Origin of the sequence: Chryseobacterium sp. GP-SGM7, assembly GCF_049166575.1 — a bacterium.
Classification (GTDB): domain Bacteria; phylum Bacteroidota; class Bacteroidia; order Flavobacteriales; family Weeksellaceae; genus Chryseobacterium.
In genome coordinates, this window is record NZ_JBMHFF010000002.1 from 691,665 (window position 1) to 793,917 (window position 102,253).

A 102,253-nucleotide genomic window follows, 5' to 3' on the forward strand; every position below is an offset into this window, starting at 1 on the left:
CAGATTGTTTTCATTAGTCATGTTAAAAATTTCGTATTTGTCTTTAAAATGACCAAACTGGTTATCATTCACCTCAGATAAAGTAACTCCAAAAATATTTTTCTTAAATTTTTCACGAACATCAAAGACTTTTCCGTCAATAATTTTTTTAGAATTATTAATTAAAGCTACGTAATCACACATTTCTTCAACACTTTCCATTCTATGCGTTGAAAGAATAATAGTCGTTCCGTTATTTTTAAGTTCGATGATTTGATCTTTTATTAAATTGGCATTTACAGGATCAAAACCGGAAAAAGGTTCGTCTAAAATCAAAAGATGAGGTCTGTGAAGAACAGTTACAACGAACTGTATCTTCTGAGCCATTCCTTTTGAAAGTTCAGATAGTTTTTTCTTCCACCATTGATCAATATTTAGCTTATCAAACCATTTCTTGGCTTCATTCAGAGCATCACTTTTTTTCATTCCTTTCAGTTCCCCGAAATAGAGAATCTGATCTCCGACACTCATATTTTTATAAAGACCACGTTCTTCCGGCATATAACCGATGTCTTTGATATGATTAGGATTAAGTTTTTCCCCATTGATTAAAACTTCTCCCGAATCGGCTTGTGTAATCTGATTGATAATTCTGATGAAAGATGTTTTTCCCGCTCCGTTTGGTCCTAGAAGACCGTAAATACTTCCTGTCGGGACGTTGATGCTAAAATCATCCAATGCTGTTTTTTTTCCTGCATTGTAGGTTTTAGTAATATGTTCAGCTTTTAGCATTAAATTGTTTTTATAGTTAGTATAAAAATATCCCGAAAGTTACGGAATTAAAGAGAATTTTGCTAAAAGAAAAAATCCTGATGTTGATCAGGATTTTGGTATTATTGTTTTACTATTTGAGTAACTTTTTGAGTATTATCGCTTAGGATATATCGTATTAAATATTTTCCTGGCTTCAATCTCTGAATATTTATTTCGGAAGTATTGCTGTTTACATTGTAAGTTGCAACCTGAGTTCCTAATATAGAATAAAATGTAACGTTTTTTATTTTTAAAGCAGAATCTTTTGCTTTCACCATTAAAAAGTCTTTTGCAGGATTGGGATACGCAGTAAGTACGCCGTCATCCGACTTTTGGGAAATAGAATTTGGCTCTTTTATTTGCGCTTTCAAATTACCGGAAAACCCGATAGAAGCTGTAATAAAGATAAATAAAAGTAAAAGTTTTCTCATCAACGTAAAGTTTGCATAAATATTACTAACAAAAATAATAAATTATATAATTCTCCGCAATAGTTTTTTATATAACTTATATTAAATTTGCAATAAATTATTCAAAAAGTATTCCAAAGATGATATATTCTAGAAACAGAAGACTAAGAGTGAGTGAATCGATGAGAGGTTTGGTGAGAGAATGTAATCTTTCAGTCAGTGATTTTGTAATGCCGGTTTTTGTGATGGAAGGTGAAAATAAGGAAGAAGCCATCGCTTCAATGCCTGGAATTTTCAGACGAAGTATTGATTTGACAGTAAAAGAGTGTAAAGAATTATTTTCCCTGGGCGTAAAATCGGTCAACCTTTATATGAAAGTTTCTGATCATTTGAAAGATAACACCGGAAAGGAAGCTTGGAACAAAGATGGCTTAATGCAAAACACGATCAAAGCAATTAAAGATGCTGTTCCTGAAATGGTGATTATGCCTGATGTAGCTTTAGATCCTTATTCAATTTATGGTCACGACGGAATTATTGAAAACGGAAAAATCGTCAACGATGCTACCAATGATGCTTTAGCAAAAATGGCTGTGTCGCATGCAGAAGCCGGAGCAGACATTGTGGCACCAAGTGATATGATGGATGGCAGAGTTTTGGCAATTCGTGAAGCGTTGGAAGAGAGCGGTTTCCATGATGTGGGAATTTTAAGTTATGCTGCAAAATATGCAAGTTCATTTTACGGGCCATTCAGAAGTGCTTTAGACAGCGCGCCAAAAGACGATATGGAAATTCCGAAAGATAAAAAAACATATCAGATGGATTTTCACAATTCCCGCGAAGCTTTAAATGAGGTTTTCAAAGATGTGGAAGAAGGTGCAGATATTATTATGATTAAACCGGGTCTTCCTTATTTAGATATTGTAGCAAAAGTACGTGAAGCAATTGATTTGCCGATTGCAGTTTACAATGTAAGCGGAGAATATGCAATGTTAAAAGCAGCAGCTCAAAACGGTTGGCTGGATAACGATAAAGCGATCATCGAAAGTTTAACGTGTTTCAAAAGAGCAGGAGCAGACATGATTTTTACGTATGCTGCAAAAGAAGCTGCGATTCTTTTAAATAAATAACATTTACCACAAAAGTCACAAAAGATTTTTCAGTTTTAAAAACTGAATGAAGAAAAGTTCACATAAGTAATTCTTTGAAACTTATGTGAACTTTTTTTATTTCAAAATAAATAAACTTTATTGTTTTGTTACTTTTGTGGTTAAATTTAATCGACATCAAAGTCTTTTCCTTTCGTAAACTTCGCTGCAAACGGAGTCTGGTTTCCTGAATATTTTAAAATGAAATGCTTTTTGGTATCGGTATCTACTTTTGCTTCTACATTCACATTGGTTGTCTGGAAACTTACATCTAAACCAACGCCGGATTCTTTTTCTAAGAAAATTTCTACACTTTCAGCATAAAATAATGATGTACTCAGATAATTAAACTTTACATTTTTTCGGTATGTTTTAGATTTTGATTGTGTAAATGCAGAATAGCTCTGAAGAATTTCAATTCCGGGAGAATCGATATTGGTAATTCTCGATTTGGTAACACCATTTACTCTTACAGAAAAATTTTTAGCCTGATTGATATTGCCATTAACTCCGATGTTAAATAAGGAAGGTAAAGCCAAACCGTATTCAATCATACTGTCTTTTGTAAACTCAAAATCAGGAATGAGCGCAGGATGTTTGGTCACATTCATCAGTTGATTTTTACGATCAGTAAGTTGCTGTCCCGAAAAAAGATAACCGATGAGATTGTTATTGGTTGTTCGCCAGTTTCTGCCGTTCCATTCGTAAATTTCGCAAAGCAATGTATCTGCCGAAGAGTGAGGAAGAAGATCAATATCCTGCCATTTGAAAACTTCTTTTGCATAAGGTCTTCTGTTGACGAGATTTATTCCTAAATCAAGCGCAAGTAATTCGCTGAGTTGTTGATTTGTTGCCATATTTAGTGATTAATGATTGGTGTTTTAAAATTATGAAATATTTCAGATTTCTTTGCATAAAAGTTTAATCATTGTAAGAATCAGCTTAATCAGTGATACAAATTTAAAAATGATTAGAAAAATATTCGTATGATTTTAAACTTATCTAAACATTTGTCGGCAAAGTTTTAAAAAAGTAATTTAGTGTTATGAAAATTTACACCAAAACAGGAGACAAAGGTCAAACTGCACTTTACGGCGGAACTCGTGTTTCTAAAGCCAGCGCAAGAGTGGAAAGCTACGGGAATATTGATGAGCTGAATTCTTTTATCGGAATTTCAAAAAGTCATATCAATGATGAAGAAGTTTCAAAACAGCTGAAAAAAATTCAGTTTGATTTGTTTACAGTGGGTTCTGAAGCGGCAACTCCGGTTGATAAACTAATGTTGGCGAACGGAAAATCACGTCTTTCTCTAATAATTTCTGATACTGAAATTGAAGAGCTGGAAAACTGGATGGATGCTTTTGAAGAAAAATTAGATCCGCTTCAATACTTTATACTTCCGGGTGGTGGTAAATCTGCTACTTTTCTACATGCAGCACGTACAATCTGCAGAAGAGCAGAGCGTTCTCTTGTTTTTTTAAATGAATCTGAGGAAGTGCGTCCTGAATTAATTAAATATTTAAACCGACTTTCGGATTATCTTTTTGTATTGGCAAGATATATTTCAAAAATCAATAATGAGCCTGAAGAATACTGGAATCCAAATGAAAGATAAAGCATTACTTTTCATCAACGGAGACGCTCCAGAATCTTTTCCCGATTTGGAAATTTATAATATGATTGCCTGTACAGATGGTGCTTTTCATTATTTGAAGAAGCTTAATTTTCCTTTGAATACATTAGATTTTATTTCGGGCGATTTTGATTCTCATTCCGGTTCGGATGAAAATGTTTATCATGAAAAATTTATTCATACTCCGGATCAGAACCGTACAGATTTTCATAAAGCTTTAGAGATTATTCTTGAAAAAGGCATTAAAAACGTTGATGTTTTCGGTGGTAGCGGCGGTGAACAGGACCATTTTCTGGGTAATCTTACGGTTGCTTTTGGATTTAAAGACCAATTGAATATTCAGTTTTTTGATGAATTTTCAGAGTATTATTTTATTCCTAAAAGTTTTTCAATCGGTGGTGTAAAACATAAGATTGTTTCACTTTACCCATTCCCATTGGCTGAAAGAATTACTACAAAAGGACTGAAATGGAATCTGGAAAATCTGAATGCGAATATGACGACTGATATGTTAACTCGAAATCTGGCTGTAGAAGATAAAGTTTCTATTGAATATCTTAATGGAAATTTGCTGTTTTTTGTAGGAAAAAAGAGGTGAAATAGTGATTTTTATGTGGTATCGTTAAATTAATTGGGTAGGAAGTGATTCCAAATCTTTAAAACAACGATAATATCAAACTTTAAGAAAAATTTAAATTAAAAAATCAATCTTTTTTAGCAATTTTGCATTCTTAATTCACTTGTCAAAAAATGAAAATAAAATACTCGGAACTTATTGATCAGACATTGTATTTTCCAACGGAAGAATTCAATGTTTCTGAGAACAATTTGTCTTTTCATGATATTCCTTTAATGGATGTTGTTGAGAAGTTTGGAACGCCTCTTAAGGTAAGTTACCTCCCGAAGATTTCTCAAAATATTCAGAAAGCAAAAGGCTGGTTTAAAGAAGCTTTTGAGAAAATCGATTACAAAAAAAACTACAGATACTGTTACTGTACAAAATCCAGCCATTTCAAATTTGTCATTGAAGAAGCTTTAAAGAACGATATTTCTATCGAAACTTCTTCAGCGTACGACATGGATATCGTAAAATCTCTTTATAATGAAGGGAAAGTAGATAAAAATATCGAAGTAATCTGCAACGGTTTTAAAACCGATGATTATCTGGCAAAAATTTCAGATATGATTAACAGTGGTTTTGAAAACATCACGCCGATTTTAGATAATTACCGTGAGCTGGATAAACTTACAGAAAGCATCGACACAACTTTCGACATCGGAATCAGAATTGCATCTGAAGAAGAACCGAAATTTGAATTTTATACCTCAAGATTAGGAATCGGGTATAAAGATATTATTCCTTATTACAGTCAGAAAATTGCAGAACATCCAAATGCAAGACTAAAAATGCTCCATTTTTTCATTAATACCGGTATTAAAGATACAGCGTATTATTGGAATGAATTATATAAATGTCTTCGTGTTTATGCGCGTTTGAAGAAAATTGCTCCTGAAGTAAATTCACTGAACATCGGTGGAGGTTTCCCAATCAAAACTTCGTTACAGTTTGATTACGATTATCAATATATGGTGGAGGAAATTGTTTCTCAAATCAAAAAATTCTGTGAAGAAGAAGGAGTAGAAGAGCCTAATATTTACACAGAATTCGGAAGTTTCACCGTTGGAGAAAGCGGAGCCAATATTTATAAAATTATTTCTCAGAAACGTCAGAACGACAGAGAAAAATGGAACATGATCGATTCATCTTTCATGACAACGCTTCCTGATACCTGGGCGATCTCAAGACACTTTATCATGCTTCCGCTGAATCGTTGGGATGATACGTATGAAAGAGTTTTCCTGGGCGGTTTGACCTGTGATTCTGATGATTATTATAATTCTGAACAACATACCAATGCGATTTATCTGCCTGTTTTCAGTGATACAAAACCTTTATACATTGGGTTTTTCCATACCGGAGCTTATCAGGAAACAATTGGAGGTTATGGTGGCGTTCATCACTGTCTGATGCCTCAACCGAGACATATTCTGATTCAGAAAGATGAAAATGGTGAGTTTCAATATGAGATTTTCAGAGAAAGACAGGAACCGGATGATATTTTGAAATTATTGGGTTACAAATAAATTTTATCACCAATGACCGGCTTTAGCCGTTTATTAAAATTACAAAGGCTCTCAAATATTGAGAGCTTTGTATTTAAAGATAATGATTCAAAAGAATTATCCTTAATGACAAACATCATTATTTTTATTAAATAAAATTTCGTAAAACCCTTGGAATAGTCTTCATCCTACTTATTATCATTTCAGGATATTTAAGCATGGCCGTTTTATCATTTTACGGGATGAGATCTTTTTATTCTTATGAAGGATATTGTTCGAGCAGAAAACTTTCACATTTTGTTACTATTGAGGTTTTTGAGGTCATCATTCTTTGTGTTCTTATTTCTTACGCTATCTTTTTGGAATCTTTTCAAAGCTTTAAAAAGCATTTGCGGTTTTACAAAGTATTGTGTGTATTTCTCTTGTTAAATTCAGTTTTCTTATTATATCAAATCGTTGAAAACCCAATAGTTTTGGAGGCAAAAGTAAGTGGTTGGTCAGATCTTCCTCAAAATCATCTTTTTATGAGATATAATCCTCTTATTACCTTTCTTGGTCTTTATTCAGCTACTGTAATATGGCTTAATTTCAGGTTTCAGAAAAAAGCTCAAAACCTAAAAATGATGTCAGGAACTTTTTTAATCTTCGTTTTATTATCAATTGTTACGGTAGCGATTGTTACTCACAATGTCGAATATCAAGCGTGCAGAGGTTAAAAAGTATTGAGAAAAGTGAAATTAAAGAAAAAATTGAACAGATTTAACTGAAATATATCGAAATTCTATCCATTTCCAGCTCAGAAAAATCAGAAACTACAATATTTGCCAAACTGTAATCCTGATTGTGCGTGTGTAAACTTTTATAAGCTGCGCAGAAAATTCCAGCTCGATGTGAAGCTAAAATTCCGTTGGTAGAATCTTCAATAACCATACAGTTTTCAATAGGCTCATTCGCTATCTTTGCGGCAAGCTGGAAAATTTCGGGATGAGGTTTTGATTCTTTCAAATCGGCACCACTTATTTTTCCACTGAAATATTTTTCCAGCTCAAATTTTTCAAAAACCATGTTGATGGTGACCATACTTGCGGAAGAAGCAAGGATCAGCTTAATCCCATTTTCAAAATAATGCACGATTAATTTTCTTACTCCCGGAATTAAATCAAATTCTTCATCGTTGTAAAAAAGATCTTTGAAATGTGCTCTTTTAATCGCAGCGATTTCCTCGAAGGATTGAGAAAGTCCAAAAGTCTGAATTAAAGTTTCACAAACTCTTTTTGTGGAAGCTCCCGTAAAAGAACTGTAAAGCTCTTCCGAAACGTATATTCCTAATTCATCAAAAGTTTTGAAATAGGCTTTTCTGTGCAGTGGTTCTGTGTCAACAATTACTCCATCCATATCGAAAAGCACAGCTTGTAAAGGCATATTTTTGAATTTTGCACAAAGGTAGGGAATTTGACTGGAAGCTTGAAGAGTAATGTTGGAAGCTTAATAATCTATAATCTACAGAATTTGTTAATAAAGAAATAAGATACATAGGGTAATCTGCACAATCTCCAAAATCTGAGAGAGCTTAAATTTTAATAAAAAAAATCAATCAAACATTATTTTCACGCATAAAAACTTCCAACTTCCATCATCCATCTTCCATCTTTCATTACCTTTGCAAAAATCATTTAATTAGAAACAAAACATGAAAACATACGCAGGAATTCCTGAAGAAAATGCTTCATTAGAAAATTCAAAAGTAGTTTTGGTAACGGTTCCTTACGACGGAACTTCAACCTGGGGAAAAGGTGCAGATAAAGGTCCTGAATTGTTTTTAGATGCTTCTGAAAACATGGAACTGTACGACATCGAAACTGGAACTGAACCATATCTTGAGGGAGTTTACATGGCTGGAGAAGTTTCTGAAAATTCAACGCCTGAAGCCATGACGGAAGCGGTTTATCAGAAAACAAAAGAACTTTTGGCAACGGATAAATTATTTACGCTTTTTGGTGGTGAACATTCTGTTTCTATCGGTTCAATCCGTGCGGTTGGAGAGAAATTCGAGAATTTAACGGTTCTTCAATTGGATGCTCACACAGATTTGCGTCCGGAATTCCATGGTTCTACTTCCAATCACGCATGTGCAGTTTTTGAAGCGAATCAGAAACATAATTTGGTGCAAGTAGGAATCCGTTCTATGGATGTTGAGGAAGTGGAATATTTACCTGAAGGAAGAGTGTTTTTCGCTCACGAAATTGCTAATAATGAGAATTGGGTAAATGATGTATTGGAAAAAGTTTCAGGAAATGTCTACATCACCATCGATTTGGATGCTTTTGATCCTTCAATTGCTCCATCAACAGGAACTCCGGAACCAGGAGGTTTGCAATGGTATCCGACATTAGAATTATTAAGAAAAGTTTTCGAAAAATGTAATGTTGTTGCTTTTGATATTGTAGAATTAATGGATTCTGCATACTCCAAACCAAGTGCATTTTTAGCGGCAAAATTATATTACAAAATGTTGGCGTACTATCACATCAACAAAGACTAAAATTATTTAGAAACTGATTTAACAGTAAAAAAATTAACACATCAGTCACAGAAAGTTTTAATTTGACTCTGTATATTTAGAACATATAAGCTTTTGAAAATCTTTGATTTTCTCTAATGTGTTCTTAATGTTTTCAAAATTTTAAATTAAAACTAATGTGACTTATGTGCTAAAAGATACTTTATAAAGTTTCTAAAATTCCGCAGGAAACGGATTTTTTCTTTCAGTTTTTCTTCTGACATTTGTGAGGTTAAATAAATTGAAATGTCCACACAAGATCAGATAGATTATCAGAGAATTGCCAAAGCGATAGAATATATTCAGAGCAATTTCAAGCTTCAGCCGAATTTGGATGAGGTGGCCCAAAAAGTAAATCTCAGCCCGGCACATTTTCAGAAAATATTTACCGATTGGGCAGGAACAAGTCCGAAGAAATTTTTGCAGTTCATCAGTCTTGAACATGCAAAAAGTTTACTGAAAGAAGAAAAAGCCAGTTTGTTTGATGCAGCTTTGGAAACCGGACTTTCAAGTACAAGCAGATTACATGATCTGTTTGTAAAGATTGAAGGAATGTCTCCAGCAGAATACAAAAACGGAGGGAAAAATCTAAGAATAAATTACAGTTTCTCCGAAAGTCCTTTTGGAAAAATCATCACAGCATCTACAGAAAAAGGGATTTGCTACATGGCTTTCGAAGAAAATAAAGAAAATGCATTGAGAGATTTACACAGTAGATTTCCCAATGCATTTTTTATTGAAAGAAAGGATGATTATCAACAAAATGTTTTGTCCATTTTTGATAAAGACTGGTCGAAACTTAATACGGTAAAACTTCATTTAAAAGGGACAGATTTTCAGTTGAAGGTTTGGGAAAGTTTATTGAAAATTCCATTAGGAAAACTGTCAACTTACGGAAATTTAGCTCATGAAATTGGAAATCCTAAAGCTTCAAGAGCGGTCGGGACAGCGATTGGAAGCAATCCTGTTGCCTATTTAATTCCCTGTCATCGGGTAATACAGTCTTCAGGAAAAATTGGCGGTTATATGTGGGGAAGCGACAGAAAACAGTTAATAATCGGTTGGGAAAGTGCGAAGATTTATTCTGATGATTCTAACTTACTGTAAATAATTTCTCCCACAGATTAAACAGATTTTCACAAATTTCTTTGGTGTTTATTAGTGAAAAATATTGGTGATATTTGTGTTTAATTTTAGTTTAAATTTAAAAAAATGGATAACCTTTTCAACGAAATACAAGAATTTCCCATTAATATTCTTCCCAAAGATGGAATCACAGAATATCACGGAAAGATATTTTCTGACGCTGAATGCGAAAAATATTACCAGTATTTATTCAACAAAATTCCGTGGGAAAATGATGAGGCGGTTATTTTTGGAAAACTTATTTATACCAAAAGAAAAGTAGCATGGTTTGGCGAAAAAGAATTTGAATATACCTATTCCAACCGCACGAAACACGCAAAGCTATGGACTCCGGAATTACTAGCTTTAAAACAAAAATGTGAAGAGGTTTCAGGAGAAACATACAACTCCTGTCTTTTAAATTTATACCATGACGGAAGCGAAGGAATGGCGTATCACAGTGACGGCGAAAAAGATTTAAAAAAACACGGCGCAATCGCATCCCTCACTTTCGGAGCCGAAAGAAAATTCTCTTTTAAACATAAAGTCTCTAAAGAAAGAATTGATATTTCTCTGGAAAACGGAAGTTTATTGGTTATGAAAGGAACAACTCAGAAAAACTGGCTTCACAGACTTCCACCCACTATAAAAGTGAAAACTCCTCGTGTGAATCTGACTTTCAGAACAATTGAAGAATGATTCTTAATTATTAAAGCATTTTGTCATGCTGAAAGCATCTCAACATGCGTACTTAACTTCGCTTAGATCCTTTCAGGATGCAAACTAGCTGTTGATTATTTTGATAACTGAAAATACAAGTTGCAGAAAATAATTTGAAAATCTGCGTCATCTGCAAAATCTGCGAGAGAAAAAACAAAAAAGCTGTCCAAAACCGAACAGCTTTTCAAATTTTATTTCAAAACCTCAGCCTCAATCGCCGAGTCTTCAAAAACTTTGATGAACGCTTTGGTATAATCATCTTTCGTAGCAAAATTAGGATTCTCCATAAACTTCTGCGGATTAACCGCAAATAACGGAAACCAGGTTGACGAAATCTGTATCTGAATTTTATGTCCTTTTTTAAATGTATGAACAACATCCTGCAACCTGAAAGTAACAGCAGTTTTTTGATTCGGAATCAAAGCTTCTCCTTTTTCTCTTGAATTTCTGAATCTTGCCGGCATCATTTCACTTCTTACCATCTGATGATAATTTCCGTAGATCACGTCATCTTTCTTTTCGGCTGGCTTAAAATCTTCAGGGTAAACATCAATTAATTTCACTGCAAAATCAGCATCTGTGGAAGTTGAAGCAATATTTAATTTCGCCATAATTTCTCCTGCAAAAGTCATGTCTTCTGTTAAAACATCTGTTGTAAAGGTCAAAACGTCTGGTCTTCCTACTGCAAATCTTTGATCTTCGGACATATAATTTCTTGGGGTAAATCCGTTAAAATCTTTCAGATTATCGGAGCTTAAAACCGGATTATTCGGGTCACTGTAATATTCTGATAAACCTTGTCCTGACGAATTTTTTAAAGTTCCTTTGGCTAAATAAAAGTTTACTTTTTTCGCTTCTTTTGGCGGATACGTTGCAAATTCTCTCCATTGCTTTGCTCCGGTATCATACATTAAAGCTTCGGGTAAACCTGCATCCTGTTTGGTATTTTCTTTTAAATAATGATTAAAAAATTTAGTTTCAATATTTTTTTGGTAATACGTCGCAATACTGTCTCCAAAATAAATCTGATTGTGGAAATGTTTTCCTTCTTCACGTCCCCATCCCCCGTGAGAAAACGGCCCCATCACGATGGTGTTTTTGGCTTTCGGACTCGTCTTTTCAATGGTTTTGTAAATATTTAAAGGTCCTGAAAGATCTTCGGCATCAAACCATCCACCAACGGTCATTACCGCATGATTGATATTTTTAAGATGTTTCAGCAAACCTCTTTTCTGCCAGAATTCATCATAATTCGGATGATTCATAATCTCGGTCATGAAAAAATTATTTTTGTAATATTTCTCGTAACCCTCTTTTAAAGTTCCCATATCCCGGTAAAATTTCAAACCGTCTTCAGAACTTGCTTTTATCATAGAATCCGAATACCACGCTTTATTTTCGGGTTTTGTTTTCTGAACTCCAAAAACGGGGAAGGTTCTAAAATAAGCCAACATAAATCTTCCGTTATGCAGGAAATCATCATTCCAGAAATCTGAAATCGGAGCTTGGGGAGACGAAGCCACCAAAGCCGGATGTTGCGCCAAAGTTCCTACAGCGGTATAAAATCCCGGATAAGAAGTTCCGTATTGCCCTACTTTTCCGTTATTGTTTTTAATGTTTTTAACTAAATATTCTATCGTATCATACGTATCTGTGCTTTCGTCGACATCTTTTTTAGTTTTTCTTTCAACCTGCGGCGTCATATTGGTGAAAGTTCCTTCGCTCATGTATCTTCCGCGAACATCCTGATAGACAAAAATATATTTTTCATTCATCAGATATTTATTCGGGCCGAGACTTTTGCGGTATTCATTTTCTCCGTAAGGCACAATGCTGTAGCAGGTTCTCTGCATCAGAAAAGGATATTTCTGCTTTTTGGAAATATCTTTTGGAATATAAACAGCCGTAAAAAGTTTCGTTCCGTCACGCATAGGAATATAAAATTCCTGCTTGGTGAAATTATCTTTTACATAACTGTCTTGTGGCTGCGTCTGCGCATTTCCAAAGATGAAAAGCAAAAACAGTAAAAATGAATATCGAAAGTTCATAGATGAAAATTTTGGCTAATTTATTAATAAAATGTGACTTGTCTGAAGATTCAAAAACTGAGAAAGATTTAAAACAAAAACATCCCCAAAATGGAGATGTTCATATTTAAATTATTTCATTTAAAATTAAGCTTTCAAATACCTTGAATAAGCGTAACCTTCCTGTCCGTCGGCAGTTTTTACTTTCCACCAATCATCAGAAGTTTGCTCAACTAAAGTTACTGATGCACCTTTAGAGGCTTTTCCTACAACAGCTGCTTCAGTAGAAGGCTCTTGTCTGATATTTAAATTTGAATCTTCAGTAGCAACTGTAAGATTTGCACCCGCAGCAAGACCTGCAACCTGCACATCGATATTGATGTCTGAAGCCGAATATGTAGAATCTATTGCTCCTAATGCATTCCAGACTGCATCTTTTGCAGCGGTGTTTGATGCATTTCCGGAAACGTAAAGAATTCCGTCCTGCTCCTGTACTTGTAGATTTGAAACTCCTGCAGACTGAGCAGCAGAAACTACACTTGAATATTTATCCTGTAATGTGCTCATGTCTGATTATTTTACTACTAATTTATTGTTATATTTTCCAACTTTTAAAGCATCCACAGATTCTTTAATTTTTCTAGCCTGTGCTGAAGAAACATTTCCTGTAAGCGTTAATTCTCCGTTTACTGTTTCAACTTTTACTGTTGGGAAATCTTTTACAGCATCCTGTACTTTTTGCTGAACCATAGGATCTACAGCTGATGCAGTTTCTATCGGTGGTGGAGGTGGAGCTGTTTCTACAGTTGCCATATCATGCACATCTTTTACACCTTTGATTTCTTTAAGAGATTTTATAGCTGCATCTTTTTCAGCCTGTGTTGCAAATGTTCCGCCTAAATGGGCAACACCTTCTTTTATTTCAACAGTTGCGCTTGGATTTGCTGCTACAATTGTAGTGGCTGAAGTTTGCAATTCTGCATCAGAAACTTTCTTTTTGCATGAAATTGCCCCAAATGATACTGCTAAAGCCAAAGCAGACATTGTGATTGTTTTTCTCATAATTGATTTTATTTAATGTTTTTGTTAGACTCAAATGTAACAATAAATTTTATACCAAAATACAAATGCGATAACATTTATTTAATATTGTATGACTCAGATTATGGCTGCAATTTTTTATTAGACCCGATTTTAAATGATGTTTTATGCTATAATTTATAATAATTGAAAAACATTATATTTGTGGCAATTGATAATAGATATGAAAGGACAGAATAAACTATTTTTTGCAATTATCATTGCTTTAATTCTCGGTGTTGCAATAGGAGGATTTGTACATCTTCAATATCCCGACAGCGCAAAAGGATTCTCTCAAAATATAAAACTTCTGGGAACAGTTTTCATCAGGCTCGTTCAGATGATTATTGCGCCTTTGGTTTTTACAACATTAGTCGTGGGAATTGCCAAAATGAGCGACATCAAAATGATTGGAAGAGTAGGATCTAAAGCCATGCTTTGGTTTATTTCTGCATCTTTGGTTTCTCTTTTTATCGGTTTAATTTTGGTGAACTGGCTTGAACCGGGCCATGTTACCAAACTTCCGATTCAGGATGCCGCTTCTGCAGATGAACTTTTAAAATCCAGCAAAGGTTTTTCTTTGGAAGATTTTGTAAAACATATTATCCCCAAAAGTATTTTTGAAGCTTTTGCAACCAATGAAGTGCTTCAGATTGTAGTCTTTTCCATTATGTTTGGAGTTGCTTTGGCAAATTTAGGGGATGAATATGCTCAACCTGTCATCAAATTATTCGATATTATTGCTCATGCTATTTTGAAAATGGTGGGTTACATTATGTGGTTTGCTCCGCTTGGTGTTTTAGGTGCAATTGCAGCGGTTGTTGCGACCAATGGTTTTGAAATATTTAAAGTGTATGCTATTTATCTTCGAGATTTTTTCTTTGCAATTGGCGTTTTGTGGCTTGTTTTATTAATTGTAGGTTATTTGATCTTAGGAAACCGTCTTTTCGAATTATTAAGAAGAATAAAATCACCTTTGTTGATCGCTTTTTCTACAACAAGTTCAGAAGCAGTTTTTCCGAAATTGGTGGAGGAATTAGAAAGATTCGGGTGTAACAATAGAGTAGTGTCATTTATTTTACCTTTAGGATATTCTTTTAATCTGGATGGAAGTATGATGTACATGACGTTTGCATCAATTTTTATCGCACAGATTTACGGAATTGAAATGTCAGTTGGGCAACAAATCACCATGCTTTTGGTTTTGATGTTAACTTCAAAAGGAATTGCCGGAGTTCCAAGAGCTTCTTTAGTAATCATCGTGGCAACTTGTTCAATGTTTGGAATTCCACCGGAAGGAATTGCCTTAATTTTACCAATCGATCACTTCTGTGATATGGCAAGAAGTATGACCAACGTTCTTGGAAATGCTTTGGCAACTTCCGCCGTTTCAAAATGGGAAGGGCAGCTTGATAATCATGGCGGAGATCTTTAAAATATCAATTTAACTAAAGTTAGTGAATGGTCAATAGTGAATTTTTAAATTTGTTATTGACCATTTATTTTTAATAACAATTTAAGTATATCAAAAAGCTGATATTTATTTTTTAGGAGCTATTTCCCGCTTTTCATTGCAATCTTTTTTTGCAAAAAAGGATTTTCATTACAATCGGGGCTATGGCAATAGTTATCAATTTGAAAATCGGAAATATCCTCCAGATTTGTCATTCATAAAGAATCTAGACACCAATCTTTTTATTTCTTATGATAAAACTTCTCCAAAATGATAATAATTGTATTACTTTACTGAGTAGAACGCCTTTGCGAACAAAAAATATTCTCAATTATTTAAAAAGAAATTTTTGCGAACCTTGCGTTTAAAATAGATTCAATAAAACATACAAAATGAATTTACAAAACCATAAAAACTCAATTACAGAAAACGGGTTCACAGTAATCAACAGTATATTTTCAGCTAATGAAATTGAAAAAATAAGTGAAGTCATTCAAAATATAGACACGTCAAAAGAAACCTTCAGAAAATCGGAAGATCTTTTTGCAATCCGTCAGTTTTTAAAGGAAATTCCTGAAGTTAAAGATTTGATTTTTAATGAAAATTTAAAAACAATCATCAAAGAAATTTTTGGTGAAAACTATTTTACAGTCAAAAGTATTTACTTTGATAAACCTGAAAAATCCAATTGGTATGTTGCCTATCATCAGGATTTGACAATTTCTGTTGATAAAAAAGTCGAGCTGGAAAACTTCGCACCTTGGACGACCAAACAGAACCAGTTTGCGGTGCAACCTCCTCTAGATATTCTTGAAAATATTTTTACCATCAGAATTCATTTAGATGATACCGATGAAAATAACGGTGCTTTAAAAGTTGTTCCAAAATCTCATGCAAAAGGAATTTACAGACCTGAAACCATCGACTGGAATGTTGAAACCGAAAAGATCTGCAACGTAGAAAAAGGCGGAATTATGATTATGAAACCTTTGCTTCTTCATGGTTCAAACCGCACAACCAACGGAAAGAAAAGAAGAGTTATTCATATTGAATTTTCTGATAAAGAATTGCCAAAGGAATTGAATTGGTCGGAGAGAATGAATTGATATTATTTACATTAAAATGTAAAAAACTTAATTGTTTTGGTTTTGTGGATATAAATAAAAAATAATCTGTTTAATATTCGCAGTAAAATTTAATTTTTACATTGTATTTGTCATTCCACAGGAATCTCAACATATGAGAATAATGATGGTTAGAAAACTTTATTTATTAATTTATTAGAACTCGACACTAGTTATAAAACAAAAAACCTCTTCCAATCGAAAGAGGTTTCATTATTTGAAGTTTAAAATTCTATTTTACAGAAATTTCATCCACAAAAATATAAGCATCTCCACCTGCACCCTGATGCCATTCCGGAAGTTTTCCAAAGTGGTAGGCTTTTACTTTTAAATATCTTGCTTCAGTAGGAAGAACAGTCGTTCTGAAATCTTTCACCTGAACTGTTTCATCTTTTGCATTGATGTCGTTTTCTAATGTTTTCAGAAGAACAAATGTTTTTCCGTCCATTGAAGCGTAATATTCTACTTTTTTAGGCATTAAAATCCAAGCTCTGCTGTCCTGTAAGTAGGTTGAGGAAATTTCACTGATGGGTTGAGGTGATTTAAAATCGATAATTGCTTCTACGGTTTGTCCTTGGTAGCCTTGCCATTCACCTTTTCTCCAGTTCACGTCTCCGTTAATTCCATCAATAATCGCCAGTTTTCCACCTGCTGTATATTGTGGATTTACTGTTGCATTAATTGTTACATCCCAATGATTAGGTCGCCTGTTGAAATTGGATGTGGTAATTCCGCTTTTCTCGCCATTCCTTTCCGCATAAGTCGAAACAACCGTGGTTTTACTGATGGTAAAAGGTTCTTTGTAGACTTTAAACGTTTTTCGCACATTTTTATCATCTTCATCTAAAGTCATGTAGTAGACTTTATCTTTCTCGTTTAAAGGCATGATTCTTACCTGAGTAGAAAAATCAAACAATCGGTCTGCAGCGATTACCGGAGAAGCAGTCTGTTCCGCATATTTTAAATCTTTCATAGGTTTTACATTTTCAAAGCCTAACTTTTTAAGTTCACTTTTCGGAGTGTTTTTAGTAATAATTCTTGTCGTTCCGTCTTCCAAATGCAGTTTTACTTCATCAAAATAAGGCGTTACCGTTTCCCATTCAGGTTTTCCGGGAGTAACGGAGTAGATTCCCATCGAACTTAAAATATACCATGCGCTCATTTGTCCGCAATCTTCATTTCCGATCAAACCATCCGGAGCATTTTTGTAGAAATTATCAAGAATATATTTGATTTTTTCTTCTGTTTTTTGAGGTTTATCAACAAAATTATACAGATAAGCGATGTGATGACTCGGTTCATTTCCTTGTGCATATTGTCCCATCAAACCGGTGATATCCACCTGTTCTCTTCCCGTCGTTTTATCGGAAGCGGCGAAAATGGCATCAATAAACTTTTCGAATTTTTCTTTTCCGCCATGCGCCTGAATTAATCCCGGAATATCCTGCTGAACAGAGTAGGAGTAATGCCAGGAATTTCCTTCAGTATAATTATTGTTGACTTCATTCGGATCAAACGCTTCGTACCAGTTTCCGTTTTTTCTGGCCTGCATAAAACCGTTGTTTGAATTGTATAGGTTTTTCCAGTTTTGAGAACGTTTCATGAAATATTCATAATCGTCTTTCTTGTTTAAAATCTTCGCCATTTGTGCGATACACCAATCGTCATAAGCGTATTCCAAAGTTTTAGAAACACTTTCATGCTCATCATCAATGCTGATATAATTTTTCTGTTTGTAGACATTTAATCCGAAAATATCCTGCATCGCCGAATTTTTTGAGGCTTCAAAAGCTTTTTCATAATCAAAACCTGTAATTCCTTTTGCCATCGCATCTGCAATAACGGAAACACCGTGATAACCGATCATACACTCAGTTTCGTTGGAAGCCAGTTCCCAAACCGGAATTCTTCCGCCCTGCTCACGCTGTTTGATGAAAGTATTCACGAAATCTGCCGTTCTTTTTCTGTCGATTAAAGTCATTAAAGGATGTGCTCCACGAAATGTGTCCCAAAGCGAAAACACAGAATAATATCCGAAATCTTTCGCCATGTAAAATTTGTTGTCTCTGCCACGGTATTTTCCGTCAACATCCATGTTGATATTCGGTTGTGTGAAAACGTGATACATTGCCGTGTAGAAGATAGTCAGTTTATCTTTATCAGAAGATTTAACTTCAATTTTTGACAGTTCTTTATTCCAGTCGGCATCAGCTTGAGCTTGAATTTCGTTAAAATCATTCGATTTACCTTCAGCCAGCATATTTTTTCCTGCCCCTTCGTAACCAGTCGGAGAAATTGCTACTTTAACGCTAATTTTTTCTCCTTTTTTAACTGCTGAACTAAAAGCTAAGGCTAATTTAGTTCCCGAAAAAGTTTTGTTTTCATTTTTCCCATTGAAATTCTGAGCTGATATTTTCATCGGTTTTGAAAACTCAATTCTTGCATAAATATATTGATTCGTTGCCCAAGCTTCACTTCTTCGGAAAACTTCAATCGTTTTATCATCAATGATTTTCACTTCACCTTCCAGCAATTTGTCTCTGTGATTTAAATCTAAAATAATGTTCGCTGTTCCGGATTTGTTAAATTTATATTCGTGATAACCCACTCTTTTTGTTGTGGTTAAACGAACATCGATGTCATGTTTATCCAGTTTAACCGAATAAAATCCAGCGGTTGCTTTTTCGTTTTTATGAGAAAATTTTGATGAATATTCTTTTGGCGTCAATCCCGGCTTTCCCATTGTTGGCATCAACATGATGTCTCCGTAATCTGAAACTCCTGTTCCGTTCAAATGCGTATGAGAAAATCCGTAAATCACGGAATCGGAATAATGATAACCGCTGCAACCGTCCCAGCTTCCGTCAATTCTCGTATCCGGAGAAAGCTGAACCATCCCGAAAGGTACAATGGCTCCCGGAAAAGTATGACCGTGACCGCCCGTTCCGATAAATGGATTAACGTATTGTGAATAATTTTGTGAAAATAAATGATGACTAATCAATCCTATAAGGATAAAGATTATTTTTTTCATGGTGTAAAATTAAAATCGCCCTAAAATACACAAATTTTGCCTTTACAAAAGAATTTATCTATGAGTCTGTTTATTGATTCTAAATAGCTAAAATTTCCGTAAATTTGTGGTCAATTTATATTTTTATGTTGACGAAAGAAAAGATTCAGGATTTCCTTAAAGAAATTGAAGTGGATGACTTAGTGTCGAATTTTCAATTGATGGGGAATGATGTTTATATAGATATGACCGCGCATTCACCTGCAATGCACGAAAAGAAAAAGCTTGAAGCAGCTATGAAACAGGCTTTCGCAAGCGAATTCGGGGAAGATATTAATCTTAAATTAAAAATTGTTTCTCCTGAACCAAGCGAAGTTCAGTTAAGCCAGATCAAAGGAAAACAAATCCCGGGAATTCAGAATATTATCGCTATTGCATCAGGAAAAGGTGGAGTAGGTAAATCTACAGTTGCTGCCAATCTTGCGGTAACTTTAGCGAAAATGGGTTTCAAAGTGGGGATTTTAGATGCCGATATTTACGGACCATCTGTTCCTACAATGTTTGATACAGAAGGTCAGAAACCAATTTCTGTAGAAATCGACGGGAAAAATTTAATGAAACCTATCGAAAATTACGGGGTAAAAATGCTTTCCATCGGATATTTTTCGGGAGCTAATCAGGCGGTAGTCTGGAGAGGTCCAATGGCTTCGAAAGCTTTAAACCAAATGATCAGAGATGCAGCTTGGGGAGAATTAGACTTTTTGTTAATCGACCTTCCTCCGGGAACTGGTGATATTCATTTGTCTATCATTCAGGAAGTTCCGGTAACGGGTGCGGTAATTGTAAGTACGCCTCAACACGTTGCTTTGGCAGACGTTAGAAAAGGAATTGCGATGTTTAATATGGAGAGTATTAACATTCCGGTTCTCGGACTGATAGAAAATATGGCCTATTTCACTCCGGAAGAGTTACCTGACAATAAATATTATATCTTTGGAAATCAGGGAGCGCAATATTTAGCAGATGATTTGAATATTCCTGTTTTAGGAGAAATTCCTTTGATTCAGAGCATCAGAGAAGCAGGAGATGTAGGAAGACCTGCAGCTTTGCAGGAGAATTCTAAAATTGCTGAAATTTATACTGAAACTGCCCAAAAAATGGTAGAAAGCCTTTTGGAAAGAAACAAATTTCTTCCTCCGACGGAAGCAGTGAAAATCTCAACAATGGCAGGTTGCTCACCAAAAAAATAATTAAATAATTTCAAATACTTTTTTGAAAACCAAACCCAAATATGGAGACAAATACAGCACACGAACAAACAGTAACCAAGGTAATGGAAGCTCTTGAAAGCATTCGTCCGTTTTTGAATAAAGACGGTGGTGATATTGAGCTTCTGGATGTGAAAGATAATACAGTTTTTGTAAAACTTTTAGGAAACTGTTCTGGTTGTTCTCTCAATTTTTCTACCCTAAAATTAGGCGTGGAAAACACAATCAAACAGCACGCTCCTGAAATTGAAAAGGTAGTCAATGTAGAATAAAAAATACGACGATATATTTTTGAAGACAGACTTTTGAGGTCTGTCTTTTTTTGTTAATTAATTCAGTAGAAACGGGCTTTAGCCCGTTTTGAAAATTGAAAATTCCAATGGCTTTAGCCAAAATTTACTGTACAAACATTCCTTTCCAATAGAATATTTTTATTTTTGAATTTGACGGGAAATATTTTAAAACTAAAATGAAGAAACAAAAACCTACAAGTAGTAATACTCTAAAACTTGATATTGAAAATCTTATTGAAAAATCATATCAAAATAATTTTGAAATAGATTTAAAGAAAATCCATCGTTCAAAAAGGCCTCAATATGCAAATGAGAAAAGACTTCTTAAAGAGATAAATGAAAATAATAGAATTGTTTTTCAAGATGGAATTAGTAAAGAATTTGAATTAATAAATTATAACGAACTTAATTATTTAATCGGAGATAAATCTGCTTATCCTTGTTCAGACATTATCAGAATTGGGAATGGAATGAATTGGGTTATGTGTTTTGCATTACCAAATAATCACAAGATTTATGGGGAAACAGATATAAAAAAATCTGGAGTTATTCTTCATTATTTTTCCGAAATTATCACAAAATTTAAAACTGAAGAGGAATTTAAAAGATTTGTAAACGCAGTTGAATTTTCATTTTCAGAAAACGAATGGTTTAATAAAAATAACTTTATTTTAAGTCACTATCGAAATGTGAAGTTCTGGACAAGGAAAGAAAAGATAGACAAAATTTTGAGTGAAGGATTGGTTTCACCAAGAAAATATCTAACATATATTCTTTTCAAAAAAGAGAATTTAAAAACCGAAAAGATTATTCATAGCCTTATAAGGAGTTTAGCATTTAGCACTAAGACAATAATTAAGGATGAATTATTTTTAGAATTTTTAGATCAATTGAATTTAGAGGAAATTGAAGAATTCTTTTGCTTGGATTATCTACGCAGTAATACTAAAGTTGATAAAATTTCGTACACTCTTTTAGGAGATATGTTAGTTATAAATAATAACTACAGTAGACAATATATAGATTGGGACAAGAAAATATATAGTTCTGATGAGGTTAAAAAGATTTTTTATTCTCGTCTGAAAAATAACTATCGAAGTTTAGAAAATCATATTCGGCAACAAAAAGGATTTGATGAAGTTGGTAGTTATGTTATGGAAAAGCATTTACTTCAGCTTGTGACGAAAGAATTCCCAAATTATACCATTATAAGTCAACATTCTCCTAAATGGTTGCAGGGACAAAGATTTGATATTTTTATTAAAGAATTAAATGTAGCAATTGAATATAATGGTATTCAACATTTTAAGTCGATAGATTTCTTTGGAGGAGATGAAGGTTTAGCTAAAACGCAATTTTTGGATACACAGAAACGAGAACGATCTTTAAAAAATGGAGTAAAAATATTTAATATTGATTACGATCAGGACCTTAATGAAAGTTTTTTAAAGCTAATTATTTCACTCAAAAATTTAAAATTCTAAACCTCATCTTTATAAGCAAAAAAGCCCCGAAAAAATTCCGGAGCTTCAAAAGTAAATTATTAAGTAAAAAAATTATTTCACGATGACTCTTTTCATCTCTCCTTCTGAAGTTTTGATTAAATAAACTCCGGTGGAAAGTTTTGAAGTGTCTATTGTTAAAGCGTTTTTCTCTTTTCCAAGAAGTTTTCCGCTCATATCGTACAGTTCGTATCCTTGAGCTCTGTTGAAATACAGTGTATTTCCTTTGTTCACAGGATTCGGGAAGATATTGAAAGTTGCTTTTTGAGTTTTCACTTCACCGGTTGCTAAAGTTGGAGAAGTCATAACTTCATACATTGATAAAGTTCCGCTGATTTCATTAGCAACGATTATGTAACCTTTTCCGTTATTCATATTTGCGGGTGGAATGTAGGTAATTCCTTCCGGACCATTATCTCCGCCGTAAGCAGAAGTTGATCTCGAATGTTTGTAGTCTACAAAAGTTGCGTTATTCGGATCGGTAACATTATAAACCATGACACCTCCTGTTCTTTCTAAAGTAATGAAAGCGTACGTCTGAGTTCCGATGGTTCCTAAAGTTACTCCTTCCGGTTCCGGACCTTTAGCGCGACTTCTTACTTTAGCTCCGTTTGCTTCGTTATCTGCATTGAAAATCAAAGGATGATTCGCCGCAATATATCTTTCAAACTGATCTCCACTGTCATAAACGATTTGTTTTGTATCTGCATTAAAAATGGCAAATGATCTTGCTCCCAAAGCATTGATTTCTTCAAAATCTGCGTCACCATCTGTATTTCCGTTTACATTCGTTACTCTGAATCTTCCTAAGTTATGCGAGGCTTTCAAAATAGAAGCATTCGGGAAAATTGCTGAATCTAAAGTATATTCGTTGGCTCCAACTGTTGTTCTTTCGCTGAATCCGCCTAAATCTTTTTCGTCTCCTTCATTGGCTGTAACCAAATAATTGGTGCTTCCAATTTTGAAAGAAGCCATAGCGTCTGGATTGTAGTATGTTTTTACCGGCCAGTTTGCAATTAAAACTTCACCATTGTTGTCTGAAGCATCAAAACCGTTTCCTGGAAGACTCATGTCTTTTTTACCTAATCCCCAAATATTTCCAAGCGTATTTGTGGCTAAATTAACTTCAATAATCGCATTGTTTTCCTGACAAGAAACCCAGGCTTTCTGGCTGTCCGGACTGATTGTAATGTATTCCGGTTCAAGATCCTGAGCTAAAGTGCTTGTAGATTTTACTTTTCTTCCACCCGTTAAAGCTAAAGTAGCTTCCTGTCCGTTGAACGGTGTCAAAGAAAGAGTCGTAACATTTGATTGCGTTAAATTTGCAATTCCTCCAGAAATATCGATGATACTGATAGAACCTTCCGGATCTACTGTATAAGCGTCGTTGGGTTCTCCTTCATTTGCGGTCATTATTTTGTTTCCGTCCGGAGTAAAAGTGATCATATCCGGCAAAACTCCTACAGTAACCTGCTTAAGAAATACTCCATTTGTGTTAAAGAAAACTACAGAACCGTTTCCTTGAGGATTTGTTCCGTTTGGAGAAGCTACAGCTACAATTCCGTTTTTCACAGCGATACTTGTGATTCCACCATAAGGTAGCATATTTACACTTTGAATAACTGATGGAGATAACGGATTTGAGAAATTAATAATATCAAAAACATCTGTTAATGAACTGATTGTAAATAATCTCTGGGTTGCAGGATCGTGAACGACAATTTCTGTAGAGCTTGTGCTGTTTCCTGAAGGATCAAAACTTCCGATGTAACTCAGCATATTTGGATTTGACGGAACCGGAGCTGCTTTATCATTATCAATAATATAAACCGTTGAATTGGCATCGCCCGTAATTGTTGTTCCAACTGGGTTTTCAAGACTTAAAACAAAATATTCAGCCTGTTGTTCCTCCAAAGTATCATCAATAACCGGAATATTTACCGTTACACTTGTTGTAGAAGGTGTAATATTGATTGTTTGATTGGTGAATGTAAAATCACTGCTGTTTGCGGTATTGAATGAAGATGGTTTTACAACTAAATTTACCGTTGCATTCGCAGGATTATTAACATTTATTTTAAACGCCAAAGTTCCTGCATTTTCGCTGACTTTAATTAAATTTTTATCTAAAGAAATGCTCGTTCCGGCTGTTGTAAAAATACTTGATGTTGCCGTCGTCACTGCATTATCACTTGTATCTTCTACCATATTTGGTTTTAAAGCTAAATAATAAGCCTGATTCGGAACCAAACCTCCTGTAGGAATTACTGTAATTGTATTATTAGCAAATGTCGTCGTAAACGGAACAACTGTTCCTGTTGCGTTATTTAATCTTAATTCTACAAGATTCTGTGCATTTGCTGCGGTAATCACAGAGTTATCGATCAATCTTACATTTTCGTTAAAAGTAATCGTCGGATTTATCGTTGTAGAAGCATTATTTACGTTGTTTGCAGGCAAATAAGTAACTGTTGGTGGAGTAGTATCAGCTCCGCCTATTGAAGTTGCATCAACGGTGAAGTTATCAAATCTGTTGTTTCCGACTGTGCCTCCTGCTCCTTGAGTAAATTGTGCTTTAAGCTTAAAATTCGGGTTATTTGAAACTCCGGCAATTGCTGAAAAATCAAAAGTTATTAATTTAGGATTGGCATCCATAGGAACTACAGCTCCTGTTGCATCGTTATCACCTGCATATTGATAAGGAATAAAGTTGATTCCGTCAACAGAATAAGACCACATTTGCTTTCCTGCTCCCGAACCTGATCTTCTTGTTGTAAACTTTACCACAACATTATTATAACCTGTTGTCGGTAAAGAAAACTGAATGTTTCCGTTGATTGGATAGTTGTATCTTAAATGCGTTCCCGAAGCGTCTCCGTTTCTGCTGTTTAAATTTTCAACATTAAAGTTTTGTGATGTTCCACCGGCAAAATCAATGAAAGTATCATTACTTCCTGTTCCTGTAGAAGTTGCTGTAATAGAACCGTTTAGAAGTGTAGAAGTAGGAGTTGTAATTGCTGCAACCGAAGCGTTATTATTAAAATTCCAGTAGTGGATAAGCGATTGTCCTGAAACTGCGCCGTGAAATAAAGCGGCAATTGGCAAAAGACCTCTCAAAAGGTATTTTTTCTTCATTTTTACAAATTTTAGATTGTTGCAAAAATGAAGATTGTAAGTTGTGAGACTTTTAATTTAATTTTAAGAAATGATTAATATTTTGTTTAAATAATGCAGGTTCTTTAAGGAATTGTTAAATATAAAAAGGCAAACTGATTATTTCTCAATTTGTATTATATTATGAAAATTAATGTTTTATGAAATTATTTCTTACCCGAAACTTTATCATAAATATTATGAATCAATCCATCAGCAACAGAAATTTTCGGAACAAAAATTTTATTGATTTCAGACCAGGTCATTACATTATTGTAGATTTTCAAAGCGTGAGCCAAAACATCGGCGCGATCTTGTCTCAGATTATGTTTCGTCATTCTTTCGTCAACGGTGAGAACGCTCAGTTCTTTATACACTTTTTTCAGATAAGAAGCCACCATCGGTTTACCGTCTTTGGTTTTGCTCATCGAAAATGCTTTGTTGATATTTCCTCCGGATCCGATAGCCACAATTGGTTTTTTGCTGACGATATGAGATTTAATTTCTTCTTTCATCTCTTTCCAATTGGCTTCTGTAACAAGGTTATTCAATAAACGGATGGTTCCGATGTTGAAAGATCTTTCATAAATCATTTTTCCGTTTTCGTAGAATGTGAGCTCGGTAGAACCACCTCCAACATCTACATAAAGATAAGCGAAATCTTTATCAAGACCTTCTGCAACGTGGTTTTCGTAAATTAATGTAGCTTCTTCGTCTCCGGAAATAATTTCAATATTAATATCTGAAGTTTCTTTTACGATCTGAATGATTTCCTGTCCGTTTTCGGCATCACGCATTGCACTGGTTGCACAGGCGCGGTAATGTTCTACTTTATAAATCGTCATCAGATCGCTGAAAATTCTCATCGTATCGATAACCATTTTTTCTCTTTCAATACCAATTTTTCCGAGAGTGAAAACATCCATTCCCAATCTCAGCGGAACTCGTAAAAGATTAAGCTTAATAAATTCAGGTACTCCGTTTTGAATCTTCACCTCGTTTATTAAAAGTCTGGCTGCATTACTTCCTATGTCTATCGCTGCAATGATCATGGTTGATGATGTATTTTATTGAAATTCAGTGTCTTGGTTAAATTTATAAAAAACTTTAAAGCCGAAATTTACAAAAATTATTTTCTTTATAAACTTATGAAGTTTAAAATAGTGATTATCAGTTATTTGTAAATTATTTCTTTGAAGTCTTTGCTTTCAGATATTTATAGGTTTCAATCTGAGAGCGACAATCTTTTTCATCATTTTTAATGTATTCGTTGCTCAGTTTTTTATCTAAAATTCTAGCTTTCATATTATCGCTTAATTGAAGTTTCAGGATGTCTTTCAATTCTTTTTTTAGATTTTTATCGGTGATTTTGGCTGCAGCTTCAATTCTGTAATCTAGATTTCTGTTCATCCAGTCCGCCGAAGAAATATAGATGTCTTCAGCTCCTTTGTTGTAAAAATACATCACTCTTGCGTGTTCCAGATATTCATCAACAATACTTATTGCTTTTATTTTTTCTTTGAAATCTTTCTGGTTTACAGCACAGTAGATTCCCCGTACAATTATCCTGATTATTACGCCGGCTTCTGCAGCTTCATATAATTTTGTAATTAATGCCCGATCGCTTACTGAGTTGGCTTTTACAATCATTTCAGCTTTTCTTCCTGCTTTGGCTTCTTCAATCTCTTTATCGATATGTAACATGATTTTTTCACGCATAAACTGCGGACAAACCATTAAAGATTTACATGTTTTTAAAACCGTTAAATAATCTTCTTTTGGTTTTTTAAGAACATTAAAAACCTTATTAATATCTGCCATAATTCCACGGTCTGAAGTCATAATTAAATGATCGCCGTAGATTCTCGCTGTTTTCTCGTTAAAATTTCCTGTGCTCACAAAACCGTACTGTAAAGTCTTGTTATTTGCACGTTTTTTAATTACGCATAATTTTGCGTGAACTTTTTTATCCGGAATTCCTATTAAGACGTTGATTCCTTCAGGTTCAAACATTTCTTTCCACATGAGATTTGATTCTTCATCAAATCTTGCCTGAAGTTCAAGCATTACAGTTACTTCTTTCCCGTTTCTGGCTGCGTAAATTAAGGCATTGCTTATTTTTGAATTGCTCGCTAAACGATACGCGGTAATCTGGATCGATTTTACATCGGGATCCATTGCCGCTTCACGAAGAAGGTCAATAACGGGCGTGTAAGTATGATAAGGAAAAGACAGCAGTACGTCTTCTTTTAAAATAACATCGGTAACTCTTTCGCCGTGTTCAAAAGCCTGATGTGTGAATGATGTTCTTTCGACAGGTTTTTTATAATTTTCAAAAACATCAGGAAAATCCATAAAATGTTTAAAATTATGAATTTTCCCTCCAGGAATGATGCTGTCTTTTTTGCTTAAATTTAATTTTCTGATCAGAAGCTCCAGCATACCTTTATCCATATCTTTATCAAAAACAAATCTAGTTGGCTTCCCTTTTCTTCGGTTTTTGAGTCCTTTTTCTATTTTTTCCGCAAAATTGGTTTTGATGTCATTATCAATGTCCATTTCGGCATCTTTTGTTACTTTAAAAGCATTTGCAGCAAATTCATCATATCCAAAATAAGAAAAAATATGCGGAAGGTTGAAAGTAATGACATCCTCCAGAAGCATTACATTTTTTTCTTCTGTGTTTTCGGTGGGAAGCAAAACAAATCTTCCTACAAAACGCGACGGAATTTCAATAATTGCATAATTGCTGTGATACTTCCAGTCTTTTTTCCTCATGGCAACACCCAGATAAAGACTTTTATCTCTCATATAAGGCATGGGTGTATTTTCATGAAGAAGAATCGGGATCACATTGGATTCTACCACTTCATCAAAATACTGTCTTACAAATTCTTTCTGCTTTGCACTTAAATTTTTTGAGGTTTTAATGAAAACATTTTGTTCTGCCATTTCAACCTGAATTTTTTTCCAGGTTCTATCAAAATCGGCTTGTTGTGTAATAACGATTTCGTTGATTCTCTGAAGAATTTTCGATGGCGGCTGATAAAAAGATTCGGCAATTACCTTTTCCTTAAAATCCATCGCACGTTTTAAACCTGCAACACGCACTCTGAAAAATTCATCCAGATTATTTGAAAAAATCCCAAGAAAACGAATTCTGAGATGAAGAGGCACATTTTCGTCCATCGCTTCCTGCAAAACCCTTTCGTTGAATGATAACCATGTAATATCTCTGGGATTAAAATGTAATGACATATTTGTGTGTATAATTTCTCAAAAATAAGAATTATAAACGGGCTTAAACTATATTTTACGTTAAACTTAGATTAAGTTTTATTTTAAAATTTAAAGTCGTTTTTGTAATTATATTTCAGGATTTATATCTGAATCTGTCAATTTGTCACAAAAATTCTCTTGGTACAGATATTGAGAAAGTGACAGTGTTATTAAAATTTAAAAATTAGAAAAAATATAAATATTATGAGTAAAATAATCGGAATCGATTTAGGGACAACAAACTCTTGCGTTGCAGTAATGGAAGGTAAAGATGCTGTAGTTATCCCTAATGCAGAAGGTAAAAGAACAACGCCCTCTATTGTGGCATTCACAGAAGACGGAGAAAGAAAAGTAGGTGACCCTGCAAAAAGACAGGCGGTAACTAACCCTACAAAAACAGTTTATTCTATAAAAAGATTTATCGGAACTCATTTCAAGGATGATTCTGCTGAAATCTCAAGAGTGCCGTACAAAGTAGTTGCAGGACCGAACGATACTGTAAAAGTTAAAATTGACGACAGAGAATATACACCACAGGAAATTTCTGCAATGACGCTTCAGAAAATGAAGAAAACTGCTGAAGATTACCTTGGCCAGGAAGTGACAAGAGCGGTAATTACTGTTCCTGCTTACTTTAACGATGCACAAAGACAGGCTACAAAAGAAGCTGGAGAAATCGCAGGTCTTAAAGTAGAAAGAATTATCAATGAGCCTACAGCAGCAGCATTGGCTTATGGAATGGATAAATCTCACAAAGACCAAAAAATTGCAGTTTACGATTTAGGTGGTGGTACTTTTGATGTTTCTATCCTTGATTTAGGAGACGGTGTTTTCGAAGTATTGTCTACCAATGGTGACACACACTTAGGAGGTGATGACTTTGATGATGTAATTATCAACTGGATGGCAGACGAATTCAAAGCTGAAGAAGGTGTTGACTTAAAATCTGATGCAATCGCGTTACAAAGATTGAAAGAAGCGGCTGAAAAAGCAAAAATCGAGTTGTCTTCTTCTCCGCAGACTGAAATCAACCTTCCGTATATTACTGCTACAGCTACAGGTCCTAAACACTTGGTGAAGACTTTAACTAAAGCTAAATTTGAGCAGTTATCTGCTGATTTGGTAAGACGTTCTATGGAGCCTTGTAAAAAAGCACTTTCTGACGCAGGTCTTTCTATCAGCGATATCGACGAAGTAATCTTGGTAGGAGGTTCTACAAGAATCCCGATTATTCAGGAAGAAGTTGAGAAATTCTTCGGTAAAAAACCTTCAAAAGGAGTTAACCCGGATGAGGTTGTTGCAATTGGTGCAGCGATCCAAGGTGGAGTTTTAACTGGAGACGTTACAGACGTTCTTTTGCTAGACGTTACACCACTTTCTTTAGGTATTGAAACAATGGGTTCTGTTTTCACTAAATTAATTGATGCAAACACAACTATTCCAACTAAAAAATCTGAAGTATTCTCTACAGCGTCTGACAATCAGCCTGCAGTAAGCATCAGAGTAGGACAGGGGGAAAGACCAATGTTCAACGACAACAAAGAGATTGGTAAATTTGATTTAACAGATATTCCACCGGCACAAAGAGGTGTTCCTCAGATTGAAGTAACTTTCGACATCGATGCCAACGGAATCCTGAGCGTTTCTGCAAAAGATAAAGGAACCGGTAAAGAGCAGTCTATCAAAATTCAGGCTTCTTCAGGACTTTCTGACGAAGAAATCGAAAGAATGAAAAAAGAAGCTCAGGAAAACTCTGCAGCAGACAATAAGAGAAAAGAAGAAGTTGAAATCTTTAATAAAGCTGACGGATTGATCTTCCAAACTGAAAAGCAACTGAAAGAATTCGGTGATAAATTATCTGCAGACAAAAAAGCAGCAATCGAAACTGCACACGCAGAATTAAAAACTGCTTTCGAAGCTAAAAACGGAGATGATGTAAAAGCTAAAACTGAAGCTCTAGACGCAGCTTGGATGGCAGCATCTGAAGAAATGTATGCGCAAGGTCAAGGTGCTGATGCAGGAGCTCAACAGAATCAAGGTCAGGCAAATGGGGCAGAAGATGTTCAGGATGCAGATTTTGAAGAGGTAAAATAAATTTGATTAGCAAAAAATAGCTAAATATTACAAAACCGCTTTAGATTAATTTCTAAGGCGGTTTTTTTATTTTAGTACAGATTGTTATTCAAGTTTTTTTACTTATATATTTTACTCACAATAATTAAAAGTAAAAAAATACCTGCAATTAATTTGGGAGAGTGATATATAAAATTGATAAGAACACAATGTTTACAACTATTGACATACCAGATAAGTAGAAGGAAATCTCTGAGAAATCTAATTATAGTTCTCGAAATTAGTTTAAAATTCCATGCTAATCCAAGAACTGTAACTAGTGTAATAAAAGAAATAAAATTTTGACAAAACAAGTTATAATTTCCGAGTATGTGCCGGAATTTTATGTTTACTTTTTAAGGTAATTTAAAATTATTTTCTCTCTCTCTTTCTAATTTTAAAATCATTTTAACAAATCAATTTCCAAAATATTATTATTTCGTAATATTTGATTTTTTTTATATTGTAGCATCTTTTTCTTAAATTCATTATTATTTAAACCATCTTGAGTGCTGGTAATTTCAACACCCAGTAAATTTTTTAAAGGATTTTCCTTATATTCTTTATTTAAAATTTTATATTTATTATAATCAATAGAAATTGCATTTTTAAAATTAAATTTTCTTTGATAATATTTGTTTTCAATAGCAACTAACTCAAAAATGTGACTTTTTGTTAAATCTTCAATTCTAATGATTAGTCCAGGTAAACCATGAAATTTATATGGACCATCAGGTATTGGAATTTGATTGGTAAACCATGCAATCCATGTACGACCTCCAAATTTAATTTCAGCTTTTTGCACTTCATAGTTCAGGATGAAGCTTTTTTCATTAACAATCTTCCATTTTTGTAGTCTTTCATCAGATATTTTGTAATAATTATTTTGTAACTCAGAAATCAAATGGATAGAATAATCTGGATATTTTTTTAAAACTTTATCACTTCGTTTGGATAAAATTTCATTTGAAGCAGCTAAAATAGAATCATTTATATATTCTTGATTATCATAAAATATTGAGCCGTTGTCAGAAATATCTAAATACATTATTTTTCTTGATATATCATTTTTCTTGGTACTATCCTGTATGAGCTTATAGTCGTATATAAATCTACCTGCAGATTGACTATACAAATACGTGTTAAAAAATAAAAAAAATATTATAATAAATTTCATATCATTAAATTAAAAATGCTGTACAAAGTGTACAGCATTAAGATTTATTTAACACTACAATCATTACTGGTCTGAAACCATTCATAGCATTTGCCCCTTCCTGTTTTACAACCGCCAGTCCCAGAAGATTGAATAACCATATCTTCTCCCCAAAGAGTACCAGTATATGTCATGTGACACCATGTTGCTGCTTCAGAACCACCTTTTAGATCCTTTAATTCGTTTCTTGAAAGTTTTTTAAGATTTTTCATAAAATAATTTTTGATTAATGTAAGTCAAAATTAAAAAAAATATTTCAATATAAAGAGAATATATATGCAAAATTAATCAATTTTTTTCCGAATGCTTACAAGTAAAGGATTTTTTGAGGTTGGTGGATAATATTTGGTTTCATCAAATGAACTAAAGCTAGCTCGTGGGCTTCCTGGAGAATGGATTTGAGGAGCTAATCTAAATTAATTAAAACGTACTCATGATTATTATTTGCATTTTCCAAAGAGAGCAATAAACAATAGAGAACATAACATGAACGATCAACTTCAGACATCCTATAATTAACCTTATAAACTTTTTTGTTCAAAACAATTTTTTCAAATCTAGTAGGATTTTTCTGAATTTCTTTTATTGATGGTTCAATATGTAAATTCTCAACCAATGTCGTAAGACAATTCAGAATTGTATTTCTTAATTTAAATATAAGATCATCTTGTAAAACTATAGTATTTTTTTTAATGGAAATATTTTCGTTTAAAAAAAGTAAGTTTAATGAATTAGAGATATATGATGAAGTGTATTCATCTAAAACTACTTCTTGTTCTTTAATTTTTATACTAACTATTTTTTTCATTTCGGTAATATATGTTTAATAATTTTTCCATTAGAATTATATATTTTTAGATGTGTTTTTGAAACATTCACACCACTTTTCTTAAAAATATTTAAATAATTTGTGCTGACATCCAATCCTGGCAAATAATGTCCGGATAAATTATTTATTCCTACTATCTGTCCACCTCGAATCTTTATTTCACCGGCTGCTAATACATCAACACCTTTGGATAAAAAAGTATGTTTTCTTCCTAACAAAATACTTTTATCTTTCATAACTACAAAATCAAAATTACCTGATGCAATAGTTTTACCCTCCATTAAAATTTCACCATTTTTGATAGAGCCTAATAATTTTCCTTCCGTACTAACAGGAAGTGTATTTTTTATAGAAACTTCACTTTCTGCAGCTAGCTGAGACATGACTCCATATGTTACCAATCCATCAGCAGTTAAAAGAGCATTAAATTTAGCATCTTGACTTTCTGTTGCTGACATTGTATTTCCATCCCACTTGGTCATTCTTGGACCTAATCCAGAATAGTCTGACTTATTAAATGCACTATTTCGCATGTAGTTACCAAAATCAAGTATTTGATCTATAGCTCCTTTTGCCATAATATTCATGCCCATGGCTGTTCCATAGCCTGGTGTAGGTCCAGAATCTCTGTAATCTTGGATAGCTGCACCAATTGTGCTTGGCATTCTCTTACCGGGTGCTTGTGAAAATGTTGGCAGATCAGGTTCACGACTCATTGTTGGCATTCCAACTGTAACTTTACCATGATGCTTAGTTCTAAATAATCCAGAAAACCAATCCCACGTTCTTCTAACAAAACTTCTCTTTGCAGGCGGATCACAAGGGTCATTTCCTCCAACTCTTTCCCCCATCATCCCAGTTGGATCTGCAAAGTTAACAGGGTCATTCCAAACATAGGCATAAGGAGAGTTCGTAATTTCTGCTAATGGGTCTACACTTAACCAGAAACTGCGTTTAGGGTCGTAGTATCTTGCGCCATAATAGTAATAACCTGTAGATGCATCAAACTCTTTCGCATTGTATTTGTAAGGGTTGTCATAGCTAAAATTGGTATTCTCCATCAGCATTTCTCCGTAGGGCATGTACTCGTACCAATTGGTGATAGTTCCTTTGCTGTTTACTAATATAGAAGCTCCACTAAAATGGTCGGGATGAATCTAGAAAATTTAAAATTTAAGAAACTCCTACTCTGTATAGTTGAAAACTAGTACGAGCAAGATACTTGCGACAGCGTCCGGAATTTATAATCAATATTTTTCTTAATTTTCTACTTCGAATCCACTTATTTTGAATTGATTATAAAAATCAGCAAATAAAATATTATCTGAAAAACGTTTCTCAAAATTTTTATATCCTTTTATTTTAAGTATAGGGATTGTATCTCTTTTTTTTATTGATTCGTCAATATTAATTAAACAATCTCTAAATGAATGAAATTCAGTGCCGAAATAACCATATGATGAAAAAAATGCTTTACCAATTTCGTAATATACGTCCAGATCTGTTTCAACTTTTGATAAATCAATTGTGATAATAGAATTTTTATTATCTATTATTTCTCTTAACCCAAATAATAAATAACAACCCCTTAAATAATAATATTTTTGTTTATCATTTAACTCATACCATTTTATTTTTTCCTTCTTCTCGGTAAGGAGTTTAAAATTATCTATATATCCCTGATTATATATTTGCAGAGGATCATTAAGAATTCCATTCAAAATTATCTCATTTGTTTTAATTAAAATATCAGAAATATTAAATGTATATTCATTTTCAAAACTTTTAAAAGAAATTCTTATAATTAAGTCTTTATTCAAAACGTCATTAATCTGCAAGTCTATAAATTTTATATTATCTTTTTTTACAATTATTTTATCAAGAGCTTTTTTACGGATTAGTTTTACGTAATCAGCTTTTAACAAAAATTTTTCTCCTATTAAAAATTCTATTTTCATTTTAATTTACTACTTGTTGGTAATTGTATAACATTTTTATAATTATGATTTATAATGAGACCCCATCTTCCATCTGGATGTTGTAAAATTCTACTACCATTTAACCCTGTATTTTTAACATCCCTTATTTTCCATTCTGATGCTCCAACCCATTTTAAATTGACACCACCTCTATTTTCAAGAATTGTTTGTGTATTTCCTGTCATTCTTGGAGTCCCCCGTCCTGAAAGTATTTCTGTAAAATCCTCAGTAACAGTTTTAGGCAAATTACTGACATCAATCTTAATGTTTCTACCAGCTCCTTTTCCTCCTAAAATCCCTAACTCACCTGTCACTCCTTTAGGAGCTTTAAATCCATATAACAAAGTTGCTACCTTAGCAGTATTACTGGCAGTATTTCCATCCGCTCCTGCCTGCATTAAACCTTCTGCAAGCCCTGCCTCTAAAAGCATATATGGAACTGCTAATATAGATATATCGTAACTTAAACTATGCCCTCCACTTCTTGGAGATGCCAAAGGAGTATTTTTTGTAGTGTCGAAAGAACTAAAAGATGCCGGAGTAATACCTGGTGATGATATCTTGCGATCATCATCCCCTAAAAGTGAGCTCGGAGACATTGGTGTTGGATTAATTAGAAAAGATGTTTTTCCTCCTTCAGTAACAGTACGATCGCTATTAAGGTCAGTAACTCCTCCTTTAGCGTTAAAGTATGATCCTGATTTCCCTAGTCGTTTGAGAGTTTCTCCATTTTTTCCTATAATTTCATCTGCCTGACTATCGTGCCAAGAAACATTTCCTAATCTATCTCTATACCAGTCTTTAGGATTTTTCCCCCCAACTCTCTCACCCATCATCCCAGTTGGATCTGCAAAGTTAACAGGATCGTTCCAAACATAGGCATAAGGAGACATGGTAATTTCGGCTAAAGGGTCTACACTTAACCAGAAACTGCGTTTTGGGTCGTAGTATCTTGCGCCGTAATAGTAATAACCTGTAGATGCGTCAAACTCTTTCGCATTGTATTTGTAAGGGTTGTCATAGCTAAAATTGGTATTCTCCATCAGCATTTCTCCGTAGGGCATGTACTCGTACCAATTGGTTACCCCTCCCTTATTATCCGTCAAAATCGAGGCTCCGCTAAAATGGTCGGGATGAATCCAGTACATTTCAGATTCAACAATTTCGGGCGGGGTGTAACCTATCATACATTCGTCTGCCAAAAATTGATTCCACATATCACAATAGTTACCATTACTCATGGCGCTATTATATAAATCGGAAATTTTATCAAAGCACTCGATATTGTTATCTGTATAAAAAGCGTACATCTGTTGAGCCATAAGAAAATCACACAAATGGTCTGATTGCGTTGATGATGTTGGTGCAGTATAAGTTCCGTGTGAATCAGCATTAGGAACCCAAACCACATGGGTAAGACCTGCATCTTGGTTAATCAGATGTATATCCTCATTCATAATTGCAGCCAAATCATCGTACACACCTGTAAGATTAATTTTAAACCTGTGTGTTGGTATCTTAGATACACTTGTCGCAATCCTCTGACTTCCCATGTAATAATGTTTAGTCATAGTTTTATCGCTTAGTACAAGATATCCGTTTGGATAGTAGATAAATGCATCCATTTGTGTTACTTCATCAGGGTCGTTACCATTTACATACAAATTTTTTGAAATTGCGTCGTTCTTAAGTATTCGGTCACCAGCTGCATCGTAAGCATAATAATTCAGATATGTTTTATCGATTACCACTGCTTTTAAATTGTCGTCTTCATCCCAAAACATTTTTCTATCGCTTAGAAGATTTGATTGTGTATCCAACTCTCTCATCCTAATGAGATTTCCATTGAGGTCATATTGGAATTCTTCCCTTGTCATATTGGTTGGATCAGGAAGAGGTTGACCACAATCCATCGGAGCATTGAAATTCTGAAATTTAGTATAATCAATAACGGTGGGAGCATTAGGATGATTTACATCAGTATATAAATAAGTGCCGACATCTCCCTCATTATTGGGATATTGACACCCGATACTGTTGATATATGTCTTTAGCTTTGATTCTTTTACAGAAATTGCTCCGGCGGCGTTATACTTCATACTGAGAAAGTTATATTTCGTCTGTTCTTTTCCAGTAGCGGTAATATGAGACGTCTTAAGCCTTCCGAAAGAATCATAAATATATTGTTTATTACTAGCTATTGCTAATGGGTCTGATGGAAAGTTTCCAACCATAGGTGTGGTGCCTGCCACATTTACAAGGTTTCCGCTGCCATCAAATGAATATTGATTTTTGCGAATAGTACTTACAGTATTATTAAGATTATTTTTAATAAGTAATAATTCCTGCATTTTACCCCAGGTATCATAATTATACTCTGTTTTAGTATTATTGTTGGCATTATAAGAAACTAGCTGATCTCTGTTATTATACTGAAGATCGTAGATTAGTTTTGTAGGCTTACTATATCCCGGTAACTTATTTCGTACATACTCCAATAATCCTGGTGTATTATATTTGTAATATACAGTTTCTGTATCCGGATATGTAATTAATTCGATTCTACCATATGTATCATAGGTATAAGAAGTTTTAAACATTTTCGGGACATTATTCGCTGCAACAACTATACGTGTAGTTTCTCTTACATTGCCGTTGATGTCATATTTATAATCCTGAGTACCAGTTCGGTCTTTTTGCTTTATAAGTCTTCCTCTTTCAAAAGGTGTCCCCGTCACAGAGCCATATTCAAAAGTTGTCTCATGATAGGGGTATGCTGGATATGATATTTTTGTTAACTGATCATAATTATATGTATAATGCATATTTTGCCCAAGCGATTTTAGAATAGCATTGGATGAACGAATCAATTTACCACTCAAATCATAATTAAACACAGATATACCAGAATCCGCAGAATTTTTTTTGATATTTCTCCCCAAATTATCATATTCGTAGTATGTAGGATTATTACTTGCATCTTGCGTCGCTGTAAGCTCATTAAGACGGTTATAACTATAGCTTTGCCAAATATTAGTAATTCCGTTCGTCTGTTTTGTTGAAACTGTTCTTCCAAACTCATCAGTGTAAGTCACATTTGTATTACCTAAAGGGTTTACAGTTCTTGTTGCAAATTGAGTATTTCCAAACCTATCATTATCAAACTCATAGAAAATTTGAGTCGTAAGATTTTGAACGCCATTATTTGTTTCAACATTATGTTGGGTAATACTCACGGGACGATCTAAATCATCGTAAATTGTAGTTGAAAATATTTGACTGGATTGATTTTCACCAGTTGTATAATCATCAAAAAGTTTTAGAGAATGCATAATATCTGTCCCCATTGTAACTTTATCCCTTAGTATAGTTTTTATGGGTCTGCCAAGATGGTCTTTGATATCATAAATGTTGTTTGCAAAATAAAAATTATTACCCTCTCTCTTGAATAGTTTTTTAATCATTAACCCCTGTCCCCAAGCATCTGTAAATAAACTGGTAAAATAATTTAGCTCTGCCGTATCGCTGTAGTAAGGAGTTTTTCTCTCCGTAATTGCAACTGGTATTGTATTAGAAGGATAATAATGTAATTTGAACGTATAATCTGTATCCGATGGCGCTAAATATTCTGTTAATCTACCAAATGTATCATAAGCATAAGTACTTATTCCTCCATTGATATTTGTTATTTTAATTGGAACCCCGAAAAGATAATTATAATCATATTTCGTTGAGCTTGTAAAACCTTGAGCATCAAGAGTAGAAATTAAATAGGTATGATAGCTCGGATCGTATTCATAGTTGTAAAACATACGCTGTCCATTTTCAGATTCAGGATATGTAATTTTCGTCATGTTACCATAGGCATCATACTCCATATCAAAATCTGCAGTTCCTGATACATTTGAAGTCCCCAATAAGTCTTTGCTAATTCTAGTAATATTTTGAGCAGCATCCAGAACTGTTGTATTTTTTCGCACAACCTCATTATTATGCGCTTTAATAACAAGCTGTTCGGAAGGTGTTCCCACAATGTTTTTTAAGCCTGGTGCATGATATGATAACTGCGTAACGATATCATCCGACGTCATAGACAATGACGACCCTTTATCAACGGAACGAGTAATGTTACCAAAACTATCATATTTATCAACAGTAGTATAGGTCGTCTTTGAATGACTGCTTGATCCAACGTATTCTGTAAAAGTAGACTCTGTTTTGTAAAGCAGTGGAATAATTCTTCCTATATCTTTAAATTGGGGGTCAGATAATGTTTCATTAAGCACATACTCCGTAGAAACCTGATCGAAATATTTATAGGTATATTTTGTTTCGCTACGCTTTCTGTTTTGGCTATCAAGCATATAGGTAGAACGTATTAACCCCTTTTTGTAAAAATACTTCCTAACCTTTGTGTCATTAAAATTAACATAAAAATCATTTTCATTCCCCGTATAATCGGTCTCATATTCGGTAACATAAGTCTGATGAAGAATAGGATTAAGGTCTTGATGGTTAAGAACTTTGGTTTTAACAATACCAAAACCCAGGAATTCCCTTTCTCTTCTGTCCTGAATACCTTTTTCATACTCAAAATCAAAAACTTGCTGAGGTTTTACCTTTTGAGGATCCAAAACGTTGCCTAGATATGGCAGGGTGGTATCAATAGGTCTAAAATTCCATACACCAACTTTTGACATCACTGTTTTGGAAAATGGCATCTGATAAGTTCCACCAATTAATGTACTTAGGTTTTCTGTCTGATTTACGTTGTCGTATCCAATCTGTATCGCTCCCTGAAGAGGATTTTCAACGGTACGAAGAAGGTTTGCCTTCCCAAAATTATTGTGATAGTAGGTTAATTGGCCGTCATTGTCAGATATAAGTAAATCAGGATATCCATCACCGTCAAAATCCCTCAGGTCAACTTCCTGTTTACTTACCGAACTATCGGTGTTTCCCCCAAAAGAAATGCAAACTTTTACTCCCAAACAAGCACACAAAGTTCCATATAAATTGAAGCCTGAAGAGTTTTGTTTATTATCGAGACTAAAGTCTTTGTTAAAATCTGTAGATTGTACAAAGGATGTTCCCGTATTAATCCACATTTCGTAAGTATTTCCATTCTTTACAATTTTATCGGCCATACCATCTCCATTAATATCTATCATCCCCACTTTAGCTGTAAAACTGGATTTAGAAAGACCAATACCTGCAGCCCAACTTCCGTTGGCAAAACTGAATCCTCCACCTCCTGAAATTGCAAAAGAGTCACCTTTAGATACTTCTGAAACATCCCAATTGTAATTATCAACAATAAATCCGTCTCCTGTATTGATATAAGAATTGCCATCTGAGATATAATCTGTTAATCCGTCACCATTAATATCTGCCCAAACTCCTGTCCCTTGAGCCCAAGCTTTTCCTATATTTAATCCAAAACCAATTCCAAGAGCAAATGAAGATGAGCTTGTTTGTGAATCTTTATCTGCGCCAATAGCGAAGAATTTGCTGTCTGTGTTACTAAATTTGGCAACTGATGGGGAAGCAGAAATACCAGCTCCTAATATAAAACCTTTATTTTTTACTTCTTTTTCAGCAATAGAAGATACATTGCCCAATTGACCTAATATATTGGTTCTTTGATGTTTTTTTCCTGAAATAACATCAGGATAGCCATCTCCATTGAAATCTTGAAAATAATCTGAAGTTCTGTCTGTTGAAATACCTCCATGAGCACTAATTCCCAGCCATGGTATTATCTGTCCGGAAACGTAAGCATGAAACGAATCAAATGTCGACCTTAGAATGATCCCTCTTGGATTAGGAACTGCAAAAAGAGGTGTTGTAATTATATTTGAACTCGTCGAAGAAACTCCAAGTAAGTATGGTTGTAATTCTTCTTCACCTAACTCTGCTGGTTCAATAGGAGATGTATAAGCATACTTTTCTGCATTTAGTTCCAACGGTGTAAAATAACGATTATTATTTTGCTGTAAAATGTAATTTGTCATACACGTATAATAATCAGGTGCAGATTGATTACACGGAGACGCACCTCCAGGAAGTGGTACATTGGCCAACGGATTGGTTATGAATTCACTTTCACGGATAGGCTCATTAGAATATTTGGATCCGTTGTAGCTAAAACCACCCCAACCTTGATACACCAAACCTGTATTAATATTGTAGTGAGGATTAGCTGAGCGAGCTCCAAAATAATCGGCTTTATGATCAGTATTCGCAAAATATGGATCCGATAAATATTCAGAGTGAAAAATAAACGGATTGACCGACGATAATTTTTTTGAAACGGTATAATCTGCAGAACTTATTTCAAAATAAAACGGATATGAGAAAACTTCTTCTGCTCTAAGCGGTATTTTCTTTAAAAAAGCACAAAGACTAATTTTAGGAATGGGCATTACATTATTTATTACATCCACTGTATTTTTTTCAGTATATACATTTCCATTACTATCTTTTATTTTTAAAGAAAAAGTAACTTTGGTAGAATGTAAAGAAGGCAGGTTAATAGTATAATTCGTATTTATACTCTGATTTCCGTTAAAATCAGGAAATAGATATGAAGCATTTGCATCACATCTGATACAATCATCCTTACAAAAATGCCGATCTAAATATTTTCTGAAATCTTTGGGTAGGGTATTGATGTGTCTTTCAGAATAAGGATTATATTGTACCGTTGCATAGACCTTGGTAGTATCTGTAGGATTAATGACTGTCATAGTTGGTCGCCATTTAATTTTTTCCCAAGAGACATTCGTATCTGCAGAAACATCAAAATGAAACATTGTTACTGTATTACCAGTGGTATTGACCAACATGTCAGTAATATCAATATTAGGAATCTGATTACTTACTGGAGTTACATTTTGTTGATTTTCATCTTTAATTAACTTATGATGATAGAGTAATGTTGCAGATGCAGGAGATATTACGGATGTTGTATCCGCAATATCTCGTACACTTTTATAAATTTTAAAATCAACATCATCTGTGAAAATTTCTTTGCCTAACTGATCCCAGGAAATTTTCACTCTACTTTGGTCAGCAATTATATTTTGTTTCTGGCTGGATGCCAAGTAATGACTTTTTGAATTAAAATTAAAATAATAATTGCCATTCGCGTCTTGTATTCCCAAATCAGAAACTCCAGATACAGAGGTATATCTAATATCTGAATTGACCTTTATTCTGTCTCCAGTCTCATTGTTTTTAGAAGAGGCTACAATAAATATTCTCTGACCTTTTTCTACAGATGTATCAGCATTAAGCGATTGATTCTGTCCTTGAGTGTTTAAGGTAGCTATAGGTGAAAGTTGTGTAGAATTGAAAGGACTGAATCCATTGATATCCTCATTCGACTTCTTCATATCTCCTTTCTCAATCCACACATCCACACCATCCTGAGAGTTCTGTGTTAAAAAGAAATCACTATTTATCTGAATACTCCCGGTCACAGGAGCTTCCCACATTCTGACAATATTAGCAAGAGACTTTGAAACCGTTGTTGTGATGATTGTATCTTGTCTTGCGGCACTCCCTGCTAGAATTGCATTAGGAGTTTCTTCAGTTACATTAGATGTGGCATTAATAGGTTGAGATTGAAATTGAGGTACTCCGTTTCGTATTTTATTAAAAAATACATCTCCATAATTAATCATGTCAATTAATCCATCGCCATTGACATCCGAAAAGTAAGTTGGAGAATTACTATTTCCAAAAGAATAGTTGGCACCTATTACACCATTAGCGAAAGAATATTCAAGACCCAAAGTAAAACCATAAGTATTGTGGCGGTGCAGAGGAGTTCCTGCAAGACCGATAGAAGAATGAACTCCACTAAAACCAGTACGTGTATTCTTTCGAAAATTAATATTTCCATTTGATCCATAAAATACCTTATCTAATAGTCCATCTCCGTCGATATCTACCAATTGGTTTTTTCCATAAGCCTTATTGTCATCATAACTTGCTGTTACGCCAAGCGTTCCTTTTTTATTAATACCAAACAGAAAGCAGAATCCTCCTCCAAAGCTAAGAGCCCCCCGGAAGTTTTTATTTTTAGCATAAGTCCCGGAAATAAAACTGGTATTTCCTCCTGAAAAAGATCCTGCATCAGCATTATCTTTTGGTGTGCTATATATGTGTGTTGCTGATTTTCCAAATACATCAATATTTTTTGCATATCGCAGGGAATGCTGATTGAAAATTTTGCCATTTCCATCTTTTTGAATGATTTCCGTAAGCAGTCTTTTTGCGAAAAGCCCTTTATCGACATTATCAAGCTGATATTCCCTAATTTTAATGTTAGCTCGTTTGACTACGATTTTATTTAATATTTTAGAATCAGTAAGTTTTACACCAAGTTTATAGTTTAGCGTCATATCTCCTCGTACACCTCCTTCATTCTCAAATTCAATTACTGTATTATTGCTATATATTATTCTTGAAAGATATTTATTCTTTCCACCACCATCAAATGAGTCTGTATAGCTGTACATAATTGTATTCCCAAATCGGTCTGTTACTTTCGACAAGAACCACTTAACTATATTTCCTGAAGAATTATTTGATGGATTAGTAGTTATGATACTTAAATACTCTTTTTTAACGCCACTTCCATCCAAGGTTTCCCAAGTATAATTAGAAGGAGAGTTTCCTTTTCTGGTAATGATATATCCTTCTTTAATTCCATTACGGTAATAAAATCTTCTGTCATTTGTTCTGACCTCACTATAAGGCAATTTATTTGGAAGGTAATCATCTCTGAAAACAAGCTGTTCACCGGCCATCTGGTAAATTTCAGTTTCATGATTTCCAAATGACGGAACTCCCCATCTTGTATCAATATCAATAGTCTCTACCGGAACATCCCATCCTGTTCCTGCCCATCCAAATTTATTATCACTGTTATAAACCAATGTAACGTTTGGTTGAAAACCTCCAATACCTGCCGGAATCTCAATAGGATAAGAAACGTTGGCAGATCCTCGCTGGTTAGGAGTGGGTGGGGTAATAAAGTTGATTTTCGCAGCAGGGTTTGCTATTGGTGAATCATTGAATGATGTTTGAGCATGCCCTCCTCCATCAGGACTTTCAGGTTGCTGAGCAACGCCGAGCATAAAGTCACCATAGCTTAATGACGAATTAACAATAAGATACTTTTTGGCAGTATTCAAACTGTCTATTTTCATTGGCACCCAGCTTTTTTTCTGATAATCAAAATTAAAGACTGAAATGTCTTTTTCCTGATATCCTTTTGGAAGTTTGCTTATATCGTAAGCTAAATGGAGTTTCTGTTCCTGCGAAGTAAGGTTAACAAAGCGAAACCCTTCATAACCCTCACTAACATTAGTGGTGGAAAGTTCTGAAGGTGGTATGTCAATTAATCTCAATCCCTTCAACTGTACAGCATTGTCTTGAAAAATGATATGATGCCCTTTTTTATCTACAGGGTTTATTTCTGTAAACTGTGTATTTTTTTCTGATTTTCGAATAACTACTTCCGCAACATCCAACAAGCCTTCAAATTTTAAAATTACCTGATCTGACTTGTCGTCGGCATCAGAAATATATTCGAATTCGTTACCTTGAAGATAAACTTTACTCCCACCGATAGTTACTGATTTAATTCCATATCCTGGATGTATAAAACCACGAATATAAATGTTTTTATCTGTGTATGTTTTTGAGACCAGTGTGTAAGGAGCGACAACGTCTTGCTTTTCTGTAATCCTTACATTTTTAACCATATAGTAATCTCCTTTATTTAGAGCATTAAATAATATTCTATTAACTCCTTTTTTTAATATTGCAGGGTCAACAGATTCATAAACTTCTGTCCATCCATTCTTTTTAGACTTGAGATAGCCCCCCATAGCATAGCTTCCATTAATGCTTCGTGTAACAGAATTTATATTTGAATATCCATCTATTTCATATATAAGTATATAAGATTTATCCTTATCAAAATTTGAAAGCTGAATGTCAAAAATATTGTCTGCAGCATTTGCGTCTCTTAGCTCTGTATTAGAGTTTCCAATTTCTCCTACATATCCTGACTTGGCAAGATTAGAATAAAAATTTTCAGAAAATGATTTTAAAGATTTCAGATTTAAATCTGGTGAAGGATGAGACAAAATATTTCTTGCCGTTTTATGATTGATTAAAGAAGAGTCATTATTGTTTTTAGTCAAAACAGAATTGCCTGAAACTTTATTATTTATCTTTAAAAAGTCACAATTGATTTTAAAAGGACTTTTATAAATATCTGATGTTTTTACTGTTTTTATATCTTTATCATTATTGATAACTTTATATAAAGTCCAACTACTGAGAGAAAGTATAATTGGAATGAAAACTGGTAATAACTCTATATTTTTTTTTATAGTTGCATAAAAAGTTTTTTTCATATTGGTATGTTTTATCATTTGTTTTTTTAGTTAATTAAAAAATTGACTCCTTTTCCTTCTTCAGGAATAAAAATTTTAATATTGTAGTATCCTACTACAGCTGGTATGCTCATTGGGATTGAGAAGTCAGCAGCTGAATTATATTGTCCTTGCTTTACTAGAATTCCAAGACCATTGAATACTTTAATCGTTAATGGCTTAGCTGTCTTAAGCTCAACTTTTACTATAAAGTTTCCATCATGTGAAGGATTGGGTGATACGGAAATTCTTTTAAATAGAGAATTGTTTTGCAATACGTCGTAATCTGTCTGGCTTAGTACAGAAAGTACCTTTGTGATTTCGCAACCCCGCTTATTTTTTATTTTTAATTGATAATTTCCAATTCCATTCAGGTGATAGGGTGCTACTTCTGTTGTCTGTCCTCCAGGAGATATAAGTTTGTAATGATAAGATCCGGTATTTAGATCTAATTCTATAGGCGTATCCTGCCATACATAATAACTATCTATATTTTGATTTATAATTCCTTCTAAATCAAAGGTTCTTATTACATCCGTCTGTCCCTGCCTTTTAATGCGAACTCTATATTTATCTGCTGGCAAATTGTTAAATAAAATTGTATTACTAGTACCTGTATTTGTATTAATCACAACTTGATTGGTTGTAGTACTTTCTAACGTATATTGATATGATGAAACATTTTCTGGAAGCAGTATTTTTACTATACCATTTCCTAATTCTTCACAAGTACTGTTGAGCTGAACTAAAATATTACTTTGAAGATCATCAAGATTAAATGTGAAATAATCAATCCCATCATGATCTAAATCCAAGATAATATCTTTAAAAATAAATACGGAATCGTTAATTTTTTCTCCAACTATATCAGATGAGATATCATTTTGATAGTTATTTTCATTAGAAAAAACTCTAAGTTTTAGCACATCATTTTGATTTAATCCTGCTTGGTTAAGATAAAGATGTGTTTTTATTGGGATCGTTCCTGCATTTTTCACCTGAACTTTCCACATTCTTTCCATATCTCTCTTAGGGTGAGCTGAGAGAAGATCAGCTTCTTTAAAAGACAATTCTTGGTTATTATCACCCCAAATTATAAAACTATCATCATTGAGTATGCTTAAGTTCTGATTATTTGTTATTTGCACTAATCCTAAAGATGCCGCAAAATGATTGTCTTCCCAATTTTTAGATTGCTTTTGATATAGACCAAATAAATCATCCCTACCAATTCCTGTAATTCTGAAATTATAATTTTTATTTTTTTGAGTTCCAGATTATTTCACTTTTTGAAGAAACATAGTTTTTTTCGGAAATATCATTGATGGTGATGCCATATTTTATTGAAAGATAAGTTTCAATTTTTTGCTTATTGATATCAGATAAATTCGTATTGAATATTAATATTTCCGGAATCAGAAGCGACGGATCTGTTTTTTTACTGATAAAAATTATAGGATTAATTTTATTATTAGGATCACTTTTTGAAAAAGTCAATATTTTATGAGCCGGTTCAGCACTATCGATCTTTAAAGTATCATTAAAATCAAAAATAGCGTTGCTATTTATAATAGAACTGCCAAATTTACCGTATACTTTCTTTTCACCACCACCAAACTTATTACTCACCATAAATATAGATGATTGGTTTAACCCCGTATTTAGTTTCTTAAAGAAATTTCCTGAAATAGGGTCTTTAATAAAATGAAAATTCATCAATTTATTATTTAAAGTATCAGTAGGCAAGATTGTATCTCTTACATTATTTTTCCTGAATATGAGATTAGGAACACCACCAAAAATGGTTGTTTGAGCTTGAGTTAATACTATTGTAAATATTATTGTAAGACAAAAAATTTTTTTCATTGAATTTGTATTTTATAGCTGGTTTGTACGTCTTAAATTTGTTGAAAGACCTAGATAAGCAAAGCGTATTACATAAAATATGAGTTACACATTCTTAAAGGGTTATATTCCTATTAAGAAATTTTCATAATCATAATTATTACTTATCGTTTTGCGAATATATGGATTTTTTTAAATTTTTATCGTTTAATAATCAATAATCTGAATTATTTTAAATTAAATTAATGTTAATTTAACATAATTAATTTTTTTTATGATATTATTTGATTTTTTCAGTCAAAGCAATTATTTAAAATATATGAAATTTTTTAAGATTTAAAGGATGTAAATCTCATATCATTTTCAGAGTTCATAATCTTTGGCGTATGATTTTATATAAAAAATATAAAGCTGCTTATGCAAAAATTTCAATAAAAAAAATCCATATTTGAATTTTCCCATTAAAGATTTAAAACGTGTAATAGGATCAAAAATATCAAGAGTTTGGATTTAAGAAATCATTCCCAAACTTGATAAGATTAGTTTATGTATTCATCTTAAATTTTAAGATTATTTATTCTTTTTTCCTAAACTTTTAATTTTATCAAGCCACTTGGTTCGTGTTTTTTCATCAGAAGTTTTAATAACACCAATGTAAGTAACTTTTACAGGATTAATGCCACAAAACTGAAGTGTGGATTTTTTGAGTTGATTAACGCTTGGTCTGCCAAATAAAAGTCTGTAAATCCAGCCTGGTTGGTCGAGTGTTGTTATGATTCTGGCAGATTTTCCTCTCAATAATTTATCCCAGAAAATCGAATTTTCTCTGTATTGAAAAGCAAATCCCGGTAAAAAAAGTCGGTCTATAAATCCTTTGGTAATTGCAGGTAAACCGCCCCACCAAACGGGATGTACCCAAACCAAATGATCTGCCCATTGTATGGTTTCCCAGGCTTGAAGCAAATCTGGCTCTAATTCGGTTCTTTTTTGATAACCAAATTGTAGATTCGGATTAAATTTTAAATCAGCGATCACAATTTCTTTCACATCAGCTCCTGATTCTTCAGCTGATTCTTTGTAAGCTTGGGAAATTCCAAAATTGAAAGATTCTTTATTCGGATGGCCGTTTATTATGACTATTTTTTTCATATTCATTGATTAATATGGCAAAAATAGTTCGGGCAGTTTTCCTGTCGCAGGACAAATGTCTAAAAAGTAATTTCTTTCCGGATTCTGCTCAAATGCCTTTGCGTAATGTTGAGATAAGAAGCAAGATATTGTAATGGAATCTGCTGTATAAATTCGGGTTGATTTTCAACTAAAGCAGTATATCTTTGGATAGCAGTTTCTTTTTGAAGCTGAAAAATTCGTTTTTCAAGTTCAATATAATTTTGTTCAGCAATTATTTTCAAAAACATCGTCCAATGATAACTGTTGTCTGAGAGTTTCTCAATCGTTTCTTTTCCGATAACCAATAATTCTGCCGGTGAAATCGCTTGTAGAGTTTCTAAACTTGGATTTCCGGTGATAAATGAAGAATAAGAAGCAAGCATATCATTTGGAAATCTAAAACAATACGTGATATCATTTCCCTCTGAAGTGGAATAGTATGAACGGAAAATTCCTGATTTAATAAAAGCAACTTCATTACACTTTTCGCCTTCATTGGCAAAGAAATCGTTTTTTGAAAGTTTTCTGACTTCAAATAACGGAACAAAACCTCTGATTTCTTCTTCTTTAAATATATTGAAACTGCGAAAATAATCTTCAATCACTTTTTTTAATTTTAAATACAAAATTACAGCTAAAGTTCCGTAAAATGAATTTTTTCAAAATATGAAACGGTTTTATTTCAAAACCGTTTCATAAATCTGATTCAGCAAATCCTGTCTCATTTTTGGGTTTCTTTGATTTAAAAGAATAATGATTCCCCAGTTTTTGTCTCTGTTGTAACAGATGATGGAAGATTGTCCCATAGAATCACCGGATTTTAAGAAAATAGTATCATTATCTTCAGTATTGATATTAAAACCTAGTCCCATTTCACGTTTTTCATCTTTGTAATAGATTTTTTCGGCTGATAATGCTGCGTTTGAAATTAAATTTCCGTTCGTTAAAAGTGCTTTAAGATATTTCGTCATATCAGAAGCATTAGATTTCACCAATCCTGCAGGTGCGGTTACATTCCACAAGAAAAACTCTTGAGCCCCTCCTTCAGGATTATAGCCTGTTGTAATATTTTTCACATTGAAATCTTTCGTCAATGTATTGTACATTTTTGCGGGTTTTAATATTTTTTCTCTGATAATTTCATCATAACTTTTACCATATATTTTTTCTAAAATCTGTCCCAACAGCGTAAAATTAATATTTGAATATCTGAATTTTCCATAATCGATGAGGTCTGTAGATTGATTAATCATCATTGCTAATGATTCTTTTGTAACGCTGTTTATCGGTTGTTGAGAGTTTATTTCAATTAATTTCTGAAAATCAAAATCCGGTAAGCCTGATTGGTGTGAAGCTAAATCTGAAATTTTGATTTTATTCTCAAGGTTTTTTTGCAGAATATATTGCTCAGGAAGATAATTATCAATGTAATCATCCAGTTTTAATTTCTTTTCCAAAAAAGCCTGAGCAATCATATTTCCGGTTAAGATTTTGGTGATAGAAGCAATTTCGAAGATTGAATTTTTATCAATATCGACTTTACTTTCCTTGCTCAGTTTTCCATAAGAAGTATAGAATTCTTTGTTGTTGCTGACGAAACCAACACTGATTCCAACATCCGGATTTTTGTTGTAACTGGCTTTAATAATAGAGTCAATCTTTTTAGAAAAGTCCTGACAAAAAGCAAAATTACTGACGAATAATAATGCTGCTAAAAGTGTGAATGTAGTTCTCATTGTACCTTGTTTTAAAATTATGGTACAAATGTGCAGAAGAACTGAATTTTACACGACCGAATAAATGCAGTCAAACGGATTTTTGATAAAAAATGAGTTCGAATGATGAAATTAAAACGTACGAGTAATTACAAAGTATTGTTTTATAGTGCTTTGCGGTAAGAGGTAGGTGTATTTCCTGTATGTTTTTTAAATGCAGTATTGAATGAAGATTTAGAATTAAATCCTGCTTCATACAAGATTTCGAGAACGGTAACTTTAGTTTTTGCCGGATTTTTTAAGATTTCCATTGCATATTCAATACGATATGTATTTACAAAATCATAAAAATGCTGACCTAATTGATGGTTAATTAAAACAGATAATTCCCGAACAGGAATTTTGATGTTTTCGGAGATATTCTGAATGGTAACTGACGGGTCTAAAAATGGTTTTTCATCAGCCATATATTTTTGCAGTTTCACTAAATCTTCATTGTGTTCTTTTTCATTTATAAATGATGATTCAATGTTTTTTTCTTCTGAAATAATATCGGAAACGAGCTTTAGTTTAGAATCGATATTTCTGAATAAATCAGGATGATTTAATGCTTTATACAAATACCAGCAGACAATAAACATCTGCAAAACCAAACCGATAATTTTTATCCATTCGGAAACTTCGGGGTAAGCTGAAAATTTAAAAATATTTTTCAAAAGTGCTACCGAATACAAAACAGTGAGAACAATTGTAAACTGGAACAACCAATGATAAGAATGAACATTTGTGCCGGCAAAATTTTCCAGATAAAGTTTTTTTGTTCTTCTTAAAAGCAAAAAAACAGCAATAATATAAGCGGTCAACTGAATGTGAATTAAAATATGAATGAATTGAAACTCAATCATATTTTGTCGATTTTTGATAAAATCAAATTTAGAAATAAGATCAACAGAATAAAAATTCGGAATCAGAATAATATTTACTAACAAAAAGGGTAGAATGTGAAAAAAATGTTTTGTTTTCAGCCTAAAATCTGAGTAGCAAACCGACATCACATAAAGATAAAAAACAGGAATCTGTAAAAATGCAAATGTACCTCTGAACATTCCCAAATTTGAAGGACGATTAATAATCAGACTGAATATCGGCTCACTTACGTCTATCGCAATAAGAATCAGATAAAATGCAAAAAGCGAATTGCTGAGTTTGTTTCTGTTCTTTACGGTGAGAAGAAAAAAGGCAAGAAAAAAGGCAATGAACAAAGAAATGACCGTTACAATAATTAACAAATTGCTCTTATCCATCCAGCTTTAACTTTAGTTTAATTTGGCGTAAAGATAAATGAATTAGCCGGAATTTTATTTCTTTAATAAGGGAAAATGAACAAAACGAGTAAGCCATTTCATTACATTTAAATATCAATTATTCTGAGATTGATATTCTTTCTTTAAATTTTTATCTAAAATAAAAGGAACAAACGGTAAAACAGAGCCGATAAGGTAGATTGCGATTCTTTTGATGCTCCATTTATATTTTATAGAAGCAATAATGAGAATGACCATGTAAATTAGAAATAAAACGCCATGAATCCAGCCAAAATATTTTACAGGTTCTGAAATTTTAAGAATGTATTTTATGGGCATCGCTATGAAGAGTAAAATTAAATACGAAATTCCTTCAATAATTGCGGTTCTACGGTAAATGTTGATCATTTTGTCAATTTGCTTGTTAGTTTGCTTGGTGAAAAGTTAGGTTTTTTTAATATTTAATCGGGAATTCTGCAAGCACACTCATTATTTTCGCTGATATATTGGATGGTTGCTTTGCTTAAAATTTCTAAAACCTCAAGATTTAAATCTGATAATTTTTTGAAATAAATACAGGCTTTCGCCATTTTTATTTTCCCTAATTTTTCGAGCAGTTTTTGATTTTCCTCTCCGGGAGCTGCAACATAGAGTGAAAACTGTGCTTTTCTGGGCGAAAAACCAATAATCATGGCATCTCCTTCATATCCGCTCGCATATTTGTAGTGATAGCTTCCAAAACCGATCATCGTCGGACCCCACATTTTAGGCTCAAAACCTGACCATTTTTTCATAAGTTCGATTAGTTGAAAACTGTCTTGTTTTTTCTGCTCATTATCAACAAATGAATTGATGAAATCTGTGACATCAACTTGAGTTTCTGTAGTTTTATTTTTTGTTGCCATATATGATTTGTATAATTAAAGGCTTGTAAACTTTACTCTTATTTAATTTCGTAAAAGTACTAGGTTCGTTTCTTGTAATAATATTTAAAGTTATGGAAAAACAAATTTTTTAGATCTTAGAAGAAATCCATTTTATTGATATTTCAAAACCCACAGATCAAAATTATCTCCATTCATAATATAATAGTACCTAAGAATAAGAATTTCTTTAACGTTATCATTATCTATATCTTTCAGGATAATTCCGACTATATGATCTCCTTTAAAATCTAATGTTTTCAAAGCTTTTTTAGTTCCGTTTTGTATTGAAAGTTTAATTTCAGAATAATTTAGTGAATCATATTTACAGGTAATTTCTATTACATTTTCATGATCTAAATAGGCTTTATTTAATTTTTTATTATCAAATTTCGATACCAGTAAATTATTATCTTCCAAAATTTTCAACTCGTTTAATTTTCTAAGAATTTCTGAATCTTCTTGTACCAACAAAGTTGGATTTGATTCATGTAATTTCTTTAATTCTTTTTCGGGTAAATTTTCATGACCTACGTAAGTTCTTCTGAAATTAAGTACTTTATACTCCTGAATTTGTTTCTCAGTTATAGTTGTATTCTGATTTAAAGAATGCTTTGGTTTATTTTCATTACATGAAAATAATTGAAACAAAAAAAGAATGTAAAGAATTTTCATAACTTATTATCAATCAGTTTGTAGATGTTTAAACGCAATATTATCAAAGAAATTTGTAATCCAAAAATAATAAATATAGTCAAAGATTTATTTATAAAAATTTAGATAGCTAGATCTCAATTGTTTTTCAATGTTTCATTTATAATCATTTGATATGTAGAGCGTAGCAGGATGGGGCAGGATGCTTCAGTTTGGGTTTGTTGGTAGATTAGTTCACACAAAATTAATATTCATGAAAAAATCCTTACTTTTTAAGCAGGCTTTTAAATCTTTACTGCTTTGTGGAATTACCTTATCCACAGTTGATCTAAATGCTCAGACTTTGGCATTTCCGGAAGCTACCGGTTTTGGCAGATTTACAACAGGAGCAAGAGGAGCAGCCAATCCTCAAATTTATCTCGTTACGAATTTAAATGACAGTGGAGCAGGATCCTTCCGTGACGCGGTGAGTCAGCCTGGAAGATTTGTGATCTTTAAAGTGGGTGGTATTGTCAATTTGCAATCTGTTGTCGCTGTTGCAAGCAACACAACAATTGCCGGACAAACCGCGCCTGGAGAAGGAATTTTATTTTTAGGACCGCGGGTTTCATTTTCTGGATCTAATAATACGATTGCAAGATTTATGCGTCTCCGTTATGGCGGAACCGCTCAAAATCAGGATGCATCAGGAATTTCAAACGGAGCAAACATCATTCTGGATCACATGACTTTTACTTGGGGAACTGATGAGGTTTTCTCTATCAATTGGGATAATAACGGGAACAGTCCGGATAATATTACCATCCAAAATTCTATTATCGGACAAGGATTGCACCGTCACAATCATTCTGCAGGTGGATTAATGCAGCCTTCTGCAGGCGGAAAAATCAGTTTGATCGGAAATTTATACATCTGTAATAAAACCCGGAATAATAAAGTAAAAGGAATTAATGAGTTTGTAAACAATGTTGTTTACAACTGGGGAAATTACGGAAACACCTATGGTCACACACAATCTGGTGAAGCGTACATTATGGGCGGAGATTCTGCGGGAGCTTCTTTTGTGAATATCATCAATAATTATTTTATCGGAGGGCCGAATACAAGCGGTACAGTTACGACACCTTTCAGCGTTGGAAATGCCAATTTCAATCTATATGGCTCCGGAAATTATTTTGATAATAATAAAAACGGAATTTTAGACGGAACTTTAGTTCCACAGGATTTGACGGGTTATCCGGTTGGTGATGTAACGGCAATTCAGTCAACCTCATATGATTATCCGATGAAAAATCCAACTCTGACTGCTCAAGGTGCATTCGATAATATTATTGCAGGCGTTGGAGCATCTTACCCTAAACGTGATCAGGTAGATCAGTTGATGGTTTCAGATTTACAATCAAAAGGAACAACAGCGACTTATGTGTATGTACAAACTGATTTAACGACCCAGTTTGGATTTACCAACGGTGGAGCAGGGCATATTTATGGCGCTCCGGCTCCTTTAGATACAGACAATGACGGAATGCCCGATGCATGGGAAATTTCACATGGTCTGAATCCTAATGTTGCCGATGCTTTGGCTGTAAGTTCTACCAATGCACCTTATCTGAATATTGAGGTTTACATTAATGGTTTACCAAATACTCCTGCTCCGGATTTTGTTATTCCGCCTACTGGTACGAATTTTACCAATGCCTTAACTTCTGGAACTCCGGCTTCAAGCGCTCTTACAGTGAACTGGAGTGATAATGCAACGAATGAAACCCATTATGTTTTAGAACGTTCACTAAACGGAACTGCGTTTACGGTGATCGCTACACTTCCTGCAAATACTACAAGTTATAATGAAACAGGGCTTACTCCAAATACGCAATACTATTACAGAGTAAAAGCAGTGAATGCTACAGATTCTTCTGTATATACACCGAATGCTTCTGTTACTACGCCTCCTGTTCCTTCAGCTCCTACGAAAGCAACTGCTCCGAATCCTTCAAACGGATTTAATGATGTACAATTAGCCAACGGAAATCTTCTTTTAAAATGGACAGGAAGTACAAACACAACCAATTATACTGTGTTTTTTGGAACAGATCCTCAAAATTTAAGCAATATAGCTACAGTTCCTTATTCTGCTACACCGTCATATCAGTTAAGTAATTTAAATACGGCAACCAATTATTATTGGAGAATAGATTCTTCCAATTCTTTAGGTGCAGTGACAGGAGATGTCTGGAATTTCCGTGCGCTCACTCCAAGTCTTGTCGGGAACTGGCCATTTTCAGAAGCTCCTTTTTCGGGTGAACAAATTGCAGATCTTACATCTTACGCCAATAACGGAACTTTGAATGTTGCTTATGACAATGCAAGCATAAGAGTTCCCGGAAAAGAAAATTATGCCTTGGATTTGGCAACTTCTCCCAACACTCCTTATATAGCAAGTATTCCGCATCAGGACCAGATTTTATTTAATACCAATTCTTTTACCGTTTCGTATTGGATGAAAGCTCCTGTAACTATGATTCCAACTTCTTCGGCGACAAGTTTATATGTGTTGTGTAAAGGTTCTTTCACGAAAAATCTTACGACAGGTGCTACAGGAAAACGTTTTAATGTAGAAATAAAAGGTGGTCAACTACGCTATGCGATTGATGATGACATCACGAAAAAAGAAATAACGTCTCCCATTGCCAATTATTTTACCAATAACTGGGTTCATGTTGTGATTCAAAGAGATGTTACAGCTCATAAAATGAGAATTTACACCAATGGAGTTTTGAGTTCTGAAGGTGATGAAACTGCGGTTACCGGAATTGGTGAAGCAAGTGATTTAATCATCGGAAATATCGGTGAGCTTGAATTTCAGGCTACAACTAACGCTCCGGCTCCTTACAAAGGTGCTTTTGATGAACTGAAAATGTACAATTATGCCTTATCTGCCACAGAAATTTCTGCTTTGTACAATCAGGCAGTTTTGAGTAATTCAGAATTCAGCATCAGTAAAAATGTAGGTTCTGTCTATCCGAATCCTGTAAAAGATCAGATCAATATTAAGCTTCCTGAGTATAAAAAATCCAGTTTAACCGCTACAATAATGGATATGTCTGGAAAAGTTATCGTAAAAGAAAATGTAAAAGCTAATGGAAACGGAATTTTCAATTTAAATATTGCGGGTAAAAAAGTTTCAGGAAATTATATTCTGAATGTCTCGGGAGAAAATATCAACAGTAACTTTAAAATTATTGTTCAGTAAAAATCAATACACAATTTAATACATTCATATTTTATCTATTTTTTAAAACCTTTCATGTTTCTGGAAGGTTTTAAAGGATCAATCTCAAAACTTGGGGAGCAAAATAAAATAATAACTTTGCAGGATGTTAAACGATGCCGAACTTTTTAAATTATTTTTACCGGAACTCTTGATTGAACATTTTGAGATTGTGAAATTTGAAGAGGAAAATAAAATTCTCCATATTTATTTTGAAGAGAAAAATACAGCTCCCAAAGAGTTTTCCACACTCATTTTGCAGTCAAAAGGATTTGTTCCTGAAATTACGGCAGATGATTTTCCTCTCCGCGGAAAAACCGTAAAACTCCATATTAAACGCAGAAGATGGACGGAAACAAAAACCGGAAAGATTATTCAGAGAGACTGGAATCTTATTGCCAATGGAACGCGCATGACACAGGATTTTGCCGAGTTCTTAAAAAAAATCAGCCGATACTAAAGCACTTCCCTGCAAAACAATTGGCGAGATGTATGGCGTGGATGGTAAGAAATTCCAAAGGCAGTATAAACAAAGCCTCAGCAATTTTAACGATTGGGAACAAAAACCGCATGCTGAAGAACAGATTCTTTATCCTGAAAATATCTCATCACAGCTCTCCATTGACGAAGTAGCACTTTCCGAGGGTGAACTCTACACCGTTTTAACCTCAAAAAAGGCAAAAGGCAGAAAAGGATGTCTTGTTGCTGTTATCAGGGGAACAAAAAGTGAAACCGTCATTGAACATCTTTTAAAATTAAGTAGAAAAACACGAATGAAAGTTAAAGAAATCACTCTTGATATGGCAGGTTCAATGAAGCTGATTGCTAAAAGATGTTTTCCGGCTGCAACGCAGGTTATAGACCGTTTCCACGTTCAGAAGCTTGCCACCGAAGCGCTGCAGGAGATAAGAATAAAACACCGCTGGGAAGCTATTGAGCTGGAAAATGAGCTTTTGGAAAGATCTAAAGAAAAAGAAGTAAAAACAGAAATTGAAATTTTCAGCAATGGCGATACCAGAAAACAGCTTTTGGCAAGAAGCAGATACCTCTTATACAAAAGCAAAGAGAAATGGACTCTGGAACAAACTCACAGAGCGGAAATTTTATTTTATCAGTATCCCGATTTGGAAAAAGCATACAGTCTGTCTGATGGACTTCGCAAAATTTACAATCAAAATATCACGAAATCGGTGGCGATGCTCAAGCTGGCGCACTGGTTCAAGAACGCTGAGGAATCCGGATTTAAATCTTTCAACACCTTAATGAAAACAATAATGCTAAACTATAATGGTATTCTAAATTACTTTAATGCACGCAGTACAAATGCTTCAGCAGAATCTTTCAATGCAAAAATTAAAAACTTCAGATTACAGCTGCGAGGCGTAAGGGATAAATCGTTTTTCCTATTCAGATTATATAAACTTTTTGCTTAGTCCCCAAGTTTTGAGATTGAGCCGTTTTAAATTTTCTGTAAAATAATTTATTTGTTCAAAATAGAAAATCCCGAAGCGTAATTGCCCCGGGATTTTTCGTGATATATAATGTGATTTAGTGTCTCTTGAATAATACTTCGTCCATTTTCGTCTGCTTAACATAAATTCTCTGGAAACTTAAAGGCATATATTGATATAAAATATTCCATTGATGGATATCGGTTTGCTTTTTAAAACTTCTGAAAGATCTTACAAATAGATTCTCAATCATTTGTTTTACAGTAATTGTTCCGTTTCTGTAAAGCCAGTCCATCATTTTGATATTGTGATTTACAATGTTGATCTTCGATTCCTGTAAAAGATTTTTCAAATGATCTACTGTTGTTTGTATTACGCCTGCAAAATTGTTTTGCACAGAAAGTTTCTCAATTTCATTTTGCAGTGAAGGATAAAATACCTTTAAATGTTCAATTGCCCCGTTTTCATTAATTCCCTTCTTCTCAATATTTTTCATTTTTAGATATTTTTTTTTAGAACATTCATACATTAGCTAAAACTGTACCAAGTTTTTCATTTAATATTAAAAAAATGGTTCTCTTTAAAAATAGTTTAAAAAATTTATTTTTTTTTAAAAACTGTTTATTAATCGTCATTTCAAAATATTATTATTTCTATTATTTGTGATTTAAAATCTAATTCATTGATTTTTAATGTGATTAATTGATATTGATTTTTATTGTTTTGTAATGAAACGTTTAAATTATGTAATGAAATTTTTTCCATTAATCCACAATCCGTCATAACTGAAAGAACTTAGGTTTTCTTGGTTAAGTTTACACCTTTGTTTTAGCTTAAATAGGGTTTACTATTTAAAAATTCTTTATTTGACTTTGTATTAAACTTAAAAAATAGCAGATGTTCACATTTCATATGAATATCCGTTTTAATCATAAAGCTAAAATTAGCACCCACTATGTCATTTCGTAGAAATCAAAACTGCTTTATTTTCAAAATGTTGAGATTGACTTCGTAAAACTATATTGTTAGGTTTCCTGAATAATGACAAACGAAACGTTAAAGCCAATGTGTCACTAATTAAAGAGATTCGTATTTTTTTTAATATCAAAATTTAATTCTCGTTTATTTTTATCTATTTTAAGTCTTATGAATCAAAAAAATCTGTGAGAACAAAAATTTATTCCTTTTTAACTTTCAGAATAAATATATTTGCAGTCCAATAAAAATCAAAGATGTTTACAAAAATTGTAGTCCACAGAGTCGGAAATAAAATCAACGGAGAATCACTTATACTTTCTCAGGAAGAGCTTCAATTGGATGAAGGTACTGTAGAAATGCTTGAAAATTATTTTTTAGGTTCATTTAAAACTGAAGAAACGTATCAGTTTTACAGCGATACATATTTGGTAAACAATCCGGTTTTTAGTTCGGTTTCTGAGATTTTTGAAGACAAAGCGAAGTTTCTTTGGGAAGCAGAGAATATTGCAAAACATCTTTTCGAAGCGGCAGAAAATCCACGGGTTCAGGGTGGAGAATTATTTATTGTTTTCTTTGAAGACGAAAGGGAAAGCGACGAAAGAGTGGATAAAATCGGAATTTTTAAAACAGAAAAGAGAGATTCATTCTTAAAAATATTTCCTAAAAACGAATCTTTCGAATTGGAAAAAGATCAGGGAATCAGCTTGTCAAAAATCGATAAAGCAGCTCTTATTTATAATAATCATAAAGAAAATGGTTATGTACTTTCTGTGGTTGATAATAACAAAAACGGAGATATGTACTATTGGTTTGAAGATTTCCTGAAGGTAAAACAGCGTGATGATGAATATTTTCACACGCAGGAAGCTTTGATGGTTTACAAAGATTATATTGTGAAGCAACTTCCGCAGGAGTTTGAGGTTTCAAAAGCAGATCAGGCGGATTTTTTAAATAAGTCGATTAATTTTTTTAAAGAAAAAGAAGAATTTAAGCTGGATGATTTTGCTGCTGAAGTTTTGGTGGATGAGCACGTTATTGAGAGTTTTAATAATTTTAAAACCGATTACGAGCAGGATATGCAGATTAATATTTCTGAAGAATTCCCGATTAGTGAAGCAGCGGTAAAAAAAACGCAGCGTCATTTCAAAAGTATTATTAAGTTAGATAAAAATTTCCATATTTATATTCACGGAGACCGAAAAATGCTGGAGCAGGGACAGGATGAAAAAGGGAAATACTATATGCTTTACTTTGATAAAGAAGTGTAATCTTTCGATTCATATAATATTCACAACTATAGATTATTTAAACAAAAAAAGCATTTTACTTTGTTAAAAATCAATGGATTAAAGAATGAAATTGAATAGGAATTAAGTATTTATTTTGATTCATTCTATAATAAGGGATTTTGGAATTAATAATTATTAATTTTTGTTAGGAATTATTGTGTTAAATTAATAAATATTATAAAATAATTTAATTAATTTTAAATGTTAATAATTGTCTTTGACGGATAATTAATTACATACCACATATGTCTTTGTGAATTACAAATTAAGTACCTTTGATATTTATTAGTTACTATGAATTTTGTAGAATGTCATGATGAGCCCATCCATATTCCGGGCTATATACAAAGTTTTGGATACTTGATTGGCATTGACACAGCTTCTCTTACCATCTCTTTTTTCAGTGAAAATATTAGTGAGATTTTCAAAATGGAAAACTCCAGAGACCTTTTTGGTCAAAAACTTTCACATTTTCCGGAGATTTTTCAGAACGTTATCAATTCTGAAATTTTTCAGGATGCAGATTTTCTTGAAAGGAGAGAAAACGAAACCTATTTTGATAAAATTTTTATAGGCGAAAAGCAGTTTCACTTTTCTGTGTTTCGCGCAAATGATTATATATATCTTGAGTTTGAAGCAGTTGCCGAAAACTCTCAAAAGCGCATCACCAACAAATACGATAATTTTTATATTGTAGATAATGATCAGGAAATTTGGGATCAGCTTCTCCTTACACTGTTCAATATTATTAGCTATGACCGGGTGATGGTTTATAAGTTTATGAACGATGGTTCCGGGAAAGTAATTGCCGAGAAGACCAACAATCATCTCGAAAGTTACCTGGGACTTCATTATCCCGAACACGATATTCCGAGACAGGCGCGCGAACTATATAAAAAGAAAAGAAAAAGAATATTTTCAAATGTTTATACCGAGCCTGTTCCTATTTTAAGCCTTAAAGATACGCAGATTGATCTCACATTTTCGGCGTTAAGAGCAATGTCGCCTATTCATGGTCAGTACATCAAAAATTCGGGGGCTTCTTCAAGCTTCAGTATTTCTATTATTATTGATGATAAATTGTGGGGCTTGGTTACTTGCCAAAATTCTGAGCCGAAACATATTGATCTCGAAAATCGTGTACAGGCAGGGATTTTCACTGTTCTGGCTTCGAATGCTTATTCTTCTTTCAAAGCTAAAAAAGAGTTGGGATACAGATTGGATCTCAATGAAAAATTAAGCTATCTGAAATCTGAATTTCTAAAACACGGAAGTTTATTTAATTCTTTGAATGCGCATAAAACAGATTTAAAATTAATACCGAAAGCAGACGGCCTGGTAATTATTTCAGATAACGAAATCGTAACAGATGGTGTCACTCCGGATAAAGAAGTTATTAATCATATTATAGATTGGGCTTATCAAAATACGTCTGAAAACATTTTTGTAAGCAACAGTTTTTTGAAAGATCACGGTCAGGAATTAAATTTAAATTCAGATACTGCCGGAATTATCATTTATTTTATTGAAAGAAGTAAAAAGGAAATTTTAATCTGGTTCAGAAAAGAATTTGACGAACATATCAACTGGGCCGGAAATCCTGAAAAAAAAGTTGATGTTTTTTCTAAAGACGGTATAGAAACTCAGTTTGTTTCGCCTCGCCAGTCTTTTGAAGTTTTTACCGAAAATATCAGAGGAAGTTCAAAAAGATGGGGTTCTAAAAATTTAATTGCGGTAAAGCTGATCCGGGATTTGATTTTAGAAACTTCGCATAAACAGTATATTACCATTAAAAAACTAAATGATCAGCTAAAAAAAGTAAATGAAGAGCTGGATAGTTTTTCGTACACAATTTCACACGATCTGGGAACTCCGCTTACGGTAATGAAACTAAATGCTCAGATGCTTCTCAAAAGCTATGGAGAAACCTCAGATAAGAATAAAAATAAAATCAATTCTATCATCGATGAAATCGACAATATGGCAGAAATGATGCAGAATGTTCTTCAGCTGAGCCGCGCAAAACATAGTGAGATTCAGCTTGAAAATATAGAGACCAATCAAACGATTCAGAAAATTACAGAGAATGCAAAAATGACTTACGATACACAGAAAAGTGTTGTCGTAATCAAAGAATGCCCGGAAGTTTTGGCAGATAAAACATTGCTGCATCAGGTATTTTTAAATATCATCAATAATGCTGTGAAATATTCATCAGATCAGGAACAGCCTATTATAGAAATCGAAGGAACTGAACAGGGCGACAAAATCATTTATAGAATCAAAGACAACGGAATCGGAATTCCTGAGGAAAATAAACACAAAATGTTTAAGATTTTCAACAGGATGGATAATGCCAAAAAGTTTAAAGGAAATGGAGTAGGATTGTCTATTGTTCATAGAATTATGAATAGATTGGGCGGGAGTGTAGACTATGAAAGCACTCATGAGGGTACTTGTTTTATTTTAACGTTTCAAAAGCCTAAATTTGTGAAAATTTAAACGCTAAAAACAATGGTATCTGAGTATTTAAAACAAAACACTGCCGAGTTTCATGATGCAGCCGAGAAATTATTTAGTTCTGATAAAATTTTCAGCAAAACTTTCACTTTAGAAGATTACAAAAAAATCATCAATACCAATTATCTGATGCTTCTTCACAGTGAAAACAAGATATTCACCAATCTTTCAGATAAATTCTCTGAAAAACTTCAGTTAGACAAAAGGGTAAAGCTTCCATTAATTGAAAAAGATCTGTTAAGTTTAGATTTAGAAAATCAAACGGCTTCTCACGATTTTGAGTTGGCAAATGATTACGAAGCTTTGGGAGCAATGTATGTCATTGAAGGTTCTACTTTAGGTGGAAATGTTATTGCAAAACAGCTTTCTAAAACAGAAGGTTTTGATAATGTAACGTTTAATTTCTTCGGTTGTTACCAGGAAAATACAGGGCCGATGTGGAAAAACTTCAAAGAGGTTTTGGATACCGAGGTTACTGAAAAAAACTACAACGAAGTATTGGAAGGTGCTAAAAAATTATATACGTTTTTGCTAAACGTAAACTAATTTATATCATATATAATTAAATTCCCGAAAGATTGCTCAATTTTTCGGGAATTTGTACATTTGGGAAGCAAAAAATTAAACTAATAAATAATAAAAAGTACATTATGAAACTATAAAGTTCCATAATACAAATAAAAACAATAAATAAATATATTATGAAAGTAACCGTAGTAGGTGCAGGTGCTGTAGGAGCAAGTTGTGCAGAATACATCGCAATGAAAGACTTCTGTTCAGAAGTAGTTTTAGTAGATATTAAAGAAGGTTTTGCTGAAGGAAAAGCAATGGATTTGATGCAGACTGCATCTTTGAACGGATTTGATACAAAAATTACGGGTACAACAGGAGATTACAGCAAAACAGCAGGTTCTCACGTTGCAGTTATCACTTCTGGTATCCCGAGAAAACCGGGAATGACCAGAGAAGAATTAATCGGTATCAATGCTGGAATCGTAAAAGAAGTTACCGAAAACTTGGTGAAAAATTCTCCTGAGGTAATCATCATCGTGGTTTCTAATCCAATGGATACTATGGCTTATTTGGTACATAAAACTTCAGGTCTTCCTAAGCACAAAATCATCGGTATGGGTGGTGCTTTAGATTCTGCAAGATTCAAATACAGATTAGCTGAAGCTTTAGAAGCTCCAATTTCTGATGTTGACGGAATGGTAATCGCAGCTCACAGTGATACAGGAATGTTACCTCTATTAAGCAAAGCAACAAGAAACGGAGTTCCTGTAACTGAGTTTCTTGACGAAGCAAAACAAAAATACGTTATCGAAGAAACTAAAGTTGGTGGTGCTACATTAACAAAATTATTAGGAACTTCAGCTTGGTACGCTCCGGGTGCTGCAGTTTCTGTAATGGTTCAGGCAATTGCTTGTGACCAAAAGAAAATGATCCCTTGTTCATTAATGCTTGACGGAGAATATGGCGAAAGCGATATCTGTCTTGGTGTTCCTGCAATTATCGGGAAAAACGGTGTAGAAAGCATTGTAACAATTTCTTTAACTGAAGAAGAAAAAGCTAAATTCGCTGAAGCTGCACAGGCAGTAAGAGAAGTAAATGGTGATTTGAAATTCTAATCGATTAGAATATTTTACATAAATGAATCCGCACTCGAAAGGTTGCGGATTCTTTTTTTGTCTAAATTTAACTCTAAAACTTCGATCATGAATGGGCATTATTTAAGAATTTACTTCCTACATTATCCACCAAAATCTCCACAATCATGCTCTTCAAATTTTTCAATCAAACGTTGTGGTACATAATATTCTGAAATCCTTTTGTTTTTAAGTTGAGGTTTTTTGCCTTCGATGGAAAGTTTGTAAATCGGGTCATTCTCAACTTTAGTGAAAATAAAAGTAGCATCGGAAGTGATTATCTTCAAACTATTTTCTGAATTTTCATATTTGAATTCTTTGTATCTGTGAAAATCATTTTTCTCACATAGACTTACAAGGTCAAAATTCTTTTTGTTAAATTTAAATTCGGCTAGATCACATGCATAACAATTTCCCGTAAATTCAATTCCGTATTTTTTGAAAACATCTTTATTTTTTACATCCTTAATTTCAATCGGAACCAAATTGCTGAATTCCAGCCAGTCAATGTCCTTAAATTTCTTTTCTGCCACAGGTATTTTAATAGTTTCAGACTCCGAAGTTTGCTGAGTGCTTCCCAACGGTTTTGCAGTTTCTTTGTTTTCATATTTGCAGGAAAAAGTAGTCAATAAAATAACTGAAGAGTATAATAGAATTATGTTTCTCATATTTAAAATTTAAATTAATCTCCTCCGCAACCACCACAACTGCTGCAAGAGCTTCCGCCACAGGAAGAGTAGGAGGACGACGATGAGGTTCCGCAAGTGTTGCTTGAACCATCCGATATATTACGATGGGTAAGCGGAATAAATGAAGTTGTAAGAACTGCAGTTCCCATCAGAAAATAGTTCCATTGCCAATCATCTTTGATTTCCTTTTTTGTTAAAATAACTTTTTTGTAGACATCAGGAAGAAATTTTATATTGAATAAATTTGTCAATCTAAATAGATATCCAATCATAAAAAAGGTTAATAAAATAACAATAAAACTTATTTGAAAAATCGGTTTTTCATGTAAAATTCCTGTTGCAATCCTAAGAAATCCAAACATAATTAATGACAGAAAAACAATGAAATTCAAAACAAATAAATTGGATAAAATTTTAGATCTGGTAACGTATTTTTTTAATGAATTCATTGATTTAGCAATGTTTAAAAATACCGGTTTTAAGAGAAGCTGAGCCAAAAAATTAGAATAAGATGTTTTCCCAAGTTGGTTTAGTAAATCCATAATTTGTTGTTGTTCTCTTGATTGAATTACAGTTAATTCACAAGTACTGATCGTTTTGTCTGCATTAATTTTAATTGAGCCATTGTCGATAAGTTCACATATACTTCCGTTGATAGCTGATGAAATGTTTCCGTTTTTTAAATAAATCAGTTCATAAGAATTAAGATCAAAAACGAAAGAATCCTGGTGAAATAAATTGATGGTTTTCTGAAATTTTCTTCCATTAAACCATTGTAAAAATACAACTGAAATAATGATTAATCCTAAATACAAGAGAATGAAATCAGGATTTTTTATGCTGAAATATACTGGTTTCAACAAAAATAGAGTGGAATTGTGAAAATAATAAATGATAATATTCCTATATTTATAGCAGTTCTGAGCTTGAATTTTGATTTTCTGAGATTCAGGCCTTCGTAAGGATTTGAGTGGTTTCAAATATTTTCGGGCTGATTTCCGAAGTGAGTTTCGTATAATTTTTTTGTACGCTCTTTTGCTAATTTAAATTTCTGAAAATCTTTTTTATTGTGTGTAGAAGGAATATGCTGAATCTGCTTTCCCAGAATTTTACAAAAATCTGAATAAGATTGAGTAAAAATAAGATGTTGATGCCAAACCGTATCTACAATTTCTGACGGCGAAACCATCTTATCTGAAACGGCAGCCAGATACATGAATTTTTTGTATTCTAAAATTGCCTGTTTTGTGAAATTTTGATTCCAATAATTTTCGTCAGCTAGCCTCAGTGTAAAATCATATTCACTTCGAGGAAGATCAAAGTCGAACTTCTCAATTTTTCCCCAAATATCTTTATTCATCATATTTTTGAATATTGAACTTAAAGATAAGTAATTTTAGGATTGAAAATATTTTAAAATTGATTATCTAAAAACAATCCGTCACCAGTTCCATATTTACCATTGCTCCTGCAACATTTCCAGTCATTACAGCATTTGAAACCGAACGCATCATTGAAGAATTATCACCACAGCCAAAAACTCCCGGAATGTTTGTTTTTTGCATAAAATCGACTTTGATATGACCAAATTCTGTAAACTCACAGCCAAGCTGTTTTGGGATTTCCGAATGTTGTTTAAATGGGAATGCTCCATAAACGGCTTCGAATTTTACCTCTTCTCCGTCTGAGAAAATAATGCTTTCAACAATTCCGTTTTGATGTTTTAGCTCTGAAATTCCGCTTTCAATAATTTCAATTTTATTATTTTTCAATTTTTGTAATTGTTCTTCTGTAAATTTGCCTTTTCCTTTTGTGATTACTGTAACATCATCAGTAAGATTTTTGACCAAAGAAGCAATGTGTACCGCTTTATCTCCGTTGGCAATAATTCCTGTTTTTTTGCCTTTGTATTCGTAGCCATGACAATAGGGGCAATGAATCAGTGAAATTCCCCAACATTCTTCAAAACCTTTAATCTCGGGAATTTCATCTGTAATTCCGGTCGCTAAAATTAGTTTTTTTGAAGTCAGTGTTTCGCCTTTTGCCGTTGTTATTTCAAAACCATTTTCGACTTTTTTACTGTCAATTGCTTTTCCATGATAAAAAGTAATGGTTTCGTACTCTTCAACCTGTTTTTTAGCAAGAGAAACGATTTCTTTAGGAGATTTTCCGTCCTGAGTGAGAAAATTATGAGAATGTGGAGTTTGCTCGTTGCAAGGTTTTCCGCTGTCAATCACTAAAACCTTTCTTAATGATCTTCCTAAAGCCATTGCTGCAGAAAGCCCCGAATAACTTCCGCCGATGATGATTACTTCGTAATGTGCCGCGCTCATAATTCTTAATTTTAAGTTTAAATAAAATATTCTCCTCTGAAAAGTTTGGCAAAGTTAGAATAAATTTTTATTATTGCAACATAATCGCATTAATGGAATGATAAGAAGAAGTACACCTACGAAAGATGCCGTTTTAAATGTTTTAATAAATTCAGAAAAAGCGATGAGTCAGGAAGCTGTTATGAAAAAGGTTAACATCAATATCGACAGAGCGACGATTTACCGCATTCTCAATAGATTTTGTGAAGACGGAATTCTCCACCGCATTGTTGCTGAAGATGGGAAACAGTATTTTGCAGTCTGCATTACATGTGAAGAAAAAAAACAGGCAGATCATCATTTTCATTTCAGATGTACAGAATGTGAAACGATAGAATGTCTTCCTGTTGCCGTTCATTTTTCTCTGGAAAAAGGCTATTCTGTGGAACGTGTTAATTGTATTTTGACTGGAATTTGTAATGATTGTGCATAAAAAAACCTCTGTAGATTTTACAGAGGATTATAATTTGTAACTATTTTTTCTTTGTCTCTAAAGAATCTGTATTAGATTTTTCTCCGACTAACGACATTCTGTTTTCGAAAGGTTTCGCTTCTAAAACGGTAATGCTGGTTTGCTCTTTTCCTAAATTATATTGTACAAAAACGGTTTTTTCGGAAGTTCGGATGATGTATGTATTTACATTTTTCCAGTTGTTGCAGGAATGCATGTAGCCTAAATTGTAAGCTTCCGGCTCTCTTTTTTTTATGCGTTCTACTTCGTTGTCTATTAACGGCTCACCTGCATTTATTTTTATACCGCCTACATTTTTAATCAGTTCATCAAAGCTTTTCTGAATTTCCAAAGGTGAGAATTTTTTATCTTTAAATTCTTCTGATATTCTTATTTCTGCTTTGAAAGTTTTTCCTTCCATCGGTGTATAAGAACCGTGATCGTAGAAATATTCTTTATCAAAATCTTTGGTTTGTCCATTTCCGTGATACGAATTGGGATCTGTGAAAGTGTACCCTTCGGGAAGCTGAAAATAAGGAAATGTTCCGTGAAATTTATCGGTTACAGGAATTTTACTTATGTTGTAACCCGTATCAGAAATGGCTTCAGAAGAATTTTCTTCAGACTGCATATTTTCGGTTTTCTGTTCAATTTGATCCTGATCTTTCTTACTGCATGACCAAAGAGTGAGTGTAGTTAAAGCACTTGTTAAAATAATATTCTTCATATTTCAAGAGATTGAGAAATGTAATTCTGCTCTTCAGGAGTAACAAAATTGATGCTAAAAGGGGTAAATAATTTCAAAAATTATTTTAAATAGCATGCCTTACAATGTATTGCAGTTACCTGATCGACTTTAAAACCCTCTCAAATTCCAAATCTTTATCCTCCAGAATATCTTTGTCGCTGTATTTTATAAGTTCATTGATTCTGATTCCTATTTGTTGGGTCTGAGAATTATCGGGATAGAAAATTCCGTTTCCGGTGAACTCCAGAAGATAATTGCCTGGAAGCTTTACTTTTACAAGATCTCCGTCTCCACCGGAAGTTTGTTGGCCAATCGTTACGGATTGCGGGAAAATTTTCTGCAAACTCATAGAATACCATTCACTTGCGCTTCGGGTTTCTGGATTCACGAGAATGAAAACTTTTCCGTTGTAAGAATGTGTTTTTTTATCTTTAATCTCAGGAAAATAATGCATGGAATCTTCTCTATAGAAGAATGTACCTATATTTTTCAAGTTTGGTGCATAATATTTGCTAAAGTAATTCTCTTTTGGTGAGAAATACTTGTATACATAATGAAAAACAAAGCCTCCCCAATCAGGATAATCTCTCATATCAAAAACGATGGTTTTTTTCATTGAAGCATCGGCTAAAATACTGTCCATTTTTGCATCCATTTTATCATTGTCTGTAGTGTTGATAAATTTGTATGTATCGTCTATTTTAAAGTAAGCAATGTCTTTGTGATTTAATTTTTTACCCTGTGCTTTCAGAATTTTCTCCTTGAGATAATTTTCCAAAACCGCATATTTTTCTTTATTGGTAATGTCAATAAAATCAACAGTTTTAGAGGAGCTCTTGTTATCTTTTAAAGACTGTATTTTTAAGGTTTTTGTTGGGAGATTATCAGTCCAGATCAGGTTGTTTTCGTATTTTGAAAGGGTGTGTTTCAGTTTTTCTTTATTTGAAACAGATATCAGGTCGCCCTTTTCCTTCAGCATTTGGGAAATACTTTTTCCACCGATAGAAGTGATTTTGTCACCAATGTTAATCCCGGCTTTTGCACAAGCATCTGAGAAGATCAGTTTTGTAACCAATAAATGATCGTCTACAATCTGAAAATCAAAAGGTGCAAAGTAAGAAGCGTTAAAAATCTCTTTTTTATTATTCAGTTGACGGTAAAAAGGTAAAGCATGGCTGTCTTCCATTTTGGCAACGAGTTTAGCCATGATAATTTCAAAATCTTTTCGGTTGTTTGATTTCAGGTTTTCCTCCAACATCGTTTTAAAAAATGCATTAAAATCTTTATCCATCAGATATTTATGTGGAAAAAGATAATCTACAACTCCCTGAATTTTTGCTAAAGCCAAAAAACGGTATTCAAGCGGAAGATTTTCTGTTTTTGGAAATGAATATTCCTTTTCATCGCTTACCGATTTTCCTTTGTCTAAAAGCTCGAAATTATATCGATTCCTGTAAATGGTATTCAGCAGAGATTTATTCTCAGAGCTTACTTTTCCGTTCTTCTGAAACCAGTCGAAGTTTTGGTTTTTAGCTAAAACATCTTTTGAAGTTTCTTTCGGAGCTGGAGTCGTGAGGTTTTTATTTAAATGTTGAGATAATTTTCGGATGACCGAATTGAAATCGTCTTTTGAACTGATATTTTTGAAAGTATTTAAAAACAAGCTGTCTACATCTACTTTTCCGCCTGCAACGTCGGGATGATAATATTTTATAAAATTCCATGTTTTAATGAAATCATAATACTGCTTATTCTGAGCAAAAACGACTGAGTTTAAAAGAACAACTGATATAAAAAGAAGAATTTTTTTCATGGTAATAAATAATTGATAATTAATTTAGGTCGGTTTCAAATTTAAAGAAATCAGTTCTAAGAATAAAATAAATTTTTTAAAATTCATAAGAAGCTCAATTGTATAGATTCTAAACTTCTTAAAATATTAGATCGGGTAAAGAGGGTTGTATTTTACGAATTTTTACAATCCAAAATAATTAATTAAAATTTCACACACCAAACTTTCAAAACCCTTAAATTTGTGGTCATTAAAAAGTTATTCAATGTTTAGGAAAATTTCAGTTGCGGCAGTTGCGATGCTGTCTGTGATTACAATCAACGCTCAGAAAAATAAAAATTCACAGGTGGAAAGACCGAAATTGGTTGTAGGTTTGGTTATTGATCAGATGAGGTGGGATTATTTGTACCGCTATTACAGCAAATACGGAAATGACGGTTTCAAAAGACTTTTAAACAAAGGATATTCTCTAAATAATATACATATTCCGTACGTTCCTACAGTTACGGCTTTAGGTCATACTTCAATTTATACAGGATCAGTTCCTGCGATTCACGGGATTGCCGGAAATGACTGGACAGATAAAGAAACGGGCAAAAATGTATACTGTACCACCGACGAAAGTGTAAAACCGGTAGGAACAACCAATGTAAAAGTTGGGAGTCATTCTCCAAAAAACCTTTGGTCTACAACAATTACTGATGAGTTGAGATTGGCAACCAATTTCCAGGGAAAAGTAGTGGGAGTTTCTTTAAAAGACAGAGCTTCAATTCTTCCTGCAGGTCATACTCCGAATGGTGCTTATTGGTTTGATGATTCTTCGGGAAACTTCATCACAAGCACTTGGTACATGAACGATTTACCACAATGGATGAAAGATTTTAATGCACGAAATCTTCCGGATCAGTTAGTGGCAAATGGCTGGAATACTTTGTTACCCATCAGTCAATACACAGAAAGTTCGCCCGACAATTCGCCTTGGGAAGGGCTTCTGGGAAGTTCAAAAACACCTACTTTCCCGTACTCAAATCTTGCTGAAGATTATAAAACTAAAAAAGACAACATCCGATATACTCCTTTCGGAAATACTTTAACGCTGAAATTGGCAGAAGCTTCTATAGAAGGTGAAAACTTAGGAGCAGATGATGTTACTGATATTTTGGCGATTAATTTGGCTTCCACAGATTATGCGGGACATAAATTTGGACCAAATTCCATCGAAGTGGAAGATGTTTATTTAAGATTGGATCAGGATTTAGCGAAATTTTTCAAATATTTAGATGAAAAAGTAGGGAAAAACAAGTACACAATTTTTGTGTCTGCAGATCATGGTGGAGCTCATTCTGTTGGGTTTTTGCAGGAACATAAGATAACAACAGGTTTTTACGGAGAAGGAATGGAAAAAAGCCTGACTGAAAAATTGAAAGCAAAATTTGGAGTTGATAAATTAATTAACGGAGTAGATAATTATCAGATTTATTTCGACAGAAAATTAATTGCGGATAATAATCTGGATTTGGAACTGATTAAGAAATTTGCTGTTCAGGAACTCGAAAATGATCCTTCAGATTTGTATGCCGTTTCTACAACGGCAGTTCAGGAAGCGAGTATTCCGGAGCCTATCAAACAGAGAATTATTAATGGAATCAACAGACAGAGAAGTGGTGATATTCAATTAATTTCTCACGATTCTATGCTTCCTCCGTATTCTAAAACCGGTACAACACACAGTGTCTGGAATTCTTACGATGCACACATTCCTTTAATTTTTATGGGATGGGGAATTAAACATGGGGAAAGCAACAAACAGTATTTTATGACGGATATTGCGCCAACGATTTCTGCTTTGTTACATATTCAGTTTCCGAGCGGAAATGTAGGAAACCCGATTACAGAAGTGATTGGCAGATAAACTTTTTAACAAACCTTCAAGGTTTCAAAAACCTTGAAGGTTTATCATTGAGAACTTTTTTATTCATTTATACTCTCATCAATTTCTTCGTCCTCATCTTGATACTGCTCAAGAAAATAAGTGAAAGTAAAATCTTCAACGTCCTCTTCTGCATCTTCCAAAGTAAGTAAAAGATCTTCGAAAATTTCAAGCTGATCAACGCTTAAATTCACAAACTCGATATGAAGCGGCATTTCCAGTTCGCCTGAAATCACATCAGAAAGTGCATCCAAATTATCTCCAAAATGTTCCGGAAGCTTTATCTTTTCTTTAAGCTGAGTATAAAAATCTTCGTAATCTCCGATGTCTGTAAAGTCGATGTATATTGTGCTCATAGTTTATTTTAATGTTTGCAAAGGTAGGAGTTTTTTACTGTCTTTGCGAGGAACAAAGGAATCTCAATACGAATATCACTGAAACAATATAAGGATCGTCGCTCTTTTTTATGCAATAATCTTACTTCTTCTCAAAACTCTTATAATGATCCTTTGTTAAATATACTTCACCATTTTTAGTGAAAATAATTCGGTCAGCATTTCTGTTTCCGCAATTATAATTAACATCGGCTTCAAAATACTTTTCGTCTTTTGGAAGCTTTCCTTCACGGTTTCCAAAATAATCTCCGCCAATTGCTTTTCCTGGAAGAACTTCACATAGATTTCCCTGAGAAGGATTCCAGCCTTGGTTTTTTGCTGCATTTTTGGTGAGATAATATTCAGGAAGCTGATGGTTTTGTTTTACATAACTAATAACCGTATTTTCATTAGTCAAAACATCAATCGGCTGCTGAATAGGTTGGTTAATAGACGCTTCTGAAACTTTCTCTGTCTTCGGATAAGGTTTTTTCTCAGCGATGAAATTATTATAAATATACATCACCGACATTCCGAAAAGAAGTCCGAGACAGGCAAAAAAAAGCGAACGGATTTTTGGATTCATAATTTTTTAGTCAATAGTTAATTTAACTTCGTTAGTGAATTGTCAATTTTAAACCATAAAATGCGAATTGCAAAAATTCACAATTGACAATTCACCAGTGAAGCAAGATTCATTTTTAATCTCTCCATTCTTCCGGAATATCACACACCGGAATTGGGTTGATTTTATGTTGAGCTGCTTTATTCATTCTGCTGAAAATTTTGAATACTTCCAAATCTCTTCCGCTGTAATTGGCTTCCGTTTTTGTTCCCCATTCTTTCTGGATTTTTTCCAGTTCAGGATATGTTGCTCCAATCTGCATTTCATCGGTTCTTTCTGCATCCCAAAGTCCGTCTGTAGGAATAGCTTCCTGAATGTTTTTAACTAAATTTAAAGCTTTTGCCAATTCATAAACCTCAGTTTTGTAAAGATCAGCAATAGGAGAGAGGTCAACACCACCATCGCCATATTTCGTATAGAAACCAATTCCGAAATCTTCCACTTTATTTCCTGTTCCGCACACCAAAAGTCCATTGATTTGTCCGTAATAATATAATGTCAACATTCTCAAACGTGATCTTGTATTGGCAAAAGCCAGTTTTTCGTTCGGAAATTCGTCATCATGAACGTCGAAAGTTTTGTACAGCTCTTCAAAAGCTGGCGTAAGATTTACCGACATCGCTTCAACATTCGGAAATTTAGATTTGAGATCATCCATATGTTCCCATGCTCGGTTTACCTGATCTTCTTTTTGGCGGATCGGCATTTCAATCAACAAAGTTTTCAAACCCGTCATTGCTGCCAAAGTAGAAACCACTCCGGAATCTACACCACCAGAAACTCCGATCACGTAACCTTTTACTCCTGATTTTTCGGCATAATCTTTCAGCCATCCTACAATATGATCGATTACTTTTTGTGTCTGCATTGTATATCTTATTTTTTAAAATTTTCTTTTTTTAATTCGTACCATAAACAGATTCCGTCTGGCTCGGTAAATTCACCTTTACTTTCAAAACCAAGTTTCATTAAAATATGGTTAGAAACAAGGTTTTCAGAATGAGCATAAGCATAAATTATTTCGGTCTTTAATTCATTAAAACCATATTCCAAAGACGCTTTTCCCGATTCTGTAGCATAACCTTTTCCCCATGTTTCGGGTAAAAATCGGTATCCAAGTTCATAGAAGTTTTGATAACCGTTTACTTCGGAAGTATTTAGTTTTAGTCCGCTCCAGCCAATGAGAAGTCCACTCTCTTTTTCGATAACAGCAAGTCTTCCCAATCCATTCTCTTCATATTGCTTCATAATCATTTTCACCACTTCTTTCGATTCTTCAACTTTTGAAAGAGTAGGCATTCCTATATATTTCATGACTTCAGAGTTAGAATCGAGAAGAAAAAGACGTTCAAAATCTGCTTCTTCAAATTTTCTAAGAATAAGTCTTACTGTTTCTAAATACATGTTTTATTTTTAATAAATGTACGTTTAGTCAAAAGTTTAAAATCAGCAGTCATTTTTGTCATTGACCTCGTGGAATTTTTGATTTCCGGAGGAATCTAGACATTCTGAAATTAAGCGGTTTAGATTCCTCCGAAATGACAAACAAACTTTTAAAACTAAATTATTACCATTAACGGACATTCAAATTTATTTTTTTTCGAAACCGAAAAAGGTAACATTTTTTGTTCCTTTTTTTATATCTGTTTCTTTCAGCGGATTTCCGATTAAATTCAAGCTCTGCAAATTCAGATTTTTAGAAATATCAAGTTTTTGAATCTGATTATGCTCAATATTTAATCTCCTTAAATGGATAAGAGAACTGATATCGATTGCTTTTAATTTATTTAAAGATAATGTTAATTGATCAATTGCCGGTGTAGATTTCAGCGAAATATCTGTGATTTGGTTATTGTCAAGATAAAGTGCCGTTAAAAATTCAAGGTTTTCTGCTGAGAAAGTTGAGGTTTCACAGTGGGAACATGAAAAAAAATTGAGTTGATGTAGATTTTTGATAGAAATATCCGGGATTAAATTCTCATCAAGAACAACCATTTTAATATTTTTAAAATACACCAGGTCACTGGTCATTGTAATCCCTTTTTTCATAACGAAAAGGTTTTCTATTTTTTCAGCTTCAAACTGATTAATGATTCCGTCTTTATTTAAATCGAAGTTTTCTACAACGGCCTTTTCTAAGTTTTTATCTTTAAAAATAAGATTCTGACAACTGAAAAAAGAAATGGCTGAAATCATAAAAAGGGAAGTAATTATTTTGCATTTCATCATTAAATTGTGTTTAATTCATTATTTTTGTAAACTTAAATTTCATGTAAAAATAATGAAGATTTTTAGAATTGCAGCACTTTCATGTTTATTAGTTTTAAGTTTAAACTCTTGTAAAAAAGAGGAACAAACCAATTGGAAAATAGAAATAAAAAATCCTGCCGAAAAAGTAGAGATGACCGATATTTCAAAAGAATTTTATGACATAAACGTTCCGATGGAGCAGTTTAAAGCTAAATTTCCATGGTTTCAGGGAACTGTTTCTGATGCAGATTTTGCTAAAAACAGAGTGAATTCTGATGAAGTAAAGATTTACAAAGAAGCAATTTCTAAAATCGACCAAACAAAACTTCAGAAAGAGCTTCAGGATTTATTTTCACACATCAAATATTATTTTCCGGCATTTAAAACCCCGAAAGTGTATTTGTTTTCATCAACATTTCAGATGATTCAGGATCCCATTTTTTATGATGATAAGACCAATTTCCTTTTCATTGATGTAAGCGGATTTATGGGAACCAATAATGCGAATTATAAAGGTTTGGAAACTTATTTTCAAAAATCGATGAATCCGAATAATATTGTTCCTAAAGTTTCAAGAATTTTTGCTGAAAAGATTGCTCCTTTCTCAACAGATCACCAGAAATTCATCGATCTTCTGGTGTACAACGGAAAAATCATGTTGCTTCAGGATGCTTTTCTTCCCGAAACTCCTGATTATCTGAAAATGGATTATGACAAAAAGCAATACGATTGGTCAGTTGCCAACGAAGCCAACATTTATAATTATTTTGTTGAAAATAATTTGATTTTTGGTGATGATCACCGTTTGGTAGACCGTTTCATTAATCCTGGCCCGTTTTCGAAATTTTACACAGAAATTGATAATGAATCTTCACCAATGGTGGGAGTTTACGTCGGATGGAAGATATGTAAAGAATATCTAAAGAAAAATCCTGAAACAAAATTAACTGATTTCCTGAAAATGGATGCCACAGAAATTTTTAATAAAGCTGGATACAAACCGAAATTAGAAGAATAAAAATGGTTGATAGAAATTGTTTGATAGTTGATAGATAATAAAAAGATGTGATATTCACGACCATCAACTAACAACCAAAACCCAGTAACCAATTAAACATATTAGAAAAATAGGAAAAATGAGAAAGACTCAGATAACGATAGATGTAGAGCTGGATGAAAACCACATTCCTGAAAAAATGACATGGAATGCTGAAGATGGCGGAGTAGAAAAAGAAGAGACAAAAGCTGTAATGATTTCCGTTTGGGACGAAAAAGCCTCAGAAGCTTTAAGAATTGATCTTTGGACAAAAGAAATGCCGGTTGACCAAATGAAAATGTTTATGCACCAGATTCTTATTTCTATGGGAAATACTTACCAAAGAGCTACTGGTGAAGATGATGTTGCCGAATGGATCGAGCAAATGGCAGAAGAATTTGCAGTAAAATCAGCAATAAAAATGTAGAAAGCGTTTGGCTTTTGGCAAATGGCAATTGGCTTTTTGCCAAAGGTTAAATAAATTATAATCAATCTTTTGGCGGTCAAGCGACAAGCTAATAGCCAAAAGCAATAAGCTAAAAGCAAAAATATTATGAATTTCAATACAAAAGTTATACACGGCGGACAACACCACGAATCTGCAACAGGTTCTGTAAACGTTCCGGTTTTTTTAACATCTACTTTCGCACAAAAAAGCCCGGGAGTGCATTCAGGATACGAATATTCAAGAGCAGCAAACCCTACAAGACAGGCTTTGGAAGATTCTTTGGCAAGCATCGAAAACGGAGCGAGAGGCTTGGCTTTCGGTTCTGGTTTGGCGGCAATCGACTGTGTTTTAAAATTATTAAATCCAGGCGATGAGGTTATTGCTGTGGATGATTTATACGGTGGAACTTACAGAATGTTCACCAGACTTTTCGAAAAATATCAGTTGAAATTTACCTTCGTGAATTTCGATGATGTTTCTACAATTGCAGATGTTATTACCGATAAAACTAAATTAATCTGGGTTGAAACTCCAACAAATCCATTGATGAAGTTGGTTGATATCAAAGCTGTTGTAGAAATTGCAAAAGGAAAAGATATTTTAGTTGCAGTAGATAATACTTTTGCAACGCCATATCTTCAGAGACCAATCGACATGGGAGCAGATATTGTGATGCATTCAGCGACAAAATATTTAGGAGGTCATTCTGATGTTATTGCAGGAGCTTTGATCGCAAAAGATGCAGAATTAGGAGAAAAACTTCATTTCATCCAGTTTGCAAGTGGTGGAATTTTAGGTCCGCACGATTCTTATTTGGTTTTAAGAGGAATTAAAACTTTAGCATTAAGAGTCCAGAGACATTCTGAAAACGGAATGGCTGTAGCAAAATATTTAGAATCTCATCCTGCAGTTGCACAGGTAATTTACCCGGGATTGGAATCTCATCCGCAATATGAATTGGCAAAAACTCAGATGAAAGACTTCGGAGGAATGGTTTCTTTTACTTTTAAATCAGGGAAAAAAGAAGATGCCATTAAATTTTTAGAAAAAGTAAGAGTGTTTACTTTAGCTGAATCTTTGGGAGGCGTAGAATCTTTGGCAAATCATCCGGCTTTGATGACACACGCTTCCATTCCTGCCGAAAAACGTGCAGAATTGGGAATTACAGATGATTTGGTTCGTCTTAGCGTTGGAATCGAAGATGCGGAAGATTTAATTGCAGATTTAGAGAAAGCTTTTTCTTAAAATAAAAACCATAAGCATCCGTTTTTAAGCGGATGTTTATTTTTAAACCAATGGTAATGAAAAATACAAGAAAAGCTACAATGGAGGATTTAAGTCAATTGACTGAATTATTTGACCAATATAGGATTTTCTATCATAAAGATTCTGACTTGTCTGCAGCAGCAAACTTTTTAAAAGAAAGAATTGAAAATAAAGATTCTGAAATTTTTGTTGCTGAAAATGAAGGTAAATTGGTTGGCTTCGTTCAATTATACCCATTGTTTTCTTCTACAAGAATGAAACGATATTGGTTGCTGAATGATTTATTTGTTAATGAAAATCACCGCGGAAAAGGCTTTTCAAAAGAATTGATTGAAGAATCAAAAGATTTGGCAAAATCTACCAGTGCAGCAGGAATCCTCCTTGAAACAGGAAAATCCAACGAAATAGGAAATAAATTATACCCAAGTTGCGGATTTGAAATATACGACGAAGTGAATTTCTATGAATGGACGAATGAAGTGTAGTGAATTGTCAATCATCAATCGTCAATTTTCTAAAACTCATAATTTATAATTAATAACTTATAACTAAAAAAATGACTGATTTTCAAAAATACATTCAACGATATTTAGATTTAATTCCATCTGAAAACTGGTCGGAAGAATTGAAAAATGTTGGTGATAAAACCGTCTCCCTGTATTGTTTTTTGACGGAAGAACAGTCTAAATTTGCCTACGCAGAAGGAAAATGGACTTTAAAAGAAGTACTTCTTCATTTATCAGATACCGAAAGAGTTTTTCAGTACAGAATTTTAGCTTTTGCAAGAAACGAAAAAAATGAACTTCCGGGATTTGATGAAGAAGGTTACGCTTCGAATTCTTTTGCTAACGAAAGAAGTGTAGCATCTTTGGTGGAAGAATATCAATTGGTAAGAAATTCTTCGCAGGTTTTATTAGAGAATTTAAATCCGTCAGTTTTAAATAATATCGGGACTGCAAACGGAAACCAGATTTCTGTTCAGACCATATGCAAATTAATTGTCGGTCATAATATTCATCATTTAAATGTGATTGAAGAGAGATATTTGCCGAACCTGTGATATCAAAAAAAATAAATATTGTACTTATAATTAGTGTGCTGATCTTTTTAATATCACTCACACAAAATTGTATTATTTATCAATATTTTGATGAGATACATTATCCATCATATCTAGCTTTTTTGTTAGGTTGGACATATTTTGATGGAGTTCGTTGGGAATGCTTTGTTTGGTTAGCAAATCCATTTTATTTTTTAGGAATTGTTTTAATTATTAAAAGAAATCACAATGCAGTTCTTTCTCTCATTATTTCATCATTTTTGGCAGTTGCATTTATGTTTTTTGAAAACATAACAATTACTAAAAGTGGAAGAATAGCTCCAATAATTAAATTAGAATTAGGTTACTTTTTGTGGTTAATATCAATTTTATTTGCAACTTTCTGCTCAATATTTATAAAAAATAAAATATGGAAAACATCATACAAATATTAAAATCCGGAGGTACAATCCTTTACCCGACTGATACAATCTGGGGAATCGGTTGTGACGCAACAAATATCGACGCGATCAACAAAATTTTTGACATCAAGAAGCGTGAAAAAAACAAATCCATGATTATTTTGGTGGAAACTGAAAAAAGATTGCAGGATTTAGTCGACGTTCCGGAAATGGCTTGGGAAATTATGGATTTGAGCGAAAAACCGGTGACATTGGTTTATCAGAATCCAAAAGGTTTGCCAAAAGAATTATTGGCGGAAGACGGAAGTATCGGAATTCGTTTGGTGAAAAATGATTTCTGTAAAAAATTGATTACCAAATTAAATAAACCTTTGGTCTCCACTTCAGCCAATTTCAGTGGGGAGAAAAGTCCGTTGAAGTTTTCTGATATTTCGAAAGAAATCATTGATCTGGTTGATTTTGCTGTGGAAGAAGACAGAGAAAAAGTTTCGCAATATTCTGGTTCATCAGTGATTAAAATATGGAGTGACAATAGAATTAAGGTTCTAAGAGAATAATTTATTTCCCACAGATTACGCAGATTTGCACAGATTTCTGATCATTTTTAAGAGAAAATCTTAGTTTTTAAAATGATTTCTCTAATATTGGTGTCATTTAACTAAAACTAATGTAACTGATGTGTAAAAAATCTTTGCTGCTTTAAAAAGCGATTTGTTTGTAAATATTTATCTTTGCAAAATAGCTAACCATTAAGAAGTCGGAAATTAAGTTTTTTAACCTTAAATCTGATTTCTTAATGGTTTTACATTAGAAATGGATTTTCATTAACATTATTTGAGAATTTAATATCTAAAATCTAATATCTAACATCTATAAAAAATGTTCATTAATCTTAATCAAAATAGAAATCTAAAACTTTTCAAAATTATTTCTGAAGTTGCTTCCGGAAACAATCAGTCTGTGTACATTGTTGGTGGTTTTGTGCGAGATTTATTAATGAAAAGAAAAGCTTCTACGGATATTGATTTTGTGACTGAACAAAACGGAATAGAACTGGCTCAAAATGTTGCCAAAACTATTGATCCGAAAATGAAAGTTTCTGTTTTCAAAACCTACGGAACGGCAATGATCAAATATAAGGATCTGGAATTGGAATTCGTAGGAGCAAGAAAAGAGAGTTATACCGAAAATAGCCGTAAACCGGAAGTTGAGGGCGGAACCATTGAAGACGATCAAAAAAGGAGAGATTTTACCATCAATGCAATGGCAGTTTCTCTGAATAAAGACAATTTTGGAGAATTAATTGATCCTTTTAACGGAATTGATGATCTGGAAAAAGGGATTTTAAGAACTCCGTTAGAGCCTGCTCAAACTTATTCTGATGATCCGTTGAGAATGATGAGAGCAATTCGTTTTGCCTCGACTTTAAATTTTTCAATCGAAGAAAATTCATTGGAAGCCATTAAACAGGAAGCTGAGAGAATAAAGATTGTTTCGATGGAAAGAATTATGGTTGAATTTAATAAAATCATGCTTTCCCAAAAACCTTCAATTGGATTAAAACTAATGGAACAAACGGGTTTAATGAAATTAATTATTCCTGAATTGATCGATCTGAAAGGAGTAGAAGAAGTAGAAGGACAAACCCATAAAGATAATTTTTACCACACTTTGGAAGTTGTTGACAATATTTCTGAGAACACAGATAATCTCTGGCTTCGCTGGTCTGCATTGCTTCACGACATCGGAAAAGCTCCCACCAAAAAATTCGTTGAAGGAACTGGCTGGACTTTCCATGGACACGAGTTTTTAGGTTCAAAAATGGTGAAAAAGCTGTTTCAAAAATTAAAATTACCATTGAATGCAGACATGAAATATGTTCAGAAAATGGTGAAACTTTCGTCTCGTCCAATCGCTTTGATTACCGATGATGCTTCAGATTCTGCATTGAGAAGATTATTATTTGATGCAGGAGAGGATATGGAAGATCTATTTACACTTTGTAAAGCCGATATTACGACCAAAAATTCAAGAAAACAGGAAAAATTCAAGAAAAACTTTGAATATGTTGCAGTAAAAATAAAAGAGGTTGAAGAAAAAGATCAGGTAAGAAATTTCCAGCCACCGATTTCTGGAGAAGAAATTATGACGATGTTTAATTTACAACCCGGACGGGAAATCGGTATTTTAAAGGAAAAAGTAAAAGAAGCAATTCTGGAAGGCGAGATTGGAAATGATCATGAAGAGGCAAAGACTTTTGTGATTGCGGAAGCCGAAAAATTAGGTTTAACTTTAGCTTAAAAAATAACAATACAAAAAAATGCGGCTTCAAAAGAAACCGCATTTTTTATTTTAAAAAAGAATCTGAGATTAATAGTTTCTGTAAACTGATGTAGCTCCTATTCCTGCTGTGAATTTGCTAATGATTGCTCCTGCAGTAGTATATACAGTAATTTCACTTGCCTGCGTAAATCCTTTTACATCAGATACGAAAATCCTTCCATCTAAAACAGAAAATCCGTAAACAGTAAAGTTTGCTCCACCATCGACTGCAGTGATAAGAGGTGTAGAAGGAACTGTGGTTGCGTTCATATCCATTGAATAAATTTTATTGCTTGAGCTGAAATAAAATCTTCCGCCATCAACCTGAAGGTTTCTTCCGTTTGTAATTCCCGTAAGAGTAGTTGTTTTTACAATAGCTCCTGCCGGAGAAATCTGATAAATGTAAGAATCTGTAGTTCCTGCCGAAATCGTGTAAACGTTATTGTTATAAGAAACAGTCTTATTGATGTTTCCGTTGGGAACCGGGATTGCAGCTCCGTCAATAGTATTGCTTGTGGTATTGATTTTAGTTATGGTATTACCAAACCCATAAGAAGCATTCTGTATAAAAATATTTCCACCTGCTTCCACAACGTTTTCAACTGTACTTGTTGATGCAAAATCAATTTTCTTTACGAAAGAATTATCAGATAATTTATATACGTTTACATATTTAGCTCCGCCGTATTTATCGTTAGAAACATATAGATTTCCATTAGCAACTGCCATATAACGAGGATTATCCAATTGAGTGGTAATTTCTCCTGTTTTTTTGAAAGTTATACGATCTACAACTTTAATTTTGTTTGAATTATTCAACAAAAGATATGCTTTATCCCCATTGAAAACCATGGTTTGAAGTACATCACCTAAGTTTTCGTTGTTTTTTGCTTTATAAATGTCATTTTGCATCAGGCTAAGATCTTTTGTAACGAAAGTTACCTCAGCATTTGGTTTTCCAAAATTACCTTCATTAGTGATAAAAATTCCGTTGTTATAAGTGATTTCAGGAATAACTTCTTCGTAATCCGAAGTACACGAAATCGAAAATAACAGGACGAATCCGAAAATAATCTGTAGTAATTTGTTTAATTTCATAATATGATAATGTTAAAAATTTATTGTTGCGTTGACACTGTAATTTCTCTTTGGCAGCGGATAATAATCTACCGTTTCATACACAGTATCGGTAATATTGTTCACTCTAAATCCTAAAGTGTATTTTTTTAAAATGGTTGCAGAAATTCCTCCATTCATTACAAAATAAGGATAAATCGCATATTTTTTACTTTCATCAGAAGTCGTATAAGTTAATCCGTTAAACATTCCCTGTGCGTAAACTTTCAAAAATTTGTATTGATAATCTATATTCGAAGACATTTTATGCAACGGAACATACGTCAGCTGTTTTTGAGTTGCCAAATCTACGGATTTTGTGTAAACATATCCTGCAATTAGCTTTACAGAATGATTTTTATTAAAACTTTTTTGGTAACTCAATTGAGATTCCAAACCATAAGATTCTACTTTATCGGTATTAAAAGCTCCCCAATAACCAAACGTTGTTGGTAACCAACGAATCATATTATCGATTTTCATATAATACGGGTTTAAACTTAGCGTAAAACCCGCCACACTAAATTCATGATTCATATCTGCCTGAACCGAGGTTTCGGATTTCAGATTAAGATTTCCTCCCGGATTCCAGTACAGATCATTAAATGAAGGGAATCTGAAGTTTTTTGATGCGTTTACATTAACCTGATACCAACTGTTCGCTTTCCATTTTCCTGAAAAAGAGTAGAGAAGAGGCGAATCTATATTTTCAACAAAATCTTGTTTAATTCCTGCTTCAAATCTAAGATTCGGTGTTGCAAAATATCTTAATAAACCAGCAACTGAGCCTATGTTTCTACTTACATTTTTTATCCCAGAATCTCCTAAACCATCGCCCTGATTTTGCTGAAATTCACCAATCACATTAATATTCAGTTTAGAAATGATGAAATAATTAAAATCATTTTTGAAAATGTAATTTTTATTAATTCCACCGCTCGTAAAAGGTGCATTATAAACTCCAAAATACTGGAAATTATCTTCTGTGTAAGCTGCTTTTAAACTGTTTGAAATTCTAGATTTATTAATGTCCCAGGAAAGTAAACTTCTTAAAGTCTGTGCTTTATAACTGGTCTTATTTCCGTTCTCTTCAAGAATTCTGTAGTTTTGTGAAGCATCATAAAACTGACTTTGCCATGATATTGTCTGATGATTGGCAATCTTATAAGCTGCTCCAAAATTAAAAGTCGTATTGTAAAACTTTCCGTTTCGGTTGATATAGTTATTTTTTTCCGGAACTTTATAATCATTTTCACTGATAAAATAATTTCCCGAAGCTTTAATGCTGAATTTATCATTGCTGTAACCTGCTTTCAAAAAATTGTTGTAAGTCCCGAAAGATGCAGCTTCAGAGTTAAATAATCCGCTAAAACCTTTATTAAAGCTCAGATTATTATTCAAATGAATACTTCCGCCAATGGCTCCGCTTCCGTAAATCACACTTCCGCCACCAGATTTGATCTCCATTTGATCATATCCAAAAAGTGCAATATTATTAATGTCTCCCTGTCCTAAAAACTGAGAATTAATATTAATTCCGTTCCAGACAAAAGCAGTCTGTTGAGCCGTTGTTCCTCTGAAAGAAGGTGAAGAAACTGCACCACGACCATTTTCTTTGATGTAAACCGGCGATTGAAAACGCAATACTTCAGAAAGGTTAGACGAGTTTTTTTGAATATCTTTAGGAGATAAAGTATGTAACGAATGAAAAAGCTTAACTTTTTTCATTTGATTGTCGAAAACATATACGGTATCAATCGTTTTTTCCTGACCAAAATATAAGGCAAAGCAGGAAGAAACAGAAACCAAAACGAGTGTTCTTTTTAAAATCATAATCTATTTGCCTTTCCTCCGAAAGCAATCATTTATTAATATTCTAAAATTCCGGCAGGTCTCCTGACTTTCGCTTTTGCTACACCTTCCCGTTTTTGACAGTGGTTTTTTGTAGAAAATAAGGTTGCGATTTACAGTTGCGGGGACAGTCTGGGATTTCCACCCAATTCCCTCTTAGTTCCAATACCTTGGAAACCAAAATTTTTGCAAATATAGTTTTTTTGAAAAGAAAGATTAAATTTTATTAATGCTAAAATATAATCTTAATCTTTATTTAAATTAAAGTTTTTTAAAGCAAAATAATAAAAAAATATTTTCAATCATCTGTGTTAATCTGTTTAATCTGTGGGAAAATTACTACAAAAACGTTCCGTCAAAATAAAACGGCAACAAATCTTTAATAGAACTCACCTTAATCACTTCATCATTTAAATTAGAAAAATAAAGCTCGATATTTTCATTTTGCTTGGTTTCATATTCAATAATACTTTGTCGGCAAGCTCCACAAGGCGGAATCGGAGGGTTTTTCTCTGAAAATTCTTTTGGTCCGCCTACAACAAATATTTTTTTAACAATCTGATTCGGAAAATTAGCTCCAATCCAGAATAATGCAGTTCTTTCTGCGCAAAGTCCGGAAGGAAAAGCAGCATTCTCCTGATTGTTTCCTGAGAAAATTTCGCCGTTTTCAAGCAAAACCGCACAACCCACAAAGAAGTTGGAGTAAGGTGCATAAGCATTTTTTCTTGCCTGAATTGCTTTTTCAAAAAGGCTGTTTTCAACTTCGTTAAGGTCGTTCCTGCTTTTGAAATGTTCGTAACTGATTTTTATATCTTTTTTCATTTTTGTCTGCGTAAAAAGGGGCATAAAAGTAAACCTTTTTGACGAAGCTGGCAATATCTTTGTTACGATAGTAAATCGTAAATTTAAACTTTTAAAAAATAAATTCAATGTTATATTCTCCTATAAAATTCAGAAATGTAGAGCTGAAAAACCGTTGGGTAATGTCGCCAATGTGCATGTATTCTGCTGAAAATGGTCTGGCTAATGATTTTCATTTTGTTCATTACGGAAGTCGGGCTCAAGGTGGAACCGGACTTTTAATTGTGGAAGCAAGCGGCGTAGAACCGAAAGGCAGAATTACCAATCATTGCATGGGAATCTGGAATGACGAACAGGCTGAAAAACTTCAGAAAATTGTAGAATTTGTTCATAAAAACTCAGAAAGTAAAATAGGAATTCAATTGGCACATGCAGGAAGGAAAGGTTCTACGTGGGAAAATAAACAGATTTCTCTGGAGGAAGGCTGGGAAACTCTCGCGCCAAGTCCGATTCCTTATCACCCGACAGAAAGAATTCCACACGTATTGACTGTAGAAGAAATTAAAGAACAGATTCAGAATTTTAAAAATGCTGCAAAACGTGCTGTAAATGCTGGTTTTGATGTTGTTGAAATTCATGCAGCTCATGGATATTTGGTTCATCAGTTTTTATCTCCACTTTCGAATGTGAGAACTGACGAATACGGCGGAAGTTTTGAAAACAGGATTAGATTTTTAATTGAAATTGTAGACGCTGTTAACCAGGAATTAAATGAAAATGTTGCTCTTTTTGTAAGAATTTCCGGGACAGAATATGCTGAAAACGGTTGGAATATTGATGAAAGTGTTGAGCTGTCTAAAATTTTAAAACAGCATAATGTAGATTTAGTCGATGTTTCAAGTGGTGGGAATATTCACGGAGCAAAAATTCCGGTTTTTGACGGTTATCAGGTTCCGTTTTCTTCAGCAGTGAGAAATCAGGCAAATGTGAAAACCGCGGCGGTTGGTTTGATTACAAAAACTGAACAGGCGGAAGACATTTTGCAAAACGGTGACGCAGATTTGATATTTGTAGCGAGAGAGATTTTAAGAAACCCGTATTTGGCAGTTCAGGGCTCTTTTGAAACGAAAAAAGAATGTTTTTTTCCGCATCAGTATTTGAGAGCGAAAATTTCTTCTTAATTTTAGCTGCGAATTTAAAAAAAGACAATGCATATAGAAGATTTTATGCTTCCGTGTCCCAGCAAAAAGTTTTTGGGAATAGAATGTTTCGGATGCGGAACTCAAAGAGCTATTGTAATGGTTTTTCAGGGTAAATTTTCTGAGGCTTTTCAAATGTTTCCGGCAGTTTACACTTTATTGTTGTTTTTCTGCTTTGTGGGACTTAACTTTATTGATAAAAAAAGAAATTACGGTCAGATTTTAATTTTTTTGGCAATAATTAATTCTGTAATAATGGTTTTTTCTTATTTTTATAAACATTTTTTTATTCACAACTAAACTAAACATTAAAAAAATAAATTATGAATCAACAAAAATTACCAAATGCTACGGCGGTACTTGTTTTAGGAATCGTTTCTATTGTATCTTGCTGTTGTTATGGCGTTCCGGGACTAATTACCGGAATCATTGCAATTGTACTTTTTAACAAAGACAGTAAATTATATCAGCAAAATCCTAGTCTTTATTCGGACTATAATAATTTAAATACAGGAAGAATTCTTGCAATTATCGGCATTGTATTAAGTGTACTTACCATTGCTTACTTTATTTTCTGTATAGCATATTTCGGAATGGATGCACTTTCAAATCCAGAATTGATGCAAGAAAGATTAAAGGATTTGCAAAATCGATAGGCTAATTTTAATTTACATATTGGAGACTGCAGAAATGCAGTCTTTTTTTTATAGGAATATTTTCAAAATACAATATTCTGAACGGAGTAAAAATTAAAAAAAGGGCAAATTTGTAAGAAAGATCTTATTTTTAACGATTTAGAAAGTAGTCATAGAATTACGACATTAAATCGTAGAATTACTACAAATTTTGAAATAATGCTTGAAAAAACTAAAAAATAATTGTCTTGGTTTTATCTTTGAGGTATAACAAATCACAAAATACGAACGAATAAAATTTACACATCATGGCAGCAAATTCAAGAGGAATCTTAAAATTTAACGGCAGCGAAGGACAAAAACTGTTAAAGCTGAACTACAGCGTATCGAGATCTACCGATGTTTCTGGTAGAGTAGCATCAGATCCATCCAATGCCATCATCAAATTGACGATTGAAGCAACAGAAAAATCTGAAATTTTAGAAAGTTTGCTTAATGGTAAATACAAGCCAACTTCCGGCGAAATTACTTTCAACAAATCTCACGAAGAAGGAACTTTAATTACATTAAACTGGGAAAACGGTTATGTCATTCAGCACGAAGTAGACTTTGATGCGGTTGACGAAAACTCAATGCTGATCAGCTTTGTCATCAGTGCAGAAAAAATAAATTACGGAAATGCAGCATACGAAGGACTTTGGCCGGTATAATTCATCATACTGATTTTCAGCATATGGTACGCAAAAGACTGTCTGTTTAGATGGTCTTTTTTTGACAATTCAAGAATTTATATAGTTTTCAGGATAATTTAATAAAAAATTTAAGTTTGTTATTTTCCACATAGGATTTTTGTGTTTGTAAATCCTTTTTTCTTGAATAATTTTTTATATATTTATATACCACAATTACAAAAATATGAATACCTCAACTAAAAATGGAGGTTCCGCTTTCCGCCCATCACAAAATGCGGCAGGAATCTCAGAAAATCATCATACGGGAATCAACCGTTTGGTTAAATTATCTTTAGTCATCGAAGGTAAAGTAATCAAATATTACAAGCATTTTAAGCTGACTCAAAGTTCCCGAAAACACCACGAATTTACCCTTACTTTGGCTCACGATGCTTTAGGCGACCGCCAAACTCATACTCTGGAGGAAGCCAATACGTTTTTAGGCAAGAGATTAACGGCCGTTATTTCTTATAAAGATATTGAGAAAAGTCCGGAACGAACTTTTGTGGGAGTCATCACAGGAGTTGGTTTCAGCCAGGAAAGAATGAGCTTGGGAAATATTGTGCTTTCGGGTTACAGTCCGACTATTTTGCTGGATGGCGCTCCGCATATTCAAAGTTTTGGTGGAAATCAGGCGGTGAATATGGGAATTATTGCGGAAGAAGTGATTAAGCAGGGTTTAGATAAAAGCCGTTTTGATATCAGAATCGATACGAATGATTATTCTCAAATTATTTACAGCAGTCAGTATGATGAAACGCATTATAATTATCTGGCAAGAATGGCAGAAGCGTATGGTGAACAGTTTTATTACGACGGCGAAGTCTTGCATTTCGGGAAACTTCCGCCACAAAATACTCCGATTAAATTAATTTACGGAAGTAGCGCCAATGATATTAAAGTTGAATTAAAAGCAGTTCATACCAAGCCGCAGTATTATGGCTATAACAGCAATAAAAATGAAGTTTTAAAATCAGGTTCAACACCGATTCAGCATGTTGGAGATTTGGCAAAAACCGCTTACGAGCACAACGATAAAATTTACAAAACACCTTCATTAAGAGTTGCTCCGATCAAAGCGACCACTCATTTAGATGTTGAATATTCTCAGAAAAGTACGGCAGGAAGTGAGGCGGTGAATGTTTTTAATATTTCAGGAAATACGACTGTTCCTTTTTTACATCCGGGATGTTGTGTAGATATTGAAATGCGAAAAGTGGATACGAACGAAAGTTCATATTTCACTAAAATCATGGTAACAGAAACGACGCATGAAATTGACACCATCGGTCATTACACCGGAAGTTTCAGTGGAATAGCCTCCGATACAGGCTTTTTACCCAAGCCGGAATTCACAGTTCCGATTGCACAGCCGCAGATTGCCACGGTGATTTCCAATGCAGATCCTGAAGGGCAGGGAAGAATCCAGGTACGATTTGATTGGCAAACCAATGACACAACGCATTTTATAAGAATGATGAGTCCTGATGCAGGAGGAACAGACCAGATTACCCAAAACCGGGGTTATGTGGCGATTCCCGAAATTGGAGATCAGGTGATGGTAAATTTTGTACACAATCACCCCGACCGACCTTTTGTAATGGGAGGAATGTTTCATGGAGGGGTTGGATTGGGGGGAGGAATTGATAATCATTTAAAATCAATTCAAACCAGAAGCGGAATACGAATTTTAATGAATGATGAAGAGGGAAGTGTAAATATTATTGATCCAAGTGGAAACAATTATTTTATGGATGGTAAAGGCAATATTGTAGTCACCGCTCCAAAGAATATGACTTTTAATGCTGGTGAAAATCTAAATATTAATGTAGGTAAAGATATGAAAACCAGTGTAGGTAATGATAATGCAATTAATATTATTAATGATCATAAATTTACCTCAAAGAATTACAAGCAAACTGTAAACGAAAATAAAACGATTAATATAACGGGAGATTTAAAGGAAACAACTTCTACTACTACTCACAAGGCAAAAAATGGTGACATTCTTTTACAAAGTTCAGGAGTTGCGAAAATGTTAGGAAAAATAGATGCTAAGGTAAATAAAGGATAAATCTATGATAAAAAAAGTGCTGATTGCTTTATTCTCTTCTGTATTTTCTGTTATCCTCACTGGTATCATTACATTAAGTATTTTAGATCTTACAGGATATAGTCATGGTGATTGCGGATGGTTGGCTGTTTGGCTCTGCGGAGCTTTTCTGCCCCTATTGTTTTTTCTGCCATTTATAATAGCCGCACAGAAGAAGAAAAAAACAATAAGTGATTTTACATGGTATTGTATCTATTCAGATTGTATTGGTTTTATCATCATATCCGTGATCTTATTAATTATAGTTCCTTTATTATGCTCATGAAAACCAGAAATTATTGTATCAAAAAGAACATGAAAACTAATTATGCATCGGCATGGTGTAATAATTACTTTATAAGGTATTAAGAATGAATAAAATATTAAAATATCTGCTAAGCTTTCTGTTTTTTGCCCAGATTTCGTGTCAGGAAAAAAAAGCTTCTAAAAAAATTGAAACTATGACGAAATATGAATGGACTGAAGGTACTTCCGCTCCCTTAGGATATCCGATGGAAGTATACAAAGGAGGTATGGAATGCGAAGGTGGGGAATGGGTAGGATTGAGCTTTGGTATTATTCCAGGCAATGATCAGTGGGGTACTATCAACCATGGGATGGGAAATGGTTTTAAAAGCCTTCCCGCACGATTGGATTTTATCTGGATGTCTTATATGGAAAACCAGTTTTATATGATTGATACTGCTATTGATATTGCTAAAATAAAAGAGTATTTTAATAAAGGATATGAAACAAAAGTGACAAATGGCAGTGGTGAAATTGAGCATTTAAACTATGATGAAATTGGTGTTGGAATGGCCCCCGGAGGAATTGTTGTTGTTTGGGTAGCCGGTGTAGGAGTGCAGAAAGAAGTGGGAAGGTATCAAGGAAAAAAAGTAACAATTCCTGAATCCGAAATTGCTAAACTGGATAGCCATGAAAATCGTTTCTGGAGGAAAGATTACCTTGATGACGTGTTTAATAACGGTAAGGTTATTCCTAGCGAGATAAGAGAAAAAAATAGAGGAAAAGCAATTCCTTTCGGCTTGTGGGATACCTACAGGATACGATACAGCTGGAAACCTGTTTTTGATTTGCCGGAAAATGGCAAGCTCAATTCATTAGCTAATGTAAAGATATTTACAATTAATGGAGAAAAAGAGCAATTCGACACAGCAAAAAGCGTATTGGCTGAAAATGAAAAAAGGGCAATTCCAAGAAGGATTATTTTTGACTATCTGGGAGGAGATAATAAAATATATGGTGCAAATTGTGATCTAAATGTAAACTCAGGTTTTGAAGCTTTTAAAGCTGTGTTTGGTGATGACCCTAATTCAACTAAAGCCGATATCATCGTTAAGGTGAATGAAGCAAACAGCTATTTTACAATAAAGCTAAGGGGTGAAAATGGTAAAGAAGCTTTTATAAAGACAGATAAAGTGGAAGTTTTTTAAAGAAAAGATCAGCAAATAAATTGATTGAATAATTTTTTTCATTAAAAAAATAAAAATGTTTATTAATTGAATACGGCGACAATTTCTTTGCTTGAAAATGAACAAACCACAATATCAACAGGAATAATTTTCTCTCTCGTAGATGATGGTAACAACAGATATGGAGCTGACTGCATTCTTAAAAAGAAATCGGGCGTCGAAGCTTTTGTCAAAGTATTTGGGGAAGATCCTAAGTCAACCAAAGCTGATATTGTGATAAAAGTAAATGGATCATATAGTTTTTTACCATCCTGTTGGAAAGCGAAAATGGAAAAGAAGCGTTTATTAAAACAGAAAACATGAAAATGTTCAGGTCTAAAAAGAAATATCAAAATTAAAAAGAGGTGGTTATGGGAAAGACTTTCGTATACAACACAGGCAATGCTAAACCTCCAGTAGATGAATTGCATCTGGAGATAGGAGTATTTTTTGATGGTACTTTAAATAACTTGAAAAATAGTGAGCTAAGGATGAAGTACAGAGACGGAAAGAATAAAATGGAAAGTACTGATACCAAAGATGAGATCTTGAGAAAAGAGGAAGAGATCGAAAAAACGAGAGCCCAACAGGAAAAAGAATATAAAAACCTTCCCAATAAAGATATATCTGATAATGATGATGAATATCAAAGATATCTCAAAGCAAGCCACAGAGGATGGCTAGATAAACAGGGTGTTGATAATAGTTTTAGTAATGATTATACTAACGTGGCGAGAATGTATCAATGCTGTAGACAAAATACTTACGGAATTTATGTAGAAGGAATTGGAACTCTGAATAATCATAGAGATGTGGATGATGGTTTTCAATACGGCTCTGGTAAAACAGGCGTAAGAGGAAAGGTGAGAAAAGGTTGTGAAATGGCAGCCGACAGAATTAAAAAACTTGTTCTTGAAGCTAATGGTAAAATAAAAATAACTAAAATTACCATCGATACCTTTGGGTTTAGCCGTGGAGCGACAGCTGCAAGAAATTTTGCGTACGAAATAAATGGTAATAAAAGACCCAAAGATGTTGAAATAAAAAAATCCAGAAAGATAATAGGATATACACAGATAGAATCTCGTGAAGGCCCGGTAACGGTTCCGGAATATGGAGATATCTGGATAGATAAAGATAATACTGAAGTAGATCCAAAATATATTAAAGACGGCAAACTTCCAAAATTCGGATTTTTAGGATATTATCTTTTAAGTAAAAGAATTTTATCAGAGCAGCAACTTGAAGAATTAGATCTGGATGTTCGTTTTATAGGGGTATATGAAACGGTATCGTCTTATGAAGAATATGGTGATATGGGAGCAATCAGACGAGTGGGATGGGAAGGAATGAAGCATTCTACCTTAGGATCTTCTTACAATTTCGGAGACGATGTAGAACAGTTGCAGCTGCTGAACCCAGGATCTTATTTCAAAGCAGTTCATTTTACTGCAGAAAATGAACATCGTGAAAACTTTTCACTGACGAGATTTCCGGGAAGTATAGAAAGAGAATTTCCTGGCGTTCATTGTGATATAGGAGGAGCTTATGAAAATGGAATAGAAACAGTAGATGAAATAGAAACATCCAATCATAAGCCGGCGTGGTTCTTAAATAAGCGTAGACAACAGTTGATCGATGAGCATTGGTTTAATGATGAGCAAATAAAAATTAATAACAGCTTACTCAATGTTTTAACGTTGGGAAGTGTTTACCGTAAGATTACCGGAATCCGGTTTTTGAGAAAAGAGTACAGTTATATTCCGCTCCATTTCATGGAAGAACACGGGATAGGTTTTTATGATAACCATATGATGACAAAAACAGAAACAACCTATTCTATTGAGCATGACAAATACCTTCCTTCTGCAAAAGATCTTTTGCACCACTATGTTTTTGAGGATGGAAAAAAATGGAATTTCAAATCAGATGAAGAAGTTGAAAAAGACAAGCAGGAAAGAGCAAGACAAAAATTAGAAAATCCGGAGCCGGTACAAGAACTAATACCGGATGAAGTATATGATAAAGACGGTAGTAAAATTAAAACTACAACTTTACAGGAAGTCGTGGTTACCGGCTATCATCCTCAAACACTATTGAGAATTATACGCAATCAATATCTGCATTGGTCGGCCAACAGGGATTGGATGGGAATGGATCCTAATAGTAATTACGAAAGAGTAATATATCCGTAATGATGTTGACGATATTGGAAAATCTTCATCAGAAAATTTACAGGCTTGAAACAATTGTAACGGAGCATAGAAATCCCGTATATGCCACTACCAAGAGCTATGCCAGAGAGGTTGAAGTGTATTATCTCGGAAAATCTAAAGAAGAACATCAATTTCAGATTCTGGTTGTTGATTTTGATTTTTCGGATGATGATACTGCTATAGGGAAATTGATAAAAAAAATCAGTTATCTGTTTGATGAACTGGAATGCAGGGTTGATCATGAAGGGAACATTACAGCAATAGATAATCTGTTTTTCCTGCGGTTAAGATGGATTAATATTCAGGCTAAATTATCAAAAGTACACAAAGGAGAAGCTGTAGATCATTATTTCAATCAGATCAGCGGCATATTGGAAGATGAAACAAAACTAATTGATTTTCTGACGGGTTATAATATGTTCGGTTTGCTCTTCAACGGCTTGTTGGAGTCATTCGATACCAAAAGAAAAAGAATCTCTCCGGAAGGGTTTATAGAAATCATGATTCCAGAAAAAGATGGAGAAAAAATGATTTTAAAGGTATCTGCTCAAAACCTGGAACTTACAGAAATTGATGATTTCAGGGGAATATTTATCTGCAAAGGTCATCAGTATGAAGAAGGTTTTATAGAAATAAAGAAACAGAATTTTCATTTAAAACATTCATTATTATGGATAGGTTAAATAACGAAGGAGAAGCAAATGCTCCGGAAACTCACACTCAAACTCCGGCACAGGATACCGACAAAATGAAAGCTGATAACAAGCAGAAAATGGAGGAGAAGCGTGCTGAAAATGAAGAGAAAGATAAAGCAGAAGAAGGTTTGTTATTGGCAATAGACGGTGCCAGAATAAAATTCAATGCTCATTTGGGAAAATTTAAAGTATTAAATAATGTACCGACAACACAGGATAAACTTACAGGGACTGTAGTAGAAAAACAAATTCCTAATTTTATCTTTGATGATGGTTTTCAGATGATTTCCCTTACAGAATGGCAGGATTTTGGAACTGCAAAAGTGCAGGAAAATTATGTGCTGCTAAAAAAATCTACTTTACCGGGAACAGGAAAAATGCCGGGGAATATACCTCCAGAGTCAGGAAAAATAGAATTTGTAACCTCCGGACAAGTAAATGTACCGGAAAAGATTGATCCGAAGGGAGCACCGGTGCCGGAGCAGGAAAAGAAACAAAGTCCATGTTCAGACGATTTTACTTTAGCACAAATAAAAAAAGTTTGGCCAAATGCTTCTAATCTTGTTTGGATGCAAGGTATAGTGGATGAGTTGAATAAATCATATACAGTAAATGGTGAATCTAAAAAATTATATGAGATATTTGAGCTTAATACATGTCTTAATAGATCTCATTTTTTTGCCCAAGCATTTGTTGAAAGTGGTGATAATTTATCAGGAGCGTTTAATGGAGAAAGCTTAAATTACTCAGTTGAAGCGCTGAGATCTGGTTATCCCTTTTCTGTATTCAAAAACAATAAAAAATATTATGATTATGCAGACGAAATTGGGCGTAAAAGTGAAATTGATCCCAAAACTAAAAAAAAGAAACTTGTACACGCTGCAGATCAAGAGCAAATTGCTAACATAGCTTATGATGATGATAATAGAGGAAAAGATTATAAATTAGGAAATATAAAAGAAGGTGACGGATGGAAGTTTAGAGGACGTGGGTTAATGCAAATTACAGGAAGGAGTAATTATAAAAGTATTCAGGAAATAATTGATACAAGATTACCTGAATCAGGAACTGATTTGTCATCAGGTAAATCAGTATTTACAGCAAAAGAAGCTGTTTTTGCAGGATTAGGAGATTGGATTTTAAAAAAAGCTAACACTTTGGCTAAGAATGGTGCAACACATGATGTTGTGAATTCGATAACAGCAAAAATAAATTATTCTACAAAATCATATAGCGACAGAAGAGATGCTTTTGATAGAACTGTTAAAATATTTAAAGATGATGATAAATAAAATTTCTTTATTAATCCTACTTTTAGGAATAAGTTGTAATTCCCAAACTTCTCAATTGCAGTCATTGTTAAAATCGAATGAAATTGTAGCTCAACTCCATAATGACTTCAATAATGATGGTACCCGTGATGATTTATATGTTTTAACATTAAAGAATGCTAAAGATATAAAAGAGACTAGTGAACTTACCCAAAGAAAAGTAATCATTGTTTTTAAGAATAAAAATAATACCGAACTATCTACTTATGAAAGCGATACTGTTTTTCCATGCAAAGAGTGTAGCGGTAAATCTGATGTGAATATTGACAATCTGAAGTTTGAAAATAATTTACTTTCTTACACCACCTGTAATGCTCCTTTTGCTTCTGATAAATATTCTGTTATTGATTTTACATTAAAATATTCAAAAAATACTTTTAATCTCTTTAAATATAAAGAGAGCTATTTTTCAGTTGAAGCAGACGATAATGCATCAATACTATTGAATGCGGAAGATGTTTCCAAGATTAAATTTAGTTACTATGATTGGGTTGCGGATAAAAGCTGGTTAGATTATATCATTATTTCAGCTAGTAACATTACTAAAATAAATGATTTTGCCTTTAGTCTTGAAAGTATTAATCCTTCGGTATCAATTAATGTGCTTCAAAAAATAATTCAAAAATACCCAGATCGAGTTGTAGCATATCTTAATATAGCAAATAGTTATTGGATTACAGGTAAAAAAGAAAAGGCTATAGAAAATTATAAAACATATATTTCTTTAATGAAGTCTCAAAAGAAAGACCTCAACAAAATTCCGAAATATGTTACAGAAAGAATAAAATGATAAAATACCTGTTCAATATATTATTTATTTTTTTGTTTAGCCTATCTTCATATGCTCAGCAAGTCTTTATTTTAAAAGATTCGGTCTGTATTTCTAAGAAATGTTTTGAGTTACAGGAGTTAAAAATAGGAACTAAGAATACTGGAATTTATAAGAGAATTCAAAAAAGCTATGATCTTTTTAACGGTATTTTTTTCGACAGTCCGGAGAAAAGATTGAACGCCAAAAAAGATACTTTAAATAAATTAATTTCAACAAATTCATTGCGTGATAACCAATATGGTTTTGAAAATTATAAGATTTTTTTGAATAAAAATGAATTGCTTAATGTATCAGTACATATTCAGTCATATGGTTCCCCATGGGAAGCTACAGTGTATTATTTCTTTGACGAAATGAATGATACAGAAGTTGGAGAAAACTTATTCCTCAACAAAAAAATGCTTTTACAGGTATGTCGTAAAAAATTAAAGACAGATAAAAGTATATCCTTTCCTATGAAGAATCTCAGCCAATATAAAATAAACACCAATACCGCGGGAAACATGACAGGCATAGATTTCATTTTTTATGATGAAAAAAATAGAACCAACAGCGGTTACCCTGAATATTCAGCTTCTTTTACATATAAAGAAATTGAGAAATTTATTGCACCACAATATAAAAAGAGACTGATACAATTTTAATTTATGAATCCATCATTGATAATAATTTTATTTTAAGAGTTTGTTTGTCATTCAGAAGGAATTTAAACATTCTGAAATAAAGCAGTTTAGATTCTTCTGGAAATCGAAGATTCGACGAGGGTAATGACAAAATGACTGCTGATTTTAGAGTTATGATTAAAACCCACATTCATATTTAATTTAAAAAAGAAATAAAATAAGAATAAATTCGTCCAAAATATTCCCGGTCAATGAAAATAACCAATTTTTAATTTTAATGATTGATAAAAAAGGCTTATTTTAGTTACACCAAAAATCAAAATATTAAAATATAAATGGGAGTACTTGTTACCAATGAAACTGTGAAACAGTTATTTCATATTGCACAGTCAATTGCGAGAGAAAATTACAATGCAACTTACAGTGGGCCTCATATTTTACAGGCTTTAATGCACAAAGATATTGGTCTGAACGAGTTTCTAAAATCTATAGACAAAGATCCGGGATATTTTTATGAATGGGCAGATGTCCGAATTGAAGATTATCCTAAAACCACACATCTTCCGGCCGAAGTTGGAGAAGGAGAATTTGTAGATAAAATCCTTGAAGAAGCCGATGATATTCGTTTAAAATTAGGTTTGGATGAGATTACGCCGGTTTGTATTTTAACGGCGATTGTAAAACCACAGGTTGCTTTTACTTTACAGCAATTGAAATCACTTCCGTTACGAGAACATGAAATTTTCAATCTATACAGAAAAGATGCACCTTTTGCGGCGACTCAAAATGGTGAAATTTCTTCGCTTTTTGGTGGAAATTCATCAGATTTTTCAGATTCTTCTTTTCCATCAATCAAAGCATATTGCGTAGATAGAACTACGCAGGCTAGAAACGGCGATCTTGAAAATATTATTGGTAGAGATAAAGAACTGAGAATGCTGGTAGAAATTCTTTGTCGGAGAAGCAAACCAAATGTGATTATAATCGGAGAACCCGGAGTCGGGAAAACAGCTTTGGTTGAAGGTTTTGCCACAGAAATCATCAAAGGGAATGTTCCTGAAATGCTTAAAAATGCAACCTTATTGGAACTCGACACCGGAGCATTATTAGCCGGAACTTCTTATAAAGGTGAAATTGAAGACCGGCTGAAAAAAGTAATCAATGAATGCAAAAAGATTGAAAAAGCAGTTTTATTTATTGATGAAATTCACACTCTTTTAGATCCGAAAGGAAGCATTGGAAATGTTGCAAATTTGCTTAAACCTGAATTGGCTCGCGGAGAAATTACCGTAATCGGAGCGACAACTCAGGAAGAATACAGAAAAATTATTGAACCGGAACAGGCGTTTAACAGGCGTTTTGAAGTTTTAACGGTGAATGAGCCGGATGAAAAAACCTGCGTCAAAATGATTGATGTTTTACTCGATGGTTATAAAAAGCACCACGGAATTGAAGTGGAAAAAACCGCAATTCCCGAATGTGTACGTTTGGCGAAAAGATATGCAAAAGGAAAAAAACTTCCGGATGCAGCAATTGATCTTTTAGACCGAACAATGGCTGCAATCAAAATGCTCGATGAATTGTCTGAAAAAGAACTGGAAAGCTGGAAAGAAATCTATGAAAATATTTTAAAAGAAGAATATTTTGACGATAAAGACAAAGCCGACGAATTAATCTGGAATTACAACTTACTAAGAGATAAAATCAGTCCTATCTTGTGGGGTTCTTTAAATGAGCAACCACAAATTGATAATTCGATGCCGGTTGAATCGATTCAGAAAATAATTGAAGACACATACGCCGAACTTTTACAGCATGCATCCAAAAAACGAGAAAAAGTAGACCGTCTCGAATTGGCGGCAGTAATGGCTGCAAAAACCAATATTCCGATCGGGAAAATTCAGGCTCAGGAAAAAGAGAAATTGCTGAATATGGAAGGGCTTTTGATGAACAGAGTTGTGGGGCAGGATCACGCTTTGAAAATTCTTTCTGATGCAATTGTTGAAAACCGAAGCGGATTAAATAAGCCGGGACAACCCATTGGTTCATTCTTCCTTTTAGGCCCAACAGGAACTGGAAAAACAGAATTGGCAAAATCCATGGCGGAATTGTTGTTTAACGATGAAAAAGCAATGGTTCGTTTCGATATGTCAGAATTTAAAGAAGAACATTCTGCAGCGCTTTTATACGGTGCGCCTCCTGGTTACGTAGGTTATGAAGAAGGCGGAATGTTGGTGAATAAAATCAGACAGCAACCTTATACTGTTGTTTTATTTGATGAAATTGAAAAAGCGCATCACTCGGTTTTTGACGTGTTTTTACAGATTATGGACGAAGGAAAAGTTCATGATAAGCTTGGAAAAGAAGGAGATTTCAGCAACGCTTTGATTTTATTTACTTCAAATATTGGTAGCGAAGAAATTGTAAAACAGTTTGAGCAGGGAAATGTTCCGGAATCAAATTCTTTAATGCAGATCATGTCAAGTTCAGGGAAATTCAGACCGGAATTTTTGGCGAGAATTACCGAAATTATTCCGTTTGCACCGATTACAGAATCAATTGCAGAAAGAATCTTTAATATTCAGTTAAAGTCGCTTCATAATTCATTAACCAGATTGGGAATGAGTCTGAAAATCAGTGATGAAGCAGTGAAAAACTTAGCCTTAAACGGATTCAGCAGTAAATATGGAGCAAGACAGATTTCCGGAGTTATCAGATCTCAACTGGCAAGACCGATTTCTAAAATGATTGTAAGAGAAGAAGTGAAAACCGGACAAAATTTATCCGTTGACTGGAATACTGAAGAAGAAAAAATAAGCTGGAAAGTAGATTGATTGCAGATTTTATTTAACTTAAAATAAAATTTCTCGCAGATTAAACTAATCAAGCGGATCTTTAAATCTGCAAAATCTGTTTAATCTGCGAGAATAGTAAAAATAATTAATTTGAATTTAGATTTTTAACAGTTTTAAAATTCAACAGTTACTTTGTCATTCTGGAAGAATCTAAACTTCAATATTCTCAGGCTGTTGAGATTTCTACGAAATGACAAAACGATCGCTGAATTTTATATTATGATTATAAGCGGACATTCATTTAAAAATTCAAATGATCTGAATAAAAGTATTTTATAAATACATTAAAATGAAATCGAATTTCAAAAATATCATTCTAGCTGCGGCATTTTTAAGCTGTTCACATTTTGTGAATGCGCAGTTTCTTTCTGCTTCCGATACTTCTGAAAGCAGTGTAAGGAAATACAGGAATATTATTGAAGCCAACAGAGAAATCGTTACTTTCATCGAATATTCTATGGTTGAAAGAGGTTTGCCAAAGCATCTAAGAAATTTAGCTTTAATTGAATCTCATTTTAACAGAAATATCACTTCAAGCGCAGGAGCAGTAGGAGTTTGGCAGTTTATGACCGCTCATGCCAATCAATATGGATTGACGGAAGACCGCCGGAATGATTTGTACAGAAGTACAAAAACGGCGGCCGTTTCGCTTAAAAATCTTTACAAAAAATACAATAATTGGGTAACTGTTGTGGCGGCCTACAATTGTGGTGAGGGCAATATTGCCAAGGCAATGCAGCTAGCAAACTCAACGCAGTATCATGTTTTCTCAAAATATTTGCCGGCAGAAACCATCAATCATGTGAAAAAATATCTCAATGCGTGTTATGCAACGGGAGAATTATCTTCTGTTTTGGCTAATTATAGTGACTCGAGAACGATATCACTTTTGAAAGCAAGGGAAAGTTATACTCCGGGAATTCCATTGTCTGAAACTGAAATTAATGCAGGGTTTAATCTGAATATTATTGCAGACGAGCTAAAGATACCGATGGATGAAATCCTTTCCTGGAATCCGGGAATCAAGAATGAACTGGATTCAAATGGCGAAAGCACGCTGTATCTTCCAACCGATCTGATGCCCGATTTTTTGCTTAAAAAAAATAAAATTCTTTCCCGTTCTATAAAAGAGGGGAGTATCTCTTCTCAATAGACAAGAACAAAATCTTATTAAATTATCATACTATTTTTCATTAAAAACCCACCGAAGTTCGGTGGGTTTTGTCATTTTTACACATTATTTTGATGGTGTATCGCTCCATCTCTGTCGTTCCATCTTCAAAATAAATTGACGTTTAAAAATGTCAATAGTAATAACCTGATTTTAACGGTTTGTCTGTTATTGACTTCGTCGAATCTTCGATTTCTGCAGGAAACCTAACGAAGTGGTTCGATAATGTCCATCTCAACAAAAATAAAGCGGTCTAGATTTCTGCGAAATGACAAAATGAATGCTCATTTTAGTTTTATAATTAAAAACGGATATTGATTAATATGAATTTTTACACCAATTGCAATATTTTAGAAATAAAAATTAAGCGTTTTTAATATAAAAAAGATAATCGTAAAGAAATTATACGACAGGTTTTGTCGTCATATGCTATTATATTTGTGGTATTGATACAGAATTATCTTTATTAATTATTATTCATCAGAAAATATAATCAGTTAAAATAAGTTAAATTCGTACAAATTTTAATAACCAAATTATGAAAAAACTCTACATGAGTGCGTTTCTGATAAGCACTGCAGCAGGATTTCATGCTCAGAATGTGGTTTGGCAGAAAGACATTCAATCTTCAACACAGGATTTTCTTTCGCAGGTGACCACAACAATCGATCAGCAATATCTGATTACGGGAAGCAGTATACAGGCAGGAAGCGGGAAGTTGGGTGCCGGAAGTTCAACTGCAAAATCACAACAAAATAACGGCTACGATTTTCATTTAGTCAAACTCAACCAACAGGGTGAGGAAG

Annotated in this window: 85 protein-coding genes, 1 pseudogene and 1 riboswitch (1 of these 87 running past the window's edge); of the genes and pseudogenes, 45 read left to right on the plus strand and 41 right to left on the minus strand. The window is 33.6% G+C overall.

The window, feature by feature from the left end; genetic code table 11:
* Positions 1-771 carry the 5' portion of an ABC transporter ATP-binding protein gene (locus ACOOWA_RS11885; protein ID WP_421375469.1) on the minus strand. The gene continues 141 nt to the left of window position 1, outside the view, so the window shows 771 of its 912 coding nt (coding positions 1-771); its start codon is at positions 769-771; its stop codon lies beyond the left edge, outside the window.
* 101 nt (positions 772-872) lie between these two features.
* Entirely contained in the window at positions 873-1,223 is a 351-nt protein-coding gene (locus ACOOWA_RS11890; protein ID WP_421375470.1) for a T9SS type A sorting domain-containing protein, read from the minus strand.
* 119 nt (positions 1,224-1,342) lie between these two features.
* Between ACOOWA_RS11890 and hemB the strand changes: the two genes are divergently transcribed.
* Complete coding sequence (gene hemB, locus ACOOWA_RS11895) at positions 1,343-2,332, plus strand: porphobilinogen synthase (RefSeq protein WP_421375471.1); 990 nt, start codon at positions 1,343-1,345, stop codon at positions 2,330-2,332.
* Between the two features lie 146 nt (positions 2,333-2,478).
* Here the strand turns inward: hemB and ACOOWA_RS11900 are convergent, their stop codons facing one another.
* Positions 2,479-3,207 (minus strand): hypothetical protein, encoded by a 729-nt coding sequence (locus ACOOWA_RS11900; RefSeq protein ID WP_421375472.1) that lies wholly within the window; start codon positions 3,205-3,207, stop codon positions 2,479-2,481.
* A 188-nt stretch (positions 3,208-3,395) separates the two neighbouring features.
* Between ACOOWA_RS11900 and ACOOWA_RS11905 the strand changes: the two genes are divergently transcribed.
* The 4 genes from ACOOWA_RS11905 (at position 3,396) to ACOOWA_RS11920 (ending at position 6,823) form a co-directional block, all read left to right on the plus strand.
* Positions 3,396-3,965 (plus strand): cob(I)yrinic acid a,c-diamide adenosyltransferase, encoded by a 570-nt coding sequence (locus ACOOWA_RS11905; protein WP_421375473.1) that lies wholly within the window; start codon positions 3,396-3,398, stop codon positions 3,963-3,965.
* A complete protein-coding gene (locus ACOOWA_RS11910; protein WP_421375474.1) occupies positions 3,928-4,581 on the plus strand; it encodes a thiamine diphosphokinase in 654 nt (217 codons plus the stop codon). The genes ACOOWA_RS11905 and ACOOWA_RS11910 overlap by 38 nt, the downstream gene beginning before the upstream one ends.
* 152 nt (positions 4,582-4,733) lie before the next feature.
* Entirely contained in the window at positions 4,734-6,128 is a 1,395-nt protein-coding gene (locus tag ACOOWA_RS11915; RefSeq protein WP_421375476.1) for an arginine decarboxylase, read from the plus strand.
* A 221-nt stretch (positions 6,129-6,349) separates the two neighbouring features.
* Positions 6,350-6,823, plus strand: coding sequence for a hypothetical protein (locus ACOOWA_RS11920; protein ID WP_421375477.1), 474 nt, complete (start codon positions 6,350-6,352; stop codon positions 6,821-6,823).
* Positions 6,824-6,866: 43 nt separating this feature from the next.
* On the opposite strand, the gene ACOOWA_RS11925 is transcribed toward ACOOWA_RS11920, so the two are convergent.
* Positions 6,867-7,529 carry an HAD family hydrolase gene (locus ACOOWA_RS11925; protein WP_421375478.1) on the minus strand — a complete coding sequence of 221 codons (663 nt, stop codon included), beginning with the start codon at positions 7,527-7,529 and terminating at the stop codon, positions 6,867-6,869.
* Between the two features lie 268 nt (positions 7,530-7,797).
* Here ACOOWA_RS11925 and speB point away from each other — a divergent pair, with 268 nt between their 5' ends.
* The 3 genes from speB to ACOOWA_RS11940 all read left to right on the plus strand — a co-directional run bounded on the left by speB (position 7,798) and on the right by ACOOWA_RS11940 (position 10,491).
* Positions 7,798-8,649: an agmatinase gene (gene speB / locus ACOOWA_RS11930; RefSeq protein ID WP_421375479.1), complete on the plus strand. Its 852-nt coding sequence runs from the start codon at positions 7,798-7,800 to the stop codon at positions 8,647-8,649.
* A gap of 264 nt (positions 8,650-8,913) precedes the next feature.
* Entirely contained in the window at positions 8,914-9,774 is an 861-nt protein-coding gene (locus ACOOWA_RS11935) for a bifunctional helix-turn-helix domain-containing protein/methylated-DNA--[protein]-cysteine S-methyltransferase (RefSeq protein WP_421375480.1), read from the plus strand.
* Between the two features lie 105 nt (positions 9,775-9,879).
* Positions 9,880-10,491, plus strand: a complete 612-nt coding sequence (locus ACOOWA_RS11940) for an alpha-ketoglutarate-dependent dioxygenase AlkB family protein (protein ID WP_421375481.1) — start codon at positions 9,880-9,882, stop codon at positions 10,489-10,491.
* Positions 10,492-10,703: 212 nt separating this feature from the next.
* On the opposite strand, the gene ACOOWA_RS11945 is transcribed toward ACOOWA_RS11940, so the two are convergent.
* The 3 genes from ACOOWA_RS11945 to ACOOWA_RS11955 form a co-directional block, all read right to left on the minus strand.
* The gene (locus ACOOWA_RS11945; RefSeq protein WP_421375482.1) at positions 10,704-12,560 is read right to left on the minus strand and encodes a CocE/NonD family hydrolase; all 1,857 of its coding nucleotides are present in this window, start codon (positions 12,558-12,560) and stop codon (positions 10,704-10,706) included.
* 126 nt (positions 12,561-12,686) lie between these two features.
* Positions 12,687-13,106, minus strand: coding sequence for an SH3 domain-containing protein (locus ACOOWA_RS11950; RefSeq protein ID WP_421375483.1), 420 nt, complete (start codon positions 13,104-13,106; stop codon positions 12,687-12,689).
* A gap of 6 nt (positions 13,107-13,112) precedes the next feature.
* Positions 13,113-13,601 (minus strand): BON domain-containing protein, encoded by a 489-nt coding sequence (locus ACOOWA_RS11955; protein WP_421375484.1) that lies wholly within the window; start codon positions 13,599-13,601, stop codon positions 13,113-13,115.
* A 202-nt stretch (positions 13,602-13,803) separates the two neighbouring features.
* On the opposite strand from ACOOWA_RS11955, the gene ACOOWA_RS11960 reads away from it, so the two are divergent.
* The gene (locus ACOOWA_RS11960; RefSeq protein WP_421375486.1) at positions 13,804-15,054 is read left to right on the plus strand and encodes a dicarboxylate/amino acid:cation symporter; all 1,251 of its coding nucleotides are present in this window, start codon (positions 13,804-13,806) and stop codon (positions 15,052-15,054) included.
* A gap of 410 nt (positions 15,055-15,464) precedes the next feature.
* Positions 15,465-16,178: a phytanoyl-CoA dioxygenase family protein gene (locus tag ACOOWA_RS11965; RefSeq protein ID WP_421375487.1), complete on the plus strand. Its 714-nt coding sequence runs from the start codon at positions 15,465-15,467 to the stop codon at positions 16,176-16,178.
* A gap of 250 nt (positions 16,179-16,428) precedes the next feature.
* Here the strand turns inward: ACOOWA_RS11965 and ACOOWA_RS11970 are convergent, their stop codons facing one another.
* Entirely contained in the window at positions 16,429-19,230 is a 2,802-nt protein-coding gene (locus ACOOWA_RS11970; RefSeq protein WP_421375488.1) for a GH92 family glycosyl hydrolase, read from the minus strand.
* Positions 19,231-19,355: 125 nt separating this feature from the next.
* Between ACOOWA_RS11970 and ACOOWA_RS11975 the strand changes: the two genes are divergently transcribed.
* From ACOOWA_RS11975 to ACOOWA_RS11985, 3 genes are all read left to right on the plus strand, one after another.
* Positions 19,356-20,459, plus strand: a complete 1,104-nt coding sequence (locus ACOOWA_RS11975) for an Mrp/NBP35 family ATP-binding protein (protein WP_421375489.1) — start codon at positions 19,356-19,358, stop codon at positions 20,457-20,459.
* A gap of 41 nt (positions 20,460-20,500) precedes the next feature.
* A complete protein-coding gene (locus ACOOWA_RS11980; protein ID WP_267264920.1) occupies positions 20,501-20,749 on the plus strand; it encodes a NifU family protein in 249 nt (82 codons plus the stop codon).
* A gap of 197 nt (positions 20,750-20,946) precedes the next feature.
* Positions 20,947-22,254 (plus strand): hypothetical protein, encoded by a 1,308-nt coding sequence (locus ACOOWA_RS11985; RefSeq protein WP_421375490.1) that lies wholly within the window; start codon positions 20,947-20,949, stop codon positions 22,252-22,254.
* A 72-nt stretch (positions 22,255-22,326) separates the two neighbouring features.
* Here ACOOWA_RS11985 and ACOOWA_RS11990 read toward each other — a convergent pair whose 3' ends face one another.
* The 3 genes from ACOOWA_RS11990 to ppk1 form a co-directional block, all read right to left on the minus strand.
* Positions 22,327-25,407: a choice-of-anchor I family protein gene (locus ACOOWA_RS11990; RefSeq protein ID WP_421375491.1), complete on the minus strand. Its 3,081-nt coding sequence runs from the start codon at positions 25,405-25,407 to the stop codon at positions 22,327-22,329.
* Between the two features lie 185 nt (positions 25,408-25,592).
* Positions 25,593-26,477, minus strand: coding sequence for an exopolyphosphatase (locus ACOOWA_RS11995; protein WP_421375492.1), 885 nt, complete (start codon positions 26,475-26,477; stop codon positions 25,593-25,595).
* Between the two features lie 133 nt (positions 26,478-26,610).
* Positions 26,611-28,683, minus strand: a complete 2,073-nt coding sequence (ppk1, locus tag ACOOWA_RS12000; protein WP_421375493.1) for a polyphosphate kinase 1 — start codon at positions 28,681-28,683, stop codon at positions 26,611-26,613.
* A 225-nt stretch (positions 28,684-28,908) separates the two neighbouring features.
* Between ppk1 and dnaK the strand changes: the two genes are divergently transcribed.
* Complete coding sequence (dnaK, locus tag ACOOWA_RS12005; protein ID WP_421375494.1) at positions 28,909-30,798, plus strand: molecular chaperone DnaK; 1,890 nt, start codon at positions 28,909-28,911, stop codon at positions 30,796-30,798.
* A gap of 421 nt (positions 30,799-31,219) precedes the next feature.
* Here the strand turns inward: dnaK and ACOOWA_RS12010 are convergent, their stop codons facing one another.
* From ACOOWA_RS12010 to ACOOWA_RS12080, 15 genes are all read right to left on the minus strand, one after another.
* Positions 31,220-31,993, minus strand: coding sequence for a GLPGLI family protein (locus tag ACOOWA_RS12010; protein ID WP_421375495.1), 774 nt, complete (start codon positions 31,991-31,993; stop codon positions 31,220-31,222).
* A gap of 44 nt (positions 31,994-32,037) precedes the next feature.
* Complete coding sequence (locus ACOOWA_RS12015; protein ID WP_421375497.1) at positions 32,038-32,244, minus strand: bacteriocin-like protein; 207 nt, start codon at positions 32,242-32,244, stop codon at positions 32,038-32,040.
* A 194-nt stretch (positions 32,245-32,438) separates the two neighbouring features.
* Positions 32,439-32,840: a hypothetical protein gene (locus ACOOWA_RS12020; protein ID WP_421375498.1), complete on the minus strand. Its 402-nt coding sequence runs from the start codon at positions 32,838-32,840 to the stop codon at positions 32,439-32,441.
* Positions 32,837-33,943: an RHS repeat domain-containing protein gene (locus ACOOWA_RS12025; protein WP_421375499.1), complete on the minus strand. Its 1,107-nt coding sequence runs from the start codon at positions 33,941-33,943 to the stop codon at positions 32,837-32,839. The genes ACOOWA_RS12020 and ACOOWA_RS12025 overlap by 4 nt, the downstream gene beginning before the upstream one ends.
* 177 nt (positions 33,944-34,120) lie before the next feature.
* Positions 34,121-34,819 (minus strand): hypothetical protein, encoded by a 699-nt coding sequence (locus ACOOWA_RS12030; protein WP_421375500.1) that lies wholly within the window; start codon positions 34,817-34,819, stop codon positions 34,121-34,123.
* Positions 34,816-45,279, minus strand: a complete 10,464-nt coding sequence (locus ACOOWA_RS12035) for an RHS repeat-associated core domain-containing protein (protein ID WP_421375501.1) — start codon at positions 45,277-45,279, stop codon at positions 34,816-34,818. Before ACOOWA_RS12035 ends, ACOOWA_RS12030 begins: the two co-directional genes overlap by 4 nt.
* 26 nt (positions 45,280-45,305) lie before the next feature.
* Positions 45,306-46,445 carry a hypothetical protein gene (locus ACOOWA_RS12040; RefSeq protein ID WP_421375502.1) on the minus strand — a complete coding sequence of 380 codons (1,140 nt, stop codon included), beginning with the start codon at positions 46,443-46,445 and terminating at the stop codon, positions 45,306-45,308.
* A gap of 109 nt (positions 46,446-46,554) precedes the next feature.
* Entirely contained in the window at positions 46,555-47,163 is a 609-nt protein-coding gene (locus ACOOWA_RS12045) for a hypothetical protein (RefSeq protein WP_421375504.1), read from the minus strand.
* Positions 47,164-47,712: 549 nt separating this feature from the next.
* A complete protein-coding gene (locus ACOOWA_RS12050) occupies positions 47,713-48,291 on the minus strand; it encodes an NAD(P)H-dependent oxidoreductase (RefSeq protein WP_421375505.1) in 579 nt (192 codons plus the stop codon).
* 59 nt (positions 48,292-48,350) lie between these two features.
* A complete protein-coding gene (locus ACOOWA_RS12055) occupies positions 48,351-48,917 on the minus strand; it encodes a Crp/Fnr family transcriptional regulator (RefSeq protein ID WP_421375507.1) in 567 nt (188 codons plus the stop codon).
* Between the two features lie 72 nt (positions 48,918-48,989).
* Complete coding sequence (locus ACOOWA_RS12060) at positions 48,990-50,048, minus strand: serine hydrolase domain-containing protein (protein WP_421375509.1); 1,059 nt, start codon at positions 50,046-50,048, stop codon at positions 48,990-48,992.
* A gap of 143 nt (positions 50,049-50,191) precedes the next feature.
* Positions 50,192-51,331 (minus strand): helix-turn-helix domain-containing protein, encoded by a 1,140-nt coding sequence (locus tag ACOOWA_RS12065; RefSeq protein WP_421375510.1) that lies wholly within the window; start codon positions 51,329-51,331, stop codon positions 50,192-50,194.
* Positions 51,332-51,445: 114 nt separating this feature from the next.
* Entirely contained in the window at positions 51,446-51,739 is a 294-nt protein-coding gene (locus ACOOWA_RS12070) for a DUF3817 domain-containing protein (RefSeq protein ID WP_421375511.1), read from the minus strand.
* 53 nt (positions 51,740-51,792) lie between these two features.
* Positions 51,793-52,236: a DUF1801 domain-containing protein gene (locus tag ACOOWA_RS12075; RefSeq protein ID WP_421375512.1), complete on the minus strand. Its 444-nt coding sequence runs from the start codon at positions 52,234-52,236 to the stop codon at positions 51,793-51,795.
* 132 nt (positions 52,237-52,368) lie between these two features.
* Positions 52,369-52,929 carry a hypothetical protein gene (locus tag ACOOWA_RS12080; protein WP_421375513.1) on the minus strand — a complete coding sequence of 187 codons (561 nt, stop codon included), beginning with the start codon at positions 52,927-52,929 and terminating at the stop codon, positions 52,369-52,371.
* Between the two features lie 232 nt (positions 52,930-53,161).
* On the opposite strand from ACOOWA_RS12080, the gene ACOOWA_RS12085 reads away from it, so the two are divergent.
* The 3 genes from ACOOWA_RS12085 (at position 53,162) to ACOOWA_RS12095 (ending at position 57,612) form a co-directional block, all read left to right on the plus strand.
* Positions 53,162-56,161 (plus strand): LamG-like jellyroll fold domain-containing protein, encoded by a 3,000-nt coding sequence (locus tag ACOOWA_RS12085; RefSeq protein WP_421375515.1) that lies wholly within the window; start codon positions 53,162-53,164, stop codon positions 56,159-56,161.
* Positions 56,162-56,285: 124 nt separating this feature from the next.
* Positions 56,286-56,639 carry an ISAon1 family transposase N-terminal region protein gene (locus tag ACOOWA_RS12090; protein ID WP_421373629.1) on the plus strand — a complete coding sequence of 118 codons (354 nt, stop codon included), beginning with the start codon at positions 56,286-56,288 and terminating at the stop codon, positions 56,637-56,639.
* 28 nt (positions 56,640-56,667) lie between these two features.
* On the plus strand, positions 56,668-57,612 hold the full coding sequence (locus ACOOWA_RS12095) for an ISAon1 family transposase (RefSeq protein WP_421373631.1): 945 nt from the start codon (positions 56,668-56,670) through the stop codon (positions 57,610-57,612).
* A 115-nt stretch (positions 57,613-57,727) separates the two neighbouring features.
* Here ACOOWA_RS12095 and ACOOWA_RS12100 read toward each other — a convergent pair whose 3' ends face one another.
* Positions 57,728-58,126, minus strand: coding sequence for a DUF7674 family protein (locus ACOOWA_RS12100; RefSeq protein ID WP_421375517.1), 399 nt, complete (start codon positions 58,124-58,126; stop codon positions 57,728-57,730).
* A 736-nt stretch (positions 58,127-58,862) separates the two neighbouring features.
* Between ACOOWA_RS12100 and ACOOWA_RS12105 the strand changes: the two genes are divergently transcribed.
* The 4 genes from ACOOWA_RS12105 (at position 58,863) to ACOOWA_RS12120 (ending at position 64,045) form a co-directional block, all read left to right on the plus strand.
* Positions 58,863-59,876, plus strand: coding sequence for a nucleoid-associated protein (locus ACOOWA_RS12105; RefSeq protein WP_421375518.1), 1,014 nt, complete (start codon positions 58,863-58,865; stop codon positions 59,874-59,876).
* Between the two features lie 315 nt (positions 59,877-60,191).
* Complete coding sequence (locus ACOOWA_RS12110) at positions 60,192-62,399, plus strand: ATP-binding protein (RefSeq protein ID WP_421375519.1); 2,208 nt, start codon at positions 60,192-60,194, stop codon at positions 62,397-62,399.
* A gap of 12 nt (positions 62,400-62,411) precedes the next feature.
* Positions 62,412-62,963 carry a biliverdin-producing heme oxygenase gene (locus ACOOWA_RS12115; RefSeq protein WP_421375521.1) on the plus strand — a complete coding sequence of 184 codons (552 nt, stop codon included), beginning with the start codon at positions 62,412-62,414 and terminating at the stop codon, positions 62,961-62,963.
* Positions 62,964-63,118: 155 nt separating this feature from the next.
* Complete coding sequence (locus ACOOWA_RS12120; protein ID WP_074229525.1) at positions 63,119-64,045, plus strand: malate dehydrogenase; 927 nt, start codon at positions 63,119-63,121, stop codon at positions 64,043-64,045.
* Between the two features lie 122 nt (positions 64,046-64,167).
* On the opposite strand, the gene ACOOWA_RS12125 is transcribed toward ACOOWA_RS12120, so the two are convergent.
* From ACOOWA_RS12125 to ACOOWA_RS12140, 4 genes are all read right to left on the minus strand, one after another.
* Complete coding sequence (locus ACOOWA_RS12125; RefSeq protein WP_421375523.1) at positions 64,168-64,731, minus strand: hypothetical protein; 564 nt, start codon at positions 64,729-64,731, stop codon at positions 64,168-64,170.
* Between the two features lie 14 nt (positions 64,732-64,745).
* A complete protein-coding gene (locus ACOOWA_RS12130; RefSeq protein ID WP_421375524.1) occupies positions 64,746-65,615 on the minus strand; it encodes a hypothetical protein in 870 nt (289 codons plus the stop codon).
* Positions 65,616-65,728: 113 nt separating this feature from the next.
* A complete protein-coding gene (locus tag ACOOWA_RS12135; RefSeq protein WP_421375526.1) occupies positions 65,729-66,115 on the minus strand; it encodes a glycine-rich domain-containing protein in 387 nt (128 codons plus the stop codon).
* Positions 66,116-66,179: 64 nt separating this feature from the next.
* Positions 66,180-67,085, minus strand: a complete 906-nt coding sequence (locus ACOOWA_RS12140) for an NAD(P)/FAD-dependent oxidoreductase (RefSeq protein WP_421375527.1) — start codon at positions 67,083-67,085, stop codon at positions 66,180-66,182.
* 97 nt (positions 67,086-67,182) lie between these two features.
* On the opposite strand from ACOOWA_RS12140, the gene ACOOWA_RS12145 reads away from it, so the two are divergent.
* Positions 67,183-67,557 carry a Fur family transcriptional regulator gene (locus ACOOWA_RS12145; RefSeq protein ID WP_421375528.1) on the plus strand — a complete coding sequence of 125 codons (375 nt, stop codon included), beginning with the start codon at positions 67,183-67,185 and terminating at the stop codon, positions 67,555-67,557.
* 40 nt (positions 67,558-67,597) lie between these two features.
* Here the strand turns inward: ACOOWA_RS12145 and ACOOWA_RS12150 are convergent, their stop codons facing one another.
* Positions 67,598-68,302, minus strand: a complete 705-nt coding sequence (locus ACOOWA_RS12150; protein WP_421375530.1) for a hypothetical protein — start codon at positions 68,300-68,302, stop codon at positions 67,598-67,600.
* A 115-nt stretch (positions 68,303-68,417) separates the two neighbouring features.
* Positions 68,418-70,136 carry a S41 family peptidase gene (locus tag ACOOWA_RS12155; protein ID WP_421375532.1) on the minus strand — a complete coding sequence of 573 codons (1,719 nt, stop codon included), beginning with the start codon at positions 70,134-70,136 and terminating at the stop codon, positions 68,418-68,420.
* A gap of 244 nt (positions 70,137-70,380) precedes the next feature.
* Between ACOOWA_RS12155 and pafA the strand changes: the two genes are divergently transcribed.
* Positions 70,381-72,027 carry an alkaline phosphatase PafA gene (gene pafA, locus ACOOWA_RS12160; protein ID WP_421375533.1) on the plus strand — a complete coding sequence of 549 codons (1,647 nt, stop codon included), beginning with the start codon at positions 70,381-70,383 and terminating at the stop codon, positions 72,025-72,027.
* A gap of 59 nt (positions 72,028-72,086) precedes the next feature.
* On the opposite strand, the gene ACOOWA_RS12165 is transcribed toward pafA, so the two are convergent.
* The 5 genes from ACOOWA_RS12165 to ACOOWA_RS12185 all read right to left on the minus strand — a co-directional run bounded on the left by ACOOWA_RS12165 (position 72,087) and on the right by ACOOWA_RS12185 (position 75,273).
* Entirely contained in the window at positions 72,087-72,401 is a 315-nt protein-coding gene (locus ACOOWA_RS12165; RefSeq protein WP_421375535.1) for a barstar family protein, read from the minus strand.
* Positions 72,402-72,522: 121 nt separating this feature from the next.
* Entirely contained in the window at positions 72,523-73,005 is a 483-nt protein-coding gene (locus ACOOWA_RS12170) for a ribonuclease domain-containing protein (RefSeq protein ID WP_421375536.1), read from the minus strand.
* A 115-nt stretch (positions 73,006-73,120) separates the two neighbouring features.
* Positions 73,121-73,912, minus strand: coding sequence for an NAD(+) synthase (gene nadE, locus ACOOWA_RS12175; RefSeq protein ID WP_421375537.1), 792 nt, complete (start codon positions 73,910-73,912; stop codon positions 73,121-73,123).
* An 8-nt stretch (positions 73,913-73,920) separates the two neighbouring features.
* Positions 73,921-74,448, minus strand: coding sequence for a GNAT family N-acetyltransferase (locus tag ACOOWA_RS12180; RefSeq protein ID WP_421375538.1), 528 nt, complete (start codon positions 74,446-74,448; stop codon positions 73,921-73,923).
* A 186-nt stretch (positions 74,449-74,634) separates the two neighbouring features.
* On the minus strand, positions 74,635-75,273 hold the full coding sequence (locus ACOOWA_RS12185; protein ID WP_421375539.1) for a leucine-rich repeat domain-containing protein: 639 nt from the start codon (positions 75,271-75,273) through the stop codon (positions 74,635-74,637).
* A 52-nt stretch (positions 75,274-75,325) separates the two neighbouring features.
* Here ACOOWA_RS12185 and ACOOWA_RS12190 point away from each other — a divergent pair, with 52 nt between their 5' ends.
* From ACOOWA_RS12190 to ACOOWA_RS12220, 7 genes are all read left to right on the plus strand, one after another.
* Positions 75,326-76,312: a gliding motility protein GldB gene (locus ACOOWA_RS12190; protein ID WP_421375540.1), complete on the plus strand. Its 987-nt coding sequence runs from the start codon at positions 75,326-75,328 to the stop codon at positions 76,310-76,312.
* A gap of 118 nt (positions 76,313-76,430) precedes the next feature.
* Positions 76,431-76,757 (plus strand): gliding motility protein GldC, encoded by a 327-nt coding sequence (gene gldC, locus ACOOWA_RS12195; RefSeq protein WP_421375542.1) that lies wholly within the window; start codon positions 76,431-76,433, stop codon positions 76,755-76,757.
* Positions 76,758-76,883: 126 nt separating this feature from the next.
* Positions 76,884-78,023: a cystathionine gamma-synthase gene (locus ACOOWA_RS12200; protein ID WP_421375543.1), complete on the plus strand. Its 1,140-nt coding sequence runs from the start codon at positions 76,884-76,886 to the stop codon at positions 78,021-78,023.
* Positions 78,024-78,079: 56 nt separating this feature from the next.
* Positions 78,080-78,529, plus strand: coding sequence for a GNAT family N-acetyltransferase (locus tag ACOOWA_RS12205; RefSeq protein WP_421375545.1), 450 nt, complete (start codon positions 78,080-78,082; stop codon positions 78,527-78,529).
* Between the two features lie 71 nt (positions 78,530-78,600).
* Complete coding sequence (locus tag ACOOWA_RS12210; RefSeq protein ID WP_421375546.1) at positions 78,601-79,104, plus strand: DinB family protein; 504 nt, start codon at positions 78,601-78,603, stop codon at positions 79,102-79,104.
* A gap of 409 nt (positions 79,105-79,513) precedes the next feature.
* A complete protein-coding gene (locus ACOOWA_RS12215) occupies positions 79,514-80,062 on the plus strand; it encodes an L-threonylcarbamoyladenylate synthase (RefSeq protein WP_421375548.1) in 549 nt (182 codons plus the stop codon).
* Between the two features lie 322 nt (positions 80,063-80,384).
* Complete coding sequence (locus ACOOWA_RS12220) at positions 80,385-81,806, plus strand: CCA tRNA nucleotidyltransferase (protein ID WP_421375550.1); 1,422 nt, start codon at positions 80,385-80,387, stop codon at positions 81,804-81,806.
* A gap of 69 nt (positions 81,807-81,875) precedes the next feature.
* Here the strand turns inward: ACOOWA_RS12220 and ACOOWA_RS12225 are convergent, their stop codons facing one another.
* From ACOOWA_RS12225 to cdd, 3 genes are all read right to left on the minus strand, one after another.
* On the minus strand, positions 81,876-82,925 hold the full coding sequence (locus tag ACOOWA_RS12225) for a YncE family protein (protein WP_421375551.1): 1,050 nt from the start codon (positions 82,923-82,925) through the stop codon (positions 81,876-81,878).
* A gap of 12 nt (positions 82,926-82,937) precedes the next feature.
* Positions 82,938-84,776 carry a TonB-dependent receptor plug domain-containing protein gene (locus ACOOWA_RS12230; protein WP_421375553.1) on the minus strand — a complete coding sequence of 613 codons (1,839 nt, stop codon included), beginning with the start codon at positions 84,774-84,776 and terminating at the stop codon, positions 82,938-82,940.
* Positions 84,777-84,811: 35 nt separating this feature from the next.
* A riboswitch (cobalamin riboswitch) is annotated at positions 84,812-84,991 on the minus strand.
* Between the two features lie 142 nt (positions 84,992-85,133).
* The gene (gene cdd, locus ACOOWA_RS12235) at positions 85,134-85,616 is read right to left on the minus strand and encodes a cytidine deaminase (RefSeq protein ID WP_421375554.1); all 483 of its coding nucleotides are present in this window, start codon (positions 85,614-85,616) and stop codon (positions 85,134-85,136) included.
* Between the two features lie 107 nt (positions 85,617-85,723).
* On the opposite strand from cdd, the gene namA reads away from it, so the two are divergent.
* The 15 genes and pseudogenes from namA to ACOOWA_RS12310 all read left to right on the plus strand — a co-directional run.
* Positions 85,724-86,776, plus strand: coding sequence for an NADPH dehydrogenase NamA (namA, locus tag ACOOWA_RS12240; RefSeq protein WP_421375555.1), 1,053 nt, complete (start codon positions 85,724-85,726; stop codon positions 86,774-86,776).
* A 27-nt stretch (positions 86,777-86,803) separates the two neighbouring features.
* Positions 86,804-87,094, plus strand: coding sequence for a DUF2752 domain-containing protein (locus ACOOWA_RS12245; protein ID WP_267264376.1), 291 nt, complete (start codon positions 86,804-86,806; stop codon positions 87,092-87,094).
* Between the two features lie 23 nt (positions 87,095-87,117).
* Complete coding sequence (locus tag ACOOWA_RS12250) at positions 87,118-87,450, plus strand: CCC motif membrane protein (protein ID WP_421375556.1); 333 nt, start codon at positions 87,118-87,120, stop codon at positions 87,448-87,450.
* A gap of 287 nt (positions 87,451-87,737) precedes the next feature.
* Positions 87,738-88,139 (plus strand): type VI secretion system tube protein TssD, encoded by a 402-nt coding sequence (tssD, locus tag ACOOWA_RS12255; protein WP_421375558.1) that lies wholly within the window; start codon positions 87,738-87,740, stop codon positions 88,137-88,139.
* Positions 88,140-88,344: 205 nt separating this feature from the next.
* Positions 88,345-90,234, plus strand: coding sequence for a type VI secretion system Vgr family protein (locus ACOOWA_RS12260; protein WP_421375560.1), 1,890 nt, complete (start codon positions 88,345-88,347; stop codon positions 90,232-90,234).
* A gap of 389 nt (positions 90,235-90,623) precedes the next feature.
* On the plus strand, positions 90,624-91,706 hold the full coding sequence (locus tag ACOOWA_RS12265) for a DUF2931 family protein (RefSeq protein ID WP_421375561.1): 1,083 nt from the start codon (positions 90,624-90,626) through the stop codon (positions 91,704-91,706).
* 66 nt (positions 91,707-91,772) lie between these two features.
* Entirely contained in the window at positions 91,773-92,048 is a 276-nt protein-coding gene (locus ACOOWA_RS12270; protein WP_421375563.1) for a hypothetical protein, read from the plus strand.
* Between the two features lie 47 nt (positions 92,049-92,095).
* Positions 92,096-93,919 carry a phospholipase effector Tle1 domain-containing protein gene (locus tag ACOOWA_RS12275; protein WP_421375564.1) on the plus strand — a complete coding sequence of 608 codons (1,824 nt, stop codon included), beginning with the start codon at positions 92,096-92,098 and terminating at the stop codon, positions 93,917-93,919.
* Entirely contained in the window at positions 93,919-94,623 is a 705-nt protein-coding gene (locus tag ACOOWA_RS12280) for a hypothetical protein (protein WP_421375566.1), read from the plus strand. The genes ACOOWA_RS12275 and ACOOWA_RS12280 overlap by 1 nt, the downstream gene beginning before the upstream one ends.
* A 65-nt stretch (positions 94,624-94,688) precedes the next feature.
* On the plus strand, positions 94,689-95,927 hold the full coding sequence (locus tag ACOOWA_RS12285; protein WP_421375567.1) for a glycoside hydrolase family 19 protein: 1,239 nt from the start codon (positions 94,689-94,691) through the stop codon (positions 95,925-95,927).
* Entirely contained in the window at positions 95,914-96,756 is an 843-nt protein-coding gene (locus ACOOWA_RS12290) for a tetratricopeptide repeat protein (protein WP_421375569.1), read from the plus strand. Before ACOOWA_RS12285 ends, ACOOWA_RS12290 begins: the two co-directional genes overlap by 14 nt.
* Before the next feature lie 215 nt (positions 96,757-96,971).
* Positions 96,972-97,442: a hypothetical protein gene (locus tag ACOOWA_RS12295; protein ID WP_421375570.1), complete on the plus strand. Its 471-nt coding sequence runs from the start codon at positions 96,972-96,974 to the stop codon at positions 97,440-97,442.
* Between the two features lie 314 nt (positions 97,443-97,756).
* Positions 97,757-100,255 (plus strand): ATP-dependent Clp protease ATP-binding subunit, encoded by a 2,499-nt coding sequence (locus ACOOWA_RS12300; RefSeq protein WP_421375571.1) that lies wholly within the window; start codon positions 97,757-97,759, stop codon positions 100,253-100,255.
* A 310-nt stretch (positions 100,256-100,565) separates the two neighbouring features.
* Positions 100,566-101,429 carry a lytic transglycosylase domain-containing protein gene (locus tag ACOOWA_RS12305; RefSeq protein ID WP_421375573.1) on the plus strand — a complete coding sequence of 288 codons (864 nt, stop codon included), beginning with the start codon at positions 100,566-100,568 and terminating at the stop codon, positions 101,427-101,429.
* A gap of 556 nt (positions 101,430-101,985) precedes the next feature.
* A pseudogene (locus ACOOWA_RS12310) lies at positions 101,986-102,253 on the plus strand (T9SS C-terminal target domain-containing protein); the annotation flags it as partial.

What these genes read in the sequence shown, in the direction of transcription:
- ACOOWA_RS11890 (WP_421375470.1), bottom strand. Translation starts at nt 1,223, where the DNA reads ATGAGAAAACTTTTACTTTTATTTATCTTTATTACAGCTTCTATCGGG.
- hemB (WP_421375471.1), top strand. Translation starts at nt 1,343, where the DNA reads ATGATATATTCTAGAAACAGAAGACTAAGAGTGAGTGAATCGATGAGA.
- ACOOWA_RS11900 (WP_421375472.1), bottom strand. Translation starts at nt 3,207, where the DNA reads ATGGCAACAAATCAACAACTCAGCGAATTACTTGCGCTTGATTTAGGA.
- ACOOWA_RS11905 (WP_421375473.1), top strand. Translation starts at nt 3,396, where the DNA reads ATGAAAATTTACACCAAAACAGGAGACAAAGGTCAAACTGCACTTTAC.
- ACOOWA_RS11910 (WP_421375474.1), top strand. Translation starts at nt 3,928, where the DNA reads ATGAGCCTGAAGAATACTGGAATCCAAATGAAAGATAAAGCATTACTT.
- ACOOWA_RS11915 (WP_421375476.1), top strand. Translation starts at nt 4,734, where the DNA reads ATGAAAATAAAATACTCGGAACTTATTGATCAGACATTGTATTTTCCA.
- ACOOWA_RS11920 (WP_421375477.1), top strand. Translation starts at nt 6,350, where the DNA reads ATGAGATCTTTTTATTCTTATGAAGGATATTGTTCGAGCAGAAAACTT.
- ACOOWA_RS11925 (WP_421375478.1), bottom strand. Translation starts at nt 7,529, where the DNA reads ATGCCTTTACAAGCTGTGCTTTTCGATATGGATGGAGTAATTGTTGAC.
- speB (WP_421375479.1), top strand. Translation starts at nt 7,798, where the DNA reads ATGAAAACATACGCAGGAATTCCTGAAGAAAATGCTTCATTAGAAAAT.
- ACOOWA_RS11935 (WP_421375480.1), top strand. Translation starts at nt 8,914, where the DNA reads ATGTCCACACAAGATCAGATAGATTATCAGAGAATTGCCAAAGCGATA.
- ACOOWA_RS11940 (WP_421375481.1), top strand. Translation starts at nt 9,880, where the DNA reads ATGGATAACCTTTTCAACGAAATACAAGAATTTCCCATTAATATTCTT.
- ACOOWA_RS11945 (WP_421375482.1), bottom strand. Translation starts at nt 12,560, where the DNA reads ATGAACTTTCGATATTCATTTTTACTGTTTTTGCTTTTCATCTTTGGA.
- ACOOWA_RS11950 (WP_421375483.1), bottom strand. Translation starts at nt 13,106, where the DNA reads ATGAGCACATTACAGGATAAATATTCAAGTGTAGTTTCTGCTGCTCAG.
- ACOOWA_RS11955 (WP_421375484.1), bottom strand. Translation starts at nt 13,601, where the DNA reads ATGAGAAAAACAATCACAATGTCTGCTTTGGCTTTAGCAGTATCATTT.
- ACOOWA_RS11960 (WP_421375486.1), top strand. Translation starts at nt 13,804, where the DNA reads ATGAAAGGACAGAATAAACTATTTTTTGCAATTATCATTGCTTTAATT.
- ACOOWA_RS11965 (WP_421375487.1), top strand. Translation starts at nt 15,465, where the DNA reads ATGAATTTACAAAACCATAAAAACTCAATTACAGAAAACGGGTTCACA.
- ACOOWA_RS11970 (WP_421375488.1), bottom strand. Translation starts at nt 19,230, where the DNA reads ATGAAAAAAATAATCTTTATCCTTATAGGATTGATTAGTCATCATTTA.
- ACOOWA_RS11975 (WP_421375489.1), top strand. Translation starts at nt 19,356, where the DNA reads ATGTTGACGAAAGAAAAGATTCAGGATTTCCTTAAAGAAATTGAAGTG.
- ACOOWA_RS11980 (WP_267264920.1), top strand. Translation starts at nt 20,501, where the DNA reads ATGGAGACAAATACAGCACACGAACAAACAGTAACCAAGGTAATGGAA.
- ACOOWA_RS11985 (WP_421375490.1), top strand. Translation starts at nt 20,947, where the DNA reads ATGAAGAAACAAAAACCTACAAGTAGTAATACTCTAAAACTTGATATT.
- ACOOWA_RS11990 (WP_421375491.1), bottom strand. Translation starts at nt 25,407, where the DNA reads ATGAAGAAAAAATACCTTTTGAGAGGTCTTTTGCCAATTGCCGCTTTA.
- ACOOWA_RS11995 (WP_421375492.1), bottom strand. Translation starts at nt 26,477, where the DNA reads ATGATCATTGCAGCGATAGACATAGGAAGTAATGCAGCCAGACTTTTA.
- ppk1 (WP_421375493.1), bottom strand. Translation starts at nt 28,683, where the DNA reads ATGTCATTACATTTTAATCCCAGAGATATTACATGGTTATCATTCAAC.
- dnaK (WP_421375494.1), top strand. Translation starts at nt 28,909, where the DNA reads ATGAGTAAAATAATCGGAATCGATTTAGGGACAACAAACTCTTGCGTT.
- ACOOWA_RS12010 (WP_421375495.1), bottom strand. Translation starts at nt 31,993, where the DNA reads ATGAAATTTATTATAATATTTTTTTTATTTTTTAACACGTATTTGTAT.
- ACOOWA_RS12015 (WP_421375497.1), bottom strand. Translation starts at nt 32,244, where the DNA reads ATGAAAAATCTTAAAAAACTTTCAAGAAACGAATTAAAGGATCTAAAA.
- ACOOWA_RS12020 (WP_421375498.1), bottom strand. Translation starts at nt 32,840, where the DNA reads ATGAAAAAAATAGTTAGTATAAAAATTAAAGAACAAGAAGTAGTTTTA.
- ACOOWA_RS12025 (WP_421375499.1), bottom strand. Translation starts at nt 33,943, where the DNA reads ATGCCCTACGGAGAAATGCTGATGGAGAATACCAATTTTAGCTATGAC.
- ACOOWA_RS12030 (WP_421375500.1), bottom strand. Translation starts at nt 34,819, where the DNA reads ATGAAAATAGAATTTTTAATAGGAGAAAAATTTTTGTTAAAAGCTGAT.
- ACOOWA_RS12035 (WP_421375501.1), bottom strand. Translation starts at nt 45,279, where the DNA reads ATGAAAAAAACTTTTTATGCAACTATAAAAAAAAATATAGAGTTATTA.
- ACOOWA_RS12045 (WP_421375504.1), bottom strand. Translation starts at nt 47,163, where the DNA reads ATGAAAAAAATTTTTTGTCTTACAATAATATTTACAATAGTATTAACT.
- ACOOWA_RS12050 (WP_421375505.1), bottom strand. Translation starts at nt 48,291, where the DNA reads ATGAAAAAAATAGTCATAATAAACGGCCATCCGAATAAAGAATCTTTC.
- ACOOWA_RS12060 (WP_421375509.1), bottom strand. Translation starts at nt 50,048, where the DNA reads ATGAGAACTACATTCACACTTTTAGCAGCATTATTATTCGTCAGTAAT.
- ACOOWA_RS12065 (WP_421375510.1), bottom strand. Translation starts at nt 51,331, where the DNA reads ATGGATAAGAGCAATTTGTTAATTATTGTAACGGTCATTTCTTTGTTC.
- ACOOWA_RS12070 (WP_421375511.1), bottom strand. Translation starts at nt 51,739, where the DNA reads ATGATCAACATTTACCGTAGAACCGCAATTATTGAAGGAATTTCGTAT.
- ACOOWA_RS12075 (WP_421375512.1), bottom strand. Translation starts at nt 52,236, where the DNA reads ATGGCAACAAAAAATAAAACTACAGAAACTCAAGTTGATGTCACAGAT.
- ACOOWA_RS12080 (WP_421375513.1), bottom strand. Translation starts at nt 52,929, where the DNA reads ATGAAAATTCTTTACATTCTTTTTTTGTTTCAATTATTTTCATGTAAT.
- ACOOWA_RS12085 (WP_421375515.1), top strand. Translation starts at nt 53,162, where the DNA reads ATGAAAAAATCCTTACTTTTTAAGCAGGCTTTTAAATCTTTACTGCTT.
- ACOOWA_RS12090 (WP_421373629.1), top strand. Translation starts at nt 56,286, where the DNA reads ATGTTAAACGATGCCGAACTTTTTAAATTATTTTTACCGGAACTCTTG.
- ACOOWA_RS12095 (WP_421373631.1), top strand. Translation starts at nt 56,668, where the DNA reads ATGTATGGCGTGGATGGTAAGAAATTCCAAAGGCAGTATAAACAAAGC.
- ACOOWA_RS12100 (WP_421375517.1), bottom strand. Translation starts at nt 58,126, where the DNA reads ATGAAAAATATTGAGAAGAAGGGAATTAATGAAAACGGGGCAATTGAA.
- ACOOWA_RS12105 (WP_421375518.1), top strand. Translation starts at nt 58,863, where the DNA reads ATGTTTACAAAAATTGTAGTCCACAGAGTCGGAAATAAAATCAACGGA.
- ACOOWA_RS12110 (WP_421375519.1), top strand. Translation starts at nt 60,192, where the DNA reads ATGAATTTTGTAGAATGTCATGATGAGCCCATCCATATTCCGGGCTAT.
- ACOOWA_RS12115 (WP_421375521.1), top strand. Translation starts at nt 62,412, where the DNA reads ATGGTATCTGAGTATTTAAAACAAAACACTGCCGAGTTTCATGATGCA.
- ACOOWA_RS12120 (WP_074229525.1), top strand. Translation starts at nt 63,119, where the DNA reads ATGAAAGTAACCGTAGTAGGTGCAGGTGCTGTAGGAGCAAGTTGTGCA.
- ACOOWA_RS12125 (WP_421375523.1), bottom strand. Translation starts at nt 64,731, where the DNA reads ATGAGAAACATAATTCTATTATACTCTTCAGTTATTTTATTGACTACT.
- ACOOWA_RS12135 (WP_421375526.1), bottom strand. Translation starts at nt 66,115, where the DNA reads ATGATGAATAAAGATATTTGGGGAAAAATTGAGAAGTTCGACTTTGAT.
- ACOOWA_RS12140 (WP_421375527.1), bottom strand. Translation starts at nt 67,085, where the DNA reads ATGAGCGCGGCACATTACGAAGTAATCATCATCGGCGGAAGTTATTCG.
- ACOOWA_RS12145 (WP_421375528.1), top strand. Translation starts at nt 67,183, where the DNA reads ATGATAAGAAGAAGTACACCTACGAAAGATGCCGTTTTAAATGTTTTA.
- ACOOWA_RS12150 (WP_421375530.1), bottom strand. Translation starts at nt 68,302, where the DNA reads ATGAAGAATATTATTTTAACAAGTGCTTTAACTACACTCACTCTTTGG.
- ACOOWA_RS12155 (WP_421375532.1), bottom strand. Translation starts at nt 70,136, where the DNA reads ATGAAAAAAATTCTTCTTTTTATATCAGTTGTTCTTTTAAACTCAGTC.
- pafA (WP_421375533.1), top strand. Translation starts at nt 70,381, where the DNA reads ATGTTTAGGAAAATTTCAGTTGCGGCAGTTGCGATGCTGTCTGTGATT.
- ACOOWA_RS12165 (WP_421375535.1), bottom strand. Translation starts at nt 72,401, where the DNA reads ATGAGCACAATATACATCGACTTTACAGACATCGGAGATTACGAAGAT.
- ACOOWA_RS12170 (WP_421375536.1), bottom strand. Translation starts at nt 73,005, where the DNA reads ATGAATCCAAAAATCCGTTCGCTTTTTTTTGCCTGTCTCGGACTTCTT.
- nadE (WP_421375537.1), bottom strand. Translation starts at nt 73,912, where the DNA reads ATGCAGACACAAAAAGTAATCGATCATATTGTAGGATGGCTGAAAGAT.
- ACOOWA_RS12180 (WP_421375538.1), bottom strand. Translation starts at nt 74,448, where the DNA reads ATGTATTTAGAAACAGTAAGACTTATTCTTAGAAAATTTGAAGAAGCA.
- ACOOWA_RS12185 (WP_421375539.1), bottom strand. Translation starts at nt 75,273, where the DNA reads ATGATGAAATGCAAAATAATTACTTCCCTTTTTATGATTTCAGCCATT.
- ACOOWA_RS12190 (WP_421375540.1), top strand. Translation starts at nt 75,326, where the DNA reads ATGAAGATTTTTAGAATTGCAGCACTTTCATGTTTATTAGTTTTAAGT.
- gldC (WP_421375542.1), top strand. Translation starts at nt 76,431, where the DNA reads ATGAGAAAGACTCAGATAACGATAGATGTAGAGCTGGATGAAAACCAC.
- ACOOWA_RS12200 (WP_421375543.1), top strand. Translation starts at nt 76,884, where the DNA reads ATGAATTTCAATACAAAAGTTATACACGGCGGACAACACCACGAATCT.
- ACOOWA_RS12205 (WP_421375545.1), top strand. Translation starts at nt 78,080, where the DNA reads ATGAAAAATACAAGAAAAGCTACAATGGAGGATTTAAGTCAATTGACT.
- ACOOWA_RS12210 (WP_421375546.1), top strand. Translation starts at nt 78,601, where the DNA reads ATGACTGATTTTCAAAAATACATTCAACGATATTTAGATTTAATTCCA.
- ACOOWA_RS12215 (WP_421375548.1), top strand. Translation starts at nt 79,514, where the DNA reads ATGGAAAACATCATACAAATATTAAAATCCGGAGGTACAATCCTTTAC.
- ACOOWA_RS12220 (WP_421375550.1), top strand. Translation starts at nt 80,385, where the DNA reads ATGTTCATTAATCTTAATCAAAATAGAAATCTAAAACTTTTCAAAATT.
- ACOOWA_RS12225 (WP_421375551.1), bottom strand. Translation starts at nt 82,925, where the DNA reads ATGAAATTAAACAAATTACTACAGATTATTTTCGGATTCGTCCTGTTA.
- ACOOWA_RS12230 (WP_421375553.1), bottom strand. Translation starts at nt 84,776, where the DNA reads ATGATTTTAAAAAGAACACTCGTTTTGGTTTCTGTTTCTTCCTGCTTT.
- cdd (WP_421375554.1), bottom strand. Translation starts at nt 85,616, where the DNA reads ATGAAAAAAGATATAAAAATCAGTTACGAACATTTCAAAAGCAGGAAC.
- namA (WP_421375555.1), top strand. Translation starts at nt 85,724, where the DNA reads ATGTTATATTCTCCTATAAAATTCAGAAATGTAGAGCTGAAAAACCGT.
- ACOOWA_RS12245 (WP_267264376.1), top strand. Translation starts at nt 86,804, where the DNA reads ATGCATATAGAAGATTTTATGCTTCCGTGTCCCAGCAAAAAGTTTTTG.
- ACOOWA_RS12250 (WP_421375556.1), top strand. Translation starts at nt 87,118, where the DNA reads ATGAATCAACAAAAATTACCAAATGCTACGGCGGTACTTGTTTTAGGA.
- tssD (WP_421375558.1), top strand. Translation starts at nt 87,738, where the DNA reads ATGGCAGCAAATTCAAGAGGAATCTTAAAATTTAACGGCAGCGAAGGA.
- ACOOWA_RS12260 (WP_421375560.1), top strand. Translation starts at nt 88,345, where the DNA reads ATGAATACCTCAACTAAAAATGGAGGTTCCGCTTTCCGCCCATCACAA.
- ACOOWA_RS12265 (WP_421375561.1), top strand. Translation starts at nt 90,624, where the DNA reads ATGAATAAAATATTAAAATATCTGCTAAGCTTTCTGTTTTTTGCCCAG.
- ACOOWA_RS12275 (WP_421375564.1), top strand. Translation starts at nt 92,096, where the DNA reads ATGGGAAAGACTTTCGTATACAACACAGGCAATGCTAAACCTCCAGTA.
- ACOOWA_RS12280 (WP_421375566.1), top strand. Translation starts at nt 93,919, where the DNA reads ATGATGTTGACGATATTGGAAAATCTTCATCAGAAAATTTACAGGCTT.
- ACOOWA_RS12285 (WP_421375567.1), top strand. Translation starts at nt 94,689, where the DNA reads ATGAAAGCTGATAACAAGCAGAAAATGGAGGAGAAGCGTGCTGAAAAT.
- ACOOWA_RS12290 (WP_421375569.1), top strand. Translation starts at nt 95,914, where the DNA reads ATGATGATAAATAAAATTTCTTTATTAATCCTACTTTTAGGAATAAGT.
- ACOOWA_RS12300 (WP_421375571.1), top strand. Translation starts at nt 97,757, where the DNA reads ATGGGAGTACTTGTTACCAATGAAACTGTGAAACAGTTATTTCATATT.
- ACOOWA_RS12305 (WP_421375573.1), top strand. Translation starts at nt 100,566, where the DNA reads ATGAAATCGAATTTCAAAAATATCATTCTAGCTGCGGCATTTTTAAGC.